This window comes from Streptomyces sp. NPDC035033 (assembly GCF_040636735.1).
In the GTDB taxonomy this organism is placed as follows: domain Bacteria; phylum Actinomycetota; class Actinomycetes; order Streptomycetales; family Streptomycetaceae; genus Streptomyces.
In genome coordinates, this window is the sequence record NZ_JBEZUZ010000008.1 from 1 (window position 1) to 112,222 (window position 112,222).

110 protein-coding genes and 4 tRNA genes (1 of these 114 cut by a window edge) are annotated in these 112,222 nt (G+C 72.4%); 70 read left to right on the forward strand and 44 right to left on the reverse strand.

Annotation, left to right across the window (positions count from 1 at the left end):
* From AB0E83_RS05530 to AB0E83_RS05540, 3 genes are all read right to left on the reverse strand, one after another.
* Positions 1–2,292: FG-GAP-like repeat-containing protein (locus AB0E83_RS05530; protein ID WP_362106300.1), on the reverse strand; the 2,292-nt coding region annotated here is incomplete at its 3' end.
* Positions 2,293–2,514: 222 nt separating this feature from the next.
* Positions 2,515–3,027: a DUF664 domain-containing protein gene (locus AB0E83_RS05535; RefSeq protein ID WP_362106303.1), complete on the reverse strand. Its 513-nt coding sequence runs from the start codon at positions 3,025–3,027 to the stop codon at positions 2,515–2,517.
* Positions 3,027–3,437, reverse strand: coding sequence for a DUF1992 domain-containing protein (locus AB0E83_RS05540; RefSeq protein WP_362106305.1), 411 nt, complete (start codon positions 3,435–3,437; stop codon positions 3,027–3,029). The genes AB0E83_RS05535 and AB0E83_RS05540 overlap by 1 nt, the downstream gene beginning before the upstream one ends.
* 147 nt (positions 3,438–3,584) lie before the next feature.
* On the opposite strand from AB0E83_RS05540, the gene AB0E83_RS05545 reads away from it, so the two are divergent.
* Positions 3,585–4,448, forward strand: a complete 864-nt coding sequence (locus AB0E83_RS05545) for a M23 family metallopeptidase (protein ID WP_362106308.1) — start codon at positions 3,585–3,587, stop codon at positions 4,446–4,448.
* Positions 4,449–4,574: 126 nt separating this feature from the next.
* On the opposite strand, the gene AB0E83_RS05550 is transcribed toward AB0E83_RS05545, so the two are convergent.
* Positions 4,575–4,778 (reverse strand): cold-shock protein, encoded by a 204-nt coding sequence (locus AB0E83_RS05550; protein ID WP_043442843.1) that lies wholly within the window; start codon positions 4,776–4,778, stop codon positions 4,575–4,577.
* Between the two features lie 280 nt (positions 4,779–5,058).
* Between AB0E83_RS05550 and AB0E83_RS05555 the strand changes: the two genes are divergently transcribed.
* The 3 genes from AB0E83_RS05555 (at position 5,059) to AB0E83_RS05565 (ending at position 7,967) form a co-directional block, all read left to right on the forward strand.
* Positions 5,059–5,925, forward strand: a complete 867-nt coding sequence (locus AB0E83_RS05555; protein ID WP_362106311.1) for a menaquinone biosynthesis protein — start codon at positions 5,059–5,061, stop codon at positions 5,923–5,925.
* 219 nt (positions 5,926–6,144) lie between these two features.
* Positions 6,145–7,359 carry a cyclic dehypoxanthinyl futalosine synthase gene (mqnC, locus tag AB0E83_RS05560; protein WP_362106314.1) on the forward strand — a complete coding sequence of 405 codons (1,215 nt, stop codon included), beginning with the start codon at positions 6,145–6,147 and terminating at the stop codon, positions 7,357–7,359.
* Positions 7,360–7,367: 8 nt separating this feature from the next.
* Positions 7,368–7,967 carry a hypothetical protein gene (locus AB0E83_RS05565; protein ID WP_362106316.1) on the forward strand — a complete coding sequence of 200 codons (600 nt, stop codon included), beginning with the start codon at positions 7,368–7,370 and terminating at the stop codon, positions 7,965–7,967.
* Here AB0E83_RS05565 and AB0E83_RS05570 read toward each other — a convergent pair.
* Both AB0E83_RS05570 and AB0E83_RS05575 read right to left on the reverse strand, forming a co-directional pair.
* Complete coding sequence (locus AB0E83_RS05570) at positions 7,952–8,617, reverse strand: hypothetical protein (RefSeq protein WP_362106319.1); 666 nt, start codon at positions 8,615–8,617, stop codon at positions 7,952–7,954. The two genes, AB0E83_RS05565 and AB0E83_RS05570, sit on opposite strands and share 16 nt — an antisense overlap.
* An 8-nt stretch (positions 8,618–8,625) precedes the next feature.
* A complete protein-coding gene (locus AB0E83_RS05575; protein ID WP_362106322.1) occupies positions 8,626–9,177 on the reverse strand; it encodes a SigE family RNA polymerase sigma factor in 552 nt (183 codons plus the stop codon).
* A 116-nt stretch (positions 9,178–9,293) separates the two neighbouring features.
* Between AB0E83_RS05575 and AB0E83_RS05580 the strand changes: the two genes are divergently transcribed.
* Entirely contained in the window at positions 9,294–9,989 is a 696-nt protein-coding gene (locus AB0E83_RS05580; RefSeq protein ID WP_362106324.1) for a demethylmenaquinone methyltransferase, read from the forward strand.
* Between the two features lie 187 nt (positions 9,990–10,176).
* On the forward strand, positions 10,177–11,463 hold the full coding sequence (locus AB0E83_RS05585) for a geranylgeranyl reductase family protein (protein WP_362106327.1): 1,287 nt from the start codon (positions 10,177–10,179) through the stop codon (positions 11,461–11,463).
* Positions 11,464–11,553: 90 nt separating this feature from the next.
* Here the strand turns inward: AB0E83_RS05585 and AB0E83_RS05590 are convergent, their stop codons facing one another.
* Both AB0E83_RS05590 and AB0E83_RS05595 read right to left on the reverse strand, forming a co-directional pair.
* Positions 11,554–12,555, reverse strand: coding sequence for a hypothetical protein (locus tag AB0E83_RS05590; RefSeq protein WP_362106330.1), 1,002 nt, complete (start codon positions 12,553–12,555; stop codon positions 11,554–11,556).
* A complete protein-coding gene (locus tag AB0E83_RS05595; protein WP_362106333.1) occupies positions 12,548–12,964 on the reverse strand; it encodes a hypothetical protein in 417 nt (138 codons plus the stop codon). Before AB0E83_RS05595 ends, AB0E83_RS05590 begins: the two co-directional genes overlap by 8 nt.
* 429 nt (positions 12,965–13,393) lie before the next feature.
* Here AB0E83_RS05595 and AB0E83_RS05600 point away from each other — a divergent pair, with 429 nt between their 5' ends.
* The 4 genes from AB0E83_RS05600 (at position 13,394) to AB0E83_RS05615 (ending at position 17,346) form a co-directional block, all read left to right on the forward strand.
* The gene (locus tag AB0E83_RS05600; RefSeq protein WP_362106335.1) at positions 13,394–13,813 is read left to right on the forward strand and encodes a hypothetical protein; all 420 of its coding nucleotides are present in this window, start codon (positions 13,394–13,396) and stop codon (positions 13,811–13,813) included.
* Entirely contained in the window at positions 13,800–15,317 is a 1,518-nt protein-coding gene (locus tag AB0E83_RS05605; protein ID WP_362106338.1) for a peptidoglycan-binding protein, read from the forward strand. Before AB0E83_RS05600 ends, AB0E83_RS05605 begins: the two co-directional genes overlap by 14 nt.
* Positions 15,318–15,379: 62 nt before the next feature.
* A complete protein-coding gene (locus tag AB0E83_RS05610; RefSeq protein WP_362106341.1) occupies positions 15,380–16,111 on the forward strand; it encodes an ABC transporter ATP-binding protein in 732 nt (243 codons plus the stop codon).
* Entirely contained in the window at positions 16,108–17,346 is a 1,239-nt protein-coding gene (locus AB0E83_RS05615) for an ABC transporter permease (RefSeq protein WP_362106344.1), read from the forward strand. Before AB0E83_RS05610 ends, AB0E83_RS05615 begins: the two co-directional genes overlap by 4 nt.
* 76 nt (positions 17,347–17,422) lie before the next feature.
* Here AB0E83_RS05615 and AB0E83_RS05620 read toward each other — a convergent pair whose 3' ends face one another.
* The gene (locus tag AB0E83_RS05620) at positions 17,423–18,340 is read right to left on the reverse strand and encodes a C40 family peptidase (RefSeq protein ID WP_362106347.1); all 918 of its coding nucleotides are present in this window, start codon (positions 18,338–18,340) and stop codon (positions 17,423–17,425) included.
* Between the two features lie 701 nt (positions 18,341–19,041).
* Here AB0E83_RS05620 and AB0E83_RS05625 point away from each other — a divergent pair.
* The 14 genes from AB0E83_RS05625 (at position 19,042) to nuoN (ending at position 34,907) form a co-directional block, all read left to right on the forward strand.
* On the forward strand, positions 19,042–19,401 hold the full coding sequence (locus AB0E83_RS05625; RefSeq protein WP_030494815.1) for an NADH-quinone oxidoreductase subunit A: 360 nt from the start codon (positions 19,042–19,044) through the stop codon (positions 19,399–19,401).
* A gap of 17 nt (positions 19,402–19,418) precedes the next feature.
* Positions 19,419–19,973, forward strand: coding sequence for an NADH-quinone oxidoreductase subunit B (locus tag AB0E83_RS05630; RefSeq protein WP_030494814.1), 555 nt, complete (start codon positions 19,419–19,421; stop codon positions 19,971–19,973).
* An 88-nt stretch (positions 19,974–20,061) separates the two neighbouring features.
* Positions 20,062–20,793 (forward strand): NADH-quinone oxidoreductase subunit C, encoded by a 732-nt coding sequence (locus tag AB0E83_RS05635; protein WP_362106350.1) that lies wholly within the window; start codon positions 20,062–20,064, stop codon positions 20,791–20,793.
* Positions 20,790–22,112 carry an NADH-quinone oxidoreductase subunit D gene (locus AB0E83_RS05640; protein WP_362106353.1) on the forward strand — a complete coding sequence of 441 codons (1,323 nt, stop codon included), beginning with the start codon at positions 20,790–20,792 and terminating at the stop codon, positions 22,110–22,112. The genes AB0E83_RS05635 and AB0E83_RS05640 overlap by 4 nt, the downstream gene beginning before the upstream one ends.
* Complete coding sequence (nuoE, locus tag AB0E83_RS05645) at positions 22,109–22,849, forward strand: NADH-quinone oxidoreductase subunit NuoE (protein WP_362106356.1); 741 nt, start codon at positions 22,109–22,111, stop codon at positions 22,847–22,849. Before AB0E83_RS05640 ends, nuoE begins: the two co-directional genes overlap by 4 nt.
* Positions 22,849–24,198: an NADH-quinone oxidoreductase subunit NuoF gene (gene nuoF, locus AB0E83_RS05650; protein ID WP_362106589.1), complete on the forward strand. Its 1,350-nt coding sequence runs from the start codon at positions 22,849–22,851 to the stop codon at positions 24,196–24,198. Before nuoE ends, nuoF begins: the two co-directional genes overlap by 1 nt.
* Entirely contained in the window at positions 24,195–26,678 is a 2,484-nt protein-coding gene (locus AB0E83_RS05655) for an NADH-quinone oxidoreductase subunit G (protein WP_362106358.1), read from the forward strand. Before nuoF ends, AB0E83_RS05655 begins: the two co-directional genes overlap by 4 nt.
* Positions 26,675–28,036: an NADH-quinone oxidoreductase subunit NuoH gene (nuoH, locus tag AB0E83_RS05660; RefSeq protein WP_362106361.1), complete on the forward strand. Its 1,362-nt coding sequence runs from the start codon at positions 26,675–26,677 to the stop codon at positions 28,034–28,036. The genes AB0E83_RS05655 and nuoH overlap by 4 nt, the downstream gene beginning before the upstream one ends.
* The gene (nuoI, locus tag AB0E83_RS05665; protein ID WP_362106364.1) at positions 28,011–28,646 is read left to right on the forward strand and encodes an NADH-quinone oxidoreductase subunit NuoI; all 636 of its coding nucleotides are present in this window, start codon (positions 28,011–28,013) and stop codon (positions 28,644–28,646) included. The genes nuoH and nuoI overlap by 26 nt, the downstream gene beginning before the upstream one ends.
* The gene (locus tag AB0E83_RS05670; RefSeq protein ID WP_362106367.1) at positions 28,643–29,467 is read left to right on the forward strand and encodes an NADH-quinone oxidoreductase subunit J; all 825 of its coding nucleotides are present in this window, start codon (positions 28,643–28,645) and stop codon (positions 29,465–29,467) included. The genes nuoI and AB0E83_RS05670 overlap by 4 nt, the downstream gene beginning before the upstream one ends.
* A complete protein-coding gene (gene nuoK, locus AB0E83_RS05675; RefSeq protein WP_360601036.1) occupies positions 29,464–29,763 on the forward strand; it encodes an NADH-quinone oxidoreductase subunit NuoK in 300 nt (99 codons plus the stop codon). Before AB0E83_RS05670 ends, nuoK (AB0E83_RS05675) begins: the two co-directional genes overlap by 4 nt.
* A gap of 10 nt (positions 29,764–29,773) precedes the next feature.
* Entirely contained in the window at positions 29,774–31,669 is a 1,896-nt protein-coding gene (gene nuoL, locus AB0E83_RS05680) for an NADH-quinone oxidoreductase subunit L (RefSeq protein WP_362106370.1), read from the forward strand.
* Positions 31,670–31,674: 5 nt separating this feature from the next.
* A complete protein-coding gene (locus tag AB0E83_RS05685; protein ID WP_362106373.1) occupies positions 31,675–33,261 on the forward strand; it encodes an NADH-quinone oxidoreductase subunit M in 1,587 nt (528 codons plus the stop codon).
* Positions 33,258–34,907: an NADH-quinone oxidoreductase subunit NuoN gene (gene nuoN / locus AB0E83_RS05690; protein WP_362106376.1), complete on the forward strand. Its 1,650-nt coding sequence runs from the start codon at positions 33,258–33,260 to the stop codon at positions 34,905–34,907. The genes AB0E83_RS05685 and nuoN overlap by 4 nt, the downstream gene beginning before the upstream one ends.
* 51 nt (positions 34,908–34,958) lie before the next feature.
* Here nuoN and AB0E83_RS05695 read toward each other — a convergent pair whose 3' ends face one another.
* Positions 34,959–35,309: a hypothetical protein gene (locus AB0E83_RS05695; protein ID WP_362106379.1), complete on the reverse strand. Its 351-nt coding sequence runs from the start codon at positions 35,307–35,309 to the stop codon at positions 34,959–34,961.
* Positions 35,310–35,697: 388 nt separating this feature from the next.
* Here AB0E83_RS05695 and AB0E83_RS05700 point away from each other — a divergent pair, with 388 nt between their 5' ends.
* The 3 genes from AB0E83_RS05700 (at position 35,698) to AB0E83_RS05710 (ending at position 38,850) form a co-directional block, all read left to right on the forward strand.
* Complete coding sequence (locus AB0E83_RS05700) at positions 35,698–36,981, forward strand: hypothetical protein (RefSeq protein WP_362106382.1); 1,284 nt, start codon at positions 35,698–35,700, stop codon at positions 36,979–36,981.
* 80 nt (positions 36,982–37,061) lie between these two features.
* On the forward strand, positions 37,062–37,979 hold the full coding sequence (locus AB0E83_RS05705; protein WP_362106385.1) for a helix-turn-helix domain-containing protein: 918 nt from the start codon (positions 37,062–37,064) through the stop codon (positions 37,977–37,979).
* A 40-nt stretch (positions 37,980–38,019) separates the two neighbouring features.
* Positions 38,020–38,850, forward strand: coding sequence for a carbohydrate-binding protein (locus AB0E83_RS05710; protein WP_362106388.1), 831 nt, complete (start codon positions 38,020–38,022; stop codon positions 38,848–38,850).
* A gap of 3 nt (positions 38,851–38,853) precedes the next feature.
* Here the strand turns inward: AB0E83_RS05710 and fahA are convergent, their stop codons facing one another.
* On the reverse strand, positions 38,854–40,080 hold the full coding sequence (fahA, locus tag AB0E83_RS05715) for a fumarylacetoacetase (RefSeq protein ID WP_362106391.1): 1,227 nt from the start codon (positions 40,078–40,080) through the stop codon (positions 38,854–38,856).
* Between the two features lie 280 nt (positions 40,081–40,360).
* On the opposite strand from fahA, the gene AB0E83_RS05720 reads away from it, so the two are divergent.
* The 3 genes from AB0E83_RS05720 (at position 40,361) to AB0E83_RS05730 (ending at position 44,512) form a co-directional block, all read left to right on the forward strand.
* On the forward strand, positions 40,361–41,743 hold the full coding sequence (locus AB0E83_RS05720; protein ID WP_362106394.1) for a hypothetical protein: 1,383 nt from the start codon (positions 40,361–40,363) through the stop codon (positions 41,741–41,743).
* A 416-nt stretch (positions 41,744–42,159) separates the two neighbouring features.
* A complete protein-coding gene (locus AB0E83_RS05725; RefSeq protein ID WP_362106397.1) occupies positions 42,160–43,170 on the forward strand; it encodes a polyprenyl synthetase family protein in 1,011 nt (336 codons plus the stop codon).
* 151 nt (positions 43,171–43,321) lie between these two features.
* Entirely contained in the window at positions 43,322–44,512 is a 1,191-nt protein-coding gene (locus tag AB0E83_RS05730) for a DUF2092 domain-containing protein (RefSeq protein ID WP_362106400.1), read from the forward strand.
* A 66-nt stretch (positions 44,513–44,578) separates the two neighbouring features.
* On the opposite strand, the gene AB0E83_RS05735 is transcribed toward AB0E83_RS05730, so the two are convergent.
* On the reverse strand, positions 44,579–45,880 hold the full coding sequence (locus tag AB0E83_RS05735) for a M28 family metallopeptidase (protein ID WP_362106403.1): 1,302 nt from the start codon (positions 45,878–45,880) through the stop codon (positions 44,579–44,581).
* A gap of 246 nt (positions 45,881–46,126) precedes the next feature.
* On the opposite strand from AB0E83_RS05735, the gene AB0E83_RS05740 reads away from it, so the two are divergent.
* Positions 46,127–46,510, forward strand: a complete 384-nt coding sequence (locus AB0E83_RS05740; protein WP_362106406.1) for a VOC family protein — start codon at positions 46,127–46,129, stop codon at positions 46,508–46,510.
* A gap of 132 nt (positions 46,511–46,642) precedes the next feature.
* Complete coding sequence (locus AB0E83_RS05745; RefSeq protein WP_362106409.1) at positions 46,643–47,266, forward strand: NAD(P)-binding domain-containing protein; 624 nt, start codon at positions 46,643–46,645, stop codon at positions 47,264–47,266.
* A 43-nt stretch (positions 47,267–47,309) separates the two neighbouring features.
* Here the strand turns inward: AB0E83_RS05745 and AB0E83_RS05750 are convergent, their stop codons facing one another.
* Positions 47,310–48,191 carry an NAD(P)-binding domain-containing protein gene (locus AB0E83_RS05750; RefSeq protein ID WP_362106411.1) on the reverse strand — a complete coding sequence of 294 codons (882 nt, stop codon included), beginning with the start codon at positions 48,189–48,191 and terminating at the stop codon, positions 47,310–47,312.
* A 109-nt stretch (positions 48,192–48,300) separates the two neighbouring features.
* Between AB0E83_RS05750 and AB0E83_RS05755 the strand changes: the two genes are divergently transcribed.
* Positions 48,301–48,873 (forward strand): TetR/AcrR family transcriptional regulator, encoded by a 573-nt coding sequence (locus AB0E83_RS05755; protein WP_362106414.1) that lies wholly within the window; start codon positions 48,301–48,303, stop codon positions 48,871–48,873.
* 121 nt (positions 48,874–48,994) lie between these two features.
* Positions 48,995–49,294, forward strand: coding sequence for a VCBS repeat-containing protein (locus tag AB0E83_RS05760; protein WP_362106417.1), 300 nt, complete (start codon positions 48,995–48,997; stop codon positions 49,292–49,294).
* A gap of 91 nt (positions 49,295–49,385) precedes the next feature.
* Here the strand turns inward: AB0E83_RS05760 and AB0E83_RS05765 are convergent, their stop codons facing one another.
* A complete protein-coding gene (locus tag AB0E83_RS05765) occupies positions 49,386–49,760 on the reverse strand; it encodes an FKBP-type peptidyl-prolyl cis-trans isomerase (RefSeq protein WP_362106420.1) in 375 nt (124 codons plus the stop codon).
* Positions 49,761–49,888: 128 nt separating this feature from the next.
* Entirely contained in the window at positions 49,889–50,227 is a 339-nt protein-coding gene (locus AB0E83_RS05770; RefSeq protein WP_362106423.1) for a thioredoxin domain-containing protein, read from the reverse strand.
* A gap of 180 nt (positions 50,228–50,407) precedes the next feature.
* Here AB0E83_RS05770 and AB0E83_RS05775 point away from each other — a divergent pair, with 180 nt between their 5' ends.
* Entirely contained in the window at positions 50,408–50,935 is a 528-nt protein-coding gene (locus AB0E83_RS05775; RefSeq protein WP_362106426.1) for a hypothetical protein, read from the forward strand.
* A gap of 130 nt (positions 50,936–51,065) precedes the next feature.
* Here AB0E83_RS05775 and AB0E83_RS05780 read toward each other — a convergent pair whose 3' ends face one another.
* The 5 genes from AB0E83_RS05780 to AB0E83_RS05800 form a co-directional block, all read right to left on the reverse strand.
* Positions 51,066–51,821 carry an alpha/beta hydrolase gene (locus AB0E83_RS05780; RefSeq protein WP_362106429.1) on the reverse strand — a complete coding sequence of 252 codons (756 nt, stop codon included), beginning with the start codon at positions 51,819–51,821 and terminating at the stop codon, positions 51,066–51,068.
* Positions 51,822–52,011: 190 nt separating this feature from the next.
* Entirely contained in the window at positions 52,012–53,949 is a 1,938-nt protein-coding gene (locus tag AB0E83_RS05785; RefSeq protein WP_362106431.1) for an SMI1/KNR4 family protein, read from the reverse strand.
* Between the two features lie 62 nt (positions 53,950–54,011).
* Complete coding sequence (gene lepB, locus AB0E83_RS05790; protein ID WP_362106433.1) at positions 54,012–54,650, reverse strand: signal peptidase I; 639 nt, start codon at positions 54,648–54,650, stop codon at positions 54,012–54,014.
* Between the two features lie 77 nt (positions 54,651–54,727).
* A complete protein-coding gene (locus tag AB0E83_RS05795; protein ID WP_362106436.1) occupies positions 54,728–55,234 on the reverse strand; it encodes a MarR family transcriptional regulator in 507 nt (168 codons plus the stop codon).
* A gap of 141 nt (positions 55,235–55,375) precedes the next feature.
* Positions 55,376–56,401 (reverse strand): TetR/AcrR family transcriptional regulator C-terminal domain-containing protein, encoded by a 1,026-nt coding sequence (locus tag AB0E83_RS05800; RefSeq protein ID WP_362106439.1) that lies wholly within the window; start codon positions 56,399–56,401, stop codon positions 55,376–55,378.
* Between the two features lie 199 nt (positions 56,402–56,600).
* Between AB0E83_RS05800 and AB0E83_RS05805 the strand changes: the two genes are divergently transcribed.
* The 3 genes from AB0E83_RS05805 to AB0E83_RS05815 all read left to right on the forward strand — a co-directional run bounded on the left by AB0E83_RS05805 (position 56,601) and on the right by AB0E83_RS05815 (position 58,809).
* Positions 56,601–57,710: an FAD-dependent monooxygenase gene (locus tag AB0E83_RS05805; protein ID WP_362106442.1), complete on the forward strand. Its 1,110-nt coding sequence runs from the start codon at positions 56,601–56,603 to the stop codon at positions 57,708–57,710.
* Between the two features lie 95 nt (positions 57,711–57,805).
* Complete coding sequence (locus tag AB0E83_RS05810) at positions 57,806–58,198, forward strand: VOC family protein (protein WP_362106445.1); 393 nt, start codon at positions 57,806–57,808, stop codon at positions 58,196–58,198.
* Between the two features lie 107 nt (positions 58,199–58,305).
* Positions 58,306–58,809: a DUF1203 domain-containing protein gene (locus AB0E83_RS05815; protein WP_362106447.1), complete on the forward strand. Its 504-nt coding sequence runs from the start codon at positions 58,306–58,308 to the stop codon at positions 58,807–58,809.
* 38 nt (positions 58,810–58,847) lie between these two features.
* Here AB0E83_RS05815 and rarD read toward each other — a convergent pair whose 3' ends face one another.
* Both rarD and AB0E83_RS05825 read right to left on the reverse strand, forming a co-directional pair.
* Complete coding sequence (gene rarD / locus AB0E83_RS05820) at positions 58,848–59,939, reverse strand: EamA family transporter RarD (protein ID WP_362106449.1); 1,092 nt, start codon at positions 59,937–59,939, stop codon at positions 58,848–58,850.
* Positions 59,940–60,043: 104 nt separating this feature from the next.
* Entirely contained in the window at positions 60,044–60,919 is an 876-nt protein-coding gene (locus AB0E83_RS05825) for an NmrA family NAD(P)-binding protein (RefSeq protein ID WP_362106452.1), read from the reverse strand.
* Positions 60,920–61,040: 121 nt separating this feature from the next.
* On the opposite strand from AB0E83_RS05825, the gene AB0E83_RS05830 reads away from it, so the two are divergent.
* Complete coding sequence (locus AB0E83_RS05830; RefSeq protein ID WP_362106455.1) at positions 61,041–61,448, forward strand: helix-turn-helix domain-containing protein; 408 nt, start codon at positions 61,041–61,043, stop codon at positions 61,446–61,448.
* Positions 61,449–61,493: 45 nt separating this feature from the next.
* On the opposite strand, the gene AB0E83_RS05835 is transcribed toward AB0E83_RS05830, so the two are convergent.
* From AB0E83_RS05835 to AB0E83_RS05855, 5 genes are all read right to left on the reverse strand, one after another.
* Positions 61,494–62,546, reverse strand: coding sequence for a 2-oxoacid:ferredoxin oxidoreductase subunit beta (locus AB0E83_RS05835; RefSeq protein WP_362106456.1), 1,053 nt, complete (start codon positions 62,544–62,546; stop codon positions 61,494–61,496).
* Positions 62,539–64,476 (reverse strand): 2-oxoacid:acceptor oxidoreductase subunit alpha, encoded by a 1,938-nt coding sequence (locus AB0E83_RS05840; protein WP_362106458.1) that lies wholly within the window; start codon positions 64,474–64,476, stop codon positions 62,539–62,541. Before AB0E83_RS05840 ends, AB0E83_RS05835 begins: the two co-directional genes overlap by 8 nt.
* Positions 64,477–64,757: 281 nt before the next feature.
* The gene (locus tag AB0E83_RS05845; protein ID WP_362106595.1) at positions 64,758–65,417 is read right to left on the reverse strand and encodes a response regulator transcription factor; all 660 of its coding nucleotides are present in this window, start codon (positions 65,415–65,417) and stop codon (positions 64,758–64,760) included.
* A gap of 283 nt (positions 65,418–65,700) precedes the next feature.
* Positions 65,701–66,987: a sensor domain-containing protein gene (locus AB0E83_RS05850; protein ID WP_362106461.1), complete on the reverse strand. Its 1,287-nt coding sequence runs from the start codon at positions 66,985–66,987 to the stop codon at positions 65,701–65,703.
* Between the two features lie 221 nt (positions 66,988–67,208).
* Positions 67,209–68,420, reverse strand: coding sequence for a sensor domain-containing protein (locus AB0E83_RS05855; RefSeq protein ID WP_362106464.1), 1,212 nt, complete (start codon positions 68,418–68,420; stop codon positions 67,209–67,211).
* 155 nt (positions 68,421–68,575) lie between these two features.
* On the opposite strand from AB0E83_RS05855, the gene AB0E83_RS05860 reads away from it, so the two are divergent.
* The 14 genes from AB0E83_RS05860 to AB0E83_RS05925 all read left to right on the forward strand — a co-directional run bounded on the left by AB0E83_RS05860 (position 68,576) and on the right by AB0E83_RS05925 (position 81,220).
* Positions 68,576–68,968 carry an NADH-quinone oxidoreductase subunit A gene (locus AB0E83_RS05860; protein ID WP_031009254.1) on the forward strand — a complete coding sequence of 131 codons (393 nt, stop codon included), beginning with the start codon at positions 68,576–68,578 and terminating at the stop codon, positions 68,966–68,968.
* The gene (locus AB0E83_RS05865; RefSeq protein WP_362106467.1) at positions 68,959–69,558 is read left to right on the forward strand and encodes an NADH-quinone oxidoreductase subunit B family protein; all 600 of its coding nucleotides are present in this window, start codon (positions 68,959–68,961) and stop codon (positions 69,556–69,558) included. The genes AB0E83_RS05860 and AB0E83_RS05865 overlap by 10 nt, the downstream gene beginning before the upstream one ends.
* Positions 69,555–70,721, forward strand: coding sequence for an NADH-quinone oxidoreductase subunit C (locus tag AB0E83_RS05870; RefSeq protein ID WP_362106470.1), 1,167 nt, complete (start codon positions 69,555–69,557; stop codon positions 70,719–70,721). The genes AB0E83_RS05865 and AB0E83_RS05870 overlap by 4 nt, the downstream gene beginning before the upstream one ends.
* On the forward strand, positions 70,714–71,676 hold the full coding sequence (locus AB0E83_RS05875; RefSeq protein ID WP_362106473.1) for a complex I subunit 1 family protein: 963 nt from the start codon (positions 70,714–70,716) through the stop codon (positions 71,674–71,676). The genes AB0E83_RS05870 and AB0E83_RS05875 overlap by 8 nt, the downstream gene beginning before the upstream one ends.
* Positions 71,677–72,234, forward strand: a complete 558-nt coding sequence (locus tag AB0E83_RS05880) for an NADH-quinone oxidoreductase subunit I (RefSeq protein WP_362106476.1) — start codon at positions 71,677–71,679, stop codon at positions 72,232–72,234.
* Positions 72,231–72,776 carry an NADH-quinone oxidoreductase subunit J gene (locus AB0E83_RS05885; RefSeq protein ID WP_362106479.1) on the forward strand — a complete coding sequence of 182 codons (546 nt, stop codon included), beginning with the start codon at positions 72,231–72,233 and terminating at the stop codon, positions 72,774–72,776. The genes AB0E83_RS05880 and AB0E83_RS05885 overlap by 4 nt, the downstream gene beginning before the upstream one ends.
* Complete coding sequence (gene nuoK, locus AB0E83_RS05890; RefSeq protein WP_362106481.1) at positions 72,776–73,129, forward strand: NADH-quinone oxidoreductase subunit NuoK; 354 nt, start codon at positions 72,776–72,778, stop codon at positions 73,127–73,129. Before AB0E83_RS05885 ends, nuoK (AB0E83_RS05890) begins: the two co-directional genes overlap by 1 nt.
* Positions 73,126–75,144, forward strand: a complete 2,019-nt coding sequence (locus AB0E83_RS05895; RefSeq protein ID WP_362106487.1) for an NADH-quinone oxidoreductase subunit L — start codon at positions 73,126–73,128, stop codon at positions 75,142–75,144. The genes nuoK (AB0E83_RS05890) and AB0E83_RS05895 overlap by 4 nt, the downstream gene beginning before the upstream one ends.
* Before the next feature lie 3 nt (positions 75,145–75,147).
* Complete coding sequence (locus AB0E83_RS05900) at positions 75,148–76,725, forward strand: NADH-quinone oxidoreductase subunit M (RefSeq protein WP_362106490.1); 1,578 nt, start codon at positions 75,148–75,150, stop codon at positions 76,723–76,725.
* Positions 76,725–78,248, forward strand: coding sequence for an NADH-quinone oxidoreductase subunit N (locus AB0E83_RS05905; RefSeq protein WP_362106493.1), 1,524 nt, complete (start codon positions 76,725–76,727; stop codon positions 78,246–78,248). The genes AB0E83_RS05900 and AB0E83_RS05905 overlap by 1 nt, the downstream gene beginning before the upstream one ends.
* Before the next feature lie 37 nt (positions 78,249–78,285).
* A complete protein-coding gene (gene mscL, locus AB0E83_RS05910) occupies positions 78,286–78,762 on the forward strand; it encodes a large conductance mechanosensitive channel protein MscL (RefSeq protein WP_362106496.1) in 477 nt (158 codons plus the stop codon).
* Positions 78,763–78,905: 143 nt separating this feature from the next.
* Complete coding sequence (htpX, locus tag AB0E83_RS05915; protein ID WP_362106499.1) at positions 78,906–79,769, forward strand: zinc metalloprotease HtpX; 864 nt, start codon at positions 78,906–78,908, stop codon at positions 79,767–79,769.
* Positions 79,766–80,194 (forward strand): YccF domain-containing protein, encoded by a 429-nt coding sequence (locus AB0E83_RS05920; RefSeq protein ID WP_362106502.1) that lies wholly within the window; start codon positions 79,766–79,768, stop codon positions 80,192–80,194. The genes htpX and AB0E83_RS05920 overlap by 4 nt, the downstream gene beginning before the upstream one ends.
* 3 nt (positions 80,195–80,197) lie before the next feature.
* Positions 80,198–81,220 carry a hypothetical protein gene (locus AB0E83_RS05925; RefSeq protein ID WP_362106505.1) on the forward strand — a complete coding sequence of 341 codons (1,023 nt, stop codon included), beginning with the start codon at positions 80,198–80,200 and terminating at the stop codon, positions 81,218–81,220.
* Here the strand turns inward: AB0E83_RS05925 and AB0E83_RS05930 are convergent.
* From AB0E83_RS05930 to AB0E83_RS05945, 4 genes are all read right to left on the reverse strand, one after another.
* The gene (locus AB0E83_RS05930) at positions 81,186–82,424 is read right to left on the reverse strand and encodes an APC family permease (RefSeq protein WP_362106507.1); all 1,239 of its coding nucleotides are present in this window, start codon (positions 82,422–82,424) and stop codon (positions 81,186–81,188) included. The genes AB0E83_RS05925 and AB0E83_RS05930 overlap by 35 nt on opposite strands.
* A complete protein-coding gene (locus AB0E83_RS05935) occupies positions 82,421–83,047 on the reverse strand; it encodes an alpha-ketoglutarate-dependent dioxygenase AlkB (protein WP_362106510.1) in 627 nt (208 codons plus the stop codon). The genes AB0E83_RS05930 and AB0E83_RS05935 overlap by 4 nt, the downstream gene beginning before the upstream one ends.
* On the reverse strand, positions 83,044–83,571 hold the full coding sequence (locus AB0E83_RS05940; RefSeq protein ID WP_362106513.1) for a methylated-DNA--[protein]-cysteine S-methyltransferase: 528 nt from the start codon (positions 83,569–83,571) through the stop codon (positions 83,044–83,046). Before AB0E83_RS05940 ends, AB0E83_RS05935 begins: the two co-directional genes overlap by 4 nt.
* Positions 83,572–83,642: 71 nt before the next feature.
* Positions 83,643–84,134: a YajQ family cyclic di-GMP-binding protein gene (locus AB0E83_RS05945; protein WP_282694335.1), complete on the reverse strand. Its 492-nt coding sequence runs from the start codon at positions 84,132–84,134 to the stop codon at positions 83,643–83,645.
* Between the two features lie 185 nt (positions 84,135–84,319).
* On the opposite strand from AB0E83_RS05945, the gene AB0E83_RS05950 reads away from it, so the two are divergent.
* Positions 84,320–84,401 (forward strand) — tRNA-Tyr (locus tag AB0E83_RS05950).
* Between the two features lie 75 nt (positions 84,402–84,476).
* Here AB0E83_RS05950 and AB0E83_RS05955 read toward each other — a convergent pair.
* Together AB0E83_RS05955 and AB0E83_RS05960 are read right to left on the reverse strand one after the other, a co-directional pair.
* Positions 84,477–85,133 (reverse strand): SDR family oxidoreductase, encoded by a 657-nt coding sequence (locus tag AB0E83_RS05955; RefSeq protein ID WP_362106516.1) that lies wholly within the window; start codon positions 85,131–85,133, stop codon positions 84,477–84,479.
* Positions 85,134–85,149: 16 nt separating this feature from the next.
* Entirely contained in the window at positions 85,150–86,418 is a 1,269-nt protein-coding gene (locus tag AB0E83_RS05960; RefSeq protein WP_362106519.1) for an amidohydrolase family protein, read from the reverse strand.
* Positions 86,419–86,660: 242 nt separating this feature from the next.
* Here AB0E83_RS05960 and AB0E83_RS05965 point away from each other — a divergent pair.
* The 6 genes from AB0E83_RS05965 (at position 86,661) to AB0E83_RS05990 (ending at position 89,218) form a co-directional block, all read left to right on the forward strand.
* Positions 86,661–86,733: transfer RNA gene (locus AB0E83_RS05965), tRNA-Thr, on the forward strand.
* 44 nt (positions 86,734–86,777) lie between these two features.
* Positions 86,778–86,850: transfer RNA gene (locus AB0E83_RS05970), tRNA-Met, on the forward strand.
* Between the two features lie 117 nt (positions 86,851–86,967).
* Positions 86,968–87,132, forward strand: a complete 165-nt coding sequence (rpmG, locus tag AB0E83_RS05975; RefSeq protein WP_003956487.1) for a 50S ribosomal protein L33 — start codon at positions 86,968–86,970, stop codon at positions 87,130–87,132.
* Between the two features lie 101 nt (positions 87,133–87,233).
* Complete coding sequence (locus tag AB0E83_RS05980) at positions 87,234–87,686, forward strand: MaoC family dehydratase N-terminal domain-containing protein (RefSeq protein WP_362106522.1); 453 nt, start codon at positions 87,234–87,236, stop codon at positions 87,684–87,686.
* Positions 87,687–87,688: 2 nt separating this feature from the next.
* Positions 87,689–88,117 carry a MaoC family dehydratase gene (locus AB0E83_RS05985; protein ID WP_362106525.1) on the forward strand — a complete coding sequence of 143 codons (429 nt, stop codon included), beginning with the start codon at positions 87,689–87,691 and terminating at the stop codon, positions 88,115–88,117.
* A gap of 45 nt (positions 88,118–88,162) precedes the next feature.
* Positions 88,163–89,218 (forward strand): UDP-N-acetylmuramate dehydrogenase, encoded by a 1,056-nt coding sequence (locus AB0E83_RS05990; protein ID WP_362106528.1) that lies wholly within the window; start codon positions 88,163–88,165, stop codon positions 89,216–89,218.
* 97 nt (positions 89,219–89,315) lie between these two features.
* Here AB0E83_RS05990 and AB0E83_RS05995 read toward each other — a convergent pair whose 3' ends face one another.
* Complete coding sequence (locus AB0E83_RS05995; protein ID WP_362106531.1) at positions 89,316–90,335, reverse strand: adenosine deaminase; 1,020 nt, start codon at positions 90,333–90,335, stop codon at positions 89,316–89,318.
* Between the two features lie 120 nt (positions 90,336–90,455).
* Positions 90,456–91,682 carry a pyridoxal phosphate-dependent aminotransferase gene (locus AB0E83_RS06000; protein ID WP_362106534.1) on the reverse strand — a complete coding sequence of 409 codons (1,227 nt, stop codon included), beginning with the start codon at positions 91,680–91,682 and terminating at the stop codon, positions 90,456–90,458.
* Positions 91,683–91,906: 224 nt separating this feature from the next.
* On the opposite strand from AB0E83_RS06000, the gene AB0E83_RS06005 reads away from it, so the two are divergent.
* From AB0E83_RS06005 to AB0E83_RS06050, 10 genes are all read left to right on the forward strand, one after another.
* Positions 91,907–91,979, forward strand: a tRNA-Trp gene (locus tag AB0E83_RS06005).
* A gap of 104 nt (positions 91,980–92,083) precedes the next feature.
* Positions 92,084–92,368: a preprotein translocase subunit SecE gene (gene secE, locus AB0E83_RS06010; protein WP_362106537.1), complete on the forward strand. Its 285-nt coding sequence runs from the start codon at positions 92,084–92,086 to the stop codon at positions 92,366–92,368.
* Between the two features lie 44 nt (positions 92,369–92,412).
* Positions 92,413–93,312: a transcription termination/antitermination protein NusG gene (nusG, locus tag AB0E83_RS06015; protein ID WP_362106540.1), complete on the forward strand. Its 900-nt coding sequence runs from the start codon at positions 92,413–92,415 to the stop codon at positions 93,310–93,312.
* Positions 93,313–93,497: 185 nt separating this feature from the next.
* The gene (gene rplK / locus AB0E83_RS06020) at positions 93,498–93,932 is read left to right on the forward strand and encodes a 50S ribosomal protein L11 (protein WP_128980827.1); all 435 of its coding nucleotides are present in this window, start codon (positions 93,498–93,500) and stop codon (positions 93,930–93,932) included.
* Between the two features lie 82 nt (positions 93,933–94,014).
* Positions 94,015–94,743 (forward strand): 50S ribosomal protein L1, encoded by a 729-nt coding sequence (gene rplA, locus AB0E83_RS06025; RefSeq protein WP_031009362.1) that lies wholly within the window; start codon positions 94,015–94,017, stop codon positions 94,741–94,743.
* 153 nt (positions 94,744–94,896) lie between these two features.
* Positions 94,897–95,823 carry a hypothetical protein gene (locus tag AB0E83_RS06030; protein ID WP_362106545.1) on the forward strand — a complete coding sequence of 309 codons (927 nt, stop codon included), beginning with the start codon at positions 94,897–94,899 and terminating at the stop codon, positions 95,821–95,823.
* A 258-nt stretch (positions 95,824–96,081) separates the two neighbouring features.
* Entirely contained in the window at positions 96,082–96,612 is a 531-nt protein-coding gene (gene rplJ, locus AB0E83_RS06035) for a 50S ribosomal protein L10 (protein ID WP_362106548.1), read from the forward strand.
* 119 nt (positions 96,613–96,731) lie between these two features.
* Complete coding sequence (rplL, locus tag AB0E83_RS06040; protein ID WP_362106551.1) at positions 96,732–97,121, forward strand: 50S ribosomal protein L7/L12; 390 nt, start codon at positions 96,732–96,734, stop codon at positions 97,119–97,121.
* A 547-nt stretch (positions 97,122–97,668) separates the two neighbouring features.
* The gene (gene rpoB / locus AB0E83_RS06045; RefSeq protein WP_362106554.1) at positions 97,669–101,151 is read left to right on the forward strand and encodes a DNA-directed RNA polymerase subunit beta; all 3,483 of its coding nucleotides are present in this window, start codon (positions 97,669–97,671) and stop codon (positions 101,149–101,151) included.
* A gap of 98 nt (positions 101,152–101,249) precedes the next feature.
* Positions 101,250–105,149 carry a DNA-directed RNA polymerase subunit beta' gene (locus AB0E83_RS06050; protein ID WP_362106557.1) on the forward strand — a complete coding sequence of 1,300 codons (3,900 nt, stop codon included), beginning with the start codon at positions 101,250–101,252 and terminating at the stop codon, positions 105,147–105,149.
* A 73-nt stretch (positions 105,150–105,222) separates the two neighbouring features.
* Here AB0E83_RS06050 and AB0E83_RS06055 read toward each other — a convergent pair whose 3' ends face one another.
* The 9 genes from AB0E83_RS06055 to AB0E83_RS06095 form a co-directional block, all read right to left on the reverse strand.
* The gene (locus AB0E83_RS06055) at positions 105,223–105,486 is read right to left on the reverse strand and encodes a hypothetical protein (protein ID WP_362106560.1); all 264 of its coding nucleotides are present in this window, start codon (positions 105,484–105,486) and stop codon (positions 105,223–105,225) included.
* Positions 105,473–105,706: a hypothetical protein gene (locus AB0E83_RS06060; protein WP_362106563.1), complete on the reverse strand. Its 234-nt coding sequence runs from the start codon at positions 105,704–105,706 to the stop codon at positions 105,473–105,475. Before AB0E83_RS06060 ends, AB0E83_RS06055 begins: the two co-directional genes overlap by 14 nt.
* Before the next feature lie 11 nt (positions 105,707–105,717).
* Positions 105,718–106,626 carry a peptidoglycan-binding protein gene (locus AB0E83_RS06065; protein WP_362106566.1) on the reverse strand — a complete coding sequence of 303 codons (909 nt, stop codon included), beginning with the start codon at positions 106,624–106,626 and terminating at the stop codon, positions 105,718–105,720.
* 73 nt (positions 106,627–106,699) lie between these two features.
* Positions 106,700–107,098, reverse strand: coding sequence for an ATP-binding protein (locus tag AB0E83_RS06070; protein WP_362106569.1), 399 nt, complete (start codon positions 107,096–107,098; stop codon positions 106,700–106,702).
* Positions 107,099–107,121: 23 nt separating this feature from the next.
* On the reverse strand, positions 107,122–107,763 hold the full coding sequence (locus AB0E83_RS06075) for a hypothetical protein (protein WP_362106572.1): 642 nt from the start codon (positions 107,761–107,763) through the stop codon (positions 107,122–107,124).
* Positions 107,763–108,863, reverse strand: a complete 1,101-nt coding sequence (locus tag AB0E83_RS06080) for a hypothetical protein (protein ID WP_362106575.1) — start codon at positions 108,861–108,863, stop codon at positions 107,763–107,765. The genes AB0E83_RS06075 and AB0E83_RS06080 overlap by 1 nt, the downstream gene beginning before the upstream one ends.
* Positions 108,864–108,873: 10 nt before the next feature.
* Positions 108,874–110,016 (reverse strand): hypothetical protein, encoded by a 1,143-nt coding sequence (locus AB0E83_RS06085; protein ID WP_362106578.1) that lies wholly within the window; start codon positions 110,014–110,016, stop codon positions 108,874–108,876.
* A 38-nt stretch (positions 110,017–110,054) separates the two neighbouring features.
* Positions 110,055–111,239, reverse strand: coding sequence for a hypothetical protein (locus tag AB0E83_RS06090; protein WP_362106581.1), 1,185 nt, complete (start codon positions 111,237–111,239; stop codon positions 110,055–110,057).
* A gap of 45 nt (positions 111,240–111,284) precedes the next feature.
* Positions 111,285–112,222, reverse strand: partial view of a hypothetical protein gene (locus AB0E83_RS06095; protein WP_362106583.1) — the 3' portion only. It continues 259 nt past the right edge of the window; 938 of the gene's 1,197 nt are visible here — the last part of the coding sequence; the start codon falls outside the window, past its right edge; its stop codon occupies positions 111,285–111,287.

Here is a 112,222-nt window from a genome sequence, read left to right on the forward strand (position 1 = left end):
CAGCAGGCCGGTGTCCTTCATCCGGTGCAGCAGGGTCTGGGTCCCGTACGTGCCGGCGGCGATCACCACCCGGCGGGCGGTGAAGGTGCGGCCCCAGTACAGGTAGGTGCTCATGCGGGTGAAGGTGCCGGAGACGGTGCCGTTCGACCGGTAGACGTAGGTGCCGGCGGTGCCGTAGGCGATCAGGTCGGGGCGGCCGTCCTTGTCGAGGTCGCCGGCGCCGACGAGCTGGGAGAAGCCGCCCCAGCCGCCGCCGACCCGCACCCGGGTGAGGAAGTTGCCCCGGCCGTCGCCCTGGTAGAGCCAGAGGACGCCGGAGGTGTCGCGGGCGACGAGGTCCCCGGCGGCCGTGCCGGCGATGTTCCCGACGGCGGTGAGGTGGTTGTAGATCCCCCAGCCGCCGCCCACGCGGACGCGGGCCGCGAAGGGCGCGGAGGCGTTGCCGGTGGCCCGGTAGAACCACAGGACGCCGGAGGCGTCGGTGGCGAGCAGGTCGGGGCGGCCGTCCCCGTCGAGGTCGGACCCGCCGGCGAGCTTGTTGTAGACGCCCCAGCCGCCGCCGACCCGCACCCGGGTGGCGAAGGTGCCGTCGCCCTTGCCGGCGTAGGACCACAGGACGCCGGAGCCGTCGAGGGCGATCAGGTCGCCGTGGGCGCTGCCGCCGATGTTCCCGACGGCCTCGATCTGCTTGTACGTGTTCCAGCCGCCGCCGACGCGGCCGTGGTAGACGGTGTCGAACTTGCCGTCCACCGGGTGGCCGCGGAGCTCGTCGCGCCACAGCACGCCGGCCGCGTCCCGGGCGAGGACGTCGGTGGCACCGTTGTCGGTGAAGTCGTGCGGGTTGGCCGCGCGGCCCACCCGCATGAGCCGGCCCTGGTAGGCGGCCTCGCCGGTGCCGTCGAGCAGCATCGCCTCGGCCTCCACCGCGTACTGCCCGTTGGGGGCGTCGATGCCGTTGATGGTGCCGTCCCAGGTGAAGGAGAACCTGTTGCCCTCGGCCGGGGCGTGCACGCGCGTGCGGTACGCCTGCTCCGTCGCCGTGTGCGTGATCGTCACGTCGATGGCGGCCTCGCGGTGCGACAGGGTCCAGCCGAGCGTGACCTCGCCGCCGTTCCTGTCGAGGTTCACCGCGTCGGGGACGTGGACCTGCTCGATCCGGAGGTCGACCAGCTTGTTCTCGTCGGCGATCTTGGTGACCGCCGGCGTGCCGTCCGCCGCGAGCACGATCCGGAAGAGCCCCTTGCCGTCGGCGGCCCGCGAGCCGTGCAGGACGACGGCGCCGTCCTGCGCGGTCGTCGCGACGGAACCGGAGTCCAGGCCGAGCGCGACGGTCTCGCCGCTGGTCAGGGAGACGGCCTTGGGGGGCGTCGAGGGGTTGCCGTAGACCAGCCAGCCACCGGCGAGGGCGGAGTACCACTCGACGTCGTGGGCGCCGAGGGCGGTCTGCCTCACCTCGCGCGTGGCGCGGTCGACGGTCCGGAAGACGCCGCCGAGGTCCTCGTCGTACTCGTACCAGCCCACGTGCGAGTCGGAGAGCGACGGCCCGCCCCAGCCGTAGCCGGACGAGGCGGAGCCGTACGTCTCGATCGCCGCGCCGGCCACCGGGTCGATGACGGCCCGGCCGCCGGTCCGCAGCTCCGGCGACCCCTTCTCGTACCCGACGACGACGGCGCCGGAGCCGTCCTTGCGGGAGGACCCGAAGTAGTCGCCGGCGTCCGCGGGGAGCCCCGTGACCTCGCGGGTGGTCGTGGCGGCGCCGTCCTTGGTGACGATGTGCAGCTCGGAGGTGCCGTCGGCCCGCTTCAGCTGTGCGAGGACGCTCGTCCGGCTCAGCGTGGCCACGTAGTTGCCGTTGAGCGGGGCGAGGTCGATGACCACGTCGGGGGTGCCCGGGGCGGCCATGTCCCGCAGGGTGAGCGTGCGGAACTCGGAGGACCAGTCGGCGTCGCCGATGACGACCACGTCACCGGGGCCCATGGTCCAGCCGCCGTCCTCGGGCACCTCGACCGGGGTCGCGGCGCCGCCGTCGAACGGGGTCCAGCTCAGGGTGCGGCCGCCGTCGAGGGCGAGGGCGTGCGAGAGGAAGCCGGAGACGCCCACGCCGCCGAGCTCGGTGCCCTCCGGGAAGACCGGGAGGGATCCGGCCGCCTCCGCCGCGGCGGCCGGGACGGGACCCGCGGGTGCCGCGAGGGCGGCCGGCGCCGTGGCGAGCGTGCCCGCGCCGAGCGCGGTGACGGCCAGGACGGCCGTGACGGCCGAGGCGAGACGGGTGCCGGTGGTGCGGAACTGCAAGGTGAACCCCCTGGGAAGACCCGGCACGGGGAGTGCCGTGCCGGGTCAGACTCCCCATCACCCCAAGAGGTTGTACGAAAGGTCGGCGATCAGTTCGATCGATTTCCGCCAACACCCGTCCTGGCCGGAGGGGTTGCGGCCCCCGCCCCGGACCTCTCGTCCGCCCGTCCCGGACCTCTCGTCCGCCCGCCCCGGGCCCCTCGTCCGCCTCCTCGGGCCCTCTCAGCCCCCCGCCCGCTCCACCACCCCCCGCACGTACGCGGCCTGCCCCGCGTGCTGGAGGTCCTCCGCGATCACCGACACCAGCCGGACGCCCAGCGTCACCGGCGGGTCCCAGGAGGTGTCGACGACCCGGTCCAGGCCCGCGTCCGTGACCGGGGCCAGCAGCCCGGCCGTCCGGTCGTGCACGGCGTCGTGGTAGCCGAGCAGCAGCCCGGCCGGCGCCCGTACGGCTCCGACCTGCGCGGACGTGTGGCCGTACCCGGTCGCGGCGGCCGGGAACGGCAGTCCGAACCGCTCCCGCCACCCGTCGGAGCGCCACAGCTGCTCCGTGCCGAAGGCGCCCGCCAGGTGATCGTCCTGGATGCGGGTGAGGTGCCAGACGAGCCAGGCGATCGAGTTCGCGTCCGGATCGAGCCGGACGGCCAGGTCGTCCTCGCCGAGCCCCTCCACGGCCTCGTGGACGGCCTCCCGGATCCGGCCGAAGGAGTCGAGCAGCAGACCGGCACTGTTCATCACGCCCCCTGGGGGTCGCGCGCCGCCCGCCACCGGGCCAGCTCCGCCTCGACGTCGAAGGGCGTCAGACGCAGCGGAGGGCCCGCCGGAGGCCGGCGCAGGGCTTCCGCGATCTTGGTGTTGATCTCGCCGAGGATCCGCCGGACCTGGCGCTCCGAGACGGCCTCCGCGACCGCCGAGGCCGCGTCCTCGGCCTCCTTGCGGAGCTGGAGGGCGGGCGGCAGCGCGGCCATGCCCTCGCGGTGCGTCTTCTGCTTGATCCACCAGAGCTCGTCGTAGGGCGCCGCGTCGTCGGGGAGGGGCTTGCCGAAGCCGGAGAGCGCGCGGAACTCGCCGCGCTCGGCCGCCTCCCGGATCTGCCGGTCGACGAAGGACTCGAAGCTGACGCCGGGCGGTTTCCGATCGGTCATGTGTCCAGCGTACGTATCCGGGCCGGGAGGGATGTGGGGAACGCGGTCTACTGCGGCGGCCGGTCTTCCGGCACCCTGTGGTGCGTTCGTCCTCGTTCAACGCGCGTAAACCCCCGTACGGCTCCATCCCCCAGTCACGGAGGACACATGCCCCACTCGCGTCACACGGGTTGGACCAGGTCCCGGATCCCCGCCCTCGGCGCCCTCCTCGCGCTCCTCGCGGGGCTGCTCACGGTCCTCGGGACCGCCGGCACCGCCCACGCCGCGCCGCTCTTCAAGGCCCCGTTCGCCTGCGGCCAGAAGTGGACCTACAGCCACCACTCCGCCGAGGTCCGCCAGGCCCTGGACTTCGTCCGCTCCGACGGCGGCGCCACCGCCGGCGCCCCCGTCCTGGCCTCGGCCGCCGGCACCGCCTACCGCTACTCGCAGCCCTCCGGCGCGGGCAACTACATCGTGGTCGACCACGGCGGCGGCTGGAAGACGTACTACTTCCACCTCAACGCCTACTCGGTCGCGCACGGCGCCGCCGTCTCCCAGGGCCAGCAGATCGGCACCACCGGCTCCACCGGCAACAGCTCCGGCGCCCACATCCACTACGAGCAGCTCTACAACGGCGTCGGCCAGACCATCGTGATCAACGGCGTGTCGCTCGCGCCCTACCCCGGTTCGTACGGCTCCAAGCACCTGACCAGCGACAACGGCTGCTCGGGCGGCGGGACCGGGAAGTACTGGGTGGACACCTTCGCCAACGCCACCGGCTACGCGGCCGCCAACACGAACGACCCCCAGGGCGTGCTGAACGCCGGCACGAACTACGTCTACTGCAAGGTCTGGGGCCAGGAGATCCGCGACGCCTCCGGGAACTACAACCACTGGTGGCTCCGCACCGACCTCGACACCGTCTACGCCGGCAAGAACGGCTACGGGGCGTACGTGTCGGCCTACTACCTGTCCCGCTGGGGCAACGACGAGGCCCGCGACAACAACGGGACCGTGATCCCGAACTGCTGAGACGCCCGCCGGTACGCCCCGGAGGCGTCCCGGAAACGGGCAGGAGCCCCGCTCGTGCCGCACCTGCGGCACGGAGCGGGGCTCCTTGGGTACTGCTCTAGAAGATCACGATCGCCACTACGGCGTTCAGATCGCGGTGACGTTCTCCGCCTGCGGACCCTTCGGGCCCTGGGTGACGTCGAAGCTCACCTGCTGGTTCTCCTCAAGCGAACGGAAGCCGTTCGCGTTGATCGCGGAGTAGTGGACGAAGACATCCGGGCCGCCGCCTTCCTGGGCGATGAAGCCAAAGCCCTTTTCAGCGTTGAACCACTTGACGGTTCCGGTAGCCATGAGCCCTCCTATGGGCCAAAGGGTCGCCCTGCTCCAGAACCTGCAAACAAGTCTGAAAACTACAAAAGCCTGCGGGTCACATGCTCCGCAGGCTCTGTACTGCAAGGGAAACCAAACTGCAACTTGCGTCGAGCGTAGCACGCAGTGTGCGCGCAGCGATAGAGGGAAAGATCACGTCACCCTCATGTTTGATCCGATCCTAACGGCTGACGCGCCACGCCGATGTCCGCGGATGTCCCCCGGCGATGTCCACCGTGCGAGACGGGGCTAGCCTCGCGATGTGGACAATGCGAACGACGAGCACCAGCGCAGCCGGCCCCGGGTCGGACACATCCAGTTCCTGAACTGCCTGCCCCTCTACTGGGGGCTCGCCAGGACCGGGACGCTCCTCGATCTCGACCTCACCAAGGACACCCCGGAGAAGCTGAGCGAGCGGCTCGTCCGCGGTGATCTCGACATCGGTCCGATCACCCTCGTGGAGTACCTCCGCCACGCCGACGGCCTCGTCGCCCTCCCCGACATCGCGGTCGGCTGCGACGGCCCCGTCATGTCCTGCGTGATCGTCTCCCAGCGGCCCCTGGAGGAGCTGGACGGCGCCCGGGTCGCGCTCGGCTCCACCTCCCGGACCTCGGTCCGGCTCGCCCAGCTGCTGCTCGCCGAGCGGTACGGGGTCGCGCCGGCGTACTACACCTGCCCGCCCGACCTGGGCCTGATGATGCAGGAGGCGGAGGCGGCGGTGCTCATCGGCGACGCGGCCCTGCGCGCCTCGCTGCACGACGCGCCCCGCCTCGGGCTCCAGGTCCACGACCTCGGCCTGATGTGGAAGGAGTGGACGGGGCTGCCGTTCGTCTTCGCCGTCTGGGCGGCCCGGAAGGACTATCTGGCGCGCGAACCGGAGACCGTCCGCGACGTCCACCGGGCCTTCCTCGCCTCCCGCGACCTCTCCCTGGAGGAGGTCGCCAAGGTGGCGGAACAGGCGGCCCGCTGGGAGGCATTCGACGCCGGGCTGCTGGAGCGGTACTTCCGCACGCTCGACTTCCGCTTCGGCCCCGAGCAACTCGCCGGAGTGCGGGAGTTCGCCCGCCGCACCGGCCCGACGACCGGATTTCCGGCCGATGTGACGGTCGATCTGCTCCCGCCGGAATAGGCCCCGCCGCCGCCCGGCAATTCACGTCCGCATTTCCCGCCCGGAGCCCGCACCGCGCCTTCTCATTCCCGCCGCGCTCCCGTCCCCTTCCCGCCGCGGGATTCGCGCAGGGGAACGTTCATCGGAAATTCATGCCGGTGTGGACCCCGGCCGGGTCGCTCACCCCCGCTGGCGTACGCTGGTGCGGTCTGTCAACAACCCTCCGAAAGGGACGAACCGGTGACCGAGAAGGCCGACCTCACGTCGTTCGATGTCACAGCCGTTCTCGACCGCGCCGCCGCGGGCGGCCGGATCACCCCGGAGGAGGCGCTCGTCCTGTACCGCTCGGCGCCCCTGCACGCGCTGGGCGCCGCCGCCGACGCCGTGCGCCGCCGCCGCTACGCCGGCACCGAGCACATCGCGACGTACATCATCGAGCGGAACATCAACTACACCAACGTCTGCGTCACCGCCTGCAAGTTCTGCGCCTTCTACGCGGCCCCCAAGGACACGAAGAAGGGCTGGACCCGCGACCTCGACGACATCCTGCGCCGCTGCGCGGAGACCGTCGAGCTCGGCGGCACCCAGATCATGTTCCAGGGCGGCCACCACCCGGACTACGGCGTCGAGTACTACGAGAAGCACTTCGCCGCCATCAAGAAGGAGTTCCCGCAGCTCGTCATCCACTCCCTCGGCGCCTCCGAGGTCGAGCACATGGCGCGCATCTCCGGCGTCTCCGTCGAGGAGGCGATCACCCGCATCCACGCGGCCGGCCTCGACTCCTTCGCCGGCGCCGGCGCGGAGCTGCTCCCCGAGCGCCCCCGCAAGGCCATCGCGCCGCTCAAGGAGTCCGGCGAGCGCTGGCTGGAGATCATGGAGATCGCCCACAAGCTGGGCGTCGAGTCCACCTCCACCATGCTCATGGGCACCGGCGAGACCAACGCCGAGCGGATCGAGCACCTGCGGATGATCCGTGACACGCAGGACCGGACGGGCGGCTTCCGGGCCTTCATCCCGTACACGTACCAGCCCGAGAACAACCACCTGAAGGGCCGCACGCAGGCCACCCTCTTCGAGTACCTGCGCATGATCGCGATCGCCCGGATCTTCCTCGACAACGTCGCCCACATCCAGGGCTCCTGGCTGACCACGGGCAAGGAGGTCGGCCAGCTCTCCCTGCACTACGGCGCCGACGACCTCGGCTCGATCATGCTGGAGGAGAACGTCGTCTCCTCCGCCGGCGCGAAGCACCGCTCCAACCGCCTGGAGATCATCGACCTGATCCGCAAGGCCGGCCGCGTCCCCGCCCAGCGCTCCACCACCTACGAGCACCTGGCCGTCCACGACGACCCGGCGAACGACCCGGTCGACGACCGCGTCGCCTCCCACATCTCCTCGGTGGCGATCGAGGGCGGCACGGCCCACCCCGAGCTGAAGCTCCTCGACGCGAACTGACCCGACCGGTGCTCACCCTCCACACCGCCGACGCCTCCCCGGAGCTGGCCGTCCTCGTCGACGGCCCCCGGATCGCCGCCGTCGGCCCCTACGAGGAGCTGGCGGAGGCGCACCAGGACGCCCGCCTCCGCCGCTGGCCCGGCATCCTCACGCCCGGCCTGCTCAACCCGTACGCCCCCGAGCTCCTGGAGCGGACCTACCACCCGGACCCGCGCGAGGCCGACGCGTTCGGCACCGCGCCGATCACCGGGGAGCGGGCGGCGGAGCTCTTCCGCGCCGACCCCGCCCGCCTCGGCGCCAGCGCGCGCCGGGGCGTCCAGCGGCTGCTCGCGCACGGCACGGTCGCCGTCGCGGGGGAGCTGCGGTCGCGGGCGGCCCGGGACGCGGTCCGCCGCGCCGGCCTCGCCGTCGGCCACCGCCCGGACCCCCTCCCCGGCCCCCCGTCCCTCTCCCCGCGCCCCCTGATCCTGCTCCCGCGCCCGGCCCCCGGCGGCCCGGCCCGCTTCGCCGTCTTCGACGTCCCCGACCCGGCGACCCTCGTCCGCCGCGGCGCGTCCACCTGCGTGGCCACGGTCATCGACGGACGGCTGGTCTACCGGGCCCGCTGAGCCCCGGCGGAGACGCGTTCCCTCACCAGCTCCAGGAAGCGCGGCTCCCGGCCGAGCGCCATCAGGTCGGCCGCCTCGACCGGGACCTTCGCCTCGCCCGGCCAGTCGTACACGGTGATCGTGACGGACTTCCCGCGGTACAGGAACCCCACCCGCACCCTGCCGCCGAGCTCGCTGACCGGCCCGAGCCGCAACTCTTCGCGGTCGCAGAGGGAGCTTCCCGCCGGCGCGTTCTCGCACTGGGGCAGCGTCGCGCTGTCGGCCGTCGGCACCGCCACGGTCATGCGGAAGGTCGTACCGTTCGCGTCGAGCATGTAGCTGCCGCCCGCGATGTCCACCGGCCGGACGTCGGTGACCTCCGCGGGCAGCACCTCGTCCAGCAGTGCCGCCACCCTCTCCTCGAACCCCGGGCCGTCGGCGGGCGGGGCGGCCGGCGCCGAGGGGGCCGGACCGGCCCCCGGCAGCAGCGTGAGCCCGAGGGCCCCCGCCGTGACCGCGCCGAGCGCGGCCGTCACCACGGCGAACCGGGCGCGGGCCCGCCGCCGGCGCCCCTCGCGCACCGCGAGCGGGACGAGGTCGGGCAGCGGCGGCAGGTCCTCGGCCGTGCGCTCCAGCGCCGCGCGGAGCGGCATGTTCTCGTCGGTGTCCACGGCGAACCTCAGCTTCCTTCCATCGAGAGCCCGGCATCGGCCAGCCGGGTGCGGAGTCGGGCGAGCGAGCGCGAGCACTGGCTCTTCACGGTGGCCTCGCTGCACCGCAGCAGCGCCGCGACCGAGGCCACGCTCTGGTCGTCCCAGTAGCGCAGCACGACCATCGCCCGCGCCCGGGGCGGGAGTTCGGCGAGCGCCGCGAGCAGCGTCACGCGCAGGTCGGTGTGGTCGGCGGGCGGCTCCGGCACGGTCCCCCCGGCCCGGCCGAGCGCCAGCAGGTCCCGCAGCCGGCGCCGCCGCTCGGCGAGGAACGTCCTGGTCAGCACGGTCTTGGCGTACGCGAGCGGATGCTCGGCCGCCCCCGCCCGCCGCCAGTGCTGGTACACCTTCGCGAGCGTCGTCTGGGTCAGGTCCCGTGCCCCCTCCGCGTCCCCGCAGAGCAGGTACGCCGTCCGGTACAGCCGCTGCTGCGCGGAGCGCGCGAACTCCTCGAACCCGGCCTCCGACCCCACGTCCACGGCCGGGACCGCCCTCGGCCCCGCCTCGGTCGTCACTGCCATCGCACCCCTGCTCTCCTCGCCGCCGTCTGCCGCGTTCGACCGTCCTTGAGCACGCCCGGCGCCGAAAGGTTGAAGCGGTACGGGAAGGAATCCGGGCGGCTGCTTGAATGGGTTCCGTGACCCGAGCCAACCTGGACAAAAAGCCGCACGAAGTCGCCTCCATGTTCGACGACGTGGCGGCCAACTACGACCTCACCAACGACGTGCTCTCGCTCGGCCAGGACCGGCGCTGGCGCAAGGAGGTCGCCAAGGCGGTCGACGCCCGGCCCGCGCAGAAGATCCTCGACCTCGCCGCCGGCACCGCCACCTCCTCGCAGCCCTTCGCGCGCGCGGGCGCGTACGTCGTCCCGTGCGACTTCTCCCTCGGCATGCTCCGGGTCGGCAAGCAGCGCCACCCGTGGATGCCGTTCACGGCGGGCGACGGCACGAGGCTGCCCTTCAGGGACGACGTCTTCGACGCGGTGACGATCTCCTTCGGGCTGCGCAACATCCAGGACACCGAGCAGGCGCTGCGCGAGCTGTACCGGGTGACGAAGCCCGGCGGCCGGGTCGTGATCTGCGAGTTCTCGCACCCCACCTGGGCCCCGTTCCGCACGGTGTACGAGGAGTACCTGATGCGCGCGCTGCCGCCGGTGGCCCGCGCGGTCTCCTCCAACCCCGACGCGTACGTCTACCTCGCCGAGTCCATCCAGTCCTGGCCCGACCAGCCGTCCCTCGCGGGCCTGCTCCAGAAGGCCGGCTGGTCGAAGGTGGCCTGGCGGAACCTGACCGGCGGCATCGTCGCCCTCCACCGGGGCTTCAAGCCGGCGTGACCCCGGGCCGCCGCGCCGTCGCGGGCGGGCGTTCCGCCGGTGCGCGGCGCCCGTCCCCGCGGAGGCGCGGCGAACGGCGCCGCCCGGCGGCCGGGCCCGGCGCGCGGCGAAGGGCGCCGTCGTCGGCGGAGGCGCCCGCCCTAGACTTTCCTACGACCCTCTTCGCCGACCTTTCGGGAGATTCGCCGTGACCGAGAAGCCCCTCTCCGAGCACAGCGCTGATGTGATCGTCGTCGGGGCGGGCCCGGCCGGCTCCACCACCGCGTACTACCTGGCCAAGGCCGGTCTGGACGTGCTGCTCCTGGAGAAGACGGCGTTCCCGCGCGAGAAGGTCTGCGGCGACGGCCTCACCCCGCGCGCCACCAAGCAGCTCGTCTCCATGGGCATCGACATCTCCGAAGAGGCCGGCTGGCTGCGGAACAAGGGCCTGCGGATCATCGGCGGCGGCGTCCGGCTCCAGCTCGACTGGCCCGACCTCGCCTCGTACCCGGACTACGGACTGGTCCGCAAGCGCGACGACTTCGACGAGATGCTGGCCCGGCAGGCGCAGAAGGCCGGCGCCCGGCTGTACGAGCGCTGCAACGTCGGCGCCCCGATCGTCGACGCCCGCACCGGCCGCATCACCGGCGTCCACGCCAAGCTCGGCGAGGAGAAGACCGAGGTCACCTTCCACGCCCCCCTCGTCGTCGCCGCCGACGGCAACTCGACGCGCCTCTCCCTCGCCATGGGCCTGCACCGGCGCGAGGACCGCCCGATGGGCGTCGCCGTCCGCACGTACTTCACCACCCCCCGGCACGACGACGACTACCTGGAGTCGTGGCTGGAGCTGTGGGACAAGCGCGGCCCCGAGGACCGCCTCCTGCCCGGCTACGGCTGGATCTTCGGCATGGGCGACGGCACCTCCAACGTCGGCCTCGGCATCCTCGACTCCTCCTCCGCCTTCCGCGAGCTGGACTGGCGCGAGGTGCTGAAGACCTGGTGCGCGTCGATGCCGGAGGACTGGGGCTTCACCCCGGAGAACATGACGACGCCGATCCGCGGCGCGGCCCTCCCGATGGCCTTCAACCGCCAGCCGCACTACACCAAGGGCCTGCTGCTCGTCGGCGACGCGGGCGGCCTGGTCAACCCGTTCAACGGCGAGGGCATCGCCTACGCGATGGAGTCCGGCCAGATCGCCGCCGACGTCATCGTCCAGGCCCACGCCCGCGCCACCCCCGCCCAGCGCGAACTGGCCCTCCAGAACTACCCGCGCATCCTCAAGGACACCTACGGCGGCTACTACACGCTGGGCCGCGCCTTCGTGAAGCTCATCGGCAACCCGAAGATCATGAAGATCGCCACCCAGCGCGGCCTCACCCACCCCCTCCTGATGAAGTTCACCCTCAAGATGCTGGCCAACCTCACCGACCCCACCGGCGGCGACGCCATGGACCGCATCATCAACGGCCTCTCGAAGGTCGCCCCGAAGGCCTGACGACGAGGGCCCCTCCCACCCGGGAGGGGCCCCTCCCGCCTCGGAAAGGGCCCCTCCCGCCAGGGGAAAGGGCCCTCCTCCGTCTCCCGCTCAGCCCCCGTGGACGGCGGCGGCCTTCTTGATCCGCTCGTCCATCTCCCTCTTGAACTGCGCCAGCGTCTCCGCGTGCTTCTCCATGAGCTCCTTCTGGAACTCGACCTCGGCCTCGTACCAGAGGGGAACCAGCTTCACGCGCTTCTTGCAGGCGACGTCGTGCTTGGCGATGGCGATCGCCCTGGCGCTGCCGAGGTCGGCCCGGGACTCGGGGTCCAGCCCGAGGGACCGGACCGACTCCAGGGGGTCGGTGACGCGGTACCCCTTCTCCGCCATGCACGCCGACCACGCCCTGACGGCCGCGGCGACCTTCGGGGACGCCTTGGCCCGGGACATCGCCTCCCCCTCCATCCCGAAGACGAACAGCAGGTCCACCGGCTGCTTCTTCTCCGCGTAGAGCCGGAGGTGTCCCTCCCGGCTGCAACCGCCGGCCAGCACCTTCCGCCCGTTGACCGTCCGTCCGGTGTCGGTCTTCTTCTGCTCCTCCAGGGTGCGCGGCGGGAGCGCGAGGCCGCCCCCGGGCTTGGACCCGAGCGGCGGCCCGCGCAGCGCCATCCGCTCGTCCGGCGGGAGCAGGGCCTCGTTCGGCTTCTCCCGCTCCGCGTCGGTGCCGGGCTTGGCGTACCCGTACCGGGCCGCCGTCTCCTCGTCCGCGACGCCGTACCGGTACGACGTGCCGCTGGACCGCGCCGGTGGCGGAGGGGCCGCCTCGTAGCCGAATCCGTACCGCTTCATGCAGTCCGCCGTCAGCAGGTCCTGCGCCTTCTCCAGGCTGCGGATCTGCTCGTCCGTCGCCCTGTACGGATCCAGGGGGTAGACGAGCTGTCCGACGGAGACCTCGGACGGGTCGGACAGCGGCTTCGTCCCGGCGGAGGCGGCCGGCTCGCCGGACGAGCAGCCGGCGAGCAGAACCCCGGTGGCCAGCAGGAACGCGGCGAGCGGGCGGGAGGGGCGGGGACGCGCGAAGGGCTTCCGGGGCCGCCGGGAAGACTCAGCCATTGGCGTCGTTGTCGTAGATCGAGGAGACCTGGTTCGTGAAGTTGGAGCTGAAGTCGCCCAGCGTCTCCCGGGGGATCCAGCCTTCGACGCCGTTGGCGTACGAGCCCGTGTACACGTGCCAGGTGACGTTGTCGTAGTTGAAGTACGACTCCGCGTTGTTGTCCACGATCTGCCCGCTTCCGATGCCGGCCGTGAGGAAACGGTCGTTGTTCAGGAGGGCTTCGTCGTAGAAGAAGTCGGTCCACGAATCGTGTTGGCCGTCTTCGTAGAAGAGCGCGAACTCGTTGTAGTCCAGGGACCCGTCCTTGTTCGCCGCCGAGGCGGGCGCGGCGGTCACCAGCGCGCCCACGGCGAGGGTTCCGAGGGCGACGGTCGTGCCGAGGACGCGTCGGAGTGCGGTGCTCTTCAAGGTTCTTGCCTTTCGGAACGAAGGGAGAACTACAGGAGAACGGGGGGTGGTTGACAGCGAAGTTCACGTGACCGCCGAGGGGCCGGTCAACCGTTCCACGGAGCGGACGGAGGGCGATCGGGTCGTTCCTCCCCTCCGACCAGGGAAATCGTCCGGGCCCGAGAGGCCGCGCGGGCGTTCTGAATACGTCAAGTCCACCGGAGGGCGGCCGATCGTTTTCGGACGGGAGTGAACAACAGGTGTGATTCGTATGGCGGTTGGGAAGTGACGGTGTCTTTTCCCTGTGGTTAGAGTGACGCCGATCGAGCATTCGTACGCCGTGTTCGATCCCTCCCGCGCCGGGCCGGGGAGGCGCCTCGCGCCACCGGCCCCGGGCGCGGCCACACCGCCGGGAACGCCTCCCCGCAGAAGGCAGAAGGACGTGCACCGATGAGACGTTTGCTCGCCACCCCGCTGCTCCTCGTGCCCCTCGGGCTCGCGCTCGCCGGATGCGCCTCGGAGCCCGAGATCTCCCCGGTCGAGGCCGCCTACAACCCGTACATGAAGTGCCTCGGGGAGAACAAGGTGAAGATCATGGAGCGGAGCCCCGGGGTCCTGGCCGTGGACAAGGCGGCCATGGACGGTGATCCGGACGGCGTCATGCTCGCGGCGCAGAAGAAGTGCGAGAACCTGATCCCCGCCGAACTGCCCGTCGACCCGGTCGCCCTGGAGCAGCAGAAGAAGCTCGCGGAGTGCTACCGGCGCAACGGCTATCCCGACTGGCCCGACCCGAACCCGAAGACCGGTGAGATCGAGGCGGACATGGACGACTCCGCCGTCATGCGCAAGTGCGGCGATGAGATCGGCTGAGGCCCCCGGCGCGGACCCGTACGAAGACGTGGACACGGGCACCGACACCGACACCGACACGGACACGGACATCGCCATGGAGCCCCTCGACCCCCCGTACGCCGGGACCGCTCCCGACCCCCGCCCCCGCCGCGTCCGGCTCTCGATCGGGGCGCTCGCCGTCGGGGCCGTTCTGCTGGCCGGCGCCGGGGTCTTCGCCGGTACGGTGATCAAGTCGCCGGCCCAGGTCGCCGCGGAGGCCGCGCCGCCGCCCGCCGACGTGCTCACCGCGCCCGTCGAGCGTCGCGTCCTGCACGAGACGGTCGTGCTGCGCGGCACGGTCGCCGCCGGGCAGACGGTGCAGGTCGCGCCGGTCGTCTCCGGCGGGGAGGGCGGGACGCCCGTCGTCACCAAGACGCCGTTCGCGGTCGGTGCGGCGGTCCGGCCGGGGCAGGTCCTCCTGGAGATCTCCGGCCGGCCGCTCTTCGTGCTCCCCGGCCGCCTCCCCGTCTACCGGGACCTCAGGCCGGGCGCGACCGGCGACGACGTGGCCCAGCTCCAGACCGCGCTGGCCGGTCTCGGATACGGGCGGGGCGGGGACCCGGAGGGCACGTACGGCGCCGGGACGAAGGCCGCCGTGGAGGGGTTCTACGCCGCCGCCGGCTACGACCCGCGCCCGGCCGTGGACGACGGGGGCGCGGGGGTGGACGCCGCCACCGCGGCCGTCACCGCCGCCGAACGGGCCGCCGAGGACGCCGCCGACACCCTCGCCGGGAGCGAGGACGAGGCCCGGAAGAAGGACCTGCGCAAGGCCCGCGACCGGGCGGCCGAGGACCTGGCGGACGCCCGTGCCGCGCTCGGCAAGGTGCTGGCCGCCGCCGGTCCGATGGTCCCGGCCGGCGAGGTCGTCTTCGTGGAGCGCTTCCCCGCCCGGGTCGCCTCCACCGCCGTGCGCCCCGGCTCGCCCGTCTCCGGCACGCTGATGACCCTCTCCTCCGGCCGGCTCCTCGCCCAGGGGTACCTCCTGGACCACCAGAAGGGGATGGTCCGGCCCGGTCAGAAGGTCCGCGTCGTCGACGAGGTGGCCGGCACCGAACTCACCGCCGAGGTCGCGACGGTCGCCTCGACGCCGACCTCCGCCGACGCCGCGGGGCCGGGCGCCGCCGGGGGAGAGGGCCAGGAGGACGCGGCCCCCGCGAAGGGCCCCACCGGGTACCTCTTCACCGCCGTGCCGGACCGGGAGATCCCGCCCGCCCTCGCCGGCCAGGACGTACGGCTGACGATCGAGGCGGCCTCCACCGACGGCGAGGCGCTGGTCGTCCCCGTCACCGCCGTGTCCGCGGGCGCCGACGGCCGGACGCTGGTCACCGTCGTGACCGAGGACGGCCGCCGCACCCCCGTGGAGGTGCGGACCGGCACCCTGGGCGACGGCTACGTCGAGGTCGTCCCGCTCGCGGGAGGCCGTCTGAAGGAGGGAGCCGAGGTCGTCACCGGCGTGGCCGCGGCCGGGGAGGGGACCGGATGAGCCCGCTCGTGCGCCTCCGTCGGAACCGCCACCCCGGCCCGCCACCGGAACCGCCCACCCCCATGCCCGGATCCCTTGCGCCCGGAGATCCCGAGCCCGACGCCCCCGTCATGGAGTTCCGGAAGGTCGGGCTCACCTACCCGGGGCCGCCCCCCTTCCAGGCCCTTCGCCCGTGCGAACTCGCCATCCACCGCGGTGAGTTCGTGGCGGTCGTCGGGCCGTCCGGCTCCGGCAAGTCCACCTTCCTGAACGTCGCCGGGCTCCTCGACGCGCCCACCGAGGGGACGTACCTCCTCGACGGCATCGACACGGCCGCGCTGTCCGACGCCGACCGCACCGCCCTGCGCGGGCGCCGCATCGGCTTCGTCTTCCAGGCGTTCCACCTGATGCCGCACCGCAGCGCGACGGAGAACGTGATGCTCTCGATGGTGTACTCGGCGGTGCCCCGCGCCGAGCGACGGGCCCGGGCCCGGGAGGCGCTGGGGCGCGTCGGGCTCGCCCACCGGGTCGACGCGCTGCCCGGCCGGCTCTCCGGCGGCGAGCGCCAGCGCGTCGCCATCGCCCGGGCGCTGGCCGGCCGGCCCTCGCTGCTGCTCTGCGACGAGCCGACCGGCAACCTCGACTCCGGCAACGCGGAGACCGTCCTCTCCCTCCTCGGCGAACTCCACGCCTCCGGCATGACGGTCGTCGTCATCACCCACGACGCCGAGGTCGCCGCCCGCGCCGGCCGTACGGTGACCATCCGCGACGGCGTCCTCAGCGCGCCGGCCGGCCGCGAACGGAGCCCCGCATGAGGGGCCGCCGCGGCGCCCGCGTCGTCGAACCCTCCCGCCTCACCCTCCGCGACACGCTCTCCGAGGCCGTGGCCGGGATGCTCCAGCGGCCCGGCCGCTCGCTGCTCACCGCCCTCGGCACCGTCCTCGGCGTCGGCACCTTCGTCGCGGTCCTCGGCCTGACCGCGACGACGTCCTCGCAGATCGACGCCCGCTTCGACCTGCTGACCGCCACCGAGGTCACGGTGGAGGACGTGGCCCGGCAGCGGGACGAGTTCGCGGGGCCCGGCTTCCCCGCCGACGCGGACGCCCGGATCCAGCGGCTCGGCGGAGTCCGGGCCGCCGGCGTGTACTGGACGGTCCGGCTCGGACCGGACGTCACCGTGCGCGCCGCGCCGGTCGGCGACGGCGCCGGCGCCACCCCCGTCGACGTGGTCGCCGCCTCGCCGGGCGCGCTCCGGGCCGCCGTCCCGCACCTCGCGCAGGGCCGGCTCTACGACGAGTTCGCGTCGGCGAAGGCGCAGCCGGTCGCGGTCCTCGGCGCGTCGGTCGCGGCCCGGCTCGGCATCACCACCCTGGAGACCCGGCCGGCGGTCTTCATCGGGGACGAGCCGTTCGTGGTGGCGGGGATCGTGGACGACGTCGAGCGCCGCCCGGACGTGCTGATGTCGGTGAGCGTGCCCCGGACGACCGCGGAGCGGATGTGGGGGCCGCCGGAGCCGGGGGCCGCGCGGATGCTGATCGCCACCGAGACGGGGGCGGCCCGGCAGATCGCCGAGGAGGCGCCGGTGGCGCTGCGCCCGGACCACCCGGAGTACCTGAAGGCGGTGCCGCCGCCGGACCCGCGGACGCTGCGGACGGGGGTGACCGGCGACCTGGACCGGCTGTTCCTGCTGCTCGCCGGGATCTGTCTGGTGATCGGCGCGGTCGGCATCGCCAACACGACCCTCGTCGCCGTTCTGGAGCGGACCGGGGAGATCGGGCTGAGGCGGGCCCTGGGCGCCCGGAGCCGGCACATCACCGTCCAGTTCCTGGCGGAATCGGGCACTTTGGGCGCGCTCGGCGGGCTGGTGGGGACGGCGCTGGGGGTGTGCACGGTGGTCGGCGTGGCGCTGGTGCGGGAGTGGACGCCGGTGGTGCACCCGGCGACGGTCGTCGCGGCCCCGGCGATCGGCCTGGTGACGGGCGTGGCGGCGGGCCTCTATCCGGCCTGGCGCGCCTCCCGCGTCCAGCCGGCGGAGGCCCTGCGCCGCTGAGGCCGGGACCGCGCGCCGAAGGGCCGTCGCTCCCCCGAGGAGTGACGGCCCTTCGTACTGCTCCGATCGTCCGCGATCAGAGGATGCGGACGGCGCCCGACGGCGGGTCCCAGTCGAGCGAGCGCTCGACGACGCCGGTGGAGGAGTTCTGCGCGCCGACGTACTTGCCGCCGCCGACGTAGACGGCGACGTGGTACGAGCCGCTGCGGCTGCCCCAGTAGAGGATGTCGCCCGGCTGGAGGTTGCTCAGGGAGACGGAGGTGCCCATGCTCGACTGCTGGTACGAGATGCGCGGCAGGTCGATGCCGGCGGCGGCGTAGGCGGCCTGGACGAGGCCCGAGCAGTCCCACGAGTTGGGGCCGGTGCCGCCGGTGACGTACGCGTCGCCGACCTGGGCGCGGGCGAAGGCGACGATCGCGGCGGCGGTGCCGGAGGCGGCCTGGGTGGACTCGGAGGCGGAGGACGAGCCGCCGTCGCTCGACGAGCCCGCGTCGGAGGAGTTCGAGCCGGAGGAGGAGTCCGACGCCGCGGTGGTGGCCAGCTGGGAGCGGGCGCTGTCGCGGGAGGCGCGGGCCTGGGCCTCGGCGCGGGCCTCGGCCTCGGCGCGCTCGCGCTCGGCCTTCGCCTCGGCCTCCTGACGGGCCTTCTCGGCGCGCTCGGCCTCGGCCTTGCGGTCGGCCTCGGCCTTGGCCTTCTTGGCCTCCTTGGCGGCCTTCTCCAGGGCGGCGGCCTCCTGGGCCTCCAGGCTCTGGTCGAGGGCCTCCTGCTGGGACGCCTCGGCGGAGGCGGCCACGGCGCTGGAGAGGTCGGCGCCGAGCGAGCCCAGGGTGGGCATTTCGATGGTCTCGGTCACCGGCTCGGCACTCGCCGGGCCGGCGGCACCGGCCACCGCGATGGTGCCGAGGACGCCACCGGCAACTCCGGCGCGGAGCGCGAGCTTCGAGGCGCTGCGGCGGGGCTTCCGGTGGCTGGGTATGTGAGCGGTCTGGGACATGGGTACAACCGCTATCAGGGCTTCGCGGTTCCCTTCAAGAAACGTGGGTTGCGCCACAGTTACGACCGGAACCGTCCAATCCGCTTCCTCGGCACCCTTATTGACGCCGTAACGGGCAAAACGGGCACGGTTCATTCCGCCCTTGATCACGGGTTTTCGATGAGATGCCCGAATTGCCCCTCGCTTACCACCTCTTGACGAGGATGGCCAAGCCCCGTTCTTTTGAGGCTCCTGTGAAGTGATGCAGGTCACATCTGCGTCTCGTGAACGCGTGCACACGGAGCCGGGGCGTCCACTTCCGTATCGCCGGCCCCTCGGACGGGCGACGGCCGGACGGCCGAAGTGCCTATATCACCCGTACGCGTCCACTGCCAATTTGCTTGTATGGCCCATCTCTTGATAGTGCGCCACCGCTCCGACCAGCGCCTTCCGGTCCGAATGTCACACCTGGTGATCACCTGGGCGCTTCACGCGACAAGATCACCGCTCATCCGACTTCATGATCCTTCGTCAGGTGGTGGAGATCACAAATCCGTTGGCGACCCCCGTGTCGCAGATCACAGAGGGGCGGGCTTAAGATACGCGGACGTCGGGCTTGTGAACTGCCTCACATGTGGGCGATCTTCCCGGAGGTCGCCGCGGGGTTCCGCGAGCCGACAGTGCGGTCCAACGGTCAAGGACGACTGGAAGGAGCGAGGAGCGTGAATGCGTACGCGCCCATCCTCGTGCTCGGTGCCCTGGGTGCGGGGTTTGCGATCTTCTCCGTGGTCATGGCCACGCTAATCGGGCCAAAGCGGTACAACAGGGCAAAACTTGAGGCGTACGAGTGCGGCATCGAGCCCACGCCGACGCCCGCCGGGGGAGGCCGCTTCCCCATCAAGTACTACCTGACGGCGATGCTCTTCATCGTCTTCGACATCGAGATCGTCTTCCTCTACCCCTGGGCCGTCACCTTCGACGCCCTGGGGCTTTTCGGGCTCGTGGAGATGCTGCTCTTCGTGCTCACCGTCTTCGTCGCCTACGCCTACGTGTGGCGGCGCGGCGGCCTGGAATGGGACTGAGGGGCTGAGGAGCACCCATGGGACTCGAAGAGAAGCTGCCCAGCGGTTTCCTGCTGACCACCGTCGAGCAGGCCGCGGGCTGGGTCCGGAAGGCGTCCGTCTTCCCCGCGACCTTCGGCCTCGCCTGCTGCGCCATCGAGATGATGACGACCGGCGCCGGCCGCTACGACCTCGCCCGCTTCGGCATGGAGGTCTTCCGCGGCTCCCCGCGCCAGGCCGACCTGATGATCGTCGCCGGCCGGGTCAGCCAGAAGATGGCGCCCGTCCTGCGGCAGGTCTACGACCAGATGCCCAACCCCAAGTGGGTCATCTCCATGGGCGTCTGCGCCTCCTCGGGCGGCATGTTCAACAACTACGCGATCGTGCAGGGCGTCGACCACATCGTGCCGGTCGACATCTACCTGCCGGGCTGCCCGCCGCGCCCGGAGATGCTGATGGACGCGATCCTCAAGCTCCACCAGAAGATCCAGGGCTCCAAGCTCGGCGTGAACGCCGAGGAGGCGGCCCGCGAGGCGGAGGAGGCGGCGCTCAAGGCGCTGCCGACCATCGAGATGAAGGGTCTGCTGCGGTGACCGACGCACGCGCGGCCACCGGGCCGCAGCCGACGACGAAAGCCGCGCCCTCGCGCCGCGCGGGCGGAGAAGGGAACGGGACCACACCGTGAGCGACGAAACCCCGAACCCCGAGAAGGAGCTGTCCGAGCAGAACCTGCCCGGCCAGCGCGGCGAGCACGGGGAGGAGGTCCGGCTCCAGCGCGGCATGTTCGGCGCGAACAACGGCGGCGACACCTCCGGCTACGGCGGCCTCGTCCGCTCGATCCGCCTCCCCGGCCCGGCCGCCCGCCCCTACGGCGGCTGGTTCGACGAGGTCGCCGACGAGCTCGAAGGCGCCCTGGAGGAGCAGGGGCTCGTCCCCGAGAACGCGATCGAGAAGACGGTCGTCGACCGCGGCGAGCTCACCTTCCACATCGAGCGCGAGCACCTGGTCCGCGTGGCCCGCACCCTGCGCGACGACCCGGCGCTCCGCTTCGAGCTCTGCACCGGCGTCTCCGGCGTCCACTACCCCGGCGACAAGGGCCGCGAGCTGCACGCCGTCTACCACCTGCGCTCGCTCACCCACGGCCGGCTGATCCGGCTGGAGGTCTCGGCCCCCGACCACGACCCGCACGTCCCGTCGCTGGTCGCGGTCTACCCGACGAACGACTGGCACGAGCGCGAGACGTACGACTTCTTCGGCATCGTCTTCGACGGCCACCCGGCCCTCACCCGGATCATGATGCCGGACGACTGGCAGGGCCACCCGCAGCGCAAGGACTACCCGCTCGGCGGCATCGCCGTCGAGTACAAGGGCGCCCAGATCCCGGCTCCGGACCAGCGGAGGTCGTACTCGTGAACACCCCCTCGGCATCCCCTCGGGAGACCACGGAAGGGACCGTCTACACGGTCACCGGCGGCGACTGGGACGAGGTCGTCCAGTCCGCCGCGAAGGCCGACGACGAGCGGATCGTCGTCAACATGGGCCCCCAGCACCCCTCCACCCACGGCGTGCTCCGGCTCATCCTGGAGATCGACGGCGAGACCGTCACCGAGGCCCGCTGCGGCATCGGCTACCTCCACACCGGCATCGAGAAGAACCTCGAGTTCCGGACCTGGACGCAGGGCACCACCTTCGTCACGCGCATGGACTACCTCACCTCGTTCTACAACGAGACGGCGTACTGCCTCGGCGTGGAGAAGCTGCTCGGCATCACCGACCAGGTCCCGGACCGCGCGAGCGTCATCCGGGTCCTGCTCATGGAGCTCAACCGGCTCTCCTCGCACCTGGTGTGCATCGCCACCGGCGGCATGGAGCTCGGCGCCACCACGATCATGATCTACGGCTTCCGGGACCGCGAGATGATCCTGGACCTGTACGAGCTGATCACCGGCCTGCGCATGAACCACGCGTACATCCGGCCCGGCGGCCTCGCCCAGGACCTCCCGCCCGGCGGCGTCGACGCCGTGCGCGAGTTCGTGAGGACCATGAAGAAGAACCTGCCGGAGTACGACAAGCTCGCCACCGGCAACCCCATCTTCAAGGCCCGCATGCAGGACGTCGGCTACCTCGACCTCACCGGCTGCATGGCCCTCGGCGCCACCGGACCGATCCTCCGCTCGGCGGGCCTCCCGCACGACCTGCGCAAGACCGACCCGTACTGCGGCTACGAGACCTACGACTTCGAGGTCCCCACCGCCGACACCTGCGACGCCTACGGCCGCTTCCTCGTCCGCCTGGAGGAGATGCGCCAGTCGCTGCGGATCATCGAGCAGTGCCTCGACCGCCTGGAGCCCGGCCCGGTCATGGTCGGCGACAAGAAGATCGCCTGGCCCGCGCAGCTCGCCCTCGGCCCCGACGGCCTCGGCAACTCGCTCGACCACATCAAGAAGATCATGGGCACCTCCATGGAGGCCCTGATCCACCACTTCAAGCTGGTCACCGAGGGCTTCCGGGTCCCGGCCGGCCAGGCGTACGCGGCCGTCGAGTCCCCCAAGGGCGAACTCGGCGTGCACGTCGTCTCCGACGGCGGCACCCGCCCCTTCCGGGTCCACTTCCGCGACCCGTCCTTCACCAACCTCCAGGCCATGGCCGCGATGTGCGAGGGCGGCCAGGTCGCCGACGTCATCGTCGCCGTCGCCTCCATCGACCCCGTGATGGGAGGCGTCGACCGATGACCGAGAACGTCAGCCTCGGGATGCCCCAGCTCCCCGCGGACCCGTACCCGGCGGACGTCCACGCCCGCCTGACGGCGGACGCCCAGGCGATCATCGACCGCTACCCCGGCTCCCGCTCCGCGCTCCTGCCGATGCTGCACCTCGTGCAGTCGGAGGAGGGCCACGTGACCCGCACCGGCATGCAGTTCTGCGCCGACATGCTCGGCCTGACCACCGCCGAGGTCACCGCCGTCGCCACCTTCTACACCATGTACCGCCGCAAGCCGTCCGGCGACTACCAGGTCGGCGTCTGCACCAACACCCTCTGCGCGGTCATGGGCGGCGACGCCATCTTCGAGGAGCTCAAGGAGCACCTCGGCGTCGGCAACGACGAGACCACCGAGGACGGCAAGATCACCCTCGAACACATCGAGTGCAACGCGGCCTGCGACTACGCGCCCGTCGTGATGGTCAACTGGGAGTTCTTCGACAACCAGACCCCCGAGTCGGCCAAGAAGATGGTCGACGACCTGCGCGCGGGCCGCACCGTCGAACCCACCCGCGGCGCCCCCCTGTGCACCTTCAAGGAGACCGCCCGCATCCTCGCCGGCTTCCCCGACGAGCGCCCCGGCGCCGTCGCGGCCACCGGCGGCGCGGGCCCCGCCTCCCTCGTCGGCCTCCGCCTGGCCAAGGGCGAGGCCCCGCACACCCGAATCGTCCACCCGCGCGGCGAGGCAGCCGGTCAGGAGGGAGCGTGATGACATTGGCGGCCGAGATCAACAGCAGCAGCCCCGAGAAACTCCTCTCCCCGGTGCTCTCCGCCTTCTGGGACCAGCCGGACTCCTGGACCCTGGAGACGTACCACCGGCACGACGGCTACCAGGGCCTGAGGCGCGCGCTCGCCATGAGCCCCGACGACCTCATCGCCTACGTGAAGGACTCCGGCCTCCGCGGACGCGGCGGCGCCGGCTTCCCCACCGGCATGAAGTGGCAGTTCATCCCGCAGGGCGACGGCAAGCCGCACTACCTCGTCGTCAACGCCGACGAGTCCGAGCCCGGCACCTGCAAGGACATCCCCCTCCTCTTCGCCAACCCGCACTCCCTGATCGAAGGCATCGTGATCGCCTGCTACGCGATCCGCTCGAACCACGCCTTCATCTACCTGCGCGGCGAGGTCGTCCCCGTCCTGCGCCGCCTCCACGAGGCGGTCCGCGAGGCGTACCGGGCCGGCTACCTCGGCAAGAACGTCCTCGGCAGCGGGCTCGACGTCGAGCTCACCGTGCACGCCGGCGCCGGCGCGTACATCTGCGGCGAGGAGACCGCCCTCCTCGACTCGCTCGAAGGCCGCCGCGGCCAGCCCCGGCTCCGGCCCCCCTTCCCCGCGGTCGCCGGCCTGTACGCCTGCCCCACCGTCGTGAACAACGTCGAGTCCATCGCGTCCGTTCCCGCGATCCTGCACCGCGGCAAGGACTGGTTCACCTCGATGGGCAGCGAGAAGTCCCCGGGCTTCACGCTCTACTCGCTGAGCGGGCACGTCGCCTCGCCCGGCCAGTACGAGGCGCCCCTCGGCATCACCCTGCGCCAGCTCCTCGACATGAGCGGCGGCATGCGCCCCGGGCACCGGCTCAAGTTCTGGACCCCCGGCGGCTCCTCCACCCCCATGTTCACCGACGAGCACCTCGACGTGCCGCTCGACTACGAGGGCGTCGGCGCCGCCGGCTCCATGCTCGGCACCAAGGCCCTCCAGTGCTTCGACGAGACCACCTGCGTCGTCCGGGCCGTCACCCGCTGGACCGAGTTCTACGCCCACGAGTCCTGCGGCAAGTGCACCCCCTGCCGCGAGGGCACCTACTGGCTCGTCCAGCTGCTCCGCGACATCGAGGCCGGCGAAGGGGAGATGGCCGACCTCGACAAGCTGAACGACATCGCCGACAACATCAACGGCAAGTCGTTCTGCGCCCTCGGCGACGGCGCCGCCTCGCCGATCTTCTCCTCGCTGAAGTACTTCCGCGAGGAGTACGAGCAGCACATCACGGGCAAGGGCTGCCCCTTCGACCCGGCCAAGTCGACCGCCTGGGCGGACAACCACAAGGAGGTGACGGCATGACGGTCACCACGGCCGGCCCGTCCGGCGGCGGTTCCCCGGCGGTACCGCCCGAGGACCTCGTGACGCTGACCATCGACGGCATCGAGATCTCCGTCCCCAAGGGGACCCTGGTCATCCGCGCCGCCGAACAGCTCGGCATCGAGATCCCCCGCTTCTGCGACCACCCGCTCCTCGACCCCGCCGGCGCCTGCCGCCAGTGCATCGTCGAGGTCGAGGGCCAGCGCAAGCCGATGGCCTCCTGCACCATCACCTGCACCGACGGCATGGTCGTCAAGTCGCAGCTGACCTCCCCGGTCGCCGAGAAGGCCCAGCACGGCGTGATGGAGCTGCTGCTCATCAACCACCCGCTGGACTGCCCGGTCTGCGACAAGGGCGGCGAGTGCCCCCTCCAGAACCAGGCCATGTCCCACGGGCAGGCCGACTCCCGCTTCGAAGGCGTCAAGCGGACGTACGAGAAGCCCGTCCCGATCTCCACCCAGGTGCTGCTCGACCGCGAGCGGTGCGTGCTCTGCGCCCGCTGCACCCGCTTCTCCAACCAGGTCGCCGGCGACCCGATGATCGAGCTCATCGAGCGAGGCGCCCTCCAGCAGGTCGGCACCGGCGAGGGTGACCCCTTCGAGTCGTACTTCTCCGGCAACACCATCCAGATCTGCCCGGTCGGCGCGCTGACCTCGGCCGCCTACCGCTTCCGCTCCCGCCCCTTCGACCTGGTCTCCTCGCCCTCGGTGTGCGAGCACTGCGCCGGCGGCTGCGCCACCCGCACCGACCACCGGCGCGGCAAGGTCATGCGCCGCCTCGCGCAGGACGACCCCGAGGTCAACGAGGAGTGGATCTGCGACAAGGGCCGGTTCGCCTTCCGGTACGCGCAGCAGCGCGACCGGCTGACGACCCCCCTCGTGCGGAACGCGGACGGCGCCCTCGAACCCGCCTCCTGGCCCGAGGCGCTGGAGGCCGCCGCCCGCGGGCTCGTCCGCGGCCGCACCGGCGTCCTCGCCGGCGGCCGGCTCACCGTCGAGGACGCCTACGCGTACGCCAAGTTCGCCCGGGTCGCCCTCGACACCCACGACGTCGACTTCCGCGCCCGGGTCCACTCCGGCGAGGAGGCCGACTTCCTCGCCGCCCACGTCGCCGGCCGCGGCCGCGACCTGGACGGCAGCGGGGTCACGTACACCTCGCTCGAAGCCGCGCCGATGGTGCTGCTCGTCGGCCTGGAGTCCGAGGAGGAGGCCCCCGGCGTCTTCCTGCGGCTCCGCAAGGCCTGGCGCAAGCACGGGCAGAAGACGTACGCCGTCGCCTCCCACGCCACCCGCGGCCTGGAGAAGACCGGCGGCACCCTGCTGCCCGCCGCCCCCGGCACCGAGACCGAGTGGCTCGACGCCCTCACCTCCCGGGTCGGCCTCGACTCCACCGGCTGGGCCGCCGCCGAGGCGCTGCGCCAGGACGGCGCCGTCATCGCCGTCGGCGAGCGGCTCGCCGGGGTGCCCGGCGCGCTCACCGCCGCCCTGCGGGCCTCCGCCGCCACCGGCGCGAAGCTCGTCTGGATCCCGCGCAGGGCCGGCGAGCGGGGCGCGATCGAGGCCGGCGCGCTGCCGAGCCTGCTGCCCGGCGGCCGGCCCGCGACCGACCCCCGCGCGCGTGAGGAGGTCGCCGCCGTCTGGGGCGTCCGCGAACTCCCGCACGGCTACGGCCGCGACACCGGCCAGATCCTCCAGGCCGCCGCCGGCGGCGAACTCGCCGCGCTGCTCGTCGGCGGCGTCGACGTGGACGACCTGCCGGACCCGGCACGCGCGCGTGAGGCCCTCGACACGGCCTTCGTCGTCTCGCTGGAACTGCGCCCCGGCGCGGTCACCGAGCGCGCCGACGTCGTCCTGCCGGTCGCCGCCGTCGCCGAGAAGCCCGGCACCTTCCTCAACTGGGAGGGCCGCGCCCGGATGTTCGAGGCCGCGCTCAAGCCCGAGCAGATGACGAGGCCGCTCGCCCCCACGGACGCCCGCGTGCTCCACATGCTGGCCGACGCGATGGACGCCCACCTCGCCCTGCCCGACCTGAAGGCGGCCCGGCGCGAGCTGGACCGGCTCGGCCGCTGGACCGAGGAGCGGGCCTCCGAGCCCACCGCGCACGCGGTCCCGGCCCCCCGGCCCGGCGACGGCGAGGCCGTCCTCGCCGGCCACCGGCTCCTGCTCGACCTCGGCCGCCTCCAGGAGGGCGACACCGCCCTGGCCGGCACCCGGCACGCGGCGGTCGCCCGGCTCTCCGCCGCCACCGCCGCCGACACCGGCGTCAAGGACGGCGACCTCCTGGAGGTCACCGGCCCCGCGGGCTCCGTCGCCTTCCCCCTCCAGGTCACCGAGATGCCCGACCGGGTCGTCTGGCTCCCGCTGAACTCGGCCGGCCACGGCGTCCTCGCCGGCACCGGCGCCCGCCCGGGCGACCTGGTCCGCATCGGCCCGGCCACCCCTTCGACGGAGGTGCAGGCGTGAACACCCTCCTCGCAGCCGAGGACCTCTCCCTGTTCGGGACGGACCCCTGGTGGCTCGTCGCGATCAAGGCCGTCTTCTGCTTCGCGTTCCTGATGGTGACCGTGCTCTTCTCCATCGTGTGGGAGCGCAAGGTCGTCGCCTGGATGCAGCTGCGCATCGGCCCCAACCGGCACGGCCCCTGGGGCCTCCTCCAGTCCCTCGCGGACGGCATCAAGCTGATGCTCAAGGAGGACGTGATCGTCAAGCGGGCCGACAAGGTCGTCTACGTCCTGGCCCCGATCGTCGCCGCCATCCCCGCCTTCATGGCGATCGCCGTGATCCCCTTCGGCCCGGCCGGCAACGAGGTGTCGATCTTCGGCCAGCGCACCACGATGCAGCTCACCGACCTGCCGATCGCGATGCTGTACATCCTCGCGGTCGCCTCCGTCGGCATCTACGGCATCGTCCTCGCCGGCTGGTCGTCCGGCTCCACGTACCCGCTCCTCGGCGGCCTGCGCTCCTGCGCGCAGATGATCTCGTACGAGATCGCCATGGGCGCGGCCTTCGCCTCCGTCTTCCTCTACTCCGGCTCGATGTCGACCTCGGCGATCGTCGAGGCCCAGCAGGACCGCTGGTTCGTGATCCTGCTGCCGGTGTCGTTCCTCATCTACATCGTGACGATGGTCGGCGAGACCAACCGCGCCCCCTTCGACATGCCGGAGTCCGAGGGCGACCTCGTCGGCGGCTTCAACACCGAGTACTCGTCCATCAAGTTCGCGATGTTCATGCTCGCCGAGTACGTGAACATGGTGACGGTCTCCGCGGTGTCGGTGACCCTCTTCCTGGGCGGCTGGCGGGCCCCGTACCCGATCAGCACCTTCTGGGAGGGCGCCAACCACGGCTGGTGGCCGATGCTGTGGTTCGTCCTCAAGGTGCAGCTGCTGCTCTTCTTCTTCATCTGGCTGCGCGGCACCCTGCCCCGGGTCCGCTACGACCAGCTGATGAAGCTCGGCTGGAAGGTGCTCATCCCGGTCTCCGTGGTCTGGCTGATGCTGGTCGCCACCGTCCGGGCGCTGCGCAACGAGAACATCGCCTTCACCGACATCGTGCTGTACGTGGCCGGTGCCGTCCTCGTGGTGCTGCTGCTCTCCTTCGTCGCCGACCTCTTCCGCGACAAGAAGGCGAAGGCCACGGCCGCGCGGCCCGCCGCCGAGCGGGAGTTCGACCCGATGGCCGGCGGCTTCCCCGTGCCGCCCAAGCCCGGACAGTCCCTGCCGCCCGTGCCCCGGCGCAGGTCCCGACACCAGCGGGACCTCGTTGTCAGTGGTGGCCCCGATACTGCTACCGAGAGTGATGAGAGGGGGACGGATCGTGTCTGACTTCCAGAATCCGGTGGCCGGCTTCGGCGTGACCTTCAAGGCCATGTTCAAGAAGCGGCTGACCGAGCAGTACCCGGAGCAGAAGAAGACGACGGCGCCCCGTTTCCACGGCCGGCACCAGCTCAACCGCCACCCGGACGGCCTGGAGAAGTGCGTCGGCTGCGAGCTGTGCGCCTGGGCCTGCCCCGCCGACGCCATCTACGTGGAGGGCGCGGACAACACGGACGAGGAGCGCTACTCGCCCGGCGAGCGGTACGGCCGCGTCTACCAGATCAACTACGCCCGCTGCATCCTGTGCGGGCTGTGCATCGAGGCGTGTCCCACCCGCGCGCTGACGATGACCAACGAGTTCGAGCTGGCCGACTCCTCCCGAGAGAACCTCATCTACACCAAGGAGCAGCTCCTCGCGGGCCTCGACGAGCGCATGGTCGACACCCCGCACGCGATCTTCCCCGGCATGACCGAGCAGGACTACTACCGGGGCCTGGTCACCGAGGCCGCGCCCGGCACCGAGCGCCAGGTCGCCGTCTCCAAGGGCGAGGAGCCGCAGGAGGGCGCGTCGACCACCGGGGAGAACGAGCCCGCGTCGGGGAAGGTGATCGGCCGATGAGCGCGCTCGCGGCGTACGCCACCTCCTCCGGTGAGGCGTTCCAGTTCTGGGTGCTCGGCACCGTCGCCGTCGTCGGCGCGCTGTGCACCATCCTCATGAAGAAGGCCGTGCACTCGGCGCTCTGCCTGGCCGGCACGATGATCGTGCTCGCGGTCTTCTACCTGGCCAACGGCGCCTATTTCCTCGGCATCGTGCAGATCGTCGTCTACACCGGCGCGATCATGATGCTCTTCCTCTTCGTCGTCATGCTGGTCGGCGTCACGGCCGCGGACTCGCTGAAGGAGACCATCAAGGGCCAGCGCTGGTGGGCCGCCGCCTGCGGCCTCGGCTTCGGCGTCCTGCTCTTCGCCGGCATCGGGAACGCGGCGCTGACCGAGTTCGCCGGCCTCGGCGCGGCGAACACGGCCCACGGGGGGAACGTGGAGGGCCTGGCGGCCCTCATCTTCACCAAGTACGTCTTCGCCTTCGAGATCACCGGCGCCCTGCTGATCACCGCCGCCGTCGGCGCGATGGTCCTCACCCACCGGGAGCGCACCGAGCGGGCCCGGACCCAGCGCGAGCTGGCCGAGCAGCGCGTGCGCGAGGGCAAGCACCTGCCGCCGCTGCCCGCCCCCGGCGTCTACGCCCGGCACAACGCGGTGGACATCGCGGGCCTGCTGCCCGACGGCACCCCGTCCGAGCTCACCGTCATCTCGACCCTGCGCAAGCGGGGCCAGGTGCGGGACGTGTCGACGGAGGCGCTCGCCGACCTCAAGGCCCTGGAGCAGCGCTCCGCGGAGCGCCTCGGACGCGACCGGGACGAAGAGGAGGCCAACCGGTGAATCCCGTCAACTACCTGTACCTCTCCGCCCTGTTGTTCACCATCGGCGCGGTCGGGGTGCTGATCCGGCGGAACGCGATCGTGGTCTTCATGTGCGTGGAGCTGATGCTCAACGCCTGCAACCTCGCGTTCGTCACCTTCTCCCGCATGCACGGCAACCTCGACGGCCAGATCATCGCCTTCTTCACGATGGTCGTGGCCGCCGCGGAGGTCGTGGTCGGGCTCGCGATCATCGTGTCCGTCTTCCGATCCCGCCACTCGGCCTCGGTCGACGACGCCAGCCTGATGAAGCTGTGAGGGGCTGACCGTGGAAAATCTCATTGCGCTCCTCATCGGGGCACCTCTGCTCGGCGCGGCGGTCCTGCTGTGCGGCGGGCGGCGGCTCGACAAGGCGGGGCACTGGCTCGGCACGCTGCTCGCGGCCGTCTCCTTCGTCATCGGTCTCGCGCTCTTCGCCGACATGCTCGGCAAGGCCGCCGACGACCGGGCGATGCACCAGCACCTGTTCTCCTGGATCCCCGTCGAGGGCTTCCAGGCGGACATCGCCTTCCAGCTCGACCAGCTGTCGATGACCTTCGTCCTGCTGATCACCGGCGTGGGCACGCTCATCCACGTCTACTCGATCGGCTACATGGAGCACGACGAGCGGCGCCGCCGCTTCTTCGGCTACCTGAACCTGTTCGTCGCGGCGATGCTGCTGCTGGTCCTGGCGGACAACTACCTGCTGCTGTACTTCGGCTGGGAGGGCGTCGGCCTCGCCTCGTACCTCCTGATCGGCTTCTGGCAGCACAAGCCCAGCGCGGCCACCGCCGCGAAGAAGGCGTTCCTGGTCAACCGGGTCGGCGACATCGGCCTGTCGATCGCGATCATGCTGATGTTCACCACCTTCGGCACCTTCGCCTTCGGGCCGGTGCTGGAGTCGGCGGGCGAGACCTCCGAGGGCACGGTGACCGCGATCGGCCTGATGCTGCTCCTCGCGGCCTGCGGCAAGTCGGCCCAGGTGCCGCTCCAGTCCTGGCTCGGGGACGCGATGGAGGGCCCGACCCCGGTCTCGGCCCTGATCCACGCGGCCACCATGGTCACCGCCGGCGTGTACCTGATCGTCCGCTCCGCCGACATCTTCAACGCGGCGCCGGACGCCCAGCTCGTCGTCACCATCGTCGGCGCGGTCACGCTGCTCTTCGGTGCGATCGTCGGTTGCGCGAAGGACGACATCAAGAAGGCCCTCGCCGGGTCGACGATGTCGCAGATCGGCTACATGATCCTCGCGGCCGGCCTCGGCCCCATCGGCTACGTCTTCGCGATCATGCACCTGGTGACGCACGGCTTCTTCAAGGCGGGGCTCTTCCTCGGCGCCGGTTCGGTCATGCACGGCATGAACGACGAGGTCGACATGCGGAAGTACGGCGGCCTCAGGAAGTACATGCCGGTCACCTTCGTGACCTTCGGCCTCGGCTACCTGGCCATCATCGGCTTCCCGGGCCTGTCCGGCTTCTTCTCCAAGGACAAGATCATCGAGGCGGCCTTCGCCAAGGGCGGCACCGAGGGCTGGATCCTCGGCGCGGTCACCCTGCTGGGCGCCGCCATCACCGCGTACTACATGACCCGCGTGATGCTGATGACCTTCTTCGGCGAGAAGCGCTGGCAGCCGGACGAGCACGGCCACGAGCCGCACCCGCACGAGTCCCCGAAGTCCATGACCGTGCCGATGATCCTGCTGGCCTTCGGCTCCGTCTTCGCGGGCGGGATCTTCGGCATCGGCGACCGGTTCGTGAACTGGCTGGAGCCCGTCACCGACTACGAGCACGGCCACCCGCCGATCAGCGCCCTGGCCGTCACCTCGGCCACCGTCGCCGTCATGGTGATCGGTGTCGGCCTCGCGTACCTCCAGTACGGGCGCAAGCCCGTCCCGGTGGTCGCCCCGCGCGGCTCGCTGCTCACCCGGGCCGCCCGCCGCGACCTGCTCCAGGACGACTTCAACCACGCCGTCTTCGTCACCGGCGGCACCCACCTGACCCGCTCGCTGGTCTACGTCGACCACTCGCTCGTGGACGGCGTGGTCAACGGCACCGCGGCGAGCGTGGGCGGTCTCTCCGGGCGGCTGCGCAAGCTCCAGAACGGCTACGCCCGCTCGTACGCGGTCTCCATGTTCGGCGGTACGGCGATCCTCATCGCCGCGACCCTGCTGATGAGGGCGGTGTAACTCCCATGTCCTTCCCGCTCCTTACGGCGACGGCAGCGGTGCCGGCGGTCGGTGCGATCCTCACCGCCGCCGTGCCCGCGGCCCGCCGCACCGCCGCCAAGTGGCTGGCGCTGACCGTCTCCCTGGTCACGCTGGTGCTGGCCGGGATCGTCTTCGCCCGCTTCGAACCGGGCGGCGACCGCTACCAGCTGGTCGAGTCCCACTCCTGGATCAAGGACTTCGGGGTCCGGTACGAGCTGGGCGTCGACGGCATCGGGGTGGCGCTGATCGCGCTGACCGCGCTGCTGATCCCGTTCATCGTCCTGGCGGGCTGGCACGACGCCGACCCCCTGGAGACCTCGTCGAAGAGGTGGCGGCCGACGCAGGGCTTCTTCGCCCTGATCCTGATGGTCGAGGCGATGGTGATCCTCTCCTTCGAGGCCACCGACGTCTTCCTCTTCTACATCCTCTTCGAAGCCATGCTCATCCCGATGTACTTCCTCATCGGCGGCTTCGGCGACCGCGCGCACAGCGGCACCGACGAGAACGCGGCGGCGCAGCGCTCCTACGCGGCGGTCAAGTTCCTGCTCTACAACCTGGTCGGCGGCCTGATCATGCTGGCCGCGGTCATCGGGCTCTACGCGGTCGCGGGGAACTTCTCGCTCACCGAGATCGCCGAGGCCCGGGCGAACGGCTCGCTGGAGATGGCGAGCAGCACCGAGAAGTGGCTGTTCCTCGGCTTCTTCTTCGCCTTCGCGGTGAAGGCGCCGCTGTGGCCGCTGCACACCTGGCTGCCGAACGCGATGGGGGAGGCGACCGCCCCGGTCGCCGTCCTCATCACCGCCGTCGTCGACAAGGTCGGCACCTTCGCGATGCTCCGCTTCTGCCTCGGCCTCTTCCCCGAGGCGTCGAAGTGGGCCACCCCCGCGATCGTCGTCCTCGCCCTGATCAGCATCGTGTACGGGGCGCTGCTCGCGGTCGGCCAGCGGGACATCAAGCGGCTGGTCGCCTACGCGTCGATCTCCCACTTCGGCTTCATCATCCTGGGCATCTTCGCGATGACCAGCCAGGGCCAGTCCGGCGCCACGCTGTACATGGTCAACCACGGCATCTCCACCGCCGCGCTGATGCTCGTCGCCGGCTTCCTGATCTCCCGGCGCGGCTCGCGGCTCATCGCCGACTACGGCGGTGTGCAGAAGGTCGCCCCGGTCCTCGCCGGCACCTTCCTGATCGGCGGCCTCGCGACCCTGTCGCTGCCCGGACTCGCCCCGTTCGTCAGCGAGTTCCTGGTCCTGGTGGGCACCTTCGCCCGCTACCCGGTGGCCGGGATCGTCGCCACCACCGGCATCGTCCTCGCCGCGCTGTACGTCCTCGTCCTCTACCAGCGGACGATGACCGGCCCGGTGAAGGAGGAGGTGCGGTCGATGCCCGACCTGCGGCCGCGCGAGCTCGCCGTCGTCGCCCCGCTCATCGCCGTCCTGCTCTTCCTCGGCGTCTTCCCGAAGCCGCTGACGGACGTGGTCAACCCGGCGGTCCGGCACACCATGTCGGACGTCCAGCGGACCGACCCCCAGCCCGAAGTCCCCGTCCAGAACGTGGAGGCGGCCAAGTGAACGCCCTCGCTGTCCACACCCTGTGGACGACGGCCGCCGAGCCGCTGAACAAGATCCCGGCGCCGAAGATCGAGTACACCCAGCTCGCGCCGGTGCTGATCGTCGTCGGCGCGGCGGTCCTCAGCGTCCTCGTCGAGGCCTTCGTGCCCCGCAGGGGACGGTACGTCAGCCAGGTCTTCCTCTCGGTCCTGGCCCTCGCGGCCGCGTTCGCCGCCGTCGTCGGCCTCGCGGCCGGCGGCTACGGCACCACCAAGGCCCGCATCGCGGCCATGGGCGCCATCGCCGTCGACGGTCCCGCCCTGTTCCTCCAGGGCACGATCCTGCTCGCCTCGATCGTGGCGGTCTTCACCTTCGCCGAGCGCAGGCTCGACCCGGCCGACCACGGCCACAAGGTCGACTCCTTCGCGGCCGAGGCGGCGGCCGTCCCCGGCGGCGACCACGAGAGGGCGGCCGTCAAGGCCGGCTTCACCACCACCGAGGTCTTCCCGCTCGCGCTCTTCGCGATCGCCGGCATGCTGGTCTTCCCGGCCGCCAACGACCTCCTGACCCTCTTCATCGCCCTGGAGGTCTTCTCCCTCCCGCTGTACCTGCTGTGCGCCGTCGCCCGCCGCAAGCGGCTGATGTCGCAGGAGGCGGCCGTCAAGTACTTCCTGCTCGGCGCCTTCTCCTCGGCCTTCCTGCTCTTCGGGATCGCCCTGCTCTACGGCTACGCGGGCTCCGTCTCGTACGCCACCATCGCCCAGGTCGTCGACGGCTCCGTCACGGCGGTGAACCCGGCGCTCGCCGAGACGATGGGCAACGACGCGCTGCTCCTCGTCGGCTTCGCGCTGCTCCTCATGGGGCTGCTCTTCAAGGTCGGCGCCGTCCCGTTCCACATGTGGACCCCGGACGTCTACCAGGGCGCCCCGACGCCGGTGACCGGCTTCATGGCCGCCGCCACCAAGGTCGCCGCCTTCGGCGCGCTGCTCCGCCTGCTGTACGTGGTGCTGCCGGGCCTCACCTGGGACTGGCGGCCGGTCATGTGGGGCGTCGCGATCGTCACGATGCTCGGCGGCGCGGTCGTCGCCATCACCCAGACCGACATCAAGCGGCTGCTCGCCTACTCGTCGATCGCGCACGCGGGCTTCCTGCTCGCGGGCGTCATCGCCGCCACCCCGAGCGGCATCTCGTCGGTCCTGTTCTACCTGGGCGCCTACTCCTTCGTGACGATCGGCGCCTTCGCCGTCGTCACGCTGGTGCGGGACGCGGGCGGCGAGGCCACCCACCTCTCCAAGTGGGCCGGTCTGGGCCGCCGTTCGCCGCTGGTCGCGGCGGTCTTCGCGGTCTTCCTGCTCGCCTTCGCCGGCATTCCGCTGACCTCCGGCTTCTCCGGCAAGTTCGCGGTGTTCAAGGCGGCGGCGGAGGGCGGCGCGGGCGCGCTCGTGGTCGTCGGCGTCATCGCCTCGGCGGTGGCGGCGTTCTTCTACATCCGGGTGATCGTGCTGATGTTCTTCAGCGAGCCGAAGGCGGACGGCCCCACGGTCGCCGTGCCCTCGGTCCTGACCACGCTCACCATCACGGCGGGCGTGGTGGTCACCCTGGTCCTCGGCCTCGCGCCGCAGTACTTCCTGGACCTGGCGGGCGAGGCGAGCGTCTTCGTCCGCTGACGCACCACGGGCAGGGCCCGGCTCGGGGGCGAGCCGGGCCCTTCCGCGTGCCTACGCCTTCGGGGCGTCCTCCGGGCAGACGCAGTGGACCCGGGGGTTGTACGGGGCGAAGAGCCCGGACGGGTTCTTCTTGTAGAGCCAGGCGTGCAGCGAGTAGATCTCGCCGAGGCCCGGGATCAGCTCCGGGCCGTCGAACTCCTTGCCGAAGAGGTGCGGAGCGGACTGGCCGGTGTACGGGACGACCCACTCCAGGGCGACCAGTTCCCGCTGCCCGGTCTCGTGGTTCTTCGCGTAGATCACGGCCGCGGGCCGCTCCGGGTCGGTCGAACCGATGTTGTCCCGGTTGACGTAGTGGTACCCCATGCCGCCGAGCTTCTCCTCGCTCTGGTCCTCGATGCACACGTCGGTGCGCTCGAAGCCGTCGGCGATCGCCTCCTGCTCGGACTTGTACCGCTTGCTGGCCTCGTACGTCCTCGCCAGGTCCGGATGGGGCCATCCGTGGTCGCCGCCGGCGACCGGGGACGGCGGGCCCGGCGGAGACGGCCGGGGCGGCGGCGCCCAGGGCCAGGGCGGCGGAAGCGGCGAGAGCGAGCGCGGCCATGAAGGGCCGGGGTCGTGCGGACATCGCGGATGTACTCCTCGGGGGGATGGCGCCCCCGTGTGGGGCGCCGGAAGGGGCCGGCCCCTCCCCAGGGCCGCCGTGAGGAGCATCGAACGCCCCCGTCCCGCCCGCACCCGGAACTGACCCAGGGGAGGGGACACGGGGGGTGACCTCCTAGGCTCCCGGTTCATGGACGTGGATCTCGACACCCTGGCGTGGCACGCGCGGGGCAACGGCGGCCTCCACCTGCGCACGGTGAAGGTGCTGCTGGAGCACGATCAGCTCGATGTGGTGATCCGCGCGGCTACCGAGCGGGGCGAGTGGGTCTGCGCCCGGGAGGCCGTACGGGAGCTGTGCGAGGCCGGGGAGTTCGGGCGGGCGGAGGCCGTGATGGCCCCCTTCGTGAAGCTCGGCTGGCGGCCCGCGGCGTGGGAGACCGCCCGGATCCTGGTGCGGGCGGGGCGTGCGGAGGAGGCCCTGGCGCGCGCGCCGCGGCCGGAGGACGCGGAGGACCGCCGGCACCTCGCGGAGCTCCTCGCGGAGGCGGGACGGGTGGACGAGGCGATCGACCTGCTCGCGCCCCGGCTGGACGAGGACGGGATGACGTACTGCCTGGCGCGGGTGACCGAGGGGCGGGGGAGGGACGAGCGGGTGCTGGAGCTGCTCCCGCCCGGGGCGTCGTCGACGCGAGCCCGGGTCCTCGAACGCGCGGGCCGGATCGAGGAAGCGGTCAGGACGCTCCGCGAGGCGATCGTCGTCCGCGACACCGTGATGGTGGGCGTCGTGGAGGCCCTCGCCGAGCTGTTCCTCCGGCACGGGCGGACCGAGGAGCTGCGGGAACTGGCCACGGGCAGGCACGCGGACCACGCCGTGAAGCAGTACGTGAGGGCGCTGGAGGAGCGCGGCCGGGGCGCGGAGGCGGAGGACCTGCTGCGGGAGAGCGTCGCGACGCGGGAGTACTGTGCGCGGCCCCGCTGGTGCCTGGTCGAACTGCTCGTCCGGCAGGGGCGGTTCGAGGAGGCGCGGGAGGTCGCCCGGCCCACGTACGGGGACGAGGGCAACGGCATCCTGGCGCCCCTGATCCACGTGCTGGTCGACGCGGGACAGGCGGACCTGGCACTGCGGCACGTGGAGGAGCTGGAGGCGGCCGGGGTGCTGGACGAGGAGAGCGACTGGATCCTCAGCAACCGGGTCTGGCTGCTGGGCGAGGCGGGCCGGTGCGAGGAGGCCCTGGCCTGGGCGGCGACCCTGCCGCCGGAGGAGGAGAAGTACACAGCCGTCGTCTCGGCCGGGGTCCTGGAGAGGCTCGGCCGGACCGACGAGGCGGTCGAGCTGCTGCGGACGACCGAGGGGGTCTCGGCCTGGGAAGCGGTGGAGGTCCTCGCCCGCCGGGGGCGGGGCGCCGAGGGATTGGCCGGGATGCCGTCGCCGGCCGCGGAGCGGGAGGCATGGCACCGGCGCTACCGCCGGTGAGGCGGGCCTCCTGACAGGGCGTGGTCCTCGTGGGATCGTGGACGGCCGAATGGTCTGTACCTGTTGGGGAGGGGATCTCCGTGCGTGGGACCACCGTCTTGCCCGGGGTGCCGTGTGAAGCGCCCCGGGACGGGGAGCCGCCGGTGCACCGGCTGGAGGTGCGGCTGCCCGATCGGGTGCCGTTCGCGGCCGGGGGGTTCGACGCGATGGGGCCCATGGCGCGGGCCGACCATCCGCATCGGCACACCTTCTACGAGATCGTGCACGTCGTGGAGGGGACGGGCGTGCACGTTCTCGACGCCGAGCGGTACGACGTGCGGCCGCCGCAGCTCGGGGTGATCCTCCCCGGGCAGGTGCACCGGTGGGAGGGGGTGCGGGGGCTCGACGGGTCGCTCGTGCTGTTCACGCCGGAGTTCCTGGTGGGCGGGGCGGGGGACGAGGAGCTGCTGCGGCGGCTGGGGGAGCGGCCCTGGGTCGATCTCGACGCCGGTGCGCACGCCCGGACCTCGTTGTTGATGGGGGAGCTCGCGGAGGAGTACCGGGGCGGGGACGACGGGTTCGCGGGGGTGCTGCGGTCGTTGCTGCACGTGTTGCTCGTGCGGGCCGCGCGGGTGCCCGGCGGGCGGGCCGTGGCGCCGCCGCGCGGGGTCGCCGGGGAGTTCCTGCGGATCGTGGCCGACGCCGGGAGCGGCGGGCTGTCCGTACGGGAGTGCGCCGGGCGGATCGGGGTCACGCCCGGGCACCTCAACGAGGTCGTGCGGGCCGCCACCGGCCGGACGCCCGCCGCGCTGCTGCGGGAGGCGCGGGTGCGGGAGGCACAGCGGCTGCTGGTCGCCACGGAGCTTTCCGTGCGGCAGGTGGGGGCCCGGGTGGGGTTCGAGGACCCCGCCTACTTCTGCCGGTTCTTCCGGCGGGAGGCGGGGGTGAGTCCGGGGGACTTTCGAAAACACCATGAGCGCCCCGTTCCGTCCATCGAAGCCGGCGCCCCGCCCCCCTAGGTTCGTGCCGATCCCAGCCCCCACCCGAGGAGCCAGGCACATGGACAGCGAGAGCAGGAGCAGGACCGGGCACGTCACGCGCAAGACCGTGCTGCGGGCGGCGCTCGCGGCCGGCATGGCCGCGCCGGCCGTGCTCATGGGCGTCCCGGCGCTCGCCCGGACGCTGAGCGGGAGCGAGGCGGCCCTCGACCTCACCCCGGAGTGCGACGACGGCGACGACCTGACCGTGCCGCAGATGGAAGGGCCGTACTTCAAGCCCAACTCCCCGCTGCGGAGCGCCATGAAGGACGGACCGGGGACGCCGCTGACCGTCAGCGGCTACGTGTTCGGACGGGCCTGCCGGCCGGTGTCCGGCGTGCTGCTCGACTTCTGGCAGGCCGACACCAACGGGGCGTACGACAACACCGGGTTCAGGTTCCGGGGGCACCAGTTCACCGGTGCCGACGGGTCGTTCGAGCTCACCACGATCGTCCCCGGGCTCTACCCGGGCCGCACCCGGCACCTCCACGTCAAGGTGCAGGCGCCCGGGCGGCCGATCCTCACCACCCAGCTGTACTTCCCGAACGAGCCCCGCAACAACACCGACAGCATCTTCGACCCGCGGCTGCTCATGACCGTCCGGGACGCCGGCGGGGCCCGCGAGGCCGCGTTCGACTTCGTCATCGACGTACCGCAGGGCCCGGGCCCGACGCCGACCCCGACCGGCACGCCGACGACCGCCCCGCCCGGCGGCACCTGGACCGCCGGACGGGCGTACGCGGCCGGGGACCGGGTCACGTACGGCGGCGTGGGCTACGTCTGTCTCCAGGCCCACACCGCCATGGCCGGCTGGGAGCCGCCGAACGTGCCCGCCCTCTGGCGGGTCGGCTAGGGCTCAGGCCGACGGGACGATCCGGCCCCGGACCTCGCCCAGGCCCACTCGGGTGCCGTCCGGGCCGGGCGCCCACGCGGTCAGCACGACCTCGTCGCCGTCCTCCAGGAACGTCCGCTTGCCGCCCGCGAGTTCGATCGCGTCCCGGCCGTTCCAGGTCAGCTCCAGGAGCGAGCCGCGCTGGTTCACCTCGGGGCCGGAGACCGTGCCGGAGCCGTACAGGTCGCCGGTGCGCAGCGAGGCGCCGTTCACCGTCATGTGGGCGAGCTGCTGCGCGGCCGTCCAGTACATGGTGGAGAACGGCGGCTCCGCCACGACCTCGCCGTTGATCTCCACGGAGATCCGCACGTCGTAGCCGCCCGGCTCCTCCTCCGCCGTGTCGTCCAGGTACGGCAGGAGGGGGAGGTCCCGGGCCGGCGGCGCGGTGCGGGCTGCGTCCAGGGCCTCCAGGGGCGTCACCCAGGCCGACACCGAGGTCTGGAAGGACTTGCCGAGGAAGGGGCCCAGCGGCACGTACTCCCACGCCTGCACGTCCCGCGCCGACCAGTCGTTCAGCAGCGTCAGGCCGAAGACGTGGTCCCGGAAGGCGGAGAGCGGGACCGGGCGGCCCAGCTCCGACGGGGTGCCGACGAGGAAGCCGACCTCCGCCTCGATGTCCAGCTTCACCGACGGGCCGAAGACCGGCGCCGCGTCGGCGGGCGCCTTCCGCTGGCCCGAGGGGCGCACCACGTCCGTGCCGGAGACCACGACCGTGCCCGCCCGGCCGTGGTAACCGATCGGCAGGTGCTTCCAGTTGGGCGTCAGCGGCTCGCCGTCCGGGCGGAAGATGCGGCCCACGTTGGTGGCGTGGTGCTCGCTCGCGTAGAAGTCCACGTAGTCCGCGACCTCGTACGGCAGGTGCAGCGTCACCGCGTCCAGCGGGTGCAGCAGCGGCTCGATCTCCGGGCGGTGCGCCGGGACCGTCACCCAGGCCGTCAGCGCCCGGCGGACGTCCCGCCAGGCGGTCCGCCCGGCCGCGAGCAGCGCGCCGAGGTCCGGCCGGTCGAGGAGGGAGGCGTACGGGGAGCCGAGCGCGTGCGCCGCGGCCCCCGCGTCCAGCACGTACCCGCCGATCCGGACGCCGAGCCGGCGGCGGCCCGGCTCGTCGCTCGTGGAGAAGACGCCGTACGGGAGGTTGTGCGGGCCGAAGGGGTCGCCCTCGGCCAGGTCGAGCGGGCTGTGCTCGGACATCGGTGCGTGCCTCGCTTTCGATGATGGGTGAGGGACACGTTACGGGGCGGGCCGCCGGGCGAGGATGACATGGATCACAGAGAAACCGGGGCCTAAGAGAGCAACTGCCCCGGTTCGCGGGGTTTGTTCGGGCGGTGGCGGGGGCGACCCGTCCGAGCTGGGGAAACGTCCCTGTCGCGGGCCCCGGTCGGGCCATACGATCACGGTGGTGCCGCCCCCGCGTGAGGAGTCCGCGGGCGCGCACCCCCTCACGCTTCCCTGACCAGGAAAAGGCCCCCACGTGAAGATCCGCCGCATTCTCGCGACCGCCGTCGCCGCCGCCGTCACCGCGCCGGTCGTCCTCCTCTCCGCCGGGCCCGCCTTCGCGGAGACCCCGAAGCCGGCGTCGAGCACGACCGTCCCGGACGCCCCCTCCCGCGAGGAGCTGGAGGAGGCCGTCGCCCGGGCGCAGGCGAAGGTCGACGAGCTGCAGCGGCAGCGGGACGCCGTCGAGGCCGAGCTGAAGAAGTGGGACACGGACCCGGCCGCGATCGTCGACCCCGCCCTCATCGAGGCGCGCACCGCCGCCGAGGAGGCCGTGGAGAAGGCCGAGGCCGACAAGGCCGCCGCCGACGAGGCGCTGACCGCCGCGGAGGAGAGGCTCGCGGCGGCCGCCCCCGAGGAGAAGGAGGCGGCCGAGAAGGCCGTCGAGGAGGCGAGGAAGGCCGTCGAGGACGCCCAGGGCGTCCTCGACGCCAAGGAGGCCGAGCTGGAGACGGCCCGGCAGAACGCCATCACCGGTTTCATCGAGTTCGTGAAGCGCGAGCTGAACCCGGTCGTCGCGAAGCTGGAGGCGGCCCAGGAGGAGCTCGCCGAGGCCCAGGAGGCCCTGGCGAACCACGAGGAGCCGAAGCCGGGCGACGGCGAGGAAGACGGGGAAGACGGGGAAGAGGGCGAGGAGGAAGGCGGGGAAGAGGTGACCGAGTGCGACGCGGACACCCTCGCCGTCGCCCTCACCGGCCCCCGCTCCGTCGCCGCCGGCGCCAGCGCCGTCTTCTCGATGAAGGTGGAGAACACCTCCGACCGGAAGCTGGACGACGTGAGCGCGTCCGTCTTCGCCGGCGTCGTCCCCAACTCCGCGAAGGACCTGGAGGAGCTGGACGACGACTACGAGCAGTTCATCCGGTACACCACGGTCGAGTGGTCCTCCGACGCGCAGCCGCGGTGGACGAAGCTCCGCCTGGCCGAGTTCGACGACGCCGAGCTCGGCGCCCTCGCCGAGGGCGCCGAGGCCGACGTCAAGCTGCGGCTGACCGTCGCGGAGGACGCGCCCCTCGGTGCCGGCGTCCTCACCGTCTCCGCCCAGTACGACAACACGGACGGCGACTGCGGCTACACCGAGGACGAGGACGCGTACTTCGACGTCGTCGCGGCGGACTCCGGTGCCGAGCCGACGCCGTCCCCGTCCCCGTCGTCCGCCACGCCCGCCCCGGCGGCCGCCACGGGCAACGGGAACACCACCCAGCAGGGCGGCTCCTCGGCCACCCCGGTGAACAGCGGCGGCCAGCTCGCCGCGACCGGCTCCGGCGACGCCCTGCCGCAGCTCGCGGCGGCGGCCGGCGCGGCCGTCGTGCTCGGCGCCGGCGCGCTGGTCGTCGCCCGCCGCCGCAAGGCGAACGCCTGAGCGACCCCGTGATCCCCCGTACGGCCCGGGCCCGACCCGCCGTGCGGGGGATCCGCCCGCCCCCGGTCCTCCCCGGCACGGGGTGCGACACGCCGGTTCCCCGGAGGCGACCGGGTCACCCGTCCGGGTGGGGACCGGAAGGGTGAGGAAGGGCGGGGGGACCGCGCGGACGGCCGGACCGATCGCCGCTCAGAACAAGGGGCGCACTTCGTGACGTATCGGCTGATCGCGAACATACCGGGGGTGACGGGAAGGCGCCCACGGTGATCGAAACGTGACCGGATACGCTGGCGTGAGTGAATCCCGGCGACACATCGACAATCCGTGTGACCACGAACACCGTGTGATCACCACCCCAGCCGTGTGATCGTCGGCATGTGTTCGTCAGCAGGCGTCAGCAGACAGGAGACCCCCTCGTGACCGTCGTCGGGCCGTTCGGTCTTAGCGTGCGGGACCAGGCTCTTGAGGCCGATGTCCAGACGGGGTTGGCGGCCGTCGAGGCCGGCCTCCTCGACGCCACCAAGAGCGATGTCCCCTTCATCACCGAGGCCGCGCAGCACCTGGTGCTCGCCGGCGGCAAGCGGTTCCGCCCGCTGCTCGTGATGCTCGCCGCCCAGTTCGGCGACCCCTACGCGCCCGGCGTGGTGCCGGCGGCCGTCGTCGTGGAGCTCACCCACCTGGCCACGCTCTACCACGACGACGTCATGGACGAGGCGGCCGTGCGCCGGGGCGTGCCCAGCGCCAACAGCCGCTGGGGCAACTCGCTCGCCGTCCTGACGGGCGACTTCCTCTTCGCCCGCGCCTCGCACACCCTCGCCGACCTCGGCCCCGAGGCCGTCCGGATCCAGGCCGAGGCGTTCGAGCGGCTCGTCACCGGCCAGATCCTGGAGACCGCCGGTCCGATGGACGGCCGCGACCCCGTCGACCACTACCTCGACGTCCTCGGCGGCAAGACCGGCTCCCTCGTCGCCGTCTCCTGCCGCTTCGGCGCCATGATGTCCGGCGCCGACGAGTCCGTCGTCGACATCCTCACCCAGTACGGCGAGCGGCTCGGGGTCGCCTTCCAGCTCGCCGACGACGTCCTCGACATCGCCTCCGAGGGCCACGAGTCCGGCAAGACCCCCGGCACCGACCTCCGCGAGGGCGTCCCCACCCTCCCGGTCCTCCGCCTGCGGGCCGCCGCGGCCGCCCACGGCCGCCCCGAGGACCTGGAGCTCGTCGCCCTGATCGACGGCGACCTCACCGACGACGCCCGGCACGCCGAGGCGCTGCGCCGGCTCCGCGTCCACCCCGCCCTGGAGCAGGCCCGCCGGGACACCGTGCGGTACGCGGAGGAGGCCAGGGCCATGCTGGCGCCGCTGCCGGACGGCTACGCGAAGGCGGCCCTCCAGGAGCTGTGCGACGCGGTGGTGCACCGGGCGGGCTGACCCCTTCCTTCCGGGGGTACGTCCCTAGGGGCGGGTCATCCCGCAGGCGTACGCGAGGTTGATCCCGGGGGCTGACGATTCCGCGGCGCCGTCCTGGTGAGATGGAGACATCGCACGGGAAGTCCACAGGGGCACGGAGGGATCACAGACCATGGCAGCACAGCGAAAGACGAGCCGGTACGTCGTCCCGGTCGCGGTGGCCGGCGTCGCCGCCGCGACCATCGGACTGGTCCCGGCGCTCGCCGCGTCCGGCGACCCGGACCTGCCGGAGATCACGGCCCGGCAGCTCATCGAGAAGATCGCGGCCTCGGACACCCAGACCCTCTCCGGCACCTTCAAGATCTCCACCGACCTGGGGCTGCCGGCCTTCGACGGCCTGCTGGGCGGGATCGCGGGCGGCGCCGCCGAGGGCGAGGGCACCGCCGACCCGTCCGCCCAGCTCACCAAGCTGGTCTCCGGCACCCACACCCTGAAGATCGCCGCCGACGGCCCCGAGCGCCAGAAGCTGACGCTGCTCGACGGCGAGGAGCGGTACAGCCTCGTCCACAACGGCGACGAGGTGTGGGCGTACGACTCCCGCTCGAACGAGGTCTTCCACGAGAAGGGCGTCGAGGAGGCCGGCCGGGCCCCCGAGCAGGAGCTCCCGGTCTCCCCGAAGGAGCTCGCCGACGAGGTCCTGAAGGCCGCCGGCGACACCACCTCGATCACGGTCGGCGGCACGGCGAACGTCGCGGGCCGCGACGCGTACCGCCTGGTGGTCGAGCCGAAGCAGCAGGGCTCCACGGTCGACGCGATCACCATCGCGGTCGACGCGGCCACCGGCACCCCGCTGAAGTTCACCCTCGACTCCACGAGCGGCGGCAAGCCGGTCGTCGACGCGGGCTTCACCAAGGTCGACTTCGGGAAGCCGGCCGCCTCGGAGTTCGACTTCACCGTCCCGGAGGGCGCGAAGGTCACCGAGGGCGACGCGGCCGGGAAGGCGCTGGAGAAGGAGCACGGCAAGGCTCCCGAGGACCTGGAGAAGGCCCTCGGCGACCTCGGCCTCGGCGGCCTCGGGGAGCCCGGGAAGAACGGGGCGGACGGCCCCGAGGTCATCGGCGAGGGCTGGACGGCCGTCGCCCGCTTCGACACCGGCGCGCCGGCCCCGAAGACGGGGGAGGCGCCGAAGGAGGTCCAGGGCTTCCTGGACTCGCTCGGCGACGGGGTGAGCGGGAAGTTCGGCTCCGGCACCGTCTTCAAGACCAAGGTCGTCAACGTCCTGATGACGGACGACGGCAAGGTCTACGCCGGCGCGGTGACGCCGCAGAAGCTCGTGGACGTGGCGAACTCCGCCAAGAAGTAGCGGAGTTGGCGCCCGGGTGGGACGGGGAGAAGGTCACCGTCCCACCCGGGTGGTCGGTGCGGACCCTTACGGGAACGTCAGCTTGACGCTGTTGATGTAGCCGGTGTCGACGGACGCCTTGTCCTGGACGCGGAGCTTCCAGGCGCCGTTGGCGACCTCGGCGGAGGCGTTCACGGTGTAGGTCTGCCGGATGTTGTCGGCGCTGCCGCCGGAGCGGTTGTGCAGGTTGTAGACCGTGCCGTCGGGGGCGACGAGGTCGACGACCAGGTCGCCGATGTAGGTGTGGACGATGTCCACGCCGACGGCGAGGTTGCCCGGCGCGTTGCCGGTGACGCCGGTGACGTCGACCGTGGAGGTCACCGCGGCGCCGTTGTCCGGGACGGAGACGTCGGCGTCGTTGGTGAAGACCTTGCCGGTGGGCGGGGTGCCGGCGCCCGACAGGCTCCAGATCGCGTGGGCGATGGCGTCGCTGTTGCGGTCCAGGGCCGTGTCGTTGATGTTCGCGGTGGTGTCGCAGGAGGAGTGGTAGCAGCGGTCGAAGGCCGTGGCCGTACCGCCCCACTTGGAGACCTGGGCGCTGGTCTTGACCCGGCTGGCGCCGGTGAAGAGCCCGCCGACCGGGATGCCGACGTTCTTGAAGGAGGCGTGGTCGGAGCGCCCGTCGCCCTCGGTCTCGATCTCGGTCGGGACGCCGATGCCGGCGAAGTAGTTCTTGAAGGTCTGCTCGATCGCCGGGTCGTCGTCGTAGACGAAGTAGCCCGGGTTCGGCGAGCCGATCATGTCGAAGTTGAGGTAGCCGGCGAGCTTCGCGCGCTCGGTGGTGGCGAGGTTGTTCACGTAGTACTTGGAGCCGACGAGGCCCAGCTCCTCCGCGCCCCACCAGCCGAACCGCAGGTGCTTGGAGGGCTGGTAGCCGGAGCGGGCGACGGCGAGCGCGGTCTCCAGGATCGCGGCCGAGCCGGAGCCGTTGTCGTTGATGCCCGGGCCCGAGGAGACCGAGTCGAGGTGCGAGCCGGCCATGAGGACCTGGTTCGGGTCGCCGCCCGGCCAGTCGGCTATCAGGTTGTAGCCGGTGGTGCCGTTGTACGTGAACTGCTGGATCGTCGTGGTGTAGCCGACCGCGTCCAGCTTGGCCTTCACGAAGTCGATGGACGCCTTGTACCCGGCCCGCCCGTGCGCCCGGTTCCCGCCGTTGGCGGTGGCGATGGACTGGAGGTCGGTCAGGTGCTGCTTGACGTTGGCGACCGGGATGTCCGGTGCGGCGGTGGCGCCGGCGGGCGCGGCGCTCGCCGGTACGGCCCCGGCGAGCGCGCCGAGGACGAGGGCCGAGGAACCGGCCAGGGCGGAGAGTCTCGCGGAGAGTTTCATGTGGGGGCTCCGGATTCCGAACGGGGATGGGACGGAACGTGCGAGCGCCTCGCGCCGTGGGTGACGCGAGGCGTTGGAGCTGTGCGAGTGGTGCCCGCGGGGGTGGTGGAGGGGGATCCCCGCGGTGTCCGTGCGTGTGCTGAATGCTCAGCTGCATGACGATGTCCCGTCAAGACCTCAATCCGGTCAGGACGGTTCGCTCAGCGGACACCGCCCCCGGCCGGTCCGGCCCGTACGCTGTCCGGCATGGCATGCCGCATCAGTGAGCTGGTCCTCGAATGCGCCGATCCGGAACGGCTCGCCGTGTTCTGGGGAGAGGTCCTCGGGTACGTCGAGGTCGGGCGGGAGGCGGACGGGAGCATCGAGATCGGGCCGCCGGGGACCGGCTTCGGGGGCCCGCTGCCGACCCTCGTCCTCAGCCCGAACAGCGGGCCGCGGAACGGGTGGCGGCGGCTGCACATCGACGTCAGCGCGACCGACCGGGACCAGGACGCCGAGCTGGAGCGGCTGCTCGCGCTCGGCGCGCGGCCGGCGGACGTCGGGCAGACGGGCGAGGAGGACTGGCACGTCCTCGCGGACCCGGAGGGCAACGAGTTCTGCCTCCTGCGGCGCCGCGTCGATCCCGTCTGAACTCCCGTCCGCCAGACCCCTGTTCGTGGCCGTCCGGCGCCGAGTGCGGCCCCGGGACTACGTCTTCGGTACCGGGCCGGACGGGACCGCGGGCCGATCCGGCGGGGGCGCGGGCGGGGATAGCTTCGCCGCATGCGAATCGGACTGCTTGGCACCGGAAACGTCGCCCGCGCACTGGCCCACGGCTGGAAGGGGGCGGGACACGACGTCCTCCTCGGCTCGCGCCGGCCCGGGGAGCGGACGGACCTCGGCCTTCCCGTGGCGGGGCTGGAGGAGACGGCCGCCCACGCGGAGGTGCTCGTCAACGCGACCCCCGGCGACGTCTCCGTGGAACTGCTGCGTTCCCTCGGCGCGGAGGCCCTGGCCGGCACCCTCCTCATCGACGTCGGGGTCGGCCTCTCCGACGACTACACCCGGCTCTCCCACCCCAACAGCAGCCTGGGCGAACAGATCCAGGCGGCCTTCCCCCGGACCCCCGTCGTCAAGACGCTGTGCACCATGGACTCCACCGCGATGACCGCCCCGGACGAGCTCGACGGCCCGAGCACCGTCTTCCTCTCCGGCGACGACGCCGAGGCCAAGCGGACCACCGGGCGACTGCTCGCCGACCTCGGCTGGCCGCCCTCGTCCCAGCTGGACATCGGCGACATCACCACCGCCCGGGGGCAGGAGCACTTCGCCTTCCTCTTCATGGGCATCGCGGGCGGCCTGGGCGCCCACACCTTCAACATCAAGGTGGTGCCCCGGAAGTCCTAGAGCCTGCCGCCCCGGCACGTCCGGGGCGCGCGGGCGGGCGCGGTCACGCCCCGGCCTTCTTCATCAGCTCCACCAGGGAGGAGAAGCTGTCGGCGGCGTGGCCGGCGTCCATGCCGCGGCGGAAGAGCTCGACGACGGCGGCCGGGAGGGCGGTGTCGACGCCCGCGTCGGCGTTGGTGTGCAGGACGTGCTCGACGCTGGCCGTGCCCATGGCGAGGCGGTCCACGTCGCCGACGTGCTGTCCGGCGTCGATGCGCTCGGCGTAGAAGGCGAAGAAGCCGGGCAGCGACTGCGCGGTCTCCACGGCGTGCGGCAGGATGTCCGCCGCCTTCAGGCCGTTGGCGTCGGCGAGGGCGACGGCCTGCCAGTAGCTCAGCATGGAGGTCCAGAACATGACCATGCCGATCTGGTACATGAGCGCGGCGAGGCCGGGGTCCTCCCCGCGGTGGTCGGTCCGCCCCGTGATGACCTCCAGCGCGGACCGGTGCTGGTCGAAGACCTCGCGCGGGCCGCTGTAGAAGGTCGACGACTCGGCCCGGCCGATCCCGGAGGGCGGTACGGTGACGCCGCCGGTCAGCTGGACGGCGCCCCGCTCGGCCGCCCAGCGGGCCGCGGCCCGCGCCCTCTCGGGCGTGTCCGAGCTGAGGTTGACCAGGACCCGGCCGTCCAGTGCGCCCTCGGCGGGCTCCAGCGTGGCGTACACGGCCTCGTAGTCGGTGAGGCTGAGGACCACCAGCTCGTTGGCGGCGAGGGCCTCCCGCACGCCCGGCGCGAGCACCGCCCCGCGGGCGACCAGCTCGTCGGCGCGGGAGGCGGTGCGGTTCCAGACGGTGACGGCGTACCCGCGGTCGAGGAAGGCGCCGGCCATGGCCTGTCCCATGGGGCCGAGACCGATGACGGTGACCGACTGCGTGGTGCTGCTCATGACGGGATCTCCATTCCTCGCTAAAACGAGCGCTCTATTCAGTGCGCGGTGAGAACGTACCACAGCTCTAGAACGAGCGCTCTACCCAATCGGTCGGTACGGTGTCCCCATGCAGACCAGCACTCGGGACCGGATCGTCGTCGCCGCCGCACGCCTCCTCCAGCGGCAGGGCTACGTCGGTACGGGAATCAAGCAGATCGCCCAGGAGGCGCAGGCCACCCTCGGCTCCGTCTACCACTTCTTCCCCGGCGGCAAGGAGGCCGTCGCCGTCGCCGCGATCAAGCACAGCGGCGAGGAGTTCGCCACGCTCCTGCGGGAGTCGCTGGACGGCGAGGACGACCCGGCGGAGGCGGTGACGGCCTGCGCCCGCCGGCTCGCCGACGAACTGCGGGAGTCGGGCTGGATCGACGGCTGCCCGGTCACGGCGGCGGCCCTGGAGACGCTCGGCACCGACTCGGAGATCCAGCGGGTCTGCGCCGCCGCGCTGAACGACTGGGAGGGGCTCGTCCGCGACAAGCTGCTGCGCGGCGGCTTCCCCGCCCAGGACGCCCGCGAACTGGCCGGCACCGTCATCTCCGCCCTGGAGGGCGCCGAGGTCACCGCCCAGGTCAACCGCAGCCAGGAACCCCTCCTGGCCGCGGGCCGCCAACTCGCCCGCCTCGTCCGCTCGTACGGCGACTAGCCGGCACGGGAGCCGACCGGTACGGGTGCGGGCTCCGGCCGCCGGCGGCGGCCGCGGAAGCGGTGGCCGGGGCCGGGGCGCCACCGGCCCGCGGACCGCGCCCGTCCTCCCCGGGAACCGCGTGGCGGGCGGCTTCGGCGACATGAACGGCGACCGCAAGGCGGACGTCCTCGTCCGCGACACGGCCGGACGCCTGTGGTTCATGCCCGGCGACGGCACCGGCCGCATGGTCGGCTCCGGCGGCTGGAACGCCAAGTCGGCCCTCATCGCCAACGGCGACTGGTCCGGCGACGGCCGGCCGGACCTCCTCACGACGGAGGAGCCCGACGCGCTGGTCCAGTACCAGGGCACGGGCACGGGCGGCCTCAGGGCGGGCGAGATGACCACCGGCACCTGGTGGTTCCTCAACGGCGCCTTCTGAGCCCCGCGAGCGCCGCACCCACGAGGGCTCCCGCCTCCGGGCGGGAGCCCTCACGCGTGTCCGGCGCGCCCCGGAGGGCACGGCCGAGGCGTCAGTCGACCGAGAGGAGGTCGACCACGAAGACCAGGGTCTCGCCCGCCCCGATGGCCGGCGACGGCGAGCGGTCGCCGTAGGCCAGGTGGGGCGGGATGACCAGCTTCCGGCGGCCGCCGACCTTCATGCCCTTCACGCCCATGTCCCAGCCCTTGATGACCTGTCCCCCGCCCAGGGTGAAGGCGAAGGGCTCGCCGCGGTTCCACGAGGCGTCGAACTCCTGGCCGGTGGAGAAGGCCACCCCCGCGTAGTGGACCGACACCGTGGACCCCTTGACCGCCTCGGCCCCGTCGCCCACCACCACGTCCTCGACGTGCAGATAGGGGGACGGCCGGCCCTGGGGGACGTCGATCTCCGGTCGTTCGAGGGCCATCGCCCGCTCCTCGCTCTCGTCGCCGCCCGACCCGCTGCCGGCCGGCACTGTCCGAGCGATCACTCTCGCACGCCGCCCCCGGGAGCGTGACGGCACCACCGCCCCGAGCCCCCCGGCGCGCCGACCGGTCAGAGGTGCGCGTCGAGGAGCGCCCGCACCTCGGCGGAGGTCATCGGCCCCGTGCCGTGCGCCACCGCCTCCCCGTCCCGCAGCAGGACGACGGACGGGGCGCCGGTGACCCCGTGGCGCTTGGTCGCGGCGGGGCAGCGCGCGATGTCGGCGCGGAGGACCGTGAGGCGGTCCGCGTACGCGTCGGCGACGGCGGCCACGACGGGATCCATGGCCCGGCAGGGCTCGACCGCCTTGGGCCAGGTGCCGACGAAGTAGGCGAGGACCGGCCCTTCGCTCCTCCCGAGGACGAAATCGAACTCCGCGTCCTCGCGCGGCTGGTGCACCCGCTTCGCCATGAGAACTCCCCTCTGTACGCGCCGCCGTTCCCTCCCATCATCCCCCGCGCCCCCCGCCCCGCCCGCCTCCCTCCACGACGGGGGCGAGCCGGGGAGCGCCCCTGCGTACGATCGGTTCATGAACCCGGTGCCGGTACCGGTACCGGCGTCCCCGCCCCGTCCCGACCGGAGGTCGTCCCGGTGTCTTCCGCACGGGTGCTCGTCGCCGCCCCCTCGGCCCTGCTGGTGCTCGCCCTGGCCGGTTGCTCTCCGCTCTGGAGCTGCACCGACACGACGGCGAAGCGCGGTGAGGCCGGCGTCGAGGTGCGGATCGAGGACGCGGCCGGGCAGCGTCTCGGCGCCACCGCCGAAGTCCTCGACTGGCGCCTCGAACCCCACCCGCAGGTGCCCGCCGAGGGCGACCGGGTGCACTTCCGCTACCGCTTCACCGGCACCGACGAGACGTCGGGCCCCGCGGTGGAAGCCTGCGCGGTCGACGAGGAGCGGGTGGTGCTGGGGTGCCGGACGGTCTACTCGTCCCAGGCGTTCGGGCCGGACGGCCCCCTCACGGGCGACGACTGGCTCGCCGTCGAGCAACCGGAGCGGGTCGCCGGAGTGCTCCTGATCCCCAACGACCAGTCCTACCACGGACGGAGCTGCGCGCAGGACGTCAAGGACGGCGGCGGCCCGCATCCCCCGGCACCGGCCGAGGTGGGGGAGCGGCTGTGACCGGTCGTCCAGGCCGCCGCGCCGGTCCGGGAGCCACGGCGGAGGTCCGGTTCCGCCGGGGGGCCTGGTGCGGGGCGGGGAGCGGCGGCCGGGCGTGGCCCCCGCCGAGGGGTCGGCGGGGGCCGCGGGCTCACTTCAGGTGACGGGCGAAGAACAGGGCCGCCGTGTCGCCCGCGAACCGGGAGACTCCGGTGTGCCCGCCGAGGCCGGCGTGCAGGGACTTCTCCTCGGAGCCGAAGGCGTCGAACAGGTCCAGGGCCGCCTGCCGGTCGTTCCCCTCGTCGTCCCACTGGAGCAGGACGTGCAGCGGGATGGTGACCCGCCGGGCCTCCTCGACCACGGCGCGGGGCACGAAGCTGCCGGCGAACAGAACGGCGGCCGAGAGGCGCGGTTCGACCGCCGCCAGCCGGATGCCGAGGGAGATCACTCCGCCCGAGTACCCGACCGGGCCGCCGATCTCGGGCAGGGCGAGGAGGGCGTCCAGGGCGGCCCGCCACTCCGGGACGGCCTTCTCCACCAGTGGGAGGACGAGGGCGTCGACGATCTCGTCGCCGACCGGTTCGCCGGCCTGTACGGCCCGGCGCAGGGCGGCGCGGGCCCGCTCGGCGCGGGCCTGCTCGGCGGCGGGCGGGCGGGGCCGGTCGCCGGCGCCGGGGAGTTCGACGGTCGCCGCGGCGAAGCCGTCCGCCGCGGCCTGCCGGGCCCGGTCCACCAGACGGGGGTACATGGCGCGCAGCCCCAGGGGAGGGTGGCCGAGCAGGATGAGCGGGGCCGGCGCGGAGGCGGACGCCGACGCGGGGGTCCACAGGAGGCCGGGGACCTCCCCGAGGAGGAACGCGCGCTCGCGGACGCCGTCGGAGAGGTGCTGTTCGGAGGTGACCTTCATGGTCGTGCCTTTCGGGAGTGCACAGGAACGGCGCTCCCGGACGACCTGTCTAGCGTCCGACCGTGACCCCTGAGGGGAGCACCCATGTCGATACTGCGTTCACGGGTACCACCTCCTCGGTCTCTCGCACGGCCTCCGCAAACGTAGCACCGATCGCTCCCGCCGCCCCGCTCCGCGACCGGGGCGCGGCTCAGGGGCGGCCGGGGCGGTGCCGGGTGAAGGAGAGGTACGCGAAGCCCTCGCCCTCGCGGGGCGCCCGGGTCCAGGAGCGGGTGGTGAAGACGGGGAGTCTGGAGCGGGTCAGGGCCAGGCGGGGGAGCGAGAGGCCGAGCTCGGCGTGGAGGGCCTCCAGCAGGCGCAGTTCGCGGGCGGGTTCGGAGTCCTCGGGGCGGAACAGGAGCGCGGGGTCCAGGGCGGCGGGTATCGCGCCGGAGCGCTGGACGTCCGCGCCCCGGGCGGTGAACGCGTACAGCTCCTCGCCCCGCTCGGCCACCGACAGGTGGAAGGCGGCCGGGCGGTCGTCCGGGGACGAGTGCCTCGGTTCGCGCCACACCACCACGGCGCGGCCGGACGCGGAGGCGGCCGGGGCGGGGGAGGCGAACAGGTCGCTCAGGTAGTGGTGGGAGCCGTCGAAGGCGAAGGCCCACCCCTCGGCGGTGCGGCCGGCCGCGACCACCGGGCGGTCCTCCCAGAGTTCCACGCCCTCCCGCTCATGGGGTCGGGGCGCCCGCCGGCCCGCTTCGCGCGGATCCACGGGCGCGCTCAGGGCGGCGCCCTCCTCGCCGATCAGGGCGGGCAGGCGGGCCGGGTCGGCCCCCTCGACCCAGACGCAGCGGTATCCGTCCTCCGGCCGCCGGTTCGCCGTGGCCTCCGTCAGCCAGGCGAGGCCCGGCGGGTCGAGGTCGGGCACCGGCTCGGGGGCGGGTCCGGTCTCCCCGGAGCGCGGCGTCGCGAGGAGCTCCCGGCCGCGCTCCGGGGTGACCAGCGGGCCCAGGACCGGGTCGGCGAGCAGCCCGATCGGGACGATCAGCGAGGGATCGGGGGCCTCCCACCGGGGGAGCGCGTCCCGCAGGGTCCGCCACGCGGCGTCCGTCGCCCCCCAGCGGGCCGACTCCCGGGCCTCGGCGACGGCCCGGCCCCAGGCACCCGGGGGCGCGTAGCGGTGGGTGCCGTCCCGCAGCCCGGTCAGGACGGCTCCGGCGGTCTCCCGGTCGACCCCGCGGGCGGCCATCATCCCCAGCCAGTGGACGTCCCCGTCCTGCCGCCAGGTCTCGCCCGCCCGCCCCATGGCCTCCACCGGCAGGACCTCCGGCAGGCAGCGCGGGTCGGCCACCAGGGCGCCGTACCCCCAGGAGCCGTGGGAGCCGTGCCCCGCCGACACCTGCTGGAGCTGGTTCAGCAGGGCGCCGCTCCGCGGCCGCCCGAAGGACCGCGCCTCCTCCAGCAGGGGCAGCGCCTCCTCCCACCGCCCGCGCAGGGACAGCAGGCGGGCCTCCTCCACCCGGGCGTCCTGGGCGCGCGTGGTCGCGTTCGCGAAATCGGGCCGCCCCGCCCGGTCGCCGTGGAAACCGCGGTACATGGCCTCCATGTACGCGCGGAACGACGGATAACGGTCCGGGTACTCGCCGCTCCAGCCCTTGTAGACGTAGAGCGCCCACTCCCCGTCCTCGTCCGTGTCGCCCGGGTCGAGCAGGGCGTGCGACATGTCGGACTCCGTCTCCAGCCGCAGCGCCCGCCGCCACATCCCGGCGAGCAGCACCTCCGCCTCGCGCGGGTCGTCGCCCAGGTTCTCCTCGTACGACTCGCTCATGCCGTACATGTCCCCGAACCAGTCGATCTCCGCGACGCCCCCGAGCCGGTGGACGGCGGCCGTCTGCTCCACCCGCCATCCGTCGCTCACGGCCAGGAACTCCCGGTACGAGGGCGGCAGTCGCCGCCCCAGCCGCTCCTCGGCCGCGGCGATCGCCGCCTCGTCCGCGCCGGGCCGGCCCAGGGGGCCGGCGGCCGCGTCCCCGTCCCCGTCCCCGTCCGTTTCCCCGTCCCCGTACTCGTCCTCGTCCTCGCAGGGGATCCACTCCTCCTGCCAACGCCCGAGGAAGTCGTGCCAGTTGAAAGACTCGCTGCTCATGGACGCATGGTGGCACCCGGCACCGACAGCGGCGGCCGGGGCCGGGCCGCCGGTGCCGCTCTTCAGACAGCGGCCCGGAGGCTCCCGCGGGACCGCCGCCCGGCCACGATCCCCAGGACGGCCCCGGCCAGGACCAGGACGGCCCCGAGGGCCCCGGTCGTCGTGACCGCCGGCGGCAGGCCCTCCCGTACGCGGCCGAGGACCGCCGACGTCGCCACGCTGCCCGACCGCTCGTCGAGGAAGAAGCGCGAGTCGTTCGCGTTGGCCCGGTTGTCGCCCAGCAGGAACAGGCGGCCCTCCGGGACCCGCACGTCGTACGGCTCCAGGGACGAAGGGAGGCGCTCCTCCTTCACGTACGGCTCGTCGAGGGGTTCTCCGTTCACCGTGACCCGCTCCCCGTCGGAGACGACGTGGTCGCCGCCCGTCCCGACGACCCGCTGGAGGACCGGGGCGTTCCGGTAGCGCTCGGGGACGAGGACGAGGAGGACGTCGCCCCGGCGTATCCCGTCCGGGTCGACGTCGCTCTCGACGACCAGTTGCTCGCCCTGGCGGTACGTGGGCTCCATCGACTGGCCCATGACGATGACGCCCCGGTGGGTCACGAAGAAGAGCGCGACGGCGCTCACCACCAGGGCCACTCCGCCCAGCGCCGTCCCCCAGGCCGCGGCCTTCAGCCGCCCGCCCGCTCCCCGCTGCCGCATGAACGTTCCTTCCTCTTGCCGTCGCGCCGCCCGAGGGCCGGGCGGACCAGCAGAGGGTACGGGGCCCACCGGGGGCGTCAGGAGGGGAGGTTGCCGTCGCCGCCCATGTTGGCGACCATCCGGCGCAGGACGTCGACGGTGGTCGCGTACTCCTCCGGGTCGATGCCCTCGTGCACCCGCCGGTGCACGACCGCGTTGCGTTCCCGGGCCCGGAGGCGGCCGGCCTCGCCCTCCTCGGTCAGGGTCATGCGCCCCGCGGCCGCACCCCCCGTACCCTCCGCGTCCTCCGTGCTCCCCGCGTCCTCCGTCAGCCAGCCGCGGGCGACGAGGTCGTCGAAGACGGCGTCGAAGTCGGTCCTGGCGTCGTCCCACCGCGCCAGCCGCTCGACCAGTGCCGCACGGGTCCAGAACCCCGGCTTCCCGGCGACGTGGTTGAGGGTCCACCAGTGCGGCTGGGTGAGGCCCTCCACCGCCAGCTGCGCGCGCAGGGCGCCGACCACCAGCCGGCTCGCCATCCCGGTCCACGCCCCGACGGGCTGCGCGGCCAGCTCTTCCCGCGTGTACTCCTGGAGCGTCACGCCCATGTCTCTTCCTCTGCTCGTGGCTGACGGAACACGAGCACGCTAGGAGCTCAAGCTTGCTTGAGGTCAAGGGAGTCGAGCGGGGCCCGCGCACCGGTGCGGCCGGCCCTCGGGGCGTCGTCGCCGGTCCGGGCGGCGCCGCCGTCACGCCTCCCGGCCGTCGATCACGGCGGTCAGGCCGTCGAGGAGGGCCTTGAGGCCCAGCTCGAAGAGGGCGTCGAGGCGCAGGTCGTAGCCGTCCTCGAAGGAGCCGACCACCCGCGTGAAGGTCGGGAAGCGGCCGGACTCCGCCAGGGCCCGGAGGTCGGGGGCGCGGCTGTCCATCCACTGGTCCTCCGACTGGCCGGTGGCGGCCTCGGCCTGCGCCTCCCGCTCCAGGTGGACCGCCAGGCCCTGGACGTGGCTGTAGATCAGCACGTGGATGTCGAACAGCCGGGTGGGGGAGAGGCCGTGGCCGTCGAGGGCGCTCAGCATCCACTCGCCGTGCACGAGCAGGCGGGGGACGAGCAGCGGGCGGCTGAGGGAACCGAGCTGGGCCAGCCACGGGTGCCTCCGGTACAGCCGCCACATCGTCCGGGCGCCCAGCTCGACGCGGGCGCGCCAGTCCCCGGGGGCGTCCGCCGGGTAGGACTCCTCGCCGAAGGCCGCGTCGGCCATGTGCAGGACGAGCTCCTCCTTGCTCGGCACGTACCGGTAGGTCGACATCGGTGCCACGCCGAGCCGGGCCGCGACGCCCCGCATGGAGAGCGCGGAGAGCCCCTCGGCGTCGGCGATCTCGACGGCGGTGCGGACGATCCGGTCGAGGCTGAGCTCCTGGTCGGTAGGGGAGGAGGGGGAAGCGGGGGACGCGGGGGATGCGGGGGACGCGGGAGCGGAGGGGGCGATCCGGGCGGCCGGGGCCGAGGCCGCCGGGGCGGCGGGGGCGCCGGCGGGGGCGGTCCCGGCGACGACCGTGCCGATCCGGGGCCGGGCCTCGACCAGGCCCTCCAGGCGCAGGGTGGTCAGGGCCTTGGTGGCGGTGGCGAGGGCGACGCCCCAGTCCGCCGCGATCCGGCGGGTCGAGGGGACGCGGTCCCCGGGGGCGAGTTCGCCGTCCGCGATGCGCCGCCGGATCTCGCCGACGATCCGCAGGTAGGGCGGGACGCCCTCCTCGCGTGTGATCTGGGTCACGACCCCTCGCCTCCTCTTCCTGTACTAGGGCAGAGGGTAGCAGCGGCGATGGCGCGGCCGGATGCTCCTGGCCTAGTACAGGGTGCTTGAGGGCCCTGTTCAAGGGGGTTGAGTGCTCTGGGTGTACGCCGTACGTTCAGTGCGTACACCGTACGAACCGCAGCGCCACCCCTACCGAATCGCTGACGAAGGAGCTCCCATGCGGACCGTGCTCATCTCCGGCGGCGGCATCGCCGGCCCCGTCCTCGCCCACTGGCTCCGCCGCCGGGGCTTCGCCCCCACCGTCGTCGAGCGCGCCCCCGGCCCGCGCGCCGGCGGCCAGGCCGTCGACGTCCGGGGCGTCGCGCTCGACGTCATGGAGCGGACGGGGCTGCTGGAGCGGGCGAGGAGCGTACGGACCCGGATGCGCGGCATGTCGGTCCTCGACCCCGAGGGCAACGAGGTCCACCGCTCCACCGAGGCGACCTACAGCAGCGGCCGGCTCGACGGCGAGGACATCGAGGTGCTGCGCGAGGACCTGGTGCGGATGGCCTACGAGCACACCCGCGGGGACGCCGAGTACCTCTTCGGCGACAGCGTCACCGCGCTGGAGGAGGACGGGACCGGCGTGCGCGTCGACTTCGCGCACGGGCCGTCCCGCACCTTCGACCTCGTGGTCGGGGCCGACGGCCTCCACTCCACCGTGCGGCGGCTGGCCTTCGGCCCGGAGGAGCGCTTCTCCCACCACCTGGGCAGCTACCTCTCGGTCTTCGGCGCGGACAACTTCCTCGGCCTGGAGGACTGGCAGACCTGGCTCCAGGGCGACGGCGTGGGCTTCGGCATCATGCCCGTGCGCGGCAACACCGAGCTGAGGATCGCCTTCGGCTTCGAGTCCGCCCCCCTCGCCCCCGGGCTGCGGAGCGCCGAGGCCCTGCGGCGCACGGTCGTGGAGAAGCTCGGGGCGCTGCGCTGGGAGGGCGCCCGGCTGGCCGAGGCGGCCCGGAAGGCCCCCGACTTCTACTGCGACGCGATGGCCCAGATCCGCATGGAGGAGTGGTCGCGCGGCCGCGTGGTCCTGCTCGGGGACGCCGGCCACTGCCCGTCCCCCCTCTCCGGGCAGGGCACCAGCCTGGCCCTCGTCGGCGCCTACGTGCTCGCCGACTGCCTCGGCCGGGACGCGGGCGACCACCGCGCCGCGTACGCCCGCTACGAGCGGCGGATGCGCCCCTTCGTCGACCTCAACCAGGCCCTGGCCACCGAGAACCCCGGCGGCCCCGCCCCCGAGGAGTCCGTCGCCCGCGCCAAGAACGCGATCGCGCTGGACGACTGACCCGGGACGGCCCGCCGCCCGGCCCCCGCCCCCGCCCCCGCTCCCCGTGTTTTATCGGCGGGTGAGGGGCGGGGCCTCTTTGTTACGGTGCCCGGATGGCAACGATCAAGGAAGTCCAGGTCACCATCGACTGCGCGGACCCGGTCCGCCTCGCCGGGTTCTGGTGCGAGGTGCTGGGATACGTCATGCCCTCGGAGCCGGTCGAGGACGGCGTCCAGTACTTCGCCTGCACCGACCCCTCCGGCAAGGGCCCGCGCCTGCTCTTCCAGCGCGTCCCCGAGGGCAAGGCCGTCAAGAACCGCGTCCACCTCGACGTCCGGGCCGGCACCGGACTCGTCGGCGAGGAACGCCTCGCCGTCCTCAAGGCCGAGGCCGAGCGCCTGGTCGCCCTCGGCGCGGTGTGCGACCGCGTGTTGCTCGCCGACGAGGAGAACGAGTCCTGCATCAACATGCGGGACATCGAGGGCAACGAGTTCTGCCTCGACTGACCGCCCCGACTGACCGCCCCGGCCGACCGCCCCGACCGGCCGCCCCGGCAGCACGGTGTCCGGATTCCGCCGGCGGGCGGGGCGGGGAGTGGCGGAGGGTGAGGGGCATGAGCCTCTTCGCCGTACGGGCCGTCGAGCCCGCCGTCCTCGCCGGACTCCGGGTCACCGACGACGCCGGGCGCCCCTGCGCCCCGTACCCCGCCCCCGAGGGCGGCGAACCCCTGCGCTGCTGTCTGCGCCGGGCCCGGGCCGGCGAGCGGATCGCGCTGGTCTCGTACGCCCCGCTGCGCCGGTGGGCGGCGGCCACGGGGGCCGTGCCGGGGGCGTACGACGAGGTCGGGCCCGTCTTCGTCCACGCCGAGGACTGCGGCGGTCCGGCGCCGGAGGCCCCGGGCGCGTACCCCTTCGCCCGCCCGGGCGTCCTGCGGACCGTCCGCCGCTACGACACCTCCGGCCGCATCCTCGGCGGCCGCCTCCTGGAACTCCCCGACGCCCCCGGGGACGCCTTCGAGCACGCCCTGAAGGAGGCCTTCGAGGACCCGGCCGTCGCCCTGGTCCACGTCCGGGCCGTCGAACACGGCTGCTTCCTCTTCGAGGTGCGGCGCCCGTAGACGGGCGGGGCCGGGGCCGGTGGATTCCGCGGGGGCGGTCAGGGGCGGGGACCGGGGGCGGGGGCCGCCTCCGGGGACGAGGCCGGGCGCTCCGCGCCGCCGGCGGGGTGCGCCGCCTCGCCGGTGAGGTGCTTCGCCTCGTCGGCCAGGCGGGTCGCCGCCTCCTGCGCCGCCCGGGCGACGGCGGTGCGGCTGCGGCGGGCGGTGCGCAGGGCGTCCCAGGTGAGGATCGTGAGGGCCAGCCAGACGAGGGAGAAGCCGGCCCAGCGCTCGGGCGGCATCGCCTCGTGGAAGTACGCCACGCCCAGCAGGAACTGGAAGGTGGGGGCCAGGTACTGGAGGAGGCCCAGGGTGGAGAGGGGGACCCGGATCGCCGCCGCGCCGAAGCAGATCAGCGGGATCGCCGTGACGACGCCGGTGGAGGCGAGGAGCGCCATGTGGCCGGCGCCCTCGGAGCCGAAGGCGAGCGTGTCCCGGGAGCCGAGGAGGACCAGGTAGCCGAGGGCGGGCAGGAACTGCACGGCCGTCTCCGCCGCCAGCGACTCCAGGCCGCCGAGGTTGACCTGCTTCTTCACCAGGCCGTAGGCCGCGAAGGAGAACGCCAGGACGAGGGAGATCCACGGCGGGCGGCCGTAGCCCACCGCCAGGACGAGGACCGCCGCGAAGCCGATGCCGACCGCCGCCCACTGGGCCGGGCGGAGACGTTCCTTCAGGACGAGGACGCCGAGCGCGATCGTCACCAGCGGGTTGATGAAGTAGCCGAGGGACGACTCGACGACGTGGCCGTTGTTGACCGACCAGATGTACAGGCCCCAGTTCACGGTGATGACGGTCGCCGCGATCGTCAGCAGGCCGAGCTTGCGCGGCTCGGCCGCCAGCTCCCGCACCCAGCCCCAGCGGCGCAGCACCAGGAGCGCGATGCCGACGAAGACGAAGGACCACACCATCCGGTGGGCCAGGATCTCGCCGGCGGAGGCCGGCTTCAGGAGCGGCCAGTAGAGCGGGACCAGGCCCCACATCGCGTACGCGCCGATGCCGTAGAGCAGGCCGGCGCGGCCCTCGGTCTCCGTGCCGGGTCCCGTGCCCGGGTCCGTGTCCGTGCCGGTCCCGGCCGTTCCTCTCGCGCCCATGAAAGCCTCCCGCCCTGCGCCGCGCTGTTCCGACGAAGGTAGCGCCGCACAGGGCAGGCTGTCATGTGTGTACCGCTATACGGTCATGACCTTTGCCGGGTCGGTCACGCGGCGGCGGCCAGCGCCTCGGCGATCGTGACGCCGATCGGGGTGGTCGGGCGGCCGATCAGGCGCGCCAGGTCGCCGGTCCGGACCGCCAGCGCGCCGCGCGCGATCGCCTCGTCCACGTCGACGAGGATCGCCGCGAAGGGCTCGGGCACGCCCGCGCCCGTCAGGATCTCCAGGTGCGCCGCGGCCGGCACGTTCGTGTACGCGATCTCCCGGCCGGCCCGGGCGCCGACCTCCGCCGCGTACTCGGCCAGCGACCACGCCTCGTCGCCGCTGAGCTCGTACGCCCGGCCCAGGTGCTCCTCGGCCGGGCCGGTCAGCACCGCCGCCGCGGCGGCCGCGTAGTCGGCGCGGGAGGCGGAGGCGATCCGGCCCTCGCCCGCGTTGGCGACGACGGCGCCGTGGGCGAGGACGGGAGCGAGGTTGGCCGTGTAGTTCTCGCTGTACCAGCCGTTCCGGAGGAAGGTGTGCGGCAGCCCGGAGGCGAGGATCAGCCGCTCGGTCTCCTTGTGCTCCGCCGCCAGGTCGAAGTCGGCGTCCGGGCCGCCCAGGACCCCGGTGTACGCGAGCTGGGCCACGCCCGCCGCCTTGGCCGCGGCGATCACGGCGGCGTGCTGCGGCACCCGCCGCCCGACCTCGCTGCCGGAGATCAGGAGCACCCGGTCGCCCGCCCCGAAGGCGTCGGCCAGCGTCTCGGGCCGGTCGTAGTCGGCGATCCGCAGCTCGACGCCGCGGTCCGCGAGGTCCGCGGCCTTCTCCTTGCTCCGCACGACGGCGGCGACGGACCCGGCGGGGACCGACGGGTCCGCGAGGAGGGCGTCGACGACGAGGCGGCCGAGCTGTCCGGTGGCTCCGGTGACGACGATGCTCATGGGGGGTTCCTTCGTTCGGGGCGGACGCCCGGGGGAGGCGTCCGGGGAAAACGGGCGATGCGCTCACCGTACGACCGGCACTAACCAAGGGAAAGTACCCACTTTGAAGTAAGGTACTGATATGGAGGTAAGTGAGAAGGCGACCCCGGGACCCCTGCTGGCCGACGTCGACGGCACCATGTGCCCGTCCCGGCTCGTCCTGGAGCACGTCACCAGCCGCTGGGGCGTGCTCGTCCTGATCGCGCTCCAGGAGCGCTCGTACCGCTTCAGCGAGCTGCGGCGCAGGATCGGCGGCGTCAGCGAGAAGATGCTCACCCAGACGCTCCAGACCCTGGAGCGCGACGGCTTCGTGCACCGCGACGCCAAGCCCGTCATCCCGCCCCGCGTCGACTACCGCCTCACCGCCCTCGGCGAGGAGGCCGCCCACCGCATCCGGGAGCTGGCCCTGTGGACCGAGGCCCGCATCCCCGCCGTCGAGGCGGCCCGCGCCCGCTACGACGAGGCCCGCCGGACGCCGGAGGCGCCCTGACCCGGGCGGGTCAGGGCGCCTTCCGCACGGCGGGCGGCCGGGGGGTCAGCCGACGACCGTCCACGTGTCGCTGCCCGCCAGCAGGCGGGCCAGGTCGCCCTCGCCCTGCTGCTCGACGGCCCGGTCGAGCTGCTCCGCCATCAGCGTGTCGTACACCGGCCGCTCCACCGACCGGAAGACGCCGATCGGGGTGCGGTGGAGGGTGTCCGGGTCGGCCAGCCGCGAGAGCGCGAAGGCGGTGGTCGGGGAGGCGGCGTGCGCGTCGTGGACGAGGATCCGGTCCTCGTTCTCCGGCGTCACCGTGACGACCTCCAGGTCGCCGGTGGCCGGATCGCGGACGACGCCCTTGTCCAGGTCCGCCCCGAAGCGGATCGGCTGCCCGTGCTCCAGACGGATCACGGCCTCCTTGGCCTGCTCCTTGTCCTTGAGGGCGTCGAAGGCGCCGTCGTTGAAGATGTTGCAGTTCTGGTAGATCTCCACCAGCGCCGTGCCGTTGTGCTCGGAGGCCTGGCGCAGCACCTCGGTGAGGTGCTTGCGGTCGGAGTCCACCGTCCGCGCCACGAACGACGCCTCGGCGCCCAGCGCCAGCGACACCGGGTTGAAGGGCGCGTCCAGGGAGCCCATCGGGGTCGACTTGGTGATCTTGCCGACCTCGGAGGTGGGGGAGTACTGCCCCTTGGTGAGGCCGTAGATCCGGTTGTTGAAGAGCAGGATCTTGAGGTTGACGTTCCTGCGCAGGGCGTGGATCAGGTGGTTGCCGCCGATGGAGAGCGCGTCGCCGTCGCCGGTGACGACCCAGACGGACAGGTCGCGCCGGGAGGTCGCCAGGCCGGTGGCGATGGCCGGGGCGCGGCCGTGGATGGAGTGCATCCCGTAGGTGTTCATGTAGTACGGGAAGCGGGAGGAGCAGCCGATGCCCGAGACGAAGACGATGTTCTCCTTCGCCAGGCCCAGCTCGGGCATGAAGCCCTGGACGGCGGCGAGCACGGCGTAGTCGCCGCAGCCCGGGCACCAGCGGACCTCCTGGTCGGACTTGAAGTCCTTCATGGTCTGCCGGGCCTCGGCCCTGGGCACCAGGTGGAGAAGGGGCTCAGCCATCGATGGCCTCCTTGAGGACGGCGGCGAGCTGCTCGGCCTTGAACGGCATGCCGTTGACCTGGTTGTGGCTGCGGGCGTCGACGAGGTACTTCGCCCGGACGAGGGTGGCGAGCTGGCCGAGGTTCATCTCGGGGACGACGACCTTCTCGTACCGCCCCAGGACCTCGCCGAGGTTCTTCGGGAAGGGGTTGAGGTGGCGCAGGTGGGCCTGCGCGATCCGGCCGCCCTCGCGGCGGATGCGGCGCACGGCGGCCGTGATCGGGCCGTAGGTGGAGCCCCAGCCGAGGACCAGGACGGCCGCGCCGTCCGGGTCGTCGACCTCGACGTCCGGGACCTCGATGCCGTCGACCTTGGCCTGCCGGGTGCGGACCATGAAGTCGTGGTTGGCGGGGTCGTACGAGATGTTGCCCGTGCCGTCCTGCTTCTCGATGCCGCCGATCCGGTGCTCCAGACCGGGCGTGCCGGGCACCGCCCAGGGGCGGGCCAGGGTCTCCGGGTCGCGCTTGTACGGCCAGAAGACCTCGGTGCCGTCGGCCTGGGTGTGGTTCGGGCCGGTGGCGAAGGGGGTCCGCAGGTCGGGCAGGTCCGCGACCTCGGGGATCCGCCAGGGCTCGGAGCCGTTGGCCAGGTAGCCGTCGGAGAGCAGGAAGACGGGGGTGCGGTAGGTGAGCGCGATCCGCGCCGCCTCCAGGGCCGCGTCGAAGCAGTCGGCCGGCGTCCTCGGCGCGACCACCGGGACCGGGGCCTCGCCGTTGCGGCCGTACATGGCCTGGAGGAGGTCGGCCTGCTCGGTCTTGGTCGGCAGGCCGGTCGACGGGCCGCCGCGCTGGATGTCGACGATCAGCAGCGGCAGCTCCAGGGAGACCGCGAGCCCGATCGTCTCCGACTTCAGCGCCACGCCGGGGCCGGAGGTCGTCGTCACGGCGAGCGAGCCGCCGAAGGCCGCGCCGAGCGCCGCGCCGATGCCGGCGATCTCGTCCTCCGCCTGGAAGGTCCGCACGCCGAAGTTCTTGTGCTTCGACAGCTCGTGCAGGATGTCCGAGGCCGGGGTGATCGGGTACGAGCCCAGGTAGAGCGGCAGCTCCGCCTGCTTCCCGGCGGCGATCAGGCCGTAGGCGAGGGCCAGGTTCCCGGAGATGTTGCGGTACGTGCCGGTGGGGAAGGCGCGGGTCGCGGGGGCGACCTCGTAGGAGACGGCGAAGTCCTCGGTGGTCTCGCCGAAGTTCCAGCCCGCCCGGAAGGCGGCCACGTTCGCCTCGGCGATCTGCGGCTTCTTCGCGAACTTCTGCCGCAGGAACGCCTCGGTCCCCTCGGTCGGCCGGTGGTACATCCAGGACAGCAGCCCGAGCGCGAACATGTTCTTGCTCCGCTCGGCCTCCTTCCTCGACAGGCCGAACTCCTTCAGCGCCTCGATCGTCAGGGTCGTCAGCGGCACCGGGTGGACCCGGTAGCCGTCCAGCGAACCGTCCTCCAGGGGGCTCTCCGCGTACCCGACCTTGGCCATGGCCCGCTTGGCGAACTCGTCGGTGTTCACGATGATCTCGCCGCCGCGCGGCACGTCGGCGATGTTCGCCTTCAGCGCGGCGGGGTTCATCGCGACCAGCACGTTCGGCGCGTCGCCGGGGGTCAGGATGTCGTGGTCGGCGAAGTGGAGCTGGAAGGAGGAGACGCCCGGCAGGGTTCCGGCGGGGGCGCGGATCTCGGCCGGGAAGTTCGGCAGCGTCGACAGGTCGTTCCCGAAGGACGCCGTCTCCGACGTGAAGCGGTCGCCCGTGAGCTGCATGCCGTCACCGGAGTCACCCGCGAACCGGATGATCACCCGGTCCAGTCGGCGGACTTCCTTCTCCGTGCCGTGGCGGGCCTCCGCCGGGGCGCTGCGCTGCTCCCCGAGCAGGGCCTCGCCGGCCTCGCTACTGACCTGGCTGGTCACTGAACTGGACCTCCCTAGCGGCAAGCGGGACTCTTGGCCCACCCTACGACGGTGAGGGGGCCCTCCCGGGACTTCTCACATGGTGGGCCTCTGTTTGAGACGCCCTTTTGTCCTGTCTTTTCCTGTTGTGCGACTACCCGGAACGCTCCGGAATGTCGCGTTCCGCCTCGTTCTTCCGTCCTAGGACCCCCCTTCGGCGCACCGGGGGCCCGCCGGCTCCCGGACGTCTTCACCTGACAGGGTGTCAGAGAACCGGGGTTCCGGAGCGGGGCGCCGGGGTGTCAGGACCGGAGGTACGTCAGCACGGCCAGCACCCGGCGGTGGTCGCCCTCGCTCGGCGACAGGCCCAGCTTCAGGAAGATGTTGCCGATGTGCTTCTCCACCGCGCCGTCGCTCACCACCAGCTGCTTCGCGATCGCCGAGTTCGTCCGGCCCTCGGCCATCAGACCCAGGACCTCCCGCTCGCGCGGCGTCAGGTGCGCCAGCACGTCCTGCTGCCGGCTCCGCCCGAGGAGCTGCTGGACCACCTCCGGGTCCAGGGCCGTACCCCCCTCGGCGACCCGCACCACGGCCTCGGTGAACTCGCGCACCTCCGCGACCCGGTCCTTCAGCAGATAGCCCACGCCCCGCGTGGAACCGGCCAGCAGTTCGGTGGCGTACTGCTCCTCCACGTACTGCGACAGCACCAGCACCCCGAGCTCCGGGTACTCGGCGCGCAGCCGCACGGCCGCCCGCACCCCCTCGTCCGTGTGCGTCGGAGGCATCCGTACGTCGGCCACCACCACGTCCGGCAGGGCGCCCTCGTCCGCGAGCTCCGCGACCGTCTTCACCAGCGCCTCGGCGTCCCCGACCCCGGCGACGACCTCGTGGCCCCGGTCCGTCAGCAGCCGGGTCAGCCCCTCGCGCAACAGCACCGAGTCCTCGGCGATCACCACGCGCACCCGGCCCGCCGCCTCTCCCACACCCACGATCCGTAGCCCCCAAGTTCCCCGCTCGGCCTTTCCCGTGACCTGATCAGCATCGCAGGAAAGGCCGCGCCGGGGGCGAGGCCGGGGATTACGGCCGGATTCCGGCCTCGCGGGCCGGGGGCGGGGCCGGTGCGGGCGTGTCGGACGCCCGCCGGACCGCCGGACCGCCGGGCGTGTCGGGCCGTGGGGCGTGTCGGGCCGTGGGGCGCGCCGGGCGGCGTGTCGGGCCGAGGGGCGCGCCGGGCCGTCGGGCGCGTCAGGCGCGCCAGGGCAGCTCCGCCGTGACCGTCGTCGGGCCGCCCGCCGGGGAGTCCACCGCCAGGACGCCGTCCACCGACCGCAGCCGCTCCGCGAGACCGCGCAGCCCCTGGCCGCGCGCCGGGTCCGCACCGCCCACGCCGTCGTCCCGCACCTGGACCATCAGCCGCTCGTCCGACCGCCACACCTCCACGGAGGCCCGCCGCGCCCGGGCGTGCCGGGCCACGTTCTCCAGCAGCTCCGTGACCGTGAAGTACGCCAGGCCCTCGATCGCCGGCACCGGCCGCGCCGGCAGGTCCACCGTCACCGCCACCGGCACCGGGGACCGCCCCGCCACCGACGACAGCGCCGCGTCGAGCCCCCGGTCGGTCAGGACCGCCGGGTGGATGCCCCGCGCCAGGTCCCGCAGCTCCTTCAGCGCCAGCTTCACCTCGCCGTGCGCCTCGTCCACCAGCGCCGCCGCCGCCTTCGGGTCCCGGTCCAGGGTCTCCCTCGCGAGCCCCAGGTCCATCGCGAGCGACGCGAGCCGCGCCTGCGGCCCGTCGTGCAGGTCCCGCTCGATCCGCCGCAGGTCCGCCGCGGCCGTGTCCACGGCCGTACCCCGCTCCGACTCCAGCTCCGTCACCCGCTCCGCCAGCCGGCCCGGCCCCAGCAGCCCCGCCACCAGGAGCCGGTCCACCGCCGTCAGCCCCCGCACCACCGGCGGCCACAGCAGGACGAAGACCAGCCCGATCAGGCAGGTGACGCCCGTCTCGAAGGGCGAGTCCAGGTACAGGGCGTGGGTCTCGTCCCCGTACAGCTGGATCCCGTCCTGGCCGAGGTACGCCGGGAAGACCCACCGCCACGCCGGGTAGGTGAACAGGCCCCAGCCCCACGAGAAGAAGACCAGCGACACGGAGAACGAGAACACCGCCCACGGGAAGTGCACCAGCGCGTACAGCAGGTGCCGCCAGGCCGACCCGCTCCGCAGCGTCGCCGTCATCCAGGAGAACGCCCCGCCCGTCCGCCCCCGCACCGGCTCCGGCGCCGCCACGTCCGCCCCGAGCAGCCCCCGCACCCGGGCCCGCTCCACCGCGCCGAAGCCCCGGCACACCGCCAGCGACGCGGCGAGCACCGGCACCCCGAGGAAGGTGATCAGCAGCCCGAGCCCCGCCGAGGTCAGCGAGACGGCCAGCGAGAACCACAGCACGCTCAGCGGCAGCCCCACCAGCGTGAAGAGGAAGGCCCGCCAGGTCCGCCCCTGGAAGGGGGCGCGGAGCGCGGAGGGAACGAGCGGCGAGTCCATCGGAACGTCCTTCTCGGGAGGGGGCTGACGCGTACGGCTCCAGGGTTCCGCCCGGCACCCCCGCGCCACCATGAGGCGGGTCGGCGTCTGCCGAGGGGGGTTAACCCCACCCCCTCCGACGGGACCGCCCACCGGGGCGGGCGGCATCCGTCGGGCCGGGGCGGCGCCCGTCAGGCCGTCGCCCCGGCCGCGTCCGTCGAGCCGCCGCTCGCCCGTGTCCGTCAGGCCGCCGCCCGGCCCCGCCACGGCAGTTCCGCCGTGACCACCGTCGGGCCGCCCTCCGGGGAGTCGACGACCAGCAGGCCGTCCACCGCGCCCAGGCGCTCCGCGAGGCCGGCGAGTCCCGTGCCGGCGCCGTCGAGCCGGGCGCCGCCGCGGCCGTCGTCCCGGACCTGGAGCAGCAGCCGGTCCTCCGTCCGCCACACCTCCACCGAGGCCGTGCGGGCCCGGGCGTGCTTGGAGACGTTCTGGAGCAGCTCCGAGACCGTGAAGTACGCGATCCCCTCGATCGCCTCCGCGGGACGCTCGGCCAGGTCCACCGCCACCGTCGCCGGGACCGTGCACCGGCCCGCCAGCGAGGACAGCGCCGCCCCGAGCCCCCGGTCGGTCAGGACCGCCGGGTGGATGCCCCGCGCCAGGTCCCGCAGCTCCTGGAGGGCCAGCTTCACCTCGCCGTGCGCCTCCGCGACCATCGCCGCGGCCGCCTCCGGGTCCTCGTGCAGCTTCTCCTTCGCCAGCCCGAGCCCCATCGCCAGCGCCACGAGCCGCGCCTGCGCCCCGTCGTGCAGGTCCCGCTCGATCCGCCGCAGGTCCGCCGCGGCCGTGTCCACGACCACGCCCCGGTCCGACTCCAGCTCGGCGATCCGCCGCTCCAGCTCGTCCGACGGCGAGAGCAGCCCCCGCACCATGCCCCGGTCCGCCGCCGCCAGGCCCCGCGCGATGAACGGCAGCACCGGCCACAGCGCCACCAGCGACACCAGCGTCACCGCGAAGGTGACCACGCCCCACGGCAGCCGGATCAGCCCGTACAGCTGGGCCCGCCAGCCCACCGGGTCCTTCAGCCGCGCCCACAGCCACGGCAGCCCGCCCCCGCCGCGCGGCAGCGGCGACGGCTCGGCGACGTCCACCCCGAGCAGCCCGCGCGCCCGGGCCCGCTCGGACCGGCCGATCCCGCGCGCGCCCGCGAGCCCGGCCGCCAGCAGCGGCAGGCCGATCACGGTGACGGAGAGGGCGACCCCGACGAGCACGCTGGTCACGGCGTAGACGAAGCCCACGAGGGCGGCGGGCAGGTTGAGGAGGAGGAAGGAGATCTCCTTCCAGGTCTCCTTCCCGTACGCGGTCCGCCGCCGCTCCGGCGCGGCGGCGGGCGCGCGTCCGGGTGCGGCGGTGGGTACGGCGGCGGGGGAAGGAGGGGACGGGTGATCGGCGGTCATGCCCCCAGCCTGCCGTCCCGCGCGCCCTGCGGGCCATGGGGGAGGTGGGTGTCGGACCCGGGGGATAACCCCACCCGCGCCTGCTTACGCTGTTTTTAACAGGGCCTAGACTCGCGTGCGTGAAAACGGCAGCGAGGGACTGAGGGGCGGCGGACGTGCGGGAACCGACCGTAGTCGCGGCGGACTATTTCGATACGTACTCCGTCGTCGGCCTGCTCGCCGTCGTCGGCGTGCTCTTCGTGGCGGTCGCCTTCGGCGCCGGCCGGCTGCTCCGGCCCGTCGTGCCGACCCCGGAGAAACTCCTCACCTACGAGTGCGGCGTCGACCCCGTGGGGGAGGGCTGGGCCCACACCCAGGTCCGCTACTACGTCTACGCCTTCCTCTACGTGATCTTCGCCGTCGACTCGATCTTCCTCTTCCCGTGGGCGACGGTCTTCGCCGCGCCCGGCTACGGCGCCACGACCCTGGTCGAGATGTTCGTCTTCCTCGGCTTCCTGGCCGTCGGGCTGCTCTACGCGTACAAGAAGGGCGTCCTGGCATGGACGTAACACCCGCACCCGAGGGGAGCGCCGTGCCCCTGCCCGCGCCGAAGCTGGGCACGCTCTCCCGCCTCGCCCCCGAGCCCATGAAGGTGGTCCTCAACTGGGGCCGCCGCTACAGCCTCTGGGTCTTCAACTTCGGCCTCGCCTGCTGCGCGATCGAGTTCATCGCCGCGTCCATGGCCCGGCACGACTTCATCCGGCTCGGCGTGATCCCCTTCGCGCCCGGCCCCCGCCAGGCCGACCTGATGATCGTCTCCGGCACGGTCACCGACAAGATGGCCCCGGCCGTCAAGCGCCTGTACGAGCAGATGCCCGAGCCGAAGTACGTCATCTCCTTCGGCGCCTGCTCGAACTGCGGCGGCCCCTACTGGGACTCGTACTCCGTCACCAAGGGCGTCGACCAGATCATCCCGGTCGACGTGTACGTCCCCGGCTGCCCGCCCCGCCCCGAGGCGCTCCTCCAGGGCATCCTCAAGCTCCAGGAGAAGATCGCCCGCGAGAGCCTGGGCGAGCGGTACGGCACGACGGCACCGGCCTCGGTCTCCCAGCTCACCAGCCCGCTGGTCACCCCGCCGCCGGGAGGCGACGACCGATGAACCGCTACGACTCCCTTCCCGAGGCCGTGACGGACCTGTTCGGCGACGAGGCGGCGGCGGAGCGGGCGTACGACCTGCTGACCGTCGACGTCCCCGTCACGGAGTGGCTCGACGCGCTGCGGACCGCCCGGGACGAGCTGGGCTGCACCTACTTCGACTGGCTGAGCGCGGTCGACGAGCCCGGCACCGGCTTCCGGATCTGCGCCCACGTCGCCGCCGTCGGCGACGGCGCCCCCCGCCGGCTGCTGCTGCGCACCACCGTGCCGCACGAGGCCCCGTCGCTGCCGACGGCGATCGGCGTGTACGCGGGCGCGGCCTGGCACGAGCGCGAGACGCACGAGATGTTCGGCGTCGTCTTCGAGGGCCACCCGAACCTCACGCCGCTGCTGCTCCCCGAGAACTTCGAGGGCCACCCGCTGCGCAAGGACTTCGTCCTCGCCGCCCGGGTCGCCAAGGCGTGGCCCGGCGCGAAGGAGCCGGGCGAGTCGCACGACGGCGGCCCCAAGCGCCGCCAGATGCTGCCGCCCGGCGTCCCCGACCCCAACGAGTGGGGCCCGCTGAAGGGCCAGCTCCCGCCGGCCCCCGAGCGCCCCGCCCGGGGCGCCGCCGCCGACCGCCCCCGCCGCGCCCGCACGGCGGCGGAGGGCTCGGCGACCCAGGACGCCCCGGTCCGCCGCACCCGCACGGCATCGGCGGGCTCCGCGAGCCAGACCGCCCCGGCGGCCCCCGAGGCGGGCACCCGCCCGCCCCGCCGTACCCGCTCCGCCTCGGAGGGCTCCGCGAGCCGGCAGGCCGCGCCGGCCCCCGAGGCCCCGGCCGCCCCGCGCCGCACGCGCAGCGCGAGCCAGGGATCGGCGAGCCAGCAGACGCCGACGGCCCCGCCGGAGGCCGGTGAGGCCCCGGCGGCCGCCTCGCCGCCCCCGCGCACCCGCAGCTCCGACGCCCCCTGGCACCACGCCGTCCCGGCGTTCGACGAGCCGTCGAAACCGACCGCACCGGAAGGCGAACCCCCGCCCGCCGAGCCCGCGCCGGTTCCCGAGCCCGCGCCGGACGCGAAGCCCGACGGCGCGCCCGGCACCGAGCCGGAGTCCGACCCCGAGACCCACCCCGGCCTCACGACCCACCCCGACCCCGACCCCGCCGGAGGCGATCCGCGTGACTGACGCACTCGACGTCGCCGTCCGGCTGCTGCTCGTCTTCGCCGCGTTCCTCGTCCTGCCGCTCGTCGTCGGCCAGACCGAGCACAAGGTGATGGCCCACATGCAGGGCCGGCTCGGACCCATGTACGCCGGCGGCTTCCACGGCTGGGCCCAGCTCGTCGCCGACGGCGTGAAGTTCGCGCAGAAGGAGGACGTCGTCCCGAAGGACGCCGACCGGCGGGTCTTCCGGCTCGCGCCGGCCGTCGCCCTCCTCCCGTACCTCCTCGTCCTCGTCGCGATCCCGGTCGCACCGGGCTCCGTGGGCGCGGTCGTCGACGCCGGCGTCTTCTTCGTCCTCGCCGTCATGGGCGTCGGCGTGCTCGGCAGCCTGATGGCCGGCTGGGCGTCCGCCAACAAGTTCTCGCTGCTCGGCGGCCTGCGCACCGCCGCCCAGCTGCTCGCGTACGAGCTGCCGATGCTGCTCGCCGCCGCGTCCGTCGCGATGGCCGCCGGCACCGTCTCGCTCACCGGAGTCCTCGACGCCTTCGCGTGGTGGTGGGTGCCGTGGCAGATCGTCGGCGCGCTCGTCTTCTTCGTCGCGGGACTCGCCGAGCTCCAGCGCCCGCCGTTCGACATGCCGGTCGCCGACTCGGAGATCATCTTCGGCGCGTACACCGAGTACACCGGCCTCCGCTTCGCGCTCTTCCTGCTCGCCGAGTACGCGGGCATCGTCGTCCTCTGCGGCCTCACCACCGTCCTCTTCCTCGGCGGCTGGCACGGCCCCTGGGGCGAGGACGGCCTCGGCTGGTTCTGGACCCTGCTGAAGACGGCGGTCCTGGCCTTCGTCGTCATCTGGCTGCGGGTCTCCTACCCGCGCCTGCGCGAGGACCAGCTCCAGAAGCTGGCCTGGACGACGCTCGTCCCGCTCGCCCTGGCGCAGATCGCGCTCACCGGCATCGTGAAGGTGGCGATCAACTAAATGGCTCCGATCCCCGGCTCCGGCCTCGCCAAGGGCCTCGCCGTCACCCTCCGCACCATGACGCGCAAGAGCGTCACCGCGCAGTACCCGGAGGCGCAGCCCGAGCTGCCGCCCCGCTCCCGCGGCGTGATCGCGCTCTTCGAGGAGAACTGCACGGTCTGCATGCTGTGCGCCCGCGAGTGCCCCGACTGGTGCATCTACATCGACTCGCACAAGGAGACGGTCCCGCCCGCCGCTCCCGGCGGCCGCGAACGCAGCCGGAACGTCCTCGACCGCTTCGCCATCGACTTCTCCCTCTGCATGTACTGCGGGATCTGCATCGAGGTGTGCCCCTTCGACGCCCTCTTCTGGTCGCCGGAGTTCGAGTACGCCGAGACCGACATCCTGGAGCTGACCCACGAGCGGGACAAGCTCCGGGAGTGGATGTGGACCGTCCCCGAGCCGCCCGCGCTCGACCCGGCGGCCGAGGAGCCCAAGGAGATCGCCGCCGCCCGCAAGGCCGCCGAGAAGGCCGCCGCCCAGGCCGCGGCCGCGCAGCGGCAGGAGGGCGACGCGTGAACCTCGCAGCCCCCGGCTTCCTGTCGCCCTCCGGCGTCGAGGTCGCCTTCCTCCTCGTCGGCCTCGTCACCCTCGGCGCCGCGGTCGTCTCCGTCACCACGCGGCAGCTCGTGCACGCCGCGCTCTGGCTCGTCGTCGCGCTCGGCGGCCTCGCCGTCGAGTACCTCCTGCTGACCGCCGAGTTCATCGCCTGGGTCCAGGTGCTGATCTACGTCGGCTCCGTCGTCGTCCTGCTGCTCTTCGGCCTCATGCTCACCAAGGCGCCGATCGGCCGCTCCCCGGACGCCGACTCCGGCAACCGTCCGGTCGCCCTGGCCGTCGCCGTCGCCGCCGCGGCGGCGCTCGTCTGGGTGGTCGTGGACGCCTTCCGCACGACCTGGATCGAGCTGGACGGACCCGCGCGGGGCTCCACCGGCGTGACCGGCGAGATCCTCTTCCGGCACTGGGTGCTGCCCTTCGAGGCGCTCTCCGTGCTGCTGCTCGCCGCCCTGGTCGGCGCCATCGTCCTGTCCCGCAAGAAGCCGGAAGGGGAGCGGGACTGATGCACCTCGCCTACCCCGCCGTCCTCGCCGCGCTCCTCTTCTGCGTCGGCCTGTACGGCGTCCTCGCCCGCCGCAACGCGATCCTGGTCCTGATGTCGGTCGAGCTGATGCTCAACGCCGTCAACCTCAACCTGGTCGCCTTCGACGTCTGGCTCCGCGACGCCCTCCACGCCGGCCAGGCCCTCACCCTCTTCACCATCGCCATCGCCGCCGCCGAGATCGGCATCGGCCTCGCCATCGTCCTGATGGTGTACCGCAACCGGGGCACGTCCGACGTCGACCGCCTCCGCGACACGGCGGAGGCCCGGCACGGCGCCGACGAGACCGACGAGAAGGCCGAGGCCGCCGCGTGACCACCACGACCCTCGCCGTCCTCGTCCCCGTCCTGCCCTTCCTCGGCGCCGTCGCCGGCCTCGCCGCCGGCCGCACCGCGCCCGGCTTCGTCCGCCCGCTCGCCGTCCTGCCGACGCTCGCCGCCGCCGTCCTCGCCGTCCTCGTCGCCGTCCGCCAGGGCGGGAACACCGTCATCGAGGCGGCCACCGAACTCACGCCGACCGGCTCCGTCCCGATCACGCTCGGCGTCCACATCGACGGCTTCGCCGCCCTCGTCGCCGTCCTCGTCGGCGTCGTCGCGAGCTGCGTGCAGATCTACTCGACCGGCTACCTCCGCGAGGACCCGCGCTACCCCTCGTACGCGGCCCTCGTCTCCCTCTTCACCGCCGCGATGCTCCTCGTCGTCTACTCCGGCGACCTGATGGTGCTCCTGGTCGGCTGGGAGATCATGGGCATCTGCTCGTACTTCCTCGTCGGCCACTACTGGGAGACCCCCGAGGCGCGCTCCGCCTCCCTGAAGGCGTTCCTCGTCACCAAGCTCGGCGACGTCCCCTTCCTCTTCGGGCTCTTCGCGCTCGCCGCCGACGCCGGCACCTTCCGCATCGACGGCATCCTCTCCACCGTCGCGAGCGGCGGCCTCGACCACCCGACCGCGGTGGCGCTGCTGCTCCTCGCCGGCGTCGCGGGCAAGTCCGCGCAGTTCCCGCTGCACACCTGGCTCCCCGACGCCATGGCCGGCCCCACCCCGGTCTCCGCGCTCATCCACGCCGCCACCATGGTCGCCGCCGGCGTCTACTTCGTCGCCCGGCTCCTCCCGGTCTTCGCCGCCTCCGCCGCCGCGCTGACCGTCCTCGCCGTGATGGCCGCCGTCACCATGGTCGGCTCGGCGCTCGCCGCGCTCGCCCAGGACGACATCAAGCGGGTCCTCGCCTACTCGACGATCGGCCAGCTCGGCTACATGGCCGGCGCGCTCGCCGTCGGCGACCGGGGCGCCGCCGTCTTCCACCTCCTGTCGCACGCCGCCTTCAAGGCGCTGCTCTTCCTCGCCGCCGGCGCGGTCATCCACGCCGCCGGCACCAACTCGCTCACCGCCATGTCCCGGATGGGCGGCCTGGCGAAGCGGATCCCCGACGCGTACTGGACGATGACCGTCGCCCTCCTCGCGCTCGCCGCGATCCCGCCCTTCGCCGGCTTCTTCTCCAAGGAGGCCGTCCTGGTCGCCGCCGAGCACACCGCCCTCGGCGACCGCCCCGGCGTCCCCGCCGGGGCCGGCTGGACCGTCCTCGTCGCGGGCCTGCTGACCGCCCTCCTCACCGCCGCGTACGCGCTCCGCCTCTGGCTGCGCGCCTTCCGGGGGAGGGGCGCCGAGGCCCCGGACCTCCCCCAAGCTCTCGGCTCCGCTCGAGCAGGGGGGACCCCCATCCGCCAGCCGATTGCCATGACGAGCGTCCTGTGGATCCTCGCGATCCCCTCCCTCGGCTTCGGTCTGAGCGCGCTCGTCCTCGACGACTGGTTCGACGGCGAGAGCCTCCTGCCGACCCTCACCACCGCCGTCCTCGGCACCGGCCTCGCCGTCGCCGGCGGCGCCGTCACCTACGCCGTCTGGCGGAGCCTCGCCGCCCGGGCCGTCCCCCCGGTCCCGGCCCCGCACGTCGCCCACCCGGACGCCGAGGCCGGCCTGGTCGAGGCCGAGGCGCTGCACCTGCCGCACCCCGCCGAGGACCCGGCCGACCCCGGCCGCGCCCTCCTCGGCCCGCTGTACGGCCCGGCCGCCGCCGGCTTCCACCTGGACGCCCTCTACGCCAAGGTCTTCGTCCGCCCGGTGCTCGGCGCCGCCTCCCTGGTCCGCTTCCTGGACCGCGAGGTCGTCGATACCTACGTGAGCGGCGCCGCCGGCACCGCCAAGGGGCTCGGATGGCTGGTCCGCCGCGCCCAGACCGGCAACGTGCAGACCTACCTCAGCGCCCTGCTCGCCGGCTCCGTCGTCCTGGCGATCGCCGCCGTCGCCCTCGCCAACGCCTTCGCCGGAGCGTGAGCCGTGATCGATATCAGCGAATCCGTGATGCAGTTCCTCCTCGCGTTCCTCGTCGTCGTGCCGCTCCTCGGCGCCGCCGCCGCGCTGCTGCCCGCCCCGCCCGGCCTGAAGGGGAAGTCGCCCGAGCAGGCGGTGCTCCGCCACGGCGTCACCGTCACCGGGGCCGTCCTGCTCGCCGCGATCCTCCTCGCCCTCGGCTTCGACCACGACCACCCGTCGCGGATGCAGGCGACCACGGACATCAGCTGGATCAGGGCGCTGGACGTGCGGATCCACCTCGGCGTCGACGGCATCTCGCTCCCCCTCCTGCTGCTGACGGCGCTGCTGACCTTCCTCTGCGCGCTGTACTCCTACTTCAAGCGGCCCGCGGGCCCGTCCCCGAAGGCGTTCGTCGCCCTGCTGCTCGTCCTGGAGGCCGGCACCCTCGCCACCTTCGCCGTCCTCGACCTGGTGCTCTTCTTCCTCGCCTTCGAGATGGTCCTCATCCCGATGTACTTCCTCATCGCCCGCTGGGGCGGCGAGGGCCGGCGGGCCGCCGCCGGGAAGTTCATCCTCTACACGCTGCTCGGCTCCGTGGTCATGCTGCTCGGCCTGCTCCTGATCGGGATCAAGGCGGGCACCTTCGACATGGTGGCGCTCGCCACCGACAACGGCCGCGGACTGACCACGTCCGTGCAGGTCACCGCGGTCCTCGCGATCGGCGTCGGGCTCGCCGTGAAGACCCCGATGTGGCCGCTGCACTCCTGGCTGCCGGACGCCCACACCGCAGCCCCCACCGTCGGCTCGGTCCTCCTCGCCGGCGTGCTCCTCAAGATGGGCACGTACGGCTTCGTCCGCATCGCCCTGCCGATCGCCCCCGACGGCATGCACACCCTCGCCCCCTACCTGGCCGCCTTCGCCGCCGCCGGCATCGTCTACGGCTCCCTCGCCTGCCTGGCCCTGGCGCGGCCCGGCGCCAAGGGCGACCTCAAGCGCCTGATCGCGTACTCGTCCGTCGGCCACATGGGTTTCGTCCTCCTCGGCATCGCCACCCTGACCCCCACCGGCGTCAACGGCGCGCTCTTCGCCAACATCGCCCACGGCCTCATCACCGGCCTGCTGTTCTTCCTCGTCGGCGCGGTGAAGGACCGGCACGGCACCGCCGACCTCGACACCCTCGCCGGGGCCACCGGCGCCGCCCTCTACGGCCGCGCCCCCCGCCTCGGCGCCCTCCTCGCCTTCGCCGCCGTCGCCTCCCTCGGCCTGCCGGGCCTGGCCGGCTTCTGGGGCGAGATGCTCGCCCTGTTCGCCGCCTTCGACCCGGCCGAGGGGCTCAGCCGCCCCGCGTACCTCGTCTTCATGGCGCTCGGCGGCCTCGGCACCCTGCTCACCGCCGCCTACCTGCTGATCGTGGTCCGCCGCGTCTGCATGGGCGGCCCCCGCCCGGCCGGCGAACCGGAGCTCGCCGACGTCCAGCCGTACGAGCTGGCCGCCTGGACCCCGCTCGTCGCCCTCACCGTCCTCGCCGGGCTCTGGCCCGCGGTCCTCCTCGGCCTCACCGACCCGGCCGTCCAGCAGCTCCTCGCGGGAGGCACCCAGTGATGACCGCCGACGCCTCTCTCGTCCAGTCCGTCGACTGGCTGACGATCGCGCCCCCGACCCTCACCGCCCTGGTCGCCCTCGGCGTCCTCGTCGCCGACCTCTTCGTCCCCGCCGCGCGCAAGCAGCTCCTCGGCTGGATCTCGATCGCCGGCCTCGCCGCCGCCCTCGTCCTGCTGCTGCCGCTGCGCGCGGGCGACCGCGCCACCTTCTGCCTCACCGCCGGCGCCCAGACCGACAGCCACGCCCAGACCACCGGGTGCAGCTACACCGCCGACACCTTCACCCTGGTCATCCAGCTCCTCGTGCTCGGCGGCGCCCTGCTGACCGCCCTGCTCTCGCTGCCCGCCACGCGCGCCAAGCTCCCGGCCGGCGAGTTCTGGTTCCTGCTGCTGTCCTCCGCCGCCGGCGCCGCCCTGCTGCCCGCCTCCCGCGACCTCGCCACCCTCGTCGTCGCCCTGGAGGTCGCCTCGCTGCCCGCCTTCGCGCTCGTCGGCCTCAAGCGCGGCGACCGGCGCTCCGGCGAGGCCGCCCTCAAGTTCTTCCTCTCCTCGGTGACCGCCACCGCCGTCACCCTCCTCGGCGCGAGCTTCGTCTACGCGGCCACCGGCACCCTCCACCTCACCGAGATCGCCGCCCGCCTCGACGACGTCCCCGGCCGGCTCCAGACCCTCGCCGAGGCCGGCGTCGCCCTCGCCCTCGTCGGCTTCGCCTTCAAGGTCGCCGCCGTCCCCTTCCACTTCTGGGTCCCCGACACCTACACCGGAGCCCCGCTGCCCGTCGCCGCCTACCTGTCGGTCGTCGGCAAGGCCGTCGGCCTCACCGGCCTCATCCTGGTGACGGTCGTCGCCTTCCCCGCGTACGCCGACGTGTGGGGCCCGGCCCTCGCCGTCCTCGCCGCCCTCACCATGACCGCCGGAAACGTCGCCGCGCTCCGCCAGGACCCCGCCCGCGACGGCAGCGCCGTCCGGCTGCTCGCCTGGTCCTCCGTCGCCCAGGCCGGCTACCTCCTGGTGCCGATCGCGGCCGCCGCGTACTCCGGCGACGACCAGATCGGCGCCACCGTCGCGTACGCCCTCATGTACGCCGTCGTGAACCTCGGCGCCTTCGCCGTCGTCGCCCTCGTCGCCCGCACGCACCCCGGCAAGCGGATCGCCGACCACGCGGGCCTCTACGCCGCCCGCCCCGCCGCCGCCCTCGCGTTCGCCTTCTTCCTCCTGAATCTGGCCGGTTTGCCCCCGGGTATCATCGGGCTCTTCGCCAAGGTGACCGTGTTCTCGTCGGCCGTCGACGCGGGCCTCGGCTGGCTGGCCGTGGTCATGGGCGTCAACGTCGTCATCGGCCTCGCGTACTACCTGCGCTGGACGGCCCTGCTGTTCCGCACGCCGGAGCACGCCGCCGGAGGCACCGGGCACCGGGCCCCCGCGCCCGTCACCCTGGCGATCGCGCTGACCGCCGCGGCCGGAGCCGTCCTGTCGGGTTACCCGCAGTTCGCCCTCCGGTTCGTGACGGCCGGCCTGTTCTGACCCCCCACCGCATGACCCCCTGAGGAGCGCACCACCCGTGCTGAACGGATTCAAGGACTTCATACTTCGCGGAAACGTCGTCTCGATGGCCATCGGCCTGGCCGTCGGCTCGGCGTTCACGGCCGTCGTCACCGGCTTCAGCAAGGCGTTCATCACCCCGCTCATCGGCCTCGCCACCGGCTCCGTCGGCGACTTCAGCGAAGCGAAGTTCAAGGTCGGCCAGACCGTCTTCCCCTACGGCCTCGCGATCGCCGCCACCATCGCCTTCCTCATCACCGCCCTGGTGCTCTACTTCCTCTTCGTCGTCCCCATGGCCAAGGTCCAGGCGAAGTTCGCCAGGGAGGAGGCCGCCGACCCGAAGTCCGAGAAGCGCGACTGCCCCCGCTGCTACGCCGAGATCCCCGCCATCGCCACCCGCTGCGCCCACTGCACCAGCGAGGTCGAGCCGCTCGCCGACGCCCTCGTCAAGGCGGGCCTGACCCCCGTCGCCGACAAGGTCCCCGCCGCCCGCTGATCACCCGTACGGCCCAGCCCCTCCCCGGTGCGGCCGGGGGAACCGCAGCCTCCCGCCTGGCGTTGACCAGTACGGGAGGGTCCACTGGAGGCGTGGACCACCAAGCAAAGGGTTCCCCTGCCGCACCACTTGGAGGGCGTACCGTGCACCGCCGGCACAACGGGCTGAGGACCGCCGTCCTCCTCGGAGGGCTCTCGGCCCTCATCATCGTCATCGGCAGCTTCTTCGGGCGCACGGGACTGATCGTCGGCCTCGTCGTCGCGATCGGCACCAACGCGTACGCGTACTGGAACAGCGACAAACTGGCACTGCGGGCCATGCGCGCCCGCCCCGTCAGCGAGTTCGAGGCCCCCGCCCTCTACCGGATGGTGCGGGAGCTCTCCACCCAGGCCCGCCAGCCGATGCCCCGCCTCTACATCTCGCCGACCCAGGCGCCCAACGCCTTCGCGACCGGCCGCAACCCGCGCAACGCCGCCGTCTGCTGCACCGAGGGCATCCTCGCCCTCCTCGACGAGCGCGAACTCCGCGGCGTCATCGGCCACGAACTCAGCCACGTCTACAACCGGGACATCCTCATCTCCTCGGTCGCCGGCGCGCTCGCCTCCGTCGTGATGTTCCTGGTCAACTTCGCCTGGCTCATCCCCGTCGGCCGCTCCGGCGACGACGAGGGCCCCGGCCTCCTCGGCTACCTGCTGATCCTGATCCTCGGCCCCGTCGCCGCCTCGATCATCCAGCTCGCCATCTCCCGCTCCCGGGAGTACGAGGCCGACGCCTCCGGCGCCCAGCTCACCGGCGACCCGCTCGCCCTCGCGAGCGCCCTCAGGAAGCTGGAGGCGGGCACCCAGCAGCTCCCGCTGCCGCCCGAGCCCCGGATCGAGACCGCGAGCCACATGATGATCGCCAACCCCTTCCGCCCGGGCAGGGGACTCTCCAAGATGTTCTCGACCCACCCGCCCATGGCCGAGCGCATCGCCCGGCTCGAAGAGATGGCAGGTCGCCGCCCGTGAAGACCGTTCTCAACGTCATATGGCTCGTCCTCTCCGGCTTCTGGCTGTTCCTCGGCTACCTCCTCGCCGGAGTGCTGCTCTGCGTCACGATCATCGGCATCCCCTTCGGCCTCGCCGCCTTCCGCATCGGCCTCTACGCCCTCTGGCCCTTCGGCCGCACCGTCGTCGACAAGCCCGGCGCCGGCGCCGCCTCCTGCGTCGGCAACGTCCTGTGGCTGATCCTCGCCGGCTGGTGGCTCGCCATCGGCCACGTCGTCACCGGCGTCGCGCTCTGCGTCACGATCATCGGCATCCCCCTCGGCCTCGCGAACTTCAAGCTCATCCCCGTCTCGCTGCTGCCGCTCGGCAAGGACATCGTCCCCACCGACCAGGCGTACGGCGGCCAGGGACACCCGCAGCAGACGTACGGCCGCCCCGGCTTCTGATCCGTGGACCGGCCCCGCTACGCCCTGCTCTCCGGCCTCCACGCCGTCGCCCTCTGCCGGGACGTCGACGGCCTCTACGGCGACCCCGTGCCGCCGCCCCGGCTCCGCCACGAGCTGCGCGGCTGCGAACCGCGCGGCGAGCTGGCCCGGGCCGTCACCCGGGCGATCGTCGAGGGCACGGCCCCGCTCGGCACCCTCGACGTCGAGACCCACGACGGCGCCTGGCGGCTCACCGCCGTCCGGGTCCTCGGCGCCCGCGGCGACGTCGTCACCGTCGAGTCCGCGGGCGCCCCGCACCGCCTGCGCGGGGCGTACGGGACGGTCCCCTGCGGCAACCTCGTCCGGGTCTCGCCCGAGCCCCCCGCGGAGCTCACCCACGGCGAGGTCACCTTCCTCGGCTGCTCCCCGCGCGGCGCGCTCCGCGACGCCCTCGCCGCCGGCGCGGAGCGGTTCGAGGCCGTCCGGTACCAGGTCCTGAACCGGGCGGCGGACCCCCAGCACGAGGCGGAGGCCGGCCGGGTCACCGCCGCCGGCGCCTCCCGCCACCACCACGGGCTCGTCGACCTGACCGTCGCCTTCCCCCGCGCCGGCCTCCTGCCGCACCGGCACCGCGAGGTCTGGGACCTCTTCCACGGGTACGACCCGCCGGCCGAACCCGGCACCTGGCGCCGCTTCACCGGCACCGCCCGCGCCGAGTGGCTCCGCCAGGCCGCCCGGCACGCCCACCGCCCCCCGCGCCCCGCCCCGGACACCGCGTACGAGCTCGACGGACGCGGGATCACGGACCAGGACGCCCTCCTCTGCGCCCTCGGCGAGGCCGTCCTCGGCCCCGGCCGCGCCTTCCCGCTCGGCTCCCCCCGCGCCCTCGGCGCCGAGCTGTCCGGCCGCACCCTGGTCTGGCGCCACGCCGGCACCGCCCGCGCCTGCCTCGGCGTCACCCCGCTCCTCGCCCGCCCCCGCCCCGCCACCTTCCGGGAATGGGTCGACGGACTCAGGGCCGAGGGCGTCCGGGTCGTCCTCGACTGACCGCGTACGCCACCACCCCGGCCGCCAGCACCCCCGTCCCGGCCAGCACCGACCCCAGCGGCAGCGCGCCGGCCAGCACCGCGCACCCGGCGAGCCCCGTCAGCGCGAGCGCCCGGTGCCGCGGGCCCAGCGTCCACGCCGAGGCGTTGGCGATCCCGTAGTAGACGAGGACGCCGAAGGACGAGAAGCCGATCGCGCCCCGCACGTCCGCCGTCGCCGCCACCACGGCCACCACCGCGCCCACCGCCGCCTCGGCCCGGTGCGGCACCCGGAACCGCGGGTGGACCGCGGCCAGGCCCCGGGGCAGGTACCCGTCCCGGGCCATCGCCAGCGTCGTCCGCGACACCCCGAGGATCAGCGAGAGCAGCGAGCCCAGCGCCGCCGCCGCCGCGCCCGCGGTCACCACCGGCACCAGCCAGGAGGCGCCCGCCGCCCGCACGGCGTCGGCGAGCGGCGCGGGGGAGTGGGCCAGGGCGAGCGGCCCGAGGGCCCGCAGGGCGCCCACCGCGACCAGCGCGTAGACGGCGAGCGCGAGCCCCAGCGCGAGCGGCACGGCCCGGGGGATCGTCCGGGCCGGATCGCGCACCTCCTCGCCGAGCGTGGCGATCCGCGCGTACCCCGCGAACGCGAAGAAGAGCAAACCAGCGGCCTGGAGCACCCCGCCCGCCGAGACCTCCCCGCCGAGCCCGGAGAGGCCGTCCGGGGCGCCCGCGAAGGTGGCCGCGACCACCGCCGCGAGCACCGCGAGGACCCCCGCCACGATCACCCGCGCGAACAGCGCCGACTTCTGGACCCCGCCGTAGTTCACGGCCGTCAGGGCGACCACGGCGGCCACCGCCGTGGCATGCGCGTGGCCGGGCCACAGATAGGCGCCCACGGTCAGCGCCATCGCCGCGCAGGAGGCCGTCTTGCCCACCACGAAGGCCCAGCCCGCCAGGTACCCCCAGAAGGGACCCAGCCGTTCGCGGCCGTACACGTAGGTGCCGCCGGACTCCGGGTACAGGGCGGCCAGCCGGGCCGAGGCCATCGCGTTGCAGTACGCCACGACGGCGGCGAGCCCGAGCGCCGCGAGCAGTCCCGCCGAGCTCCCGGCCGCGCCGGCGGCCGGCCCGAGGGCGGCGAAGATCCCGGCGCCGACCATGGCGCCGAGCCCGATGACGACGGCGTCGGGGACGCCGAGGGACCGGCGCAGTGGTGCGGTCACGATCGACCCGTCTCCCGCAGGGTGATGTTGAGCCGCCCGGCCAGCCCGAGCGACGGCTCGGCGGTCCCGGGGAACACCCTCGGCACCCCGTGATACGCCCACCGGGACTCCCCGCCGAACACGAAGAGGTCCCCGGAGCCCAGCGTCACGTCGGTCCACGGCCGCCCCCGGCTCTCGCCGTTGCCCAGCCGGAAAATACAGGTGTCGCCGAGGCTGAGCGACACCACGGGTGCCCCGGACCGCTCCTCCCTGTCCTGGTGCATGCCCATCCGGGCGCCGTCGCCGTAGAAGTTCACCAGCGCGGTGTCCGGCGCGAACCCGCCGTGCCCCCCGTACGCCTCCGCCACCGCCTCCCGCCCCAACGCGACCAGCCAGTCCGGCAGTTCGACGGCCACGGAGTCGAGGTACCGGTACGGCACCCACTGCCGGCCCAGGCACAGCGACCGCACCGACATCACGCCCCCGCCGGGCAGCACGGTCCGCCGGTACGCCAGCGGCCCGCGCCCGAACTCCCGGCAGGCCGCCACCAGTTCCCGCTGCCGTTCGAACGGCAGCCACCCCGGCACGTGCACCGCCCCGGGCGCGACCTCCGCCCGCTCGCGCGGGAACAGCCCCTCGGTCACGCGGGGGCTCCCTCCAGGTCCGCGAGGGCCCCCTCCAGGGCCAGCAGCGACCGCTTCCGGTCGAGCCCGGCCGCGTACCCCCGCAGGCTCCCGTCCGCGCCGACCACCCGGTGGCACGGCCGCACCACGAGCAGCGGATTGCGCCCGATCGCCGTGCCCACCGCCCGCACCCCGGCCCCGCCGGCCCCGACCCGCCGCCCGATCTCGCCGTAGCTGACGGTCTCCCCGTACGGGATCTCCTCCAGGGCCGCCCAGACCCGCCGCTGGAACTCCGTCCCGGCGTCCGCGGCCAGCGGCACCTCGAACCGCTCCCGCCGCCCGCCGAAGTACTCCTCCAGCTGCCGTACGACCTCGTCGAACGCCCCCTGGTCGCGGACCCAGCCGTCCCCGACCGCCACGGCCCCCTTCTGCCCCGGCAGCGAGAGCGACCGCAGCACGGCCCGGCCCCCCGCCGAGCGCCGCCCGGTCAGCAGCGTCTCGCCCAGGGGGCCGTCGGTGTACGCGTACACGGTGATGTCGTCCATGGCTCCAGTGTGCGAGCCCCGCCGGCCCTCGACCGGCGGCTTTCGGACACCGCCCTGGGGGCGCCGGAGGATCAGCGGTAGTTCACGAACTGGATCGCGAAGTCGAAGTCCTTCGACTTCAGCAGCGCCTGCACGGCCTGGAGGTCGTCCCGGCTCTTGGAGCTGACCCGCAGCTCGTCGCCCTGCACCTGCGCCTTGACGCCCTTGGGGCCCTCGTCGCGGATGGTCTTCGCGACCTTCTTGGCGTTCTCCTGCGAGATGCCCTCGGTCACCGACGCGAAGAGCTTGTACTCCTTGCCGGACAGCTGGGGCTCGCCCTCCACGTCCAGCGTCTTGAGCGAGATGCCCCGCTTGACCAGCTTGGTCTGGAAGATGTCGAGGATCGCCTTGACGCGCTCCTCGCCGTTCGCCTGCATCAGGATCTTCTCGCCCGACCAGGAGATCGAGGCGTTCGTGCCCTTGAAGTCGTAGCGCTGCGAGATCTCCTTCGCGGCCTGGTTGAGGGCGTTGTCGACCTCCTGCCGCTCGACCTTGGACACGATGTCGAAACTGGAGTCGGCCATGACTCGTGGCTCCTTGCTCGGATGCTGTGGGGTACCCCCAAAGCCTAGGGGGTGACCCGCCACCCGAACCGCTGATCAATCCGCTGATCAACCGGGTGGCGAACCACCCCCCGGGATCAGGTATTGTTTACGTCGTTGCCAGGGAGCACCGCCGAAAAGCGGGAAACCCGGGCGACGGATCCCATGGCGGTGTGCCCGAGTGGCCAATGGGAGCGGACTGTAAATCCGTCGGCTTAGCCTACCCAGGTTCGAATCCTGGCGCCGCCACGCGATACGAGAAGGTCCCCGGTGTTCGCACCGGGGACCTTCTTCGTTCTCCGGCGGCCCTCCGCGCCGGGCGGGTCAGTTGCCGGCCACGTCCTTCACCGCGACCGCGACCGGGACCGAGCCCCCGACCAGTTCCAGGGTCAGGCCGGCGGTGGCCGGGGTCTCCACCAGTTCGGCGAGGACCGCCGCCACGTCGTCGCGGGGGACCGGGCCGCGGCCCGTGGCGGCCTCCAGGCGGACCAGGCCGGTGCCGGCGTCGTCGGTGAGCATGCCGGGGCGCAGGACCGTCCACTCCAGGCCGGGGCGGGAGCGGATCGCGTCGTCCGCCGCGCCCTTCGCCCGCAGGTAGACGTCGAAGACCTCGTCGCCCGGACGGCGGGCGTCCGCGCCCATCGACGAGACGACGACGAAGCGCCGGACGCCCGCCCGCTCCGCCGCGTCCGCGAGGAGGACCGCCGCCCCGCGGTCCACCGTGTCCTTGCGGGCCGTCCCGCTGCCCGGGCCCGCGCCCGCCGCGAAGACGGCCGCGTCCGCGCCCCGCAGGACCTCCGCGACCTCCTCCACCGGCGCCGACTCCAGGTCCAGCACGACGGGCTCCGCGCCCGCCGCCCGCAGGTCCTCCGCCTGCTCCGGGCGGCGGATCAGCCCGACCGCCTCGTGTCCGCCCGCCGAGAGCAGCCGCTCCAGGCGCAGGGCGATCCGTCCGTGTCCTCCAGCGATGACGATGCGCATGTTCCGACCGTACGGCTCAGCGGGCCGCCGGGCCTCCCGGATCCGTCCGGGCCTGGCGCGGCAGGTCCAGCGTCGCCGCCGAGTCGCAGTACTCCCGCACCGCGCTCGTCCGCGCCACCACCCGCCCCCGGTGCACCACGATCCGGCTGTACGCGAGGGAGAGCGCCCCCGCGAGCCGCTCGCCCCGCACCGCCACCAGCTCCGCCGGGAAGCCCGCCTCCACCCGCACCTCCGGAAGCCCCATCGCCTCCCGGGCCCGGGCGCTCACCGCCCCGTACGCCTCCGCCGGGTCCAGGCCCTCCAGCGAGGCCAGCAGGAAGGCCGCCTCCAGCGGGTCCCCGCGCCCCACCGGGTTCGCCGCGTCCCGCAGCGCCCCGCCGCCCGCCGCGATCCGCACCCCCGCCGACCGCAGCAGCCGCACCGGCGCCGTGCCCCGCCGCTCCGTCCCCGCGCAGCCGCCCTGCGGCAGGCAGACCACCGTCACGCCCGCCGCCGCCAGCCGGTCCGCCGCCCGGCCCGCCACGCCCTCCGGCAGCCGGGACAGCCCCGCGCACGGGCCGAGCGCCACCCCGGGCCGCAGCCCGCCGGCCATCGCCGCGAAGCGGGCCAGGCGCGCCGGGTCGTCGCCGTCCGTGTGCAGGTCCACCGGCACCCCGTGCTCGGCCGCGACCTCCAGGACCGCCTCCACGTACCCCGCCGGGTCCGGGTCCAGGTCCGGGCGGCCGCCCACCACCCCGGCGCCCATCTTCACCGCGTCCCGCAGCATCGCCAGGCCGTCCGCGCCCGCCGCCCCGGTCAGCAGCCGGGGCACCGCCACCGCCGTGAGGTCCACCAGGCCGCGCAGCGAGCGCCGGGCCTGCAGGACGGCCTCCAGGGGGCCGAGGCCGTGCACGTCCCCGATCCGGACGTGGGCCCGCAGCGCGGTCGCCCCGTGCCCGAGCTGGAGCAGCGCGGCCTCGGTGGCCCGCCGCTGCACCTCCTCGGGGGCGTACGAGACCGGGCCCGGCCCCTCCGCGGAGAGCGCGGTGTCGGCGTGGGCGTGCGGCTCGGCCGGGGCCGGCAGCAGCAGGTGGCCGGCGAGGTCCACCCGGGCGCCGACCGTGCTGAGGCTCCCCGCGGTGCCGACGGCCTCGATCCGGCCCCGCACCAGCCGCACGTCCACGGTCCGCCCGTCGGTCAGCCGCGCGTTCGACAGCAGCAGCGAGCCGGGGTCCTCGGTCGCCGCCCCGCTCCCGCCGCCGTCGTCGTCGGAGGACTGTCGGGGCTGCTTGCTGTCGGCTGACATCGGTGCTCCTCCTGGCTCGCGGCTGGCTCGCCGACCGGCTCACCAAGATCGAGTTCACGCAGCGTGGGGCAGAGCCTAGGGGTGGGCGGGGCCGCCTTCGAGGAGGAGCGCAATAGTCGTACCGATGAGTCCACGAGTGGCGTACGGGGCGTGGCCAGGGGGCTTGTCGCGGGGAGCCCGCCGGGGGTCCGGGAAACGGATTTGGGTGATGGGCCGGAGACCGTGTAATGTCTTCCTCGCTCGCCCCAATAGCTCAGTCGGCAGAGCGTCTCCATGGTAAGGAGAAGGTCTACGGTTCGATTCCGTATTGGGGCTCTGGTGAGGGGAATCCCGCCTTCGGGCGGGGTTGCCACCATCAAAGCGGTGTAGCTCAGTCGGTAGAGCAAGCGGCTCATAATCGCTGTGTCACCGGTTCAAGTCCGGTCACCGCTACACACGGTAGCCGATTGTGGGGTCGGTCCTGCGATCGGCTACTCTTTCATGTCCCCTCCAAGCCTCTGGCTTGTAGGGGCACCCATTCCATCCATCCGTCCGTCAAGGAGCACTCACGTGGCTGCCACCGACGTCCGCCCGAAGATCACGCTGGCCTGCGTGGAGTGCAAGGAGCGGAACTACATCACCAAGAAGAACCGGCGCAACAACCCGGACCGTCTTGAGATGAAGAAGCACTGCCCCCGCTGCAACTCGCACACCGCGCACCGCGAGACGCGATAACCAGGCTCGTTCACGAGGCCGTCCCCGCCAGGGGACGGCCTCGTGGCGTTTGTCGACACGATCACACCTCGACAACAGATCCAGCAGGAGGTATCGAGTCCATGGCGCTCGACCAGTCCTTCGTGGGCCGGACCTATCCGCCCACCGCGCCCTACGAGGTCGGCCGCGAGAAGATCCGCGAATTCGCCGAGGCGATCGGTGACGCGAATCCCGCGTACACCGATCCCGAGGCGGCCAAGGAACTCGGCCACCTCGATGTGATCGCCCCGCCGACCTTCGTGTTCGCCATCACGTTCAAGGCCGCCGGTCAGGTCATCGAGGACCCCCAGCTCGGCCTCGACTACAGCCGCGTCGTCCACGGCGACCAGAAGTTCGCCTACACCCGGCCCGTCCGCGCCGGCGACCGCCTCTCGGTCACCTCCACCATCGAGGCGATCAAGTCGCTGGCCGGCAACGACATCCTGGACATCCGGGGCGAGGTCCACGACGAGTCCGGCGAGCACGTCGTCACCGCCTGGACCAAGCTCGTCTCCCGCGCCCCCGAGGAGGCCTGACCATGACCGCGAAGATCAGCTACGACGAGGTCGAGGTGGGCACCGAACTGCCCGCGCGGTCCTTCCCCGTGACCCGCGACACCCTCGTCCGGTACGCGGGCGCCTCCGGCGACTTCAACCCCATCCACTGGAACGAGAAGTTCGCCGTCGAGGTCGGGCTCCCCGACGTCATCGCCCACGGCATGTTCACCATGGCCGAGGCGATCCGCGTCGTGACCGACTGGGCCGGCGACCCCGCCTCCGTCGTCGAGTACGGCGTCCGCTTCACCAAGCCCGTCGTCGTCCCGAACGACGGCGTCGGCGCCGTGATCGAGGTCTCCGCGAAGGTCGGCGCCAAGCTGGACGACGGCCTCGTCCGGGTCGACCTGACGGCGACCAGCGCGGGCCAGAAGGTCCTGGGCATGTCGCGGGCCGTCGTACGGCTGGCCTGACGGTCGCGCGGGGTGCTCGCCCCGCCGGGTAAGTACCCTGGGCCCGTGCAGCAGCTCAAGGACGCCCCCCTCGCCCCCCTGACCACCTTCCGGCTCGGCGGCCCCGCCGCCCGGCTCGTCACGGCCACCACCGACGACGAGGTGATCGCCGCGATCCGGGAGGCGGAGGTCTCCAGGACGCCGCTGCTCGTCGTCGGCGGCGGCAGCAACCTCGTGATCAGCGACGAGGGCTTCGAGGGCACCGTCCTGCACATCGCCACCAAGGGCTTCGCCCTCGACGGGACCGCGCTGGAGGTGGCGGCCGGCGAGGTGTGGTCCGACGTCGTCGACCGGACCGTCGAGGCCGGGCTCGCCGGCATCGAGTGCCTGGCCGGCATCCCCGGCTCCGCCGGCGCCACGCCCGTCCAGAACGTCGGCGCCTACGGCCAGGACGTGGCCGAGACCATCACCGAGGTCGTCGTCTACGACACCCGGGACCACCGGACGCTCACGCTCACGAACGAGCAGTGCCGCTTCTCGTACCGGCACAGCGTCTTCAAGGAGCGGCCGGGCGAGTACGTCGTCCTCCGGGTCCGCTTCGCGCTGGAGGACGCGGACGGCATGTCGGCGCCCCTCGCGTACGAGCAGACCGCCCGCGCCCTCGGCGCCGGGATGGGCGAGCGCGTCCCGCTCGCCCACGCCCGGGACACCGTCCTGAAGCTCCGCGCGAGCAAGGGCATGGTCCTCGACCCCGAGGACCACGACACCTGGTCCGCCGGCTCCTTCTTCACCAACCCGATCCTCACCAACGAGGAGTTCGCGGCCTTCCGGGAGCGGGTGGCCGAGCGCCTCGGCGCGGACGTCCTCGCGCCGGCCTTCCCCGTCGGCACCTCCCACACCAAGACCTCCGCCGCCTGGCTCATCGACAAGGCCGGCTTCACCAAGGGGTACGGGACCGGGCCCGCCCGGATCTCCACCAAGCACACCCTCGCCCTCACCAACCGGGGCGAGGCCACCACCGAGGACCTCCTGGCCCTCGCCCGCGAGGTCGTCGCCGGCGTCCACGACGCCTTCGGCATCACCCTCGTCAACGAGCCCGTGACGGTCGGGGTCCAGCTCTAGGACGGGCTCCGGCCCCAGGACGGCCCGGTACGCGACGCCGAGGCCCCGCCGGGCCGCCGCCGGGCCGTCGACCGCACCCCGGTGGGGGCTCGGCCGGCTAGGCGGCCAGCCAGGCGTCGATCCCCGCCAGCAGCTCCTTGCGCACGCCCTCCGGCGCGGCCGAGCCCCGCACCGACTGGCGGGCCAGCTCCGCCAGCTCCCCGTCGGTGAAACCGTGGTGGCGGCGGGCGATCTCGTACTGGGCGGCCAGCCGGGAACCGAAGAGCAGCGGGTCGTCCGCGCCCAGCGCCATCGGGACGCCCGCCTCGAAGAGGGTCCGCAGCGGGACGTCCTCGTGCTTCTCGTAGACGCCCAGGGCGACGTTGGACGCCGGGCAGACCTCGCAGGTCACGCCCCGCTCCGCGAGCTTCCGCAGCAGCCGCTCGTCCTCCGCCGCCCGCACGCCGTGCCCGACGCGGGCCGCCCGCAGGTCGTCCAGGCAGTCGCGGACGGAGGCGGGGCCGGTCAGCTCGCCGCCGTGCGGGGCCGCGAGGAGGCCGCCGTCGCGGGCGATCGCGAAGGCCCGGTCGAAGTCGCGGGCCATGCCCCGGCGCTCGTCGTTGGAGAGCCCGAAGCCCACCACCCCCCGGTCGGCGTACCGCACCGCGAGCCGGGCCAGCGTGCGCGCCTCCAGCGGGTGCTTCATGCGGTTCGCCGCGACCAGCACCCGCATCCCGAGGCCGGTCTCCCGGGAGGCCGCGTCGACCGCGTCCAGGATGATCTCCAGGGCTGGGATGAGGCCGCCCAGGTGCGGCGCGTACGACGTCGGGTCGACCTGGATCTCCAGCCACCCCGAGCCGTCCCGCACGTCCTCCTGCGCCGCCTCCCGCACCAGCCGCTGGATGTCCTCGGGGGAGCGCAGGCAGGAGCGGGCGATGTCGTACAGCCGCTGGAAGCGGAACCAGCCGCGCTCGTCGGTCGCCCGCAGCTGCGGGGGCGTACCGCTCTTCAGCGCCTCCGGCAGGTGCACCCCGTACTTGTCGGCCAGTTCGAGGAGGGTCGAGGGCCGCATCGAACCGGTGAAGTGCAGGTGCAGGTGGGCCTTGGGCAACAGGGTGAGATCGCGGGGGTGCTCCATCGCCCGATCCTGCCTTACCCGAACGGCGGTATGCACGGCGATTCCCCGATCGATACCCGCCCGAACGCAAAAACGGGCCCCGGTTCCGGGGGAACCGGGGCCCGTCCCGTCACGACGGCGTCAGTCGCGGGCCTCGGCCAGCAGCTTCTGGATCCGGGACACGCCCTCCACCAGGTCCTCGTCGCCGAGCGCGTACGACAGGCGCAGGTAGCCGGGGGTGCCGAAGGCCTCGCCCGGGACGACCGCGACCTCGGCCTCGTCGAGGATCAGCGCGGCCAGCTCGACGGAGCTCTGCGGGCGCTTGCCGCGGATCTCCTTGCCGATCAGCGCCTTCACCGACGGGTACGCGTAGAACGCGCCCTCCGGGGTCGGGCAGTAGACGCCCTCGATCTCGTTGAGCATCCGCACGATGGTCTGGCGGCGGCGGTCGAAGGCGGTGCGCATCTCCGCGACCGCGTCCAGGTTCCCCGAGACGGCGGCCAGCGCGGCGACCTGGGCCACGTTGGAGACGTTGGAGGTGGCGTGCGACTGGAGGTTGGTCGCGGCCTTCACGACGTCCTTCGGGCCCACGATCCACCCGACGCGCCAGCCGGTCATGGCGTACGTCTTGGCGACGCCGTTGACCACGATGCACTTGTCGCGCAGCTCGGGCACGATCGCCGGCAGCGAGGTGAACTTCGCGTCGCCGTAGACCAGGTGCTCGTAGATCTCGTCGGTGAGGACCCACAGGCCGTGCTCGACGGCCCAGCGGCCGATCGCCTCGGCGTCGGCCTCGCTGTAGACGGCGCCGGTCGGGTTCGACGGGGAGACGAAGAGGACGACCTTGGTCCGCTCCGTGCGGGCCGCCTCCAGCTGCTCCACCGACACGCGGTAGCCGGTGGTCTCGTCGGCCACGACCTCCACCGGGACGCCGCCGGCGAGGCGGATCGACTCCGGGTAGGTGGTCCAGTACGGGGCCGGGACGATGACCTCGTCGCCCGGGTCGAGGATCGCGGCGAACGCCTCGTAGATCGCCTGCTTGCCGCCGTTGGTCACCAGGACCTGGGAGGCGTCGATCTCGTAGCCGGAGTCGCGGAGCGTCTTGGCGGCGATCGCGGCCTTCAGCTCGGGCAGGCCGCCGGCCGGCGTGTAGCGGTGGTACTTCGGGTTCTTGCAGGCCTCGACGGCCGCTTCGACGATGTAGTCCGGGGTCGGGAAGTCGGGCTCACCGGCGCCGAAACCGATCACCGGGCGCCCGGCGGCCTTGAGGGCCTTGGCCTTGGCGTCGACGGCGAGGGTGGCGGACTCGGAGATCGCACCGATCCGGGCGGAGACCCGACGCTCGGTGGGAGGGGTAGCAGCGCTCATACGGCCATCGTCCCAGACCGTTTCCCGGCCCGGCACACAGGTTTCAGGGAGCGGACAGGAGCGGTCGATACCGGTCGTGGAGCGGTCCGCGGGCCGCTCGGAGGAGGGGCGCGGGCAGGTCGGCGCGGTTCCTGTTCGACGTGAGGCCCCAAGACCACGTACACTCACTCCTCGTTGGCCCGCACCGACCGCATCCACGATGAGGTAGGTTGGGGACGCCACGAAGGGTCGTAGCTCAATTGGTAGAGCACCGGTCTCCAAAACCGGCGGTTGGGGGTTCAAGTCCCTCCGGCCCTGCTACACACACCGCCAGGTTGTGTGCGCATGTACGTCTTCATTGCACCGCCGTGCGGCTCCACCCGGGCGCGGCACGGCCACGACCCGGAATCAGGTGAGAGATCGTGACGGACGCCGTTGGCTCCATCGACATGCCTGATGCCGAAGACGCGTCCGAGTCGAAGAAGAAGGGCCGCAAGGGCGGCAAGCGCGGGAAGAAGGGCCCCCTGGGCCGTCTCGCCGTCTTCTACCGGCAGATCATCGCCGAGCTCCGCAAGGTCGTCTGGCCCACGCGTAGTCAGCTCACCTCGTACACCACGGTCGTCATCGTCTTCGTGGTCGTGATGATCGGCCTCGTGACCGTGATTGACTTGGGCTTCCAGGAAGCAGTCAAGTACGTCTTCGGCTGACTTTTTGTTCCACCCCATCTGTATCGCAGGAAGAAGCAGCCACCGTGTCTGACGCGAACCTGAACGACGCCTTCGAGTCCGAGTCCGTCGAGGACGAGCTGGACATCGTCGAGGCCGCAGACGAGGACGAGGCTGCGGACGCCGCGGCGGACGAGGCCGCCGAGGAGGCGGCCCTCCGGGCCGAGGAAGCCGAGGACGAGGACGAGGACGACGCGTCCGAGCCCGCCGACGAGGACGAGGCCGACGAGGTCGAGGAGACCGACGAGGCGGACGACGTCGAGGCCGAGGCCGAGGAGACCGAGGAGGAGGCCGAGCCGGCCGCCCCGGTCGACCCCGTCGCCGCGCTCCGCGAGGAGCTGCGCACCCTGCCCGGCGAGTGGTACGTCATCCACACCTACGCGGGCTACGAGAAGCGCGTGAAGGCCAACCTGGAGCAGCGCGCCGTCTCGCTCAACGTCGAGGACTTCATCTACCAGGCCGAGGTGCCCGAGGAAGAGATCGTCCAGATCAAGGGCGGCGAGCGGAAGAACGTCAAGCAGAACAAGCTCCCCGGCTACGTCCTCGTCCGCATGGACCTGACGAACGAGTCCTGGGGCGTCGTCCGCAACACCCCCGGCGTCACCGGCTTCGTGGGCAACGCCTACGACCCGTACCCGCTGACCCTGGACGAGATCGTCAAGATGCTCGCCCCGGAGGCCGAGGAGAAGGCCGCCCGCGAGGCCGCCGAGGCCGAGGGCAAGCCGGCTCCGGCCCGCAAGCTGGAGATCCAGGTCCTCGACTTCGAGGTCGGCGACTCGGTCACCGTCACCGACGGCCCCTTCGCCACCCTCCAGGCCACGATCAACGAGATCAACCCCGACTCGAAGAAGGTCAAGGGCCTCGTCGAGATCTTCGGTCGCGAGACCCCGGTCGAGCTCAGCTTCGACCAGATCCAGAAGAACTGATCTTCCGCGGGTCGTTCGCAGGGATCGTTCCCGAGTTTCCGGACAGGTCAGAGGGGCTGTTGCAGCCGCTCTGACCTGCTCGGTTTTTGGACGCGCAGCTATACCCGTTATCGTTGTGCGGTATGCCTCCATCCGGATGGTCGGATGGATCGGCTGAAAACTCTCACTAGGACCCGGAGAGAGCAATGCCTCCCAAGAAGAAGAAGGTCACGGGGCTTATCAAGCTCCAGATCAACGCCGGTGCGGCGAACCCGGCCCCGCCGGTCGGCCCCGCGCTCGGTCAGCACGGCGTCAACATCATGGAGTTCTGCAAGGCCTACAACGCGGCGACCGAGTCGCAGCGTGGCTGGGTGATCCCGGTGGAGATCACGGTCTACGAGGACCGTTCCTTCACCTTCATCACCAAGACTCCGCCGGCCGCGAAGATGATCCTCAAGGCCGCGGGCGTGGAGAAGGGCTCCGGCGAGCCGCACAAGACCAAGGTCGCCAAGATCACCGAGGCGCAGGTCCGCGAGATCGCCACCACCAAGATGCCCGACCTCAACGCGAACGACCTGGACGCCGCCGCGAAGATCATCGCCGGCACCGCCCGTTCCATGGGCATCACGGTCGAGGGCTGATCACCCCCCTCGTGACCTCAGTGGTAGGACCAGCGCTCGGTCCGCACCACGACTCCACACCTGAAACAACACAGGAGCAGCAGTGAAGCGCAGCAAGTCCCTCCGCGCTGCGGACGCCAAGGTCGACCGGGAGAAGCTCTACGCCCCGCTCGAGGCCGTCCGTCTCGCCAAGGAGACCTCCACCACGAAGTTCGACGGCACCGTCGAGGTCGCCTTCCGCCTGGGTGTCGACCCGCGCAAGGCCGACCAGATGGTCCGTGGCACCGTGAACCTCCCGCACGGCACCGGCAAGACCGCCCGGGTCCTGGTCTTCGCGACCGGTGAGCGTGCCGAGGCCGCGGTCGCCGCGGGCGCCGACATCGTCGGCTCCGACGAGCTGATCGACGAGATCGCCAAGGGCAACCGCCTCAACGAGTTCGACGCCGTGGTCGCCACCCCGGACCTCATGGGCAAGGTCGGCCGCCTCGGCCGCGTGCTCGGTCCGCGTGGTCTCATGCCGAACCCGAAGACCGGCACCGTCACCCCCGACGTCGCCAAGGCCGTCAACGACATCAAGGGCGGCAAGATCGAGTTCCGCGTCGACAAGCACTCGAACCTGCACTTCATCATCGGCAAGACGTCCTTCGACGACACGCAGCTGGTGGAGAACTACGGCGCGGCCCTGGAGGAGATCCTCCGTCTGAAGCCGTCCGCCGCCAAGGGCCGCTACATCAAGAAGGCCGCCATCAGCACCACGATGGGCCCCGGCATCCCGGTCGACTCGAACCGCACCCGCAACCTCCTCGTCGAGGAGGACCCGGCCGCGGTCTGAGCCCTCTCGGCTCGGTAGCAGTCAGTCCTGAAGCCGCCCCCCGTTCCTCTCCGGAGGAACGGGGGGCGGCTTTATATGCGTCTCCTCCTGTCGTAGGCCCGGTATACGGTTCATGCGAACACGAAGACGAAGATCAAGGGGTGGGGAACACCGATGAGCAAGTCCACCTGGAAGCGCGCGGGCGTCGCGCTCACCGCCGCAGCCCTCACGGCGGGCCTCGCCGCCTGTGGCGACAAGGGCGCGGCCACCAAGGCCGGTGACCCGGCCGACGTCACGCAGGCCCTCACGGCGGCGTACGAGAAGACGTCGGCCGCCAAGGCCGCCAAGGTCAAGATGACCATGAAGATGGAGGGCACGGGCCCCGACACCGGCACCATGGAGATGTCCGGCGTCCAGGGCTGGGACCCCGCCTTCATGGACTACACCGTGAAGGGCTCCATGCTGAGCGCGGGCGACCCGGACGCCCCCGAGCAGATGCGCATGGTGATGCTCGACAACGTCATCTACATGGACATGGGCGAGAAGCAGGCCGCCGAGATGGACGGCAAGCGCTGGATGAAGCTGGACCTCAAGGCCGCGGCCGAGGCGTCCGGTGACAAGAACGTCCAGAAGCAGATGACCGGCAGCCTGGACCAGATGAACCAGGACCCGGCCCAGCAGCTCGCCCTCCTCCTGGACTCCCCGGACCTCAAGCACGTCGGTGCCGAGAAGGTCAACGGCATGGAGACCCAGCACTACAAGGGCACGCTCACCTTCGAGCAGATGCTGAAGGCCAACAAGGCGTCGGAGCTCCTCTCCAAGGAGGACCACGACAAGCTCGTGGAGAACATGAAGAAGTCGAAGCTCAAGGGCTACGACACCGAGGTCTGGGTCAACGAGGACGGCTACCCGGCCCGCATGGACATCGCCATGAAGATGCCCGAGGGCTCCATCGAGATCCGCGCCGACTACAGCGACTACGGCACCAAGGCCACCGTCCAGGCCCCGCCGGCCGAGGACACCGCCGACCTCTTCAAGATGCTCGAGGAGGCCGGGAAGGCCATGGAGGGCATGGAGGACGCCGAGGGCGCTCAGGGCTGATTTGCCCCTGACGCCCGACGTCACGTACTCTTCCACAGAAGCCAAAGACCGCTGGTCGTCGCTGTGCCCGTCAGGGCGCGGTGGCCGAAGGATTCGCTGAGAGATGCGAGCGACCCGCGCAGGTGACTGTGGAAGAGTTCCCGCACCGGATCCGTCCGGTTCGGTCGAGCTGAGCCCCGTGCGCCTGCGCCCGGGGCGTTTTCGTTTGTTCAGCCCCTTCTGAGCGGTCCTCATCACCCGGAAGGAGGCTGACGCACTATGCCGACGCCCAACAAGGCTGCATCGGTGGCCGAGCTCACGGACGCGTTCCAGAGCTCCAACGCCGCGGTGCTGACCGAGTACCGGGGTCTCACCGTCGCGCAGCTCAAGACGCTGCGTCGCGCTCTCGGTGAGAACGCCCAGTACGCCGTGGTGAAGAACACGCTGACCAAGATTGCGGCCAACCAGGCTGGGATCACCTCGCTGGACGACCAGTTCAATGGTCCGACGGCGGTCGCCTTCGTCACCGGTGACCCGGTGGAGTCGGCGAAGGCTCTGCGTGACTTCGCCAAGGAGAACCCGAACCTCATCATCAAGGCCGGTGTCCTTGACGGTAAGGCTCTCTCCGCCGACGACATCAAGAAGCTTGCGGACCTCGAGTCCCGCGAGGTTCTGCTCAGCAAGCTGGCCGGCGCCTTCAAGGGCAAGCAGTCTCAGGCTGCCTCGCTCTTCCAGGCTCTGCCGTCGAAGCTCGTCCGCACCGTGGACGCGCTGCGCGCCAAGCAGGCCGAGCAGGGCGGTGCCGAGTAATTCGGCTCGCGCAATGATCCGACGCGCCCTTCCGGCGCGGCGGGTCGCAGCGGGCCGTCAGTACGCCCGCCTCACATGAACATCCGGCACCTGCCGAATTAGTGGAAGGATCGCCCATCATGGCGAAGCTCTCTCAGGAAGACCTGCTCGCGCAGTTCGAGGAGATGACCCTCATCGAGCTCTCCGAGTTCGTGAAGGCGTTCGAGGAGAAGTTCGACGTCACCGCCGCCGCGGCCGCCCCGGTCGTCGTCGCGGGTGGCGCTGCCGGCGGCGACGCCGCTGGTGCGGTCGAGGAGAAGGACGAGTTCGACGTCATCCTCACCGGCGCCGGTGACAAGAAGATCCAGGTCATCAAGGTCGTGCGCGAGCTGACCTCCCTGGGTCTGAAGGAGGCCAAGGACCTCGTCGACGGCACCCCGAAGCCGGTCCTCGAGAAGGTTGCCAAGGACGCCGCTGACAAGGCCAAGGAGGCCCTCGAGGGCGCCGGCGCCTCCGTCGAGGTCAAGTAAGACCTCGTCGCGCGTAGCGACTCTTTGCCGCTGAGCGTGTAACGCTCGCGGTCCGAAAGGCGATCATCCATCTGGGTGGTCGCCTTTCGGTGTTCCCGGGACCCGCGTGGCGGGGGTCGTCCGGGCCTCCGGAAGCGGAGTATGGTGATCTTCGCCGTGCGCCGGACGCAGGCGGGGGCCTTGACGAACGGCACGCCGCGCGCAATTCTCAGGACGCGTCGTCACAACGATCCGTTTCCGAGGCATGGATCGACGACCGAACGGGCAGTATCGAGGTGCGCCGCACGGCGCGAGTACCGCGGAGTTGAGAACAACGAGGGTCGCGCACAACTCGCCCTGGACATCAGTGAGCCAAGTGGCTACACTGACCCTTTGCGCTGCCTGTTAGCTGCCCCCTGCCCGTCACCAGGGGCATACTCTCGCATCTGCATCGTGGGCCGAACGCCCCTGACCTGGCCTTTCAGCCGTTTCAGGAGATTCCGCCCCCGTCGCTCCGTGAGGGACCGGTACGCGCGCAGTGAGTCCGAGCCCTCGGAAGGACCCCCTCTTGGCCGCCTCGCGCAACGCCTCGACCCATACGAACAACGGCGCCAGCACCGCCCCGCTGCGCATCTCCTTTGCAAAGATCAAGGAGCCCCTCGAGGTTCCGAACCTCCTCGCGCTGCAGACCGAGAGCTTTGACTGGCTGCTCGGCAACGCCGCCTGGAAGGCTCGCGTCGAGGCTGCCCTTGAGTCGGGACAGGACGTCCCCACGAAGTCCGGTCTGGAGGAGATCTTCGAGGAGATCTCCCCGATCGAGGACTTCTCCGGGTCGATGTCGCTGACCTTCCGCGACCACCGCTTCGAGCCGCCGAAGAACTCCATCGACGAGTGCAAGGACCGTGACTTCACGTACGGCGCCCCGCTCTTCGTCACGGCCGAGTTCACCAACAACGAGACCGGCGAGATCAAGTCCCAGACGGTCTTCATGGGCGACTTCCCGCTCATGACCAACAAGGGCACCTTCGTCATCAACGGCACCGAGCGTGTCGTCGTCTCGCAGCTCGTCCGCTCGCCGGGCGTCTACTTCGACTCCTCCATCGACAAGACGTCCGACAAGGACATCTTCTCCGCCAAGATCATCCCGTCCCGGGGTGCCTGGCTGGAGATGGAGATCGACAAGCGCGACCTCGTCGGCGTCCGCATCGACCGCAAGCGCAAGCAGTCGGTCACCGTCCTCCTGAAGGCCCTCGGCTGGACCACCGAGCAGATCCTCCAGGAGTTCGGCGAGTACGAGTCCATGCGCGCCACCCTGGAGAAGGACCACACCCAGGGCCAGGACGACGCGCTGCTCGACATCTACCGCAAGCTCCGTCCGGGCGAGCCGCCGACCCGCGAGGCCGCGCAGACCCTGCTGGAGAACCTGTACTTCAACCCGAAGCGCTACGACCTGGCCAAGGTCGGCCGCTACAAGGTCAACAAGAAGCTGGGCGCCGACGCCCCGCTGGACGCCGGGATCCTGACCGTCGAGGACATCATCGCGACGATCAAGTACCTGGTGAAGCTGCACGCCGGCGAGACCGAGACCGTCGGTGACAGCGGCGCGACGATCGTCGTCGAGACCGACGACATCGACCACTTCGGCAACCGCCGCCTGCGCAACGTCGGCGAGCTCATCCAGAACCAGGTCCGTACGGGTCTCGCCCGTATGGAGCGCGTCGTGCGCGAGCGCATGACCACCCAGGACGTCGAGGCGATCACGCCGCAGACCCTGATCAACATCCGGCCGGTCGTCGCCTCCATCAAGGAGTTCTTCGGCACCAGCCAGCTGTCCCAGTTCATGGACCAGAACAACCCGCTCTCGGGTCTGACGCACAAGCGTCGTCTGTCCGCGCTGGGCCCCGGCGGTCTCTCCCGTGAGCGGGCCGGCTTCGAGGTCCGAGACGTGCACCCGTCCCACTACGGACGCATGTGCCCGATCGAGACCCCCGAAGGCCCGAACATCGGTCTGATCGGTTCGCTCGCCTCGTACGGTCGCGTCAACGCGTTCGGCTTCATCGAGACCCCGTACCGCAAGGTCGTCGACGGCCGGGTCACCGACGAGGTCGACTACGTCACCGCCGACGAGGAGGACCGGTTCGTCATCGCGCAGGCCAACGCCGCGCTCGACGACGAGCTCCGCTTCACCGAGAACCGCGTCCTCGTCCGCAAGCGTGGCGGCGAGGTCGACTACGTCGAGCCCGCCGACGTGGACTACATGGACGTCTCGCCGCGCCAGATGGTGTCGGTCGCGACCGCCATGATCCCCTTCCTGGAGCACGACGACGCCAACCGCGCCCTCATGGGCGCGAACATGATGCGCCAGGCCGTCCCGCTCATCAAGGCGGAGGCCCCGCTCGTCGGCACCGGCATGGAGTACCGCTGCGCCACCGACGCCGGCGACGTCCTCAAGGCCGAGAAGTCCGGCGTCATCCAGGAGCTGTCGGCCGACTACATCACGGTCGCCAACGACGACGGCACGTACAACACGTACCGCCTGCACAAGTTCTCCCGGTCCAACCAGGGCACCTCGGTCAACCAGAAGGTCGTCGTCGCCGAGGGCGACCACGTCATCGAGGGCCAGGTCCTCGCCGACGGTCCGGCCACCGAGAACGGCGAGATGGCGCTGGGCAAGAACCTGCTCGTCGCGTTCATGCCGTGGGAGGGCCACAACTACGAGGACGCGATCATCCTGTCGCAGCGCCTCGTCCAGGACGACGTCCTCTCCTCGATCCACATCGAGGAGCACGAGGTCGACGCCCGTGACACCAAGCTCGGCCCCGAGGAGATCACCCGGGACATCCCGAACGTCTCCGAGGAGGTCCTCGCCGACCTCGACGAGCGCGGCATCATCCGCATCGGTGCCGAGGTCGTCGCCGGCGACATCCTGGTCGGCAAGGTCACCCCGAAGGGTGAGACCGAGCTGACCCCGGAGGAGCGCCTGCTCCGCGCGATCTTCGGTGAGAAGGCCCGTGAGGTCCGTGACACCTCGCTGAAGGTCCCGCACGGCGAGACCGGCAAGGTCATCGGCGTCCGCGTCTTCGACCGCGAGGAGGGCGACGAGCTTCCCCCGGGCGTGAACCAGCTGGTCCGCGTCTACGTCGCCCAGAAGCGCAAGATCACCGACGGTGACAAGCTCGCCGGCCGCCACGGCAACAAGGGCGTCATCTCCAAGATCCTCCCGATCGAGGACATGCCCTTCCTGGAGGACGGCACCCCGGTCGACATCATCCTCAACCCGCTGGGCGTCCCGTCCCGAATGAACCCGGGACAGGTCCTGGAGATCCACCTCGGCTGGCTCGCCAGCCGCGGCTGGGACGTCTCCGGCCTCGCGGACGAGTGGGCGCAGCGCCTCCAGGCGATCGGCGCCGACCAGGTCGCCCCCGGCACCAACGTCGCCACCCCGGTCTTCGACGGTGCGCGCGAGGACGAGCTCGCGGGTCTGCTCCAGCACACCATCCCGAACCGCGACGGCGAGCGCATGGTGCTCCCGACCGGCAAGGCGCGCCTGTTCGACGGCCGCTCCGGCGAGCCGTTCCCGGACCCGATCTCCGTCGGGTACATGTACATCCTCAAGCTCCACCACCTGGTCGACGACAAGCTGCACGCCCGCTCGACCGGCCCGTACTCGATGATCACCCAGCAGCCGCTGGGTGGTAAGGCCCAGTTCGGTGGTCAGCGCTTCGGTGAGATGGAGGTGTGGGCGCTGGAGGCTTACGGCGCCGCCTACGCCCTCCAGGAGCTGCTGACGATCAAGTCCGACGACGTGACCGGCCGCGTGAAGGTCTACGAGGCCATCGTCAAGGGCGAGAACATCCCTGAGCCCGGCATCCCCGAGTCCTTCAAGGTCCTCATCAAGGAGATGCAGTCCCTGTGCCTCAACGTGGAGGTGCTGTCCTCGGACGGCATGTCCATCGAGATGCGCGACACCGACGAGGACGTCTTCCGCGCAGCGGAGGAGCTCGGCATCGACCTGTCCCGGCGCGAGCCGAGCAGCGTCGAAGAGGTCTGACGGGAGTTCCGGCGGACCTTGAGCGATCAAGGTCCGCCGGCCCCAGGACCCCCGTATCAGACCCACAGCCTTACAACCCTGAGAGGGATTGACGCATAGTGCTCGACGTCAACTTCTTCGACGAGCTCCGGATCGGTCTGGCCACCGCTGACGACATCCGTCAGTGGAGCCACGGCGAGGTCAAGAAGCCGGAGACCATCAACTACCGCACCCTGAAGCCCGAGAAGGACGGACTCTTCTGCGAGAAGATCTTCGGTCCGACCCGGGACTGGGAGTGCTACTGCGGCAAGTACAAGCGCGTCCGCTTCAAGGGCATCATCTGTGAGCGGTGTGGCGTCGAGGTCACCCGCGCCAAGGTGCGCCGCGAGCGGATGGGCCACATCGAGCTGGCCGCTCCCGTCACCCACATCTGGTACTTCAAGGGCGTCCCGTCGCGCCTCGGGTACCTGCTCGACCTCGCTCCGAAGGACCTGGAGAAGGTCATCTACTTCGCGGCGTACATGATCACGTACGTCGACGACGAGCGCCGCACCCGCGACCTGCCGTCGCTGGAGGCCCACGTCTCCGTCGAGCGCCAGCAGATCGAGCAGCGCCGCGACTCCGACCTGGAGAACCGCGCCAAGAAGCTCGAGTCCGACCTGGCCGAGCTGGAGGCCGAGGGCGCCAAGGCCGACGTGCGCCGCAAGGTGCGCGAGGGCGCCGAGCGCGAGATGAAGCAGCTGCGCGACCGCGCGCAGCGCGAGATCGACCGTCTGGACGAGGTCTGGTCCCGCTTCAAGAACCTCAAGGTCCAGGACCTGGAGGGCGACGAGCTCCTCTACCGCGAGCTGCGTGACCGCTTCGGCACGTACTTCGACGGCTCGATGGGTGCCGCGGCGCTGCAGAAGCGCCTGGAGTCCTTCGACCTGGAGGAGGAGGCGGAGAAGCTCCGCGAGATCATCCGCACCGGCAAGGGCCAGAAGAAGACCCGCGCGCTCAAGCGCCTCAAGGTCGTCTCCGCGTTCCTGCAGACCGCGAACAGCCCCAAGGGCATGGTTCTCGACTGCGTGCCGGTCATCCCGCCGGACCTCCGTCCGATGGTGCAGCTCGACGGTGGCCGCTTCGCGACCTCCGACCTGAACGACCTGTACCGCCGCGTGATCAACCGCAACAACCGTCTGAAGCGCCTGCTCGACCTCGGTGCCCCCGAGATCATCGTGAACAACGAGAAGCGGATGCTCCAGGAGGCGGTCGACGCCCTCTTCGACAACGGCCGTCGCGGTCGCCCGGTCACGGGCCCCGGCAACCGTCCGCTGAAGTCCCTCAGCGACATGCTGAAGGGCAAGCAGGGTCGTTTCCGTCAGAACCTGCTCGGCAAGCGTGTCGACTACTCGGCGCGTTCCGTCATCGTCGTCGGCCCGCAGCTCAAGCTGCACCAGTGCGGTCTGCCGAAGGCCATGGCGCTTGAGCTCTTCAAGCCGTTCGTGATGAAGCGCCTGGTCGACCTGAACCACGCGCAGAACATCAAGAGCGCGAAGCGGATGGTCGAGCGCGGCCGCACGGTCGTCTACGACGTCCTCGAAGAGGTCATCGCCGAGCACCCGGTCCTGCTGAACCGTGCGCCCACGCTGCACCGCCTCGGCATCCAGGCCTTCGAGCCGCAGCTGGTCGAGGGCAAGGCCATCCAGATCCACCCGCTCGTCTGCACCGCCTTCAACGCGGACTTCGACGGTGACCAGATGGCCGTGCACCTGCCGCTCTCCGCGGAGGCGCAGGCCGAGGCCCGCATCCTGATGCTGTCCTCGAACAACATCCTCAAGCCGGCCGACGGCCGCCCGGTGACGATGCCGACCCAGGACATGGTCCTCGGTCTGTTCTTCCTCACCACCGACGGCGAGCTGCGCGACGTCAAGGGCGAGGGCCGCGCGTTCGGCTCCACGGCCGAGGCGATCATGGCGTTCGACGCCGGCGAGCTGTCGCTGCAGTCGCAGATCGACATCCGCTTCCCGATCGGCACCGTTCCGCCGCGCGGCTGGGTCCCCCCGGTCGCCGAGGAGGGCGAGCCGGAGTGGCAGACGGGTGACTCGTTCCGCCTGAAGACGACCCTGGGCCGCGCGCTCTTCAACGAGCTGCTGCCCGAGGACTACCCGTTCGTCGACTACTCGGTGGGCAAGAAGCAGCTCTCCGAGATCGTCAACGACCTGGCGGAGCGCTACCCCAAGGTCATCGTGGCGGCGACGCTCGACAACCTGAAGGCGGCCGGCTTCCACTGGGCGACCCGTTCGGGCGTCACCGTGGCCATCTCCGACGTCGTCGTGCCCGAGGCCAAGAAGGCCATCGTCAAGGGCTACGAGGAGCAGGACGAGAAGGTCCAGAAGCAGTACGAGCGCGGTCTGATCACCAAGGAAGAGCGCACGCAGGAGCTCATCGCGATCTGGACCAAGGCGACCAACGAGGTCGCCGAGGCGATGAACGCGAACTTCCCCAAGACGAACCCCATCTTCATGATGGTTGACTCGGGTGCCCGAGGAAACATGATGCAGATGCGGCAGATCGCCGGTATGCGTGGTCTGGTGTCGAACGCCAAGAACGAGACCATCCCGCGTCCGATCAAGGCGTCCTTCCGCGAGGGCCTCTCCGTCCTCGAGTACTTCATCTCGACGCACGGTGCCCGTAAGGGTCTCGCCGACACCGCCCTGCGTACCGCCGACTCGGGTTACCTGACCCGTCGTCTGGTGGACGTCTCGCAGGACGTGATCATCCGCGAGGAGGACTGCGGCACCGAGCGCGGTCTGAAGCTGCGGATCGCGGCGAAGGACGAGGCCGGCGTGCTGCGCAAGGCCGAGGACGTCGAGACCAGCGTGTACGCGCGCTGCCTCGCCGAGGACGTCGTCATCGACGGCAAGGTGCTGGCCCCGGCCGGCGTCGACCTCGGTGACGTCCTCATCGAGCAGCTCGTCCAGGCGGGCGTCGAGGAGGTCAAGACCCGCTCGGTCCTGACCTGTGAGTCCGCCGTCGGCACCTGCGCCATGTGCTACGGCCGCTCGCTGGCCACCGGCAAGCTGGTCGACATCGGTGAGGCGGTCGGCATCATCGCCGCCCAGTCCATCGGTGAGCCCGGCACCCAGCTGACGATGCGTACCTTCCACACCGGTGGTGTGGCCGGTGACGACATCACCCAGGGTCTGCCGCGTGTCGTCGAGCTCTTCGAGGCCCGTCAGCCCAAGGGTGTCGCCCCGATCTCCGAGGCGGCCGGCCGCGTCCGCATCGAGGAGACCGAGAAGACCAAGAAGATCGTCGTCACCCCGGACGACGGCACCGACGAGACGGCGTACCCGATCTCGAAGCGTGCCCGTCTGCTCGTGGGCGAGGGCGACCACGTCGAGGTCGGCCAGAAGCTCACCGTCGGTGCGGTCAACCCGCACGACGTGCTGCGCATCCTGGGCCAGCGCGCGGTCCAGGTCCACCTGGTCGCCGAGGTCCAGAAGGTCTACAACTCGCAGGGCGTGTCGATCCACGACAAGCACATCGAGATCATCATCCGGCAGATGCTGCGCCGCGTGACGATCATCGAGTCCGGCGACGCGGAGCTGCTGCCGGGCGAGCTGGTCGAGCGGTCGAAGTTCGAGACCGAGAACCGTCGTGTGGTCACCGAGGGCGGCCACCCCGCCTCCGGCCGTCCGCAGCTGATGGGTATCACCAAGGCCTCGCTGGCGACGGAGTCCTGGCTGTCGGCCGCCTCCTTCCAGGAGACGACCCGAGTCCTGACGGACGCGGCGATCAACGCCAAGTCCGACAGCCTCATCGGCCTCAAGGAGAACGTCATCATCGGTAAGCTCATCCCGGCCGGTACGGGTCTGTCCCGCTACCGCAACATCCGGGTCGAGCCGACCGAGGAGGCCAAGGCGGCGATGTACTCGTCCGTCGGCTACGACGACCTCGACTACTCGCCGTTCGGCACCGGCTCCGGCCAGGCCGTTCCGCTGGAGGACTACGACTACGGTCCGTACAACCAGTAAGCGAGTCGCTCGACCGGAGGGCGGTCACCCCGTTGCGCACGGGGTGGCCGCCCTCCGGGGTTTCCGGGCGCGCTCAGCGCCCGGCGAGCTCCCAGACGGCGACGAGCACGCCCGCGCCCGCGGTCAGCGCGGCGATCGAGGCGAGCGGCCAGCGGGCCCGCTCCAGGTCGTCGAGCCGGGCCTCGTGGTCGGCGAGCTGCTTGTCGGTCTGGTCGCTGCGCTGCACGAGCAGGGCGAGCGAGCCGTCGACGCGGGCGAAGCCGGCTTCGAGGGTGCCGCGGAGCCGCTCCAGTTCGAGCGCGACCGCGACCGGGTCGTTCGGGTCAGCCTCGGTCATCGGCACCGCCGGCTTCCGTCCGCAGCCACGCGGGCAGCAGGAGCTGGACGGCGGGGACCGCCATCGCCCGGGTGAGGGCGCCCGCGACGGCGAGCGCGCCGGCGACCCAGGGCAGGGTGGCGGGGAGGCCGGAGGCGTCGACGAGCGCGGGCAGGACGACGGCGATGCCGACGGCGGTCTGCAGCACGGTGCGGGCCGTGCGCTTCGCGGCTTCGGACACGGGGGTTCTCCTCACTTCGTGTACGGGACCTTCAGCGCGTTCCAGGAGGCGGCGCCGGGCCAGCCGTCGGCGTCCGCGCCGCGGAAGCCGAGCTTGTGCTGCCAGGCCGCGTACGAACGGCGGTCGGCCTCGGTCCAGCGGGGGCCGGGACCGACCTGGTAGCGGCCGCAGCCCTCGGCCGTCAGCCGGCGGCCCATCGCGGTGATCACGGGGGAGCTGGGCGCGGACCGGAAGAACGCGGTGCCGGGGAAGGGGTGGTGCTTCGGCGCGGGCTTCCGGCCGGCCGGCGGCTTCGGGGCGGGGGCGGCGCCGAGCCGCTTCTGGACCCGGTCGCGCATCCCCGGCATGCCGAAGCCCTTGGGGTCGCTCTTCCAGTCGGACCACTCCAGGTGTCCGATGACGGACTTGGCGCCCCAGCCGTGGGCCCGGCACAGGGCGGCGGAGACCCGTTCGATCGCGTCGAGCTGGGCGGCCGGCCAGGGGTCGGTGCCGTTGCCGAGGTTGACGCACTCGAAGCCGTAGAAGCGGGAGTTGCCGTCCACGGCGCCGGGGCTGCCCTGGTGCTCGCGCGGGACCGGCGGCCGGTCGCCGTACGCCTCGGTGACCACGGCCCGCAGGACGGACGGGTCGCCGCCGCCGGCGTGGTTGGCGCGCCCGGCCGAGACCAGGTGGACGGTGCCGTCCTTGGCGATCACGCCGTGGCAGAGCGGGCCGGGGAGGCTCTCGTAGCCGTCGAAGCACATCGCGACGGAGGACGCGGTGCCGCTGGACACGGTGTGGTGGATCATCACGCCGGCGACCGGGCCCCAGGCGCCGGCCCGGTTGCGGTGGTGGGTGCGCCAGCCGGGGTGCTCGACGACGGTGACGCCTTCGGCGCGGAGCGCGGCGAGGAGCCGGTCCGCGGACAGGGGAGTGGCCAACTGTTCTCCTCCAGACATGCGGGAGCCCCGGCCGTCGGCGGCGCGGGGCGGACGTGCGGGCGGGACGCGGCGGTCACGGGACGGGCGCCGGCTCGGGTTCGGGGGCGGGCGGGGCCGGGGCCCAGGCGGCGCAGAGCGCGGCGAAGGCGGCCCGGCGGGACTCGAAGTCGGCGAGGGCGGCGGCGACCGCCCGGACGACCGCGTCCGGGTCGGGCACCGCGGGGCGCCCGCCCGCGGGCTGGACCATGGTGAGGCCGTGGCCGCGCAGCTGGGCGCCGCCCTCGCCGCTCTCGACGACCTGGGCGGTGACGTACACCGCCGGGTACTCGCCGGTCATCGGGTCGCGCTCCAGCGGGCCGCCGAGGGTGTTGTCGTACAGCCGCAGGTCGACGGTGTGGCCGTGCTCGGCGACGGTGCCGCGGCCCGCGTAGTCGATCTCGACGCCCCAGGGGTGGTGCGGATCGGGGATCACGGGGTGCTCCTTCTCGGGAGGGGTCAGGTCTGGCGGCCGTGCATCAGCACCGGCTGGGCGTAGACGGTGCCGGAGGCGCTGGTGACGACGGCCTGGACCTCGACGGTGAGGTCCTTGCCGAAGTCGGCCTGCGGGTCGGTGGTGACGGCGGCGGTGTGGTCGAAGACCGTTCCGGCGGCCACCGTCGGACCGAACGGGGCGCCGCCGACCAGCACCCGCACCTGCCCGGCGGCCCCGGAGGAGACCCGGGTGAGCATCCGCAACCGCATCTTGGGCTGCCAGAGGGGGTTCTGGGACTGGGCGATCGTCGTCCAGGAGGTGGCGGTGGTGGCCGGCCAGTTCGCCGGGGCCAGGTCCTGCGGCGGCAGCATCGGCAGCCAGGGCCGGGCGAGGCCGCCGGTGAGGATGTCGTCGGAGAGGATCTCGTGGCCGTAGGCGTCGTTGACCCGCAGCACGGGCTTGGTGCCGCCGGGGCCGCTGGTGGTGAACTGGGCGACGAGGACGGCCGTCGCGGGGTCGTGCGGGTCGGACTGCCGCTTCAGGGTGAGCGAGCCGTTGGTGAGTTCGGTCAGCGGCGGGCGGACGTTGACCGCGGTGGACAGGGCGTTGATCCGGCGCTCCATCTGGATCAGCCGGTCGACGATGTCCTCGGGCAGCAGGGCCATCAGGCTTCCTCCAGGGCGAGTTCGGCGGTGTCGGGGCGGCCCCGCTCGGCCGGCCGGACCTTCACGCCGACGATCCGGTAACGGGCGTCGAGCCCCGTCGGGTGCCATTCGTCGGTGATCCGGACGCGGGCGGTGCGGCCGAGGAGGGTCGAGGGGACGACGTCGGAGAGCCGGATGCTGAGCTCGGGGATGAGGACCGAGCCCTGGGCCTCCTTCAGGGCGGCCCGGGCCAGCGCGTCGAGCGTGGCCTTGTCGCTGATGTCGTTGTAGTCCGCCGACAGGTCCAGCCGCGGCCAGCGGTCGGGCAGGTCCGTCGCCGTGATCTCGTCCGACAGGGTCGGCCGGGAGGGGGCGGCGGCGTTGTTGTTGGCGGTGGCGCCGCGGGCGAGCGAGGTGGTGCCGCCGCGGGTGGCGTCGTCCGGGAGGGAGTAGCTGAGGATCGTGCCGGGGCGGTCGAGGACGACGTCCGTGGCGCCGGCGCGGATCTTGGGGGAGCCGAGCCGGAGCCGGCGCACCCGCCGCCCGTCGGACGGGTCGCGGTAGACGAGGATCTGGTACTCGACGCCGTCCTCGTACGCCGCGAGCTGGTCGAGCGCCTCCTGGTAGGCGGTCTCGTCGCCGAGCTGGTAGGAGGCGGAGCGCGGCACCTCCTGCGCGGGCACGTCGTCGCCGGGCTCGACGGCGCTCGCCCCGAGGCCGGCGCCGAGCCGCGCCCACAGGTCGCGGACGATCCCGAACTGCTCGACCTGGTGGTACTTGACCTCGGTGCGGATCCGGCGCCGGGCCGCGTACGAGTCGAAGGTGGACGCCTGGACGCCGAGGGTCACCACGCCGCGGTCGCTGCCCTGGAGGTTGGTGGTCCAGACGATGCCGCCCCACCACAGGAAGCCGCCGCGCTCCAGGTAGACGGTGGTGCGGCCGGGCTTGATCTTGCGGGCCCGCTCGGCCATCGCGCGGTCGGGCACGGGGACGGTGCCGGAGAGCGAGCCGGCGCGGCCGATGTAGTCCTCGAAGGAGACGTCCCGCAGCGGCAGGATGTCGAGGGTCTGGTCGGTCACCAGGTCGCAGAAGACGGCCCGGTAGGGGGTGTCGAGACTCATGGGACGGACCTCACGGAAGGATGTAGGTGGCGCTGACGCGGACGTTGCGGCCCGGGACGAGCGCGCCGTTGGAGACCCACGTGCGCAGGGTGACCTGGCCGCTCGTGGAGAGCCAGGCCGAGCCGTCGCCGAAGCCGTCCGAGGCGATCGCGTCGACGCCGAGGGCGGGGCGCCAGCCGGAGGGCAGGGTGCACAGCGGCTCGTCGTTGATGTTCCCGGCGCTGTTGGCGTCGATCTGGGCGCCGCTGCGGGTGAGCGTCACCTGCGTGGTGCACAGTCCGCCGCGGGTGCGCCGGGCCTCGTAGCCGACCAGGGTCCAGCCGGTGAGCGCGACCGCGCCGGCCGTGACGGACTCGGTCTCCACCGGCGGGTGGTAGGTCGCCCAGGCGGTGCCGTTCCACCGCTGGAGGACGCCGTTGTGCTCGCGGTACTGGCCGGTGTAGCCGCCGACGGAGAGCGCCCCCTGGGGGGCGATGCCGCCGATCTCCCGGGGGTACGCGACCCAGCCGGTGCCGCTCCACCGCTGGAGGTGGTGGGCGATGTCGTTGTCCTGGTACTGGCCGGGGTAGGCGCCCGGCACGCCGGCGTTGTTGTAGACGGGCAGGATGCCGCCGACCGCGACGGTCGTGGCCCGCAGGTCGGTGAGGTCGCCGCCGGTCCAGGCGATGCCGCCGGTGCCGGCGGAGGTCCCGGCCTTGACCCGGACGGTGAAGAGCGGCAGCGAGGCGGGCGGGACGGGCGGGGCGACCGGGTCGGCCTTCGCCTGGCCGACGACGACCTCCAGGACGGCCTCGTACCGGGTGAGGCTGTCGAACTCGTCGTCGTACACCCGCAGGACGACGAGGTCGATCCGCGGGTGGAGCGGGTCGCCGTCGCCGAAGGTGAGGACGGTGTCGCCGTCGAGGGCGACGGGGTACGCGCCCTGTTCGGGGCGGCCCTGGACGAGGGCCCGGCCGGCGTGGACGGTCGCGGTCATCGGGCCGCTGCCGGCCATGGACAGGCCGCTGACCCGGTACCTGCCGTCGGTGGAGCCCGGCAGGATGCCGGAGCGGGAGACGAGCGGGTCGACGGGGACGCCGGCCCCGAGGTCGGTGAGGCGGGTCGTCCGGCGGGTCTGGCCGCTGGGCAGCAGCCAGCCGGGGCGCAGGGGCATGGGGTTCTCCTCTCGGTGGCCGGATGGCCGGGGCGGGGCTACGGCAGCGGGTCGACCTTGATGAAGGAGTTGTCGAAGGACGCCTTGTAGCCGAGGGTGTTGGGGACGATCCGGAAGAAGGCCGTCAGCGTGTAGGTCGCACCCGGCGTGAGGTTCGAGATCCGGCGGGTGCTGGAGACCGAGACCGTGGTGGCGCTGGCGGCCATGGCCGCGTACTCGTCCAGGGGGGCGCTGATGACCGTCGAACCCAGGCTCAGCTCCAGCGCCATGTACGCGTAGTGGTCGTCGCGCGACCGCACGCGGGAGCCGAAACCGACGGCGACCGCCTTCGACGGCGGGGCGACGAAGCTGACCCGGAGCGGGTTGGTGGCCCTCTTCTCCAGCGTCGCGGTGTAGGTGCCGGACCCGGTCTCGCCCTGGTCGGCGGTGTCGGCGAAGTACGGGCCGGGCACGGCCGGCACCCAGGCGGTGCCGTTCCAGCGCTGGAGGACGCCGGTGGGGGAGTCCCGGTACTGGCCGGTGTAGCTGGCGGTGAGGGAGGAGGCGGAGTTCGGGACGATGCCGCCGAGCGCGGACGGGTAGGCCACCCAGGCGCCGCCGTCCCAGCGCTGGAGGGCGCCGCCGGCGTCCTGGTACTGGCCCGGGTAGGCGCCGGGCTGGACCGGGCCCTCGACCGGCAGGATGCCGCCGAGGCTCACCACCGGGGTGCGCAGGTCCTTGAGCGAGGTGTTCCACGGGATGCCGCCGTTGCCCGCGCTGACGCCGGCCGGCACCAGCACCTCGTACAGCGGCAGGCAGCGCTCGGGGACCAGCGGGACCTGCGGGTTCGGTTCGGCGGTGCCCTGGATGATCTCCAGCTTCGCCTCGTACCGCTGGTTGTCGTCGTACAGGTCGTCGTAGATCTTGAGGACGATCAGGTCGATGCGGTTGTACGCGTTGCCGGGCGCGAAGGTGAGGGTCTCGGAGGTCGGCAGGGTCACCGGGTAGGCGCCCTGGGAGATCTCGCCCTGGATGACGGCCCGGCCCTCGGAGACGGTCGCGGTCATCGGGGCGGAGCCGAAGGTCCAGAAGCCGGCGAGCCGGTACTGGCCGTCGTAGGAGCCGGGCAGGATGCCGGAGCGGACCTGGACGGGGTTGGCGAGGGTGGTGACGCCGGTCTGGGTGAGGCGGGTGTCCTCGCGGGTCTGGCCGATCTCGGCGACCCAGCTGCTGCGCAGGTTCACGGGGGTTCTCCAATCAGAGGAAGGCCGGAGGAGGGGCGGCGGGCGTCAGGACCTGAGCCACTCGGCGGTGAGGTTGCAGGCGTAGCCGGAGCCGCCGAGGGTCTTGAGCGACGCGGTGTGGCTGTGGAAGCCGGCGAGCTGGAGGGTGTCGCCGGCGACGAGCTTGAGCACGCCGCTGCCGCCCACCGAGACGGCGCCGTTGCCGGCCGGGAGGAGCCAGGTCATCCGGGACTGTCCGGCGCCGCTGACCAGGATCCGGGCGCCGCGCATGCCGGTCTGGCCGTCGCCGGCGAAGGTGGCGTGGGCGGAGACCCGCCACCAGCCGCCGCGCGGGACGGTGTAGGTGGTGGTGCCGTTCCAGCCGGCGCCGTCGTCGACCTCCACGGTGGGCAGGCTGAGCGTGGTCCAGGTGTTCACCGGGACGGTCTGCTGCTGGGCGGTCAGCCACTGGGTGGCGCTGAGCAGCAGGGTCGCGGCGCCGTCGGTGTACTGCCAGGCGGCGCCGTCCCAGCGCTGGAGGCCGCGGCCGGTGTCCCGGAACTGCCCGGCGTAGGAACCGGAGGTCGTGGTGGACGGCGCGATGCCGCCGATCGCCTTCGGGTACGAGACCCAGGTGGTGCCGTCCCAGCGCTGGAGCAGCCCGGCGGTGTCCCGGTACTGGCCGGGGTAGGCGCCCTTGAAGCCGCTGGCGGGCATGATCCCGCCGAGGGCGACGACCGGCCAGTGCTGGGTGGTGACCGCGCCGGAGTTCCAGCCGATGCCGCCGGTGCCGGCCGAGGTGCCCTTCGGCACCTTGACCGTGTAGAGCGGGAGGACGCTGCCCGTGCCGCTGGGCGGCACGACCGGGGTGGCGCTCGCCTCGCCCTTGACCAGGCGGATGACGGCCTCGGTGGTGCCGGTGCGGTCGTAGGGCTCGTCGACGACGGCCAGTTCGATCAGGTCGATCCGGTCGTACTGGGCGTCGCCGTCCGCCAGGGTCAGGG

Coding starts and splice junctions, on each gene's coding strand:
- AB0E83_RS05955 (WP_362106516.1), bottom strand. CDS start 85,133: ATGCGCATCGTCATCGCTGGAGGACACGGACGGATCGCCCTGCGCCTG.
- AB0E83_RS05765 (WP_362106420.1), bottom strand. CDS start 49,760: ATGGCCCTCGAACGACCGGAGATCGACGTCCCCCAGGGCCGGCCGTCC.
- AB0E83_RS05940 (WP_362106513.1), bottom strand. CDS start 83,571: ATGGACGACATCACCGTGTACGCGTACACCGACGGCCCCCTGGGCGAG.
- AB0E83_RS05835 (WP_362106456.1), bottom strand. CDS start 62,546: ATGGCTGAGCCCCTTCTCCACCTGGTGCCCAGGGCCGAGGCCCGGCAG.
- AB0E83_RS05685 (WP_362106373.1), top strand. CDS start 31,675: ATGTCCTTCCCGCTCCTTACGGCGACGGCAGCGGTGCCGGCGGTCGGT.
- AB0E83_RS05545 (WP_362106308.1), top strand. CDS start 3,585: ATGCCCCACTCGCGTCACACGGGTTGGACCAGGTCCCGGATCCCCGCC.
- AB0E83_RS05730 (WP_362106400.1), top strand. CDS start 43,322: ATGGCAGCACAGCGAAAGACGAGCCGGTACGTCGTCCCGGTCGCGGTG.
- AB0E83_RS05830 (WP_362106455.1), top strand. CDS start 61,041: ATGGAGGTAAGTGAGAAGGCGACCCCGGGACCCCTGCTGGCCGACGTC.
- AB0E83_RS05880 (WP_362106476.1), top strand. CDS start 71,677: ATGGCTCCGATCCCCGGCTCCGGCCTCGCCAAGGGCCTCGCCGTCACC.
- AB0E83_RS06000 (WP_362106534.1), bottom strand. CDS start 91,682: ATGAGCGCTGCTACCCCTCCCACCGAGCGTCGGGTCTCCGCCCGGATC.
- AB0E83_RS05540 (WP_362106305.1), bottom strand. CDS start 3,437: ATGACCGATCGGAAACCGCCCGGCGTCAGCTTCGAGTCCTTCGTCGAC.
- AB0E83_RS06030 (WP_362106545.1), top strand. CDS start 94,897: ATGAGCAAGTCCACCTGGAAGCGCGCGGGCGTCGCGCTCACCGCCGCA.
- lepB (WP_362106433.1), bottom strand. CDS start 54,650: ATGCGGCAGCGGGGAGCGGGCGGGCGGCTGAAGGCCGCGGCCTGGGGG.
- AB0E83_RS05805 (WP_362106442.1), top strand. CDS start 56,601: ATGCGGACCGTGCTCATCTCCGGCGGCGGCATCGCCGGCCCCGTCCTC.
- AB0E83_RS05785 (WP_362106431.1), bottom strand. CDS start 53,949: ATGAGCAGCGAGTCTTTCAACTGGCACGACTTCCTCGGGCGTTGGCAG.
- AB0E83_RS05770 (WP_362106423.1), bottom strand. CDS start 50,227: ATGGCGAAGCGGGTGCACCAGCCGCGCGAGGACGCGGAGTTCGATTTC.
- fahA (WP_362106391.1), bottom strand. CDS start 40,080: ATGTCCGAGCACAGCCCGCTCGACCTGGCCGAGGGCGACCCCTTCGGC.
- AB0E83_RS05865 (WP_362106467.1), top strand. CDS start 68,959: ATGGACGTAACACCCGCACCCGAGGGGAGCGCCGTGCCCCTGCCCGCG.
- AB0E83_RS05795 (WP_362106436.1), bottom strand. CDS start 55,234: ATGGGCGTGACGCTCCAGGAGTACACGCGGGAAGAGCTGGCCGCGCAG.
- rplK (WP_128980827.1), top strand. CDS start 93,498: ATGCCTCCCAAGAAGAAGAAGGTCACGGGGCTTATCAAGCTCCAGATC.
- AB0E83_RS05750 (WP_362106411.1), bottom strand. CDS start 48,191: ATGAGCAGCACCACGCAGTCGGTCACCGTCATCGGTCTCGGCCCCATG.
- AB0E83_RS05780 (WP_362106429.1), bottom strand. CDS start 51,821: ATGAAGGTCACCTCCGAACAGCACCTCTCCGACGGCGTCCGCGAGCGC.
- AB0E83_RS05620 (WP_362106347.1), bottom strand. CDS start 18,340: ATGTCCCAGACCGCTCACATACCCAGCCACCGGAAGCCCCGCCGCAGC.
- AB0E83_RS05960 (WP_362106519.1), bottom strand. CDS start 86,418: ATGTCAGCCGACAGCAAGCAGCCCCGACAGTCCTCCGACGACGACGGC.
- AB0E83_RS05710 (WP_362106388.1), top strand. CDS start 38,020: ATGGACAGCGAGAGCAGGAGCAGGACCGGGCACGTCACGCGCAAGACC.
- AB0E83_RS06085 (WP_362106578.1), bottom strand. CDS start 110,016: ATGCCCCTGCGCCCCGGCTGGCTGCTGCCCAGCGGCCAGACCCGCCGG.
- AB0E83_RS05605 (WP_362106338.1), top strand. CDS start 13,800: ATGAGATCGGCTGAGGCCCCCGGCGCGGACCCGTACGAAGACGTGGAC.
- AB0E83_RS05615 (WP_362106344.1), top strand. CDS start 16,108: ATGAGGGGCCGCCGCGGCGCCCGCGTCGTCGAACCCTCCCGCCTCACC.
- AB0E83_RS05735 (WP_362106403.1), bottom strand. CDS start 45,880: ATGAAACTCTCCGCGAGACTCTCCGCCCTGGCCGGTTCCTCGGCCCTC.
- AB0E83_RS05995 (WP_362106531.1), bottom strand. CDS start 90,335: ATGGAGCACCCCCGCGATCTCACCCTGTTGCCCAAGGCCCACCTGCAC.
- AB0E83_RS05600 (WP_362106335.1), top strand. CDS start 13,394: ATGAGACGTTTGCTCGCCACCCCGCTGCTCCTCGTGCCCCTCGGGCTC.
- AB0E83_RS05825 (WP_362106452.1), bottom strand. CDS start 60,919: ATGAGCATCGTCGTCACCGGAGCCACCGGACAGCTCGGCCGCCTCGTC.
- nuoI (WP_362106364.1), top strand. CDS start 28,011: ATGAGAGGGGGACGGATCGTGTCTGACTTCCAGAATCCGGTGGCCGGC.
- AB0E83_RS05855 (WP_362106464.1), bottom strand. CDS start 68,420: ATGACCGCCGATCACCCGTCCCCTCCTTCCCCCGCCGCCGTACCCACC.
- AB0E83_RS06075 (WP_362106572.1), bottom strand. CDS start 107,763: ATGGCCCTGCTGCCCGAGGACATCGTCGACCGGCTGATCCAGATGGAG.
- AB0E83_RS05550 (WP_043442843.1), bottom strand. CDS start 4,778: ATGGCTACCGGAACCGTCAAGTGGTTCAACGCTGAAAAGGGCTTTGGC.
- AB0E83_RS05575 (WP_362106322.1), bottom strand. CDS start 9,177: ATGGCAGTGACGACCGAGGCGGGGCCGAGGGCGGTCCCGGCCGTGGAC.
- AB0E83_RS05610 (WP_362106341.1), top strand. CDS start 15,380: ATGCCCGGATCCCTTGCGCCCGGAGATCCCGAGCCCGACGCCCCCGTC.
- AB0E83_RS05630 (WP_030494814.1), top strand. CDS start 19,419: ATGGGACTCGAAGAGAAGCTGCCCAGCGGTTTCCTGCTGACCACCGTC.
- nuoK (WP_362106481.1), top strand. CDS start 72,776: ATGCACCTCGCCTACCCCGCCGTCCTCGCCGCGCTCCTCTTCTGCGTC.
- AB0E83_RS05815 (WP_362106447.1), top strand. CDS start 58,306: ATGAGCCTCTTCGCCGTACGGGCCGTCGAGCCCGCCGTCCTCGCCGGA.
- AB0E83_RS05870 (WP_362106470.1), top strand. CDS start 69,555: ATGAACCGCTACGACTCCCTTCCCGAGGCCGTGACGGACCTGTTCGGC.
- nuoE (WP_362106356.1), top strand. CDS start 22,109: ATGACCGAGAACGTCAGCCTCGGGATGCCCCAGCTCCCCGCGGACCCG.
- AB0E83_RS05945 (WP_282694335.1), bottom strand. CDS start 84,134: ATGGCCGACTCCAGTTTCGACATCGTGTCCAAGGTCGAGCGGCAGGAG.
- AB0E83_RS06055 (WP_362106560.1), bottom strand. CDS start 105,486: ATGACCGAGGCTGACCCGAACGACCCGGTCGCGGTCGCGCTCGAACTG.
- AB0E83_RS05905 (WP_362106493.1), top strand. CDS start 76,725: ATGACCGCCGACGCCTCTCTCGTCCAGTCCGTCGACTGGCTGACGATC.
- AB0E83_RS05745 (WP_362106409.1), top strand. CDS start 46,643: ATGCGAATCGGACTGCTTGGCACCGGAAACGTCGCCCGCGCACTGGCC.
- rarD (WP_362106449.1), bottom strand. CDS start 59,939: ATGGGCGCGAGAGGAACGGCCGGGACCGGCACGGACACGGACCCGGGC.
- AB0E83_RS05810 (WP_362106445.1), top strand. CDS start 57,806: ATGGCAACGATCAAGGAAGTCCAGGTCACCATCGACTGCGCGGACCCG.
- rplJ (WP_362106548.1), top strand. CDS start 96,082: ATGCCGACGCCCAACAAGGCTGCATCGGTGGCCGAGCTCACGGACGCG.
- rplL (WP_362106551.1), top strand. CDS start 96,732: ATGGCGAAGCTCTCTCAGGAAGACCTGCTCGCGCAGTTCGAGGAGATG.
- AB0E83_RS05980 (WP_362106522.1), top strand. CDS start 87,234: ATGGCGCTCGACCAGTCCTTCGTGGGCCGGACCTATCCGCCCACCGCG.
- AB0E83_RS05850 (WP_362106461.1), bottom strand. CDS start 66,987: ATGGACTCGCCGCTCGTTCCCTCCGCGCTCCGCGCCCCCTTCCAGGGG.
- nuoF (WP_362106589.1), top strand. CDS start 22,849: ATGACATTGGCGGCCGAGATCAACAGCAGCAGCCCCGAGAAACTCCTC.
- AB0E83_RS05755 (WP_362106414.1), top strand. CDS start 48,301: ATGCAGACCAGCACTCGGGACCGGATCGTCGTCGCCGCCGCACGCCTC.
- AB0E83_RS05590 (WP_362106330.1), bottom strand. CDS start 12,555: ATGGCTGAGTCTTCCCGGCGGCCCCGGAAGCCCTTCGCGCGTCCCCGC.
- AB0E83_RS05700 (WP_362106382.1), top strand. CDS start 35,698: ATGGACGTGGATCTCGACACCCTGGCGTGGCACGCGCGGGGCAACGGC.
- AB0E83_RS05655 (WP_362106358.1), top strand. CDS start 24,195: ATGACGGTCACCACGGCCGGCCCGTCCGGCGGCGGTTCCCCGGCGGTA.
- AB0E83_RS05985 (WP_362106525.1), top strand. CDS start 87,689: ATGACCGCGAAGATCAGCTACGACGAGGTCGAGGTGGGCACCGAACTG.
- AB0E83_RS05740 (WP_362106406.1), top strand. CDS start 46,127: ATGGCATGCCGCATCAGTGAGCTGGTCCTCGAATGCGCCGATCCGGAA.
- AB0E83_RS06080 (WP_362106575.1), bottom strand. CDS start 108,863: ATGAGTCTCGACACCCCCTACCGGGCCGTCTTCTGCGACCTGGTGACC.
- AB0E83_RS05535 (WP_362106303.1), bottom strand. CDS start 3,027: ATGAACAGTGCCGGTCTGCTGCTCGACTCCTTCGGCCGGATCCGGGAG.
- AB0E83_RS05670 (WP_362106367.1), top strand. CDS start 28,643: ATGAGCGCGCTCGCGGCGTACGCCACCTCCTCCGGTGAGGCGTTCCAG.